At 70.7% G+C, this 98818-nt stretch carries 79 protein-coding genes and 1 pseudogene (1 of these 80 only partly in view); 49 read left to right on the top strand and 31 right to left on the bottom strand.

Annotated elements, in window-relative coordinates:
• Positions 1-1665 carry the 3' portion of an ABC transporter ATP-binding protein gene (locus ABH920_RS30410; protein ID WP_370352617.1) on the top strand. The gene continues 126 nt to the left of window position 1, outside the view, so only the last 1665 of its 1791 coding nucleotides appear in the window; its start codon lies beyond the left edge, outside the window; the stop codon is at positions 1663-1665.
• Entirely contained in the window at positions 1665-2903 is a 1239-nt protein-coding gene (locus ABH920_RS30415) for a nucleotidyltransferase family protein (protein ID WP_370352618.1), read from the top strand. Before ABH920_RS30410 ends, ABH920_RS30415 begins: the two co-directional genes overlap by 1 nt.
• A gap of 997 nt (positions 2904-3900) precedes the next feature.
• On the opposite strand, the gene ABH920_RS30420 is transcribed toward ABH920_RS30415, so the two are convergent.
• Together ABH920_RS30420 and ABH920_RS30425 are read right to left on the bottom strand one after the other, a co-directional pair.
• Positions 3901-5922: a putative Ig domain-containing protein gene (locus tag ABH920_RS30420; RefSeq protein WP_370352619.1), complete on the bottom strand. Its 2022-nt coding sequence runs from the start codon at positions 5920-5922 to the stop codon at positions 3901-3903.
• Between the two features lie 228 nt (positions 5923-6150).
• On the bottom strand, positions 6151-10113 hold the full coding sequence (locus ABH920_RS30425) for a kelch repeat-containing protein (RefSeq protein ID WP_370352620.1): 3963 nt from the start codon (positions 10111-10113) through the stop codon (positions 6151-6153).
• 287 nt (positions 10114-10400) lie between these two features.
• On the opposite strand from ABH920_RS30425, the gene ABH920_RS30430 reads away from it, so the two are divergent.
• Positions 10401-12182: a hypothetical protein gene (locus tag ABH920_RS30430; RefSeq protein ID WP_370352621.1), complete on the top strand. Its 1782-nt coding sequence runs from the start codon at positions 10401-10403 to the stop codon at positions 12180-12182.
• Here ABH920_RS30430 and ABH920_RS30435 read toward each other — a convergent pair.
• Positions 12115-14337 (bottom strand): hypothetical protein, encoded by a 2223-nt coding sequence (locus ABH920_RS30435; protein WP_370352622.1) that lies wholly within the window; start codon positions 14335-14337, stop codon positions 12115-12117. The genes ABH920_RS30430 and ABH920_RS30435 overlap by 68 nt on opposite strands.
• Positions 14338-14565: 228 nt before the next feature.
• Here ABH920_RS30435 and ABH920_RS30440 point away from each other — a divergent pair, with 228 nt between their 5' ends.
• Positions 14566-14922, top strand: a complete 357-nt coding sequence (locus ABH920_RS30440; protein ID WP_370352623.1) for a hypothetical protein — start codon at positions 14566-14568, stop codon at positions 14920-14922.
• 26 nt (positions 14923-14948) lie between these two features.
• On the opposite strand, the gene ABH920_RS30445 is transcribed toward ABH920_RS30440, so the two are convergent.
• A complete protein-coding gene (locus tag ABH920_RS30445) occupies positions 14949-15809 on the bottom strand; it encodes an aminotransferase class IV (RefSeq protein WP_370352624.1) in 861 nt (286 codons plus the stop codon).
• Positions 15810-15937: 128 nt separating this feature from the next.
• Here ABH920_RS30445 and ABH920_RS30450 point away from each other — a divergent pair, with 128 nt between their 5' ends.
• The 3 genes from ABH920_RS30450 (at position 15938) to ABH920_RS30460 (ending at position 18457) form a co-directional block, all read left to right on the top strand.
• Positions 15938-16453, top strand: coding sequence for a pyridoxamine 5'-phosphate oxidase family protein (locus ABH920_RS30450; RefSeq protein WP_370352625.1), 516 nt, complete (start codon positions 15938-15940; stop codon positions 16451-16453).
• A gap of 157 nt (positions 16454-16610) precedes the next feature.
• A complete protein-coding gene (locus ABH920_RS30455) occupies positions 16611-17561 on the top strand; it encodes an ABC transporter ATP-binding protein (RefSeq protein WP_370352626.1) in 951 nt (316 codons plus the stop codon).
• A gap of 2 nt (positions 17562-17563) precedes the next feature.
• Complete coding sequence (locus ABH920_RS30460) at positions 17564-18457, top strand: hypothetical protein (protein ID WP_370352627.1); 894 nt, start codon at positions 17564-17566, stop codon at positions 18455-18457.
• Here the strand turns inward: ABH920_RS30460 and ABH920_RS30465 are convergent.
• Positions 18417-19514 carry a bile acid:sodium symporter family protein gene (locus tag ABH920_RS30465; RefSeq protein ID WP_370352628.1) on the bottom strand — a complete coding sequence of 366 codons (1098 nt, stop codon included), beginning with the start codon at positions 19512-19514 and terminating at the stop codon, positions 18417-18419. The two genes, ABH920_RS30460 and ABH920_RS30465, sit on opposite strands and share 41 nt — an antisense overlap.
• Complete coding sequence (locus tag ABH920_RS30470; RefSeq protein WP_370352629.1) at positions 19511-21661, bottom strand: CoA transferase; 2151 nt, start codon at positions 21659-21661, stop codon at positions 19511-19513. The genes ABH920_RS30465 and ABH920_RS30470 overlap by 4 nt, the downstream gene beginning before the upstream one ends.
• A 148-nt stretch (positions 21662-21809) precedes the next feature.
• Here ABH920_RS30470 and ABH920_RS30475 point away from each other — a divergent pair, with 148 nt between their 5' ends.
• Positions 21810-22562 carry a response regulator transcription factor gene (locus ABH920_RS30475; protein WP_370352630.1) on the top strand — a complete coding sequence of 251 codons (753 nt, stop codon included), beginning with the start codon at positions 21810-21812 and terminating at the stop codon, positions 22560-22562.
• Here ABH920_RS30475 and ABH920_RS30480 read toward each other — a convergent pair.
• Positions 22487-23884 carry a sensor histidine kinase gene (locus tag ABH920_RS30480; RefSeq protein ID WP_370352631.1) on the bottom strand — a complete coding sequence of 466 codons (1398 nt, stop codon included), beginning with the start codon at positions 23882-23884 and terminating at the stop codon, positions 22487-22489. The two genes, ABH920_RS30475 and ABH920_RS30480, sit on opposite strands and share 76 nt — an antisense overlap.
• 177 nt (positions 23885-24061) lie before the next feature.
• On the opposite strand from ABH920_RS30480, the gene ABH920_RS30485 reads away from it, so the two are divergent.
• The 3 genes from ABH920_RS30485 (at position 24062) to ABH920_RS30495 (ending at position 27223) form a co-directional block, all read left to right on the top strand.
• The gene (locus tag ABH920_RS30485; protein WP_370352632.1) at positions 24062-25306 is read left to right on the top strand and encodes a serine hydrolase domain-containing protein; all 1245 of its coding nucleotides are present in this window, start codon (positions 24062-24064) and stop codon (positions 25304-25306) included.
• 99 nt (positions 25307-25405) lie between these two features.
• Positions 25406-25867 (top strand): SRPBCC family protein, encoded by a 462-nt coding sequence (locus ABH920_RS30490; protein ID WP_370352633.1) that lies wholly within the window; start codon positions 25406-25408, stop codon positions 25865-25867.
• 30 nt (positions 25868-25897) lie between these two features.
• A complete protein-coding gene (locus ABH920_RS30495; protein WP_370352634.1) occupies positions 25898-27223 on the top strand; it encodes an SIS domain-containing protein in 1326 nt (441 codons plus the stop codon).
• A 59-nt stretch (positions 27224-27282) separates the two neighbouring features.
• On the opposite strand, the gene hypF is transcribed toward ABH920_RS30495, so the two are convergent.
• Complete coding sequence (gene hypF / locus ABH920_RS30500) at positions 27283-29610, bottom strand: carbamoyltransferase HypF (protein ID WP_370352635.1); 2328 nt, start codon at positions 29608-29610, stop codon at positions 27283-27285.
• 99 nt (positions 29611-29709) lie between these two features.
• Here hypF and ABH920_RS30505 point away from each other — a divergent pair, with 99 nt between their 5' ends.
• From ABH920_RS30505 to hypE, 12 genes are all read left to right on the top strand, one after another.
• Positions 29710-30765 (top strand): hydrogenase expression protein HypE, encoded by a 1056-nt coding sequence (locus ABH920_RS30505; protein WP_370352636.1) that lies wholly within the window; start codon positions 29710-29712, stop codon positions 30763-30765.
• A gap of 96 nt (positions 30766-30861) precedes the next feature.
• Positions 30862-32646 (top strand): nickel-dependent hydrogenase large subunit, encoded by a 1785-nt coding sequence (locus ABH920_RS30510; protein WP_370352637.1) that lies wholly within the window; start codon positions 30862-30864, stop codon positions 32644-32646.
• Positions 32643-33233 carry a NifU family protein gene (locus ABH920_RS30515; RefSeq protein ID WP_370352638.1) on the top strand — a complete coding sequence of 197 codons (591 nt, stop codon included), beginning with the start codon at positions 32643-32645 and terminating at the stop codon, positions 33231-33233. The genes ABH920_RS30510 and ABH920_RS30515 overlap by 4 nt, the downstream gene beginning before the upstream one ends.
• On the top strand, positions 33230-33862 hold the full coding sequence (locus ABH920_RS30520; protein WP_370352639.1) for a DUF5947 family protein: 633 nt from the start codon (positions 33230-33232) through the stop codon (positions 33860-33862). The genes ABH920_RS30515 and ABH920_RS30520 overlap by 4 nt, the downstream gene beginning before the upstream one ends.
• A 2-nt stretch (positions 33863-33864) precedes the next feature.
• Entirely contained in the window at positions 33865-34509 is a 645-nt protein-coding gene (locus tag ABH920_RS30525; RefSeq protein WP_370352640.1) for a DUF6084 family protein, read from the top strand.
• Positions 34506-36107 (top strand): hypothetical protein, encoded by a 1602-nt coding sequence (locus ABH920_RS30530; RefSeq protein WP_370352641.1) that lies wholly within the window; start codon positions 34506-34508, stop codon positions 36105-36107. The genes ABH920_RS30525 and ABH920_RS30530 overlap by 4 nt, the downstream gene beginning before the upstream one ends.
• Complete coding sequence (locus ABH920_RS30535; protein WP_370352642.1) at positions 36104-36598, top strand: hydrogenase maturation protease; 495 nt, start codon at positions 36104-36106, stop codon at positions 36596-36598. Before ABH920_RS30530 ends, ABH920_RS30535 begins: the two co-directional genes overlap by 4 nt.
• A gap of 122 nt (positions 36599-36720) precedes the next feature.
• Positions 36721-37062: a hydrogenase maturation nickel metallochaperone HypA gene (locus ABH920_RS30540; protein WP_370352643.1), complete on the top strand. Its 342-nt coding sequence runs from the start codon at positions 36721-36723 to the stop codon at positions 37060-37062.
• Positions 37063-37065: 3 nt separating this feature from the next.
• Entirely contained in the window at positions 37066-37341 is a 276-nt protein-coding gene (locus ABH920_RS30545; RefSeq protein WP_370352644.1) for a HypC/HybG/HupF family hydrogenase formation chaperone, read from the top strand.
• Positions 37338-37619 carry a HypC/HybG/HupF family hydrogenase formation chaperone gene (locus tag ABH920_RS30550; protein ID WP_370352645.1) on the top strand — a complete coding sequence of 94 codons (282 nt, stop codon included), beginning with the start codon at positions 37338-37340 and terminating at the stop codon, positions 37617-37619. Before ABH920_RS30545 ends, ABH920_RS30550 begins: the two co-directional genes overlap by 4 nt.
• An 18-nt stretch (positions 37620-37637) precedes the next feature.
• Positions 37638-38762: a hydrogenase formation protein HypD gene (gene hypD, locus ABH920_RS30555; protein ID WP_370352646.1), complete on the top strand. Its 1125-nt coding sequence runs from the start codon at positions 37638-37640 to the stop codon at positions 38760-38762.
• Between the two features lie 61 nt (positions 38763-38823).
• A complete protein-coding gene (hypE, locus tag ABH920_RS30560; RefSeq protein ID WP_370352647.1) occupies positions 38824-39906 on the top strand; it encodes a hydrogenase expression/formation protein HypE in 1083 nt (360 codons plus the stop codon).
• 105 nt (positions 39907-40011) lie between these two features.
• Here hypE and ABH920_RS30565 read toward each other — a convergent pair whose 3' ends face one another.
• The 3 genes from ABH920_RS30565 to ABH920_RS30575 all read right to left on the bottom strand — a co-directional run bounded on the left by ABH920_RS30565 (position 40012) and on the right by ABH920_RS30575 (position 42025).
• The gene (locus tag ABH920_RS30565) at positions 40012-40308 is read right to left on the bottom strand and encodes a CsbD family protein (RefSeq protein ID WP_370352648.1); all 297 of its coding nucleotides are present in this window, start codon (positions 40306-40308) and stop codon (positions 40012-40014) included.
• A 93-nt stretch (positions 40309-40401) separates the two neighbouring features.
• A complete protein-coding gene (locus ABH920_RS30570; RefSeq protein ID WP_370352649.1) occupies positions 40402-40668 on the bottom strand; it encodes a hypothetical protein in 267 nt (88 codons plus the stop codon).
• A 13-nt stretch (positions 40669-40681) separates the two neighbouring features.
• Complete coding sequence (locus ABH920_RS30575; protein WP_370352650.1) at positions 40682-42025, bottom strand: protein kinase; 1344 nt, start codon at positions 42023-42025, stop codon at positions 40682-40684.
• Positions 42026-42173: 148 nt separating this feature from the next.
• On the opposite strand from ABH920_RS30575, the gene ABH920_RS30580 reads away from it, so the two are divergent.
• Positions 42174-44339 (top strand): FUSC family protein, encoded by a 2166-nt coding sequence (locus ABH920_RS30580; RefSeq protein WP_370352651.1) that lies wholly within the window; start codon positions 42174-42176, stop codon positions 44337-44339.
• A 23-nt stretch (positions 44340-44362) separates the two neighbouring features.
• Here ABH920_RS30580 and ABH920_RS30585 read toward each other — a convergent pair whose 3' ends face one another.
• Positions 44363-45073 (bottom strand): TetR family transcriptional regulator, encoded by a 711-nt coding sequence (locus ABH920_RS30585; protein WP_370352652.1) that lies wholly within the window; start codon positions 45071-45073, stop codon positions 44363-44365.
• Between the two features lie 107 nt (positions 45074-45180).
• On the opposite strand from ABH920_RS30585, the gene ABH920_RS30590 reads away from it, so the two are divergent.
• Complete coding sequence (locus ABH920_RS30590; RefSeq protein WP_370352653.1) at positions 45181-46053, top strand: SDR family NAD(P)-dependent oxidoreductase; 873 nt, start codon at positions 45181-45183, stop codon at positions 46051-46053.
• Positions 46054-46088: 35 nt separating this feature from the next.
• Positions 46089-46838 carry an SDR family NAD(P)-dependent oxidoreductase gene (locus ABH920_RS30595; protein WP_370352654.1) on the top strand — a complete coding sequence of 250 codons (750 nt, stop codon included), beginning with the start codon at positions 46089-46091 and terminating at the stop codon, positions 46836-46838.
• Between the two features lies 1 nt (position 46839).
• Here ABH920_RS30595 and ABH920_RS30600 read toward each other — a convergent pair whose 3' ends face one another.
• Entirely contained in the window at positions 46840-47574 is a 735-nt protein-coding gene (locus ABH920_RS30600) for a TetR/AcrR family transcriptional regulator (protein ID WP_370352655.1), read from the bottom strand.
• Positions 47575-47734: 160 nt separating this feature from the next.
• Here ABH920_RS30600 and ABH920_RS30605 point away from each other — a divergent pair, with 160 nt between their 5' ends.
• The gene (locus ABH920_RS30605; protein ID WP_370352701.1) at positions 47735-48727 is read left to right on the top strand and encodes an NAD(P)-dependent alcohol dehydrogenase; all 993 of its coding nucleotides are present in this window, start codon (positions 47735-47737) and stop codon (positions 48725-48727) included.
• A 70-nt stretch (positions 48728-48797) separates the two neighbouring features.
• Here the strand turns inward: ABH920_RS30605 and ABH920_RS30610 are convergent, their stop codons facing one another.
• The gene (locus ABH920_RS30610) at positions 48798-49298 is read right to left on the bottom strand and encodes a hypothetical protein (protein ID WP_370352656.1); all 501 of its coding nucleotides are present in this window, start codon (positions 49296-49298) and stop codon (positions 48798-48800) included.
• A 145-nt stretch (positions 49299-49443) separates the two neighbouring features.
• Here ABH920_RS30610 and ABH920_RS30615 point away from each other — a divergent pair, with 145 nt between their 5' ends.
• Entirely contained in the window at positions 49444-50232 is a 789-nt protein-coding gene (locus tag ABH920_RS30615; protein ID WP_370352657.1) for a sirohydrochlorin chelatase, read from the top strand.
• Between the two features lie 307 nt (positions 50233-50539).
• On the opposite strand, the gene ABH920_RS30620 is transcribed toward ABH920_RS30615, so the two are convergent.
• Complete coding sequence (locus tag ABH920_RS30620; RefSeq protein WP_370352702.1) at positions 50540-51787, bottom strand: aromatic acid exporter family protein; 1248 nt, start codon at positions 51785-51787, stop codon at positions 50540-50542.
• 174 nt (positions 51788-51961) lie between these two features.
• On the opposite strand from ABH920_RS30620, the gene ABH920_RS30625 reads away from it, so the two are divergent.
• The 4 genes and pseudogenes from ABH920_RS30625 to otsB all read left to right on the top strand — a co-directional run.
• Entirely contained in the window at positions 51962-52726 is a 765-nt protein-coding gene (locus ABH920_RS30625) for a beta-phosphoglucomutase family hydrolase (protein WP_370352658.1), read from the top strand.
• The gene (locus ABH920_RS30630; RefSeq protein WP_370352659.1) at positions 52723-55077 is read left to right on the top strand and encodes a glycoside hydrolase family 65 protein; all 2355 of its coding nucleotides are present in this window, start codon (positions 52723-52725) and stop codon (positions 55075-55077) included. The genes ABH920_RS30625 and ABH920_RS30630 overlap by 4 nt, the downstream gene beginning before the upstream one ends.
• A 98-nt stretch (positions 55078-55175) precedes the next feature.
• Positions 55176-56639, top strand: coding sequence for a trehalose-6-phosphate synthase (locus ABH920_RS30635; RefSeq protein ID WP_370352660.1), 1464 nt, complete (start codon positions 55176-55178; stop codon positions 56637-56639).
• Positions 56636-57400 (top strand): annotated as a pseudogene (otsB, locus tag ABH920_RS30640) (trehalose-phosphatase); the annotation flags it as partial. The gene ABH920_RS30635 and the pseudogene otsB, both read left to right, overlap by 4 nt.
• 12 nt (positions 57401-57412) lie before the next feature.
• On the opposite strand, the gene ABH920_RS30645 reads toward otsB, so the two are convergent.
• Positions 57413-58315: a UTP--glucose-1-phosphate uridylyltransferase gene (locus ABH920_RS30645; protein ID WP_370352661.1), complete on the bottom strand. Its 903-nt coding sequence runs from the start codon at positions 58313-58315 to the stop codon at positions 57413-57415.
• 396 nt (positions 58316-58711) lie between these two features.
• On the opposite strand from ABH920_RS30645, the gene ABH920_RS30650 reads away from it, so the two are divergent.
• From ABH920_RS30650 to ABH920_RS30685, 8 genes are all read left to right on the top strand, one after another.
• Complete coding sequence (locus tag ABH920_RS30650) at positions 58712-59473, top strand: polysaccharide deacetylase family protein (RefSeq protein WP_370352662.1); 762 nt, start codon at positions 58712-58714, stop codon at positions 59471-59473.
• 199 nt (positions 59474-59672) lie between these two features.
• Complete coding sequence (locus tag ABH920_RS30655) at positions 59673-60515, top strand: glycosyltransferase family 2 protein (RefSeq protein ID WP_370352663.1); 843 nt, start codon at positions 59673-59675, stop codon at positions 60513-60515.
• Positions 60482-61600: a hypothetical protein gene (locus tag ABH920_RS30660; protein ID WP_370352664.1), complete on the top strand. Its 1119-nt coding sequence runs from the start codon at positions 60482-60484 to the stop codon at positions 61598-61600. Before ABH920_RS30655 ends, ABH920_RS30660 begins: the two co-directional genes overlap by 34 nt.
• Entirely contained in the window at positions 61597-62775 is a 1179-nt protein-coding gene (locus ABH920_RS30665) for a glycosyltransferase family 4 protein (RefSeq protein WP_370352665.1), read from the top strand. The genes ABH920_RS30660 and ABH920_RS30665 overlap by 4 nt, the downstream gene beginning before the upstream one ends.
• 170 nt (positions 62776-62945) lie before the next feature.
• Positions 62946-65339 (top strand): hypothetical protein, encoded by a 2394-nt coding sequence (locus ABH920_RS30670; RefSeq protein WP_370352666.1) that lies wholly within the window; start codon positions 62946-62948, stop codon positions 65337-65339.
• Positions 65336-66508, top strand: a complete 1173-nt coding sequence (locus ABH920_RS30675; RefSeq protein ID WP_370352667.1) for a glycosyltransferase family 4 protein — start codon at positions 65336-65338, stop codon at positions 66506-66508. The genes ABH920_RS30670 and ABH920_RS30675 overlap by 4 nt, the downstream gene beginning before the upstream one ends.
• Positions 66509-66511: 3 nt before the next feature.
• Entirely contained in the window at positions 66512-66964 is a 453-nt protein-coding gene (locus tag ABH920_RS30680; RefSeq protein ID WP_370352668.1) for a hypothetical protein, read from the top strand.
• On the top strand, positions 66957-68834 hold the full coding sequence (locus ABH920_RS30685) for an oligosaccharide flippase family protein (protein WP_370352669.1): 1878 nt from the start codon (positions 66957-66959) through the stop codon (positions 68832-68834). The genes ABH920_RS30680 and ABH920_RS30685 overlap by 8 nt, the downstream gene beginning before the upstream one ends.
• Positions 68835-69042: 208 nt before the next feature.
• On the opposite strand, the gene ABH920_RS30690 is transcribed toward ABH920_RS30685, so the two are convergent.
• Positions 69043-69831, bottom strand: coding sequence for a glycosyltransferase family 2 protein (locus tag ABH920_RS30690; protein WP_370352670.1), 789 nt, complete (start codon positions 69829-69831; stop codon positions 69043-69045).
• Positions 69828-71072: a cellulase family glycosylhydrolase gene (locus ABH920_RS30695; RefSeq protein WP_370352671.1), complete on the bottom strand. Its 1245-nt coding sequence runs from the start codon at positions 71070-71072 to the stop codon at positions 69828-69830. Before ABH920_RS30695 ends, ABH920_RS30690 begins: the two co-directional genes overlap by 4 nt.
• Positions 71073-71314: 242 nt before the next feature.
• On the opposite strand from ABH920_RS30695, the gene ABH920_RS30700 reads away from it, so the two are divergent.
• Entirely contained in the window at positions 71315-72484 is a 1170-nt protein-coding gene (locus ABH920_RS30700) for a glycosyltransferase family 4 protein (protein ID WP_370352672.1), read from the top strand.
• Positions 72485-72542: 58 nt separating this feature from the next.
• On the opposite strand, the gene ABH920_RS30705 is transcribed toward ABH920_RS30700, so the two are convergent.
• From ABH920_RS30705 to ABH920_RS30725, 5 genes are all read right to left on the bottom strand, one after another.
• Positions 72543-73790, bottom strand: coding sequence for a carboxylate--amine ligase (locus ABH920_RS30705; RefSeq protein WP_370352673.1), 1248 nt, complete (start codon positions 73788-73790; stop codon positions 72543-72545).
• A 50-nt stretch (positions 73791-73840) separates the two neighbouring features.
• Complete coding sequence (locus ABH920_RS30710; RefSeq protein WP_370352674.1) at positions 73841-75040, bottom strand: NAD(P)-binding domain-containing protein; 1200 nt, start codon at positions 75038-75040, stop codon at positions 73841-73843.
• 508 nt (positions 75041-75548) lie between these two features.
• Positions 75549-76511 (bottom strand): acyl-CoA desaturase, encoded by a 963-nt coding sequence (locus tag ABH920_RS30715; protein WP_370352675.1) that lies wholly within the window; start codon positions 76509-76511, stop codon positions 75549-75551.
• Between the two features lie 179 nt (positions 76512-76690).
• On the bottom strand, positions 76691-78181 hold the full coding sequence (locus ABH920_RS30720) for an MFS transporter (RefSeq protein WP_370352676.1): 1491 nt from the start codon (positions 78179-78181) through the stop codon (positions 76691-76693).
• 215 nt (positions 78182-78396) lie between these two features.
• The gene (locus ABH920_RS30725) at positions 78397-78825 is read right to left on the bottom strand and encodes a hypothetical protein (RefSeq protein WP_370352677.1); all 429 of its coding nucleotides are present in this window, start codon (positions 78823-78825) and stop codon (positions 78397-78399) included.
• Between the two features lie 193 nt (positions 78826-79018).
• On the opposite strand from ABH920_RS30725, the gene ABH920_RS30730 reads away from it, so the two are divergent.
• The gene (locus tag ABH920_RS30730; RefSeq protein ID WP_370352678.1) at positions 79019-79729 is read left to right on the top strand and encodes a TetR/AcrR family transcriptional regulator; all 711 of its coding nucleotides are present in this window, start codon (positions 79019-79021) and stop codon (positions 79727-79729) included.
• Between the two features lie 27 nt (positions 79730-79756).
• On the opposite strand, the gene ABH920_RS30735 is transcribed toward ABH920_RS30730, so the two are convergent.
• Positions 79757-80722: a GlxA family transcriptional regulator gene (locus ABH920_RS30735; protein ID WP_370352679.1), complete on the bottom strand. Its 966-nt coding sequence runs from the start codon at positions 80720-80722 to the stop codon at positions 79757-79759.
• A 116-nt stretch (positions 80723-80838) separates the two neighbouring features.
• Between ABH920_RS30735 and ABH920_RS30740 the strand changes: the two genes are divergently transcribed.
• Positions 80839-81135 carry a putative quinol monooxygenase gene (locus ABH920_RS30740; protein WP_370352680.1) on the top strand — a complete coding sequence of 99 codons (297 nt, stop codon included), beginning with the start codon at positions 80839-80841 and terminating at the stop codon, positions 81133-81135.
• Between the two features lie 268 nt (positions 81136-81403).
• Here the strand turns inward: ABH920_RS30740 and ABH920_RS30745 are convergent, their stop codons facing one another.
• The 3 genes from ABH920_RS30745 to ABH920_RS30755 are packed head-to-tail and all read right to left on the bottom strand — an operon-like array spanning position 81404 to position 83856.
• Positions 81404-82321, bottom strand: a complete 918-nt coding sequence (locus ABH920_RS30745) for a LysR family transcriptional regulator (RefSeq protein WP_370352681.1) — start codon at positions 82319-82321, stop codon at positions 81404-81406.
• Positions 82322-82330: 9 nt separating this feature from the next.
• Positions 82331-83533: a YbfB/YjiJ family MFS transporter gene (locus ABH920_RS30750; protein WP_370352682.1), complete on the bottom strand. Its 1203-nt coding sequence runs from the start codon at positions 83531-83533 to the stop codon at positions 82331-82333.
• Between the two features lie 20 nt (positions 83534-83553).
• Complete coding sequence (locus ABH920_RS30755) at positions 83554-83856, bottom strand: muconolactone Delta-isomerase family protein (protein WP_370352683.1); 303 nt, start codon at positions 83854-83856, stop codon at positions 83554-83556.
• Positions 83857-84133: 277 nt separating this feature from the next.
• Between ABH920_RS30755 and ABH920_RS30760 the strand changes: the two genes are divergently transcribed.
• Positions 84134-84856, top strand: coding sequence for an SDR family NAD(P)-dependent oxidoreductase (locus ABH920_RS30760; protein ID WP_370352684.1), 723 nt, complete (start codon positions 84134-84136; stop codon positions 84854-84856).
• A gap of 44 nt (positions 84857-84900) precedes the next feature.
• Positions 84901-85740, top strand: a complete 840-nt coding sequence (locus tag ABH920_RS30765) for an oxidoreductase (protein ID WP_370352703.1) — start codon at positions 84901-84903, stop codon at positions 85738-85740.
• Here ABH920_RS30765 and ABH920_RS30770 read toward each other — a convergent pair.
• The 4 genes from ABH920_RS30770 to ABH920_RS30785 all read right to left on the bottom strand — a co-directional run bounded on the left by ABH920_RS30770 (position 85730) and on the right by ABH920_RS30785 (position 90051).
• Positions 85730-86437, bottom strand: a complete 708-nt coding sequence (locus ABH920_RS30770; protein WP_370352685.1) for a TetR/AcrR family transcriptional regulator — start codon at positions 86435-86437, stop codon at positions 85730-85732. The two genes, ABH920_RS30765 and ABH920_RS30770, sit on opposite strands and share 11 nt — an antisense overlap.
• 26 nt (positions 86438-86463) lie before the next feature.
• Entirely contained in the window at positions 86464-87534 is a 1071-nt protein-coding gene (locus ABH920_RS30775; protein ID WP_370352686.1) for a hypothetical protein, read from the bottom strand.
• 8 nt (positions 87535-87542) lie between these two features.
• Positions 87543-88043 carry a hypothetical protein gene (locus ABH920_RS30780; protein ID WP_370352687.1) on the bottom strand — a complete coding sequence of 167 codons (501 nt, stop codon included), beginning with the start codon at positions 88041-88043 and terminating at the stop codon, positions 87543-87545.
• A 298-nt stretch (positions 88044-88341) separates the two neighbouring features.
• On the bottom strand, positions 88342-90051 hold the full coding sequence (locus ABH920_RS30785; protein ID WP_370352688.1) for a glycosyl hydrolase family 28 protein: 1710 nt from the start codon (positions 90049-90051) through the stop codon (positions 88342-88344).
• 505 nt (positions 90052-90556) lie between these two features.
• Between ABH920_RS30785 and ABH920_RS30790 the strand changes: the two genes are divergently transcribed.
• The 4 genes from ABH920_RS30790 (at position 90557) to ABH920_RS30805 (ending at position 98150) form a co-directional block, all read left to right on the top strand.
• The gene (locus ABH920_RS30790; protein WP_370352689.1) at positions 90557-92188 is read left to right on the top strand and encodes a beta-1,3-glucanase family protein; all 1632 of its coding nucleotides are present in this window, start codon (positions 90557-90559) and stop codon (positions 92186-92188) included.
• An 86-nt stretch (positions 92189-92274) separates the two neighbouring features.
• On the top strand, positions 92275-94437 hold the full coding sequence (locus ABH920_RS30795) for an alpha-galactosidase (RefSeq protein ID WP_370352690.1): 2163 nt from the start codon (positions 92275-92277) through the stop codon (positions 94435-94437).
• Between the two features lie 114 nt (positions 94438-94551).
• A complete protein-coding gene (locus ABH920_RS30800) occupies positions 94552-96807 on the top strand; it encodes a hypothetical protein (protein WP_370352691.1) in 2256 nt (751 codons plus the stop codon).
• Positions 96808-96836: 29 nt separating this feature from the next.
• Positions 96837-98150: a peptidase S8 gene (locus ABH920_RS30805; RefSeq protein WP_370352692.1), complete on the top strand. Its 1314-nt coding sequence runs from the start codon at positions 96837-96839 to the stop codon at positions 98148-98150.
• Positions 98151-98818: the final 668 nt, after the last annotated feature.

The raw sequence follows: 98818 nt of genomic DNA on the forward strand, positions 1-98818 counted from the left end.
AACGTGAGCGGGCCCTGGCTGCTCGGGCACGCCACCGACCTGGTCTTCCACGGCAGGCACGGAAGCGACCTGGCCTGGACGCTGGTGGCGGCGGTGCTCGCGTACGCCGGGTCCGGCGCGTGCTGGATCCTGCAGGGCCGGCTCACCACGCGCGTCGTGCAGAAGGCGATGTTCTCGCTGCGCGCCGAGGTCGCCGACAAGCTCGCCCGGCTCCCGCTGTCCTACCTGGACGGCCGGACGCGCGGCGAGGTCCTGAGCCGGACCACGAACGACATCGACAACGTCGCGCAGGGCCTGCAGCAGACCCTGAGTCAGATCACGAACTCCTCGCTGCTGCTGGTCGGCGTGCTGGGCATGATGTTCTGGATCTCGCCGCTGCTGTCGGTGGTGGCGATCGTCGCGGTACCGCTGTCGATGTACCTGACCAAGGTGCTCGGCGCTCGCGCGCAGCGCCGGTTCGACGAGCAGTGGAAGATCACCGGGACGCTGAACGCGCGCGTGGAGGAGACGTACAGCGCGTACAGCCTGATCAAGCTGCTGGGCCGCAAGCAGGAGATCGTCGCGAGCTTCCGCGAGGAGAACGAGGCCCTGTATCAGGCCTCTGCGCGCGCGCAGTTCATGAGCGGGCTGATCGGTCCGGTCACCACGGTCATCGGCAACGCCAGCTACGTGGTCGTCGCGGTCGTCGGCGGGTTCCGGCTGGCCTCCGGCGCGCTGTCGGTCGGCGAGGTGCAGGCCTTCATCCAGTACTCGCGGCAGTTCACACAGCCGCTGATGGCGGTGGCGAGCCTGGCGAACCTGGTGCAGTCCGGAGTCGCCTCCAGCGACCGGGTCTTCGAGTTCCTGGCCGCGCCGGAGGAGGACCGCGACTCCTCGGCACAGCTGCACGAGCCGGTGCAGGGCCTGGTCAGCTTCGAGAATGTCTCCTTCCGCTACTCCCCCGACCGCCCGCTGATCGAGGACCTGAGCTTCACGGTCCGGCCCGGACGCTCGGTGGCGATCGTCGGACCCACCGGCGCGGGCAAGACCACTCTCGTCAACCTGCTGATGCGCTTCTACGACATCACCGCCGGCCGGATCACCGTCGACGGCACCGACATCCGGGACGTCGACCGCGACGCACTGCGCTCGCGCCTGGGCATGGTGCTACAGGACACCTGGCTGTTCCACGGCACCGTGGAGGAGAACATCGGCTACGGCCGCCCCGGCGCCACCGCCGACCAGATCCGCCAGGCGGCGCGCGACGCCCGGGTGGACCACCTCATCAGGACCCTGCCGAACGGCTACCAGACCGTCGTCGACGCCGAGGGCACCGGCCTGAGCGTCGGCGAACGCCAGCTGATCACCATCGCCCGCGCGGTCCTGGCCGATCCGGCGATCCTGCTACTGGACGAGGCCACGAGCTCCGTGGACACCCGGACCGAGCTGCTGATCCAGGAGGCACTGACGCGGCTGGCCGAGGGACGGACCAGCTTCGTCATCGCGCACCGGCTGTCGACGGTGCAGGACGCGGACGTGATCCTGGTGATGACCGACGGCGCGATCGTCGAGCAGGGCACGCACACCGAGCTGCTGGCCGCCGAGGGGGCGTACGCGCGCCTGCACGCGGCGCAGTTCGCGCACACGACGCCGACCGACCCGACTCCGCAGAGGATGGTTCCGTGATGACCGACATCGGCGAAGAGCGCTCGCTTAGCGACGGCGTGCTTGGCGACGGCCCGCTCGACGGCGGCTCGCTCGGCCCACTCGGCCCGTCCGCCTGGCCGCGTCCCGAACACCAGCTGATCGTCGCCCTGGCCCGCCCGGAGCTGACGCCGGCCGACCGCGCGACGATCCGCGCCTTCCTCACCGAGCACCGCGCGGACCTGGAGTGGGGCGAGTTCATCGACCAGGCGGCCCGGCACCAGGTACTGCCGATCGTGGCGCGTCAGCTGACCCGGCACCGGCTGACGCACAGCGAGGACGGCAAACCCCTGATTCCGTACCGCTGGATCTACTCCGACGTCTACGAAGGCAGCCGCCGCCGCAACGAGATGCTGGCCAAGGAGTACGCCCTGGTACTGCGAACGCTGAACGACTCAGGGCTGGAATACCTGATCCGCAAGGGCCCGGTCCTCGGCGAGCACGTCTACCACGACCCGGCGCTACGCCGCATCTCCAACCTGGACGTCTTCATGCGCCGCGACGACTACCCGACGTGGGAAAAACTGGCCGCAGGCCTCGGACTGCAGATGGGCGAACTGTCGGCGGACGGCTCATCGATCGTCCCCTTCGACCGCCGCACAGTCCTGTACTGGCGCATGAACCTGACGAACACCTCACTGCCCTACGCCCGCCTCGGCGACCGCGACGTGGTCGAGTCCTACCTGGTGTCGACGATGTTCAGCCTCTTCCAACCGATGCTGGGCATCAAGGACGACGCAGAGGACTTCCTCACCCGCAGCATCCCGACCACCCTGTACGGCGAGCCCTCGCGCATGCTCCACCCGTCGGACCAGATGCTGGACTCACTGATCCAGATCCACCTGCGCGCCACACTGTTCTACTACATCGAGAGCGGCAAGGACCTCCTCGTCCGCAACTTCCTGGACCTGGCACACCTGATCCGCCAAGCCCCACCGGACTACCTAGACGGACTGCGCGAACGCGTGGCGCAGTTCGGAGTGGAGCGCAGCGCCTTCTACTCGCTGCACCACACGCGACTGCTGTACCCGGAGGTGGTGTCGGCCGAGGCGGTGGAGGCTTTCCGCCCCGAGGACACCGGATATCTGGACGAGTACGGAGGCTTCGACGGGGGCCGGTTCGTATGGCAGCGATCGTTCGCGGAGCGGCTGTTCGACCGCCGCCGGATCGAGGAGGTGGCGGGACGCAGCCAGGTGCCGGGGCCTCGGTCGATGGTGTGAGGGGTGGCGGGACTGCGGCTGAGCGAGCTGAGCGGCGACGACGAGTGTGCTGCCGCGGCCCCGCGACTGATTCCGAGAAGAAGCAGTGCCGTAGCGGCTGCGGTTGGTGACGGTCGAGCGCGGCCGGTGGTGTGGTGAGGGGGTCCGAAGGACCATGTGGGGTGTTGGTTCTGGGTCCCTCGCCGCGTCGACGGGCGAAGCCAACCTGGCCGGGCCGGTGGTGTCAAGCCGGACGCGGCTGGACCCCAGCAGCAGGGGTGCGGCTTGATACCGCCGGACCGGGCTGGTTCCGTTTACGGCGACGACGCGGTGAGGGGCCCAGAACCTCGGCGACCACAAGCAGCACCGCTGGCAGGCAGCGCGGCGCAGGCAACAGCGTGATGGCAAGCCGAACAGTCGCGGGCCGCCGCCAAACAGCAGGTCGCGCGGGTCGCCCCCTCGCTGTAGAGCGCCCGCCGGAGGCCTCTGGCGCCCACCAAACGCGGCAGACGGCCGCCCACATGACGTGTGCGCAGTGACTCGGACCCACGCGTGCTCTTGCCCGCGAAAACCGCCAGCCGCCAGCGCATCGCAGCGCGAGTCGGACCCCGCGTGATCGTGTCCGCGAAAACCGCCGGTCGCCAGCGCAGCCCTGGTGTGCGGGTCGGCGTGACGGCATTTCGCTAGGGCATTATCGCCCCTTATACGTAGATATAGCACGCACCGCCGACACCGACACCGCCAGCCGCCAGCCGCCAGCCGCCAGCGCACCGCAGCGCGAGTCGGACCGCCGCGCGGTCGTGTTCACGACAACCGCCAGCCGCCAGCGCGAAATGAGTCGCTCAACCGAACTGCGTCCCCCCGCGAGGTCACCAAACCTTAGGCGAAGCCGTAAAAATAGCCTGTAAAACCACGGACAAACCGCATCCGGGAGCGCCGAAAGACCAGGCCGGAGATCATCCGGCCTGGCCCTCCTACCTGCCTACCTCACATCACCGAGACCGCACTCACCACGCCCTCAGCAAGCCCCGTTGTCCGCCCACACCGCCCAAGAAGCCGGCGCCCCCGGCGTAGCCCCGGTCGAGTACCACGTGGACGTGTACTTGTGCCCGCCGTACGACACCACGTTCCCCGGCACGTACGACGTCGTCGCGTTCCACGCCGTCAGGCCGGTGCAGCCGCCGGAGGTGCCGCTGACAGTCCAGCTGAAGCTCGTGGTCCCCTTCGCCGTGCCGGAGTTCGCGGTCACCGTGACCGTGGAGGTGCCGGCCGTGGTCGGGGTGCCGGAGATCAGGCCGCTGCTGGTGATCGACAGCCCCGCTGGCAGGCCCGTCGCCGTGTACGTCAGCGACTTGCCCGCCGAGTCGCTGCCGGAGATCTGCAGCGACGCCGCGGTCCCGACCGTCCCCGTCTGGCTTCCGGGGTTCGTCACCGACACCGTCTCGGTGCCCGATCCCGCGACCGTCCACGTGAACGCCGCCGAGCCCTTCGCCGTGCCGGAGTTCGCGACCACGGTCACCGAGTAGGTGCCCGCCGTCGTCGCGGTCCCGGAAATCAGGCCGCTGCTGCTGATCGACAGCCCCGTCGGCAGACCCGTCGCCGTGTACGTCAGCGACTTGCCCGCCGAGTCCGTAGCCGAGATCTGCAACGAAGCCGCCGCGCCAACCGACGTGCTCTGGCTCCCCGGGTTGGTCACCGAAACCGTCTCGGCGGTCGAGCCCGAGCTGAACCCGGAGGTCCCGTTCGGCGTGCCCCAACCAGTCGGCCCGTCGTACCCGACCTCCGCGGTGCAGAAGTACGCCGGCGAGCACGAGCCGTTGCTACCGCTCGTGACATCGTTGAAGCTGCCGGTGTGGTTGTACGGGTACTGCGCCGCCACATCGCCGGCGTTCGGCGCTCCGGCCAGGGCCCACACCGAGGCGATGATCGGGGAGGCCGCCGAGGTGCCGCCGTAGACCGACCATCCCGAGCCGCCGTAGGTCTGGTAGACCGCGACGCCCGTGGCCGGGTCGGCCACCGCGGAGACGTCAGCCTCCATACGCCGCGAGCACCCGCTGTCGTGCTGCCAGCTCGGCTTCGGGTCGTACGCAGAGCACCCTGAGCCGGTGCCCTCCGTAGCGCTGGTCTCCCAGACCGACTCGCTCCACCCACGGCTCCCGCCGCCCCGCGTCAGCGACGTCCCGCCAACCGCCGTCACATACTGCGACGTCGCCGGGTACTCCGCCCCATAGGCCGAGTCGCCGGTGCTGGCCGTGATCGCCACGCCCGGGTGGTAGAAGTAGCTCGAGTCCGAGGACGTGTCCGAGCTGTCCTCGGAACCGCCGTAGCTGTTGGACACGAACTTCGCACCCTGAGCCACGGCCTGGTTGACCGCGGTCCCCAGATCGCTCATGTTCGCCGAGTTCGCCTCGACCAGCACGATGTGGCACTGCGGACACACCGCCGAGACCATGTCCAGGTCCAGCGATATCTCCCCGGACCACCCGGTGTCGGCGGTCGGGTAGTTGCTCCCGCCGTTCTGGTCGACCTTCGAGAAGCAGCCGTTGGCAGTGGTGCACGCCGGCAGCCCGAAGTTGGACCGGTACGCCGCCAGGTCGCTCTCGGCGTTCGGGTCGTCCTGCGCGTCCACGATGCCGACGGTCTGCCCGGCCCCGCCGCTGGACGGCAGGTTGTAGGCGCTGGTCAGGTCGGACGGCCCGTAGCCGGACACCGCCGCGGGCGCGGCCGTGGCCCGGCGCGCCGGCACGTCGGTGCGCCGCAGCGCCAGACACGCCATCTGGCCCGGGTGCGTCGGGGCGGCGCAGGAGGCGACGTAGTCCTTCGCCTGCTGCGTGCCTGCGGAAGTAGTGGTGGCGGTGGCGGTGGCGCTGGTGGCGACGGTCGAACCGGTGCCGGCGCCGGCACCGGCACCGGCCGCGAAGGTGGCGGCAGCAACCGGCCCGCTCAACCCGCCCCAGACCAGCGCGGCCGCGGCACCCAGGGCCGCCAGCCGTGCGGTCCACCCGGACCGCACGTGTGACGCCGAGCGAATCTTGTCCACTCGGACTCCTTTCCATGGCAAGGGGACGACGGACTCGCGGCAAGCCACGAGCCTTCCGTCCTGGACAGGGAATCGGCGGCCGGCCGAGAGATGAGACCGGCCGCCCCGCTGTGCGGCAACGTAATCCCCGCCACAGGTCTAGACAACGTGCCCGAGCCCTGACTCAGTCCTTGACTTGACCTGGCTCAGACACGCCGTCGACGCTGTCGAACCCTTGCCCGGGCCCCCTTAACCCTTGTCCGCGACCGTCAAAGTGACCGCGACGGACGGGATGGCGTAAGGGGTACTGCTCCCGAAAACGAGCCCGGCCGTGTAAGTCCCGGACTCAGCGCTCTGCGACGCGCTCGCGTCCAAAATGACGGTGATCGTCCTCCGCTCGTGGGGTTGCAGGGTCAGGCGCGTGACGCTCTCGCTCAGCCAGGGGATGGTCGCGCTCGGGTCCACCGCGTACCCCGGCAGGTGTTCGACGTCCGTGGTCGGCGAGATGCCGGCGGAGGAGCCACCGAGCTTGTAGAAGCCCAGCGCGCCGGCGCCGCGGTAGGTGGCAGTGGTGGCGTTAGGCAGCGCGCGCCAGGTGTCGGCGAACGGGTCGAATGCCTCGCCCTGGTTGGTCAGGACACTGCCGGTGGTGACGCCGCTGGAGACGACCAGCATGCCGTCAGCTCCCGCATACGCCGCGCCCCACAGCGGGGTCGGCATGTCGGGCAGCGCCGACCAGGTGTCGGTAGCCGGGTCGTAGACGTAGGTGTGGGCGATGTTCGCGCCGCTGGCGTTGGTGCCGCCGGCGCAGTAGAGCCTGTCGCTGATGGCGGCGCAGGAAGTCCAGGCGATCGCTTCGGGGTAGGGAGCGGTGTGGCTCCACGTGTCGGTCGCCGGGTCGTAGGCGGAGACGTCAGTGGCTCCGCAGGTTGTGGCCCCGCATCCGCCGACAAGGTAAAGCTTGCCGTCGACGACGGCACTGCCGGCTCCGGCGTACGGCGTGGGCTCCGGCGCGCCGGTAGTCCAGGTGTTGCCGGCGATGTCGTAGACCTCCAGCTTCGTGTCGACGTCCCCCGCTGCGGTCCAGCCGCCGGAAACGTAGAGCTTGCCGCCGATGACGCCGTGCCCGGGCGCCTGACGGCCATCGGCGGCCGAGGCGAGCTGGGTCCAGGTGTTGGCCGTCGGGTTGAGGACGTAGAGATTGCCGCTGGTGTCGTCGCCGAAGGACAGTCCGGCGTCTCCGAATCCGGCGTAGAGCTGACCGTTGTAGGCATCTGCAACGTCGTCCATCACGACGCCGGGGAACGACTGCGCGTTCTGCCACGCGTCAGGCTGCGTCGGCGCCGCGCGGGTTGTGTCAGGAACCTGAACTCGCGGGGCTCCCGCAATGTGCCCCATTGGGTAACTACCCGGGATGCGCTGGAGTGGAGCACCCTGAGCTGCGTCGGGCTCGGTGTTGGGCACGGTGTTGGGCACGACAGCAGCAGCGGATGCGCTGTCGGCCTGCTGCCCGATCAACAAGGTCGCCGGCGCGCTCCCCGTGTTGGTGACAGTCAGTGTTCTGTGAGTGTGACCACCCGGCTCCACCGACGCCGAAATCGAGCCAGGACGGACCTGCAACTGCCCCGCCTTCAGCCAGTAGTTCGCCGTGACAGCACTGTTCGCGCGCACGTTCACCGTCTGCGGTGCGCTGACATAGTTGACCTTGGCAGCGGTCAGCACATGCTTTCCCAGCCCTGGGACGAACAACGAGTAGGACCCGGACGGCAGATAGGGGTCGTTCGGGTTGGCGACGGTCTGCGTCCGCACCGACGGATCGTTCTGGTCGGCAACGGCAGCGTCGACAGCGCCCTGTCCGGTGTTGGCGTCACGCGCCGTCCCGACGACCACGCCGCCGGCGATAGGCGTGAAGTCGCGCTGGCCGACGAAAACGTCGTCGACCCCCCAGTACTTGCCATAGCGCGTGGTGATGTACTGGAAGCGCAGCTGCACCGCCGACTTGCCGGCATAGGCGGTGAGCGGGACGTCGATGTGGGTGTTGGTGACGATGTACTCGCCGGCGTTGATCTCAGAGTCCGGAGTCCACACCGTGCTCCAGGTGGCACCGCCGTCGGCACTGGCCTGCACGTCGATCTGCTGGTAGTACGGGTTGTCCCACCACATGGTGTCGAAGGCGATCTCCGGGCGCGTATCGCCGCTGAAGTCGTACACCGGGGTGACCAGCGCCGTGTTGAAGCTGCTCAGGAAGTTCTGGTTGGTGTCGGCGACGGCGAATCCGCCGCTGCCGCCGGTCTGGTTGCCCTGCTGGCCGGGGTCGTCGAACTGCCAGCCGGTGGGGGTGCCGGGAGCGGTGGCCACGCTCCAGCCGGCGGGTGCCGCGGCGGTGGAGTCGAAGGTCTCGGTGGAGCCGGTCAAGGTGAGCTTGTAGCCGGGTGCGGTGGCCTGCCACGGGTCGGCAGTCGCCGCCACGTTGAGCGACTGCGGGGATCGGGCGACGTGCACGGTCTTGGTGACCGCGTCATAGCCGGGCGTCGCGGGTGCGAACGTAAGGGTGTAGTCGCTGTTCTGGGGCAGGGTCAGCGTGTAGCAACCGGTACGCGGATCCGTCCAGACGGGATCGGGGTCGCCGTCGACGCTGACCTCCGCGTACAGCGGCCAGCCCTGGCCGGAGCCGTCGGTGACGGTGCCCGAGACGGTCGCGCTGGGCACCTGGGTCAGGGCGATGTTCTTCGTGGCGGTGGTTCCCGCCTTGACGTTCACAGTCGTGGTGCCGGTCTTGTATCCATACGCGGTGACGGTGAGGTCGCGACGTCCGGCAGACAGAGCGAGCGAGTAACGGCCCTGAGAGTCGGTGTGCGTCACGTCGGTCCCGTCGCTCACCTCGGCGCCGACGATCGGTCGGTCTGCGCGACGGTCCTCGACGGTGCCGGTCAGCGTGCCGTGCGGGCCGGTGCGGAAGGCCTGGAGCCCATCAGGGGAGCCCAGGCCGGTCGGGCCGTCGTAGCCGGATGTGGCGTTGCACAGATAGGCGACCGTGCAGCCGCCGTTGGTGCCGTTGTCGACGTCGTTGAGGCCCGTGCCGGCGGCGTACGGATAGGAGTTGGGGCTGGTCCCAGCAGCCGGGGTGCCTGCGTCGGCGTAGACACCGGCGATGATCGGAGCGGCCACGCTGGTGCCGCCGAAGACGCTCCAGACGCCGCTCTGGTAGACGGCCACGCCGGTGCTCGGGTCAGCGACGGCGGAGACATCGGCGACCGCGCGCTGCGCGCAGCCGGCGTCGTGTTGGAAGGCGGGCTTGGGTTCGTAGAGCGAGCAGCCGGATCCGGCGCCGGACCAGGCCGACTCCTTCCAGCCGCGCGCGGTGCCGGGGGCGCGGGTCAGGTTCGTGCCGCCGACGGAGGTGACGTACGGCGAGGCCGCGGGGTACGCCACGCCGTAGCCGGAGTCGCCGGAGGAGGCGATGACGGCGACGCCGGGATGGTTGTAGTACGGGTCCAGTTGACTCGGGTCGGACGGGTCCTCGCCGGAGCCGGGGACGGAGGTGTAGTCCGAGCCGTAGGAGTTCGAGACGAACTTGGCGCCGAGGGCCACCGCCTCATCCACGGACACCCCGAGGTTGGTGCTGCTGGGGTCGGTGGCCTCCACGAGCAGGATGTGGGCGTTCGGCGCGATGGCCGAGACCATGTCGAGGTCCAGGGATATCTCGCCGGCCCAGCTGCCGTTCGGCGGCGGGTACTGGGTGCCGCCGGTCTGGTCGACCTTGCGGAAGCAGCCAGTGGCGCTGGTGCAGGCGGGCAGACCGAACTGCTGGCGGTAGGTGGCCAGGTCGGCCTCCGCGGTCGGGTCGTCGTAGGCGTCGACGATGGCTATGGTCTGGCCTGATCCGCCGTCGGACGGCAGGGAATACGCGCCTCGCAGATCGGCCGGGCCGTAGCCGGCCGGGGCGGCGACAGCGAGCGCCTGCGCGTGGGCGGGCTGCTTGACGTCGGTGCGGCGCAGCGCGAAGCAGGAGAACGTACCCGGCTTCGGGACGCCGCAGACGGACTGGTAGGTCGGAGTCCCGGTGGCGGAATCGGCGGCGGCAGTCGGTGCGGTCTGCGGTGCCGTTTTCGGTGCGGTCTTCAGCGCGGTCTGCGGTATCGCGGCGGTCGCGGCGGTCGCGTTCGCGGCCGTCGCCGACATCCCCGTCGCCAAGGCCGCGGCGGACAGCACCGCGACGAGACCACCTCGCCGTGGCGTGCGACGCCCTGATCGAACCATGCGGAACATGAATCTCCCTGCTGTTTCCTGGCCGGGTCGTCACCGAAGCGCCGATGATTCCGCGCGATCCACGGCTGCATGACTGTGCCCGCTTTGACAGGATCCTTACGGGCATACCGAAAACATGCATCCCAATACCCTGATGGCGCAAGATGTCCGCGCAACCGATGGCAGTGCGGCGACGGGCCCGGATGGGAGGGGGCCAGCGTCGAGCCCGCGGGGCGACTAGGGTAGAATGCATGATCTTTCGGACACCGGACACCGGACACCGGACACCGGACACCGGACACCGGACACCGGACACCGGACACCGGACACCGGACACCGGACACCGGACACCGGCATTTGAGGCCGTGCCGCGTCCGACCCTGACCGTGGACCGGCGAGTCCTGGCCGTCGCGCGCACCGTGCCGGCCACGCGCCGGGTCCTGGATCTGCTGGCGGTCCTCGACGGCGACCGCCGGGTCAGCGTGACGTTCGCCTACGACGCGGGCTCCGCCTTCGGCACCCAGGTGCCCGACCAGCTCGCCGCCGCCGGCGTGAACGCCGTCCCCTTCGACCGCGCCGCCGACGAGCCGTGGGACCTGGCCCTCGCCGCCAGCGCGAACGGTCCGCTGCACCGCCTGTCCGCCCCGGTCTTCGTGGTCCCGCACGGCGCCGGCCACAGCAGACGTCTGACACCCGGCGGCGCGGCACCGGTGCTGGGCATGGCGCCTGACCAGCTGATCCACGACGGCCGCGTCGTTCCCGCCGCGATCGGTCTGCCGCACCCGGACGACGCGCGCCGGCTGGCCGAGCAGTGTCCGCCGGCCCTGCCGCGCGCCGAGATCATCGGCGACCCGTGCTGGGACCGGCTTCTGGCCAGCCGGCACCGCCGCGCGCGGTACCGCGCCGCCTTCGGTCTGGGGCCTGAGCGCCTGGTGGTCGTGAGCTCGACCTGGGGCCCGGCGTCGTTGTTCGCGCGGCATCCCGACCTGGTCGAACGGCTCACCGCCGACCTGCCGTGGGACGACTACCGCGTGGCCCTGGTCCTGCATCCGGCGGTCCGGGCCTGGCATTCCGAACAGCAGGTCCGACGCTGGCTGCGGCCGGCCCTGGATCGCGGGCTGATGCTGCTGTCGCCGGACGACGAGTGGCGGGCGGCCGTCGTCGCCGCCGACGCGGTGATCGGCGACCACGGATCGGTGACGCTCTACGCGGCGGCGCTGGGCCGGCCGACGGCCTTGGCCTGCTTCAGCTGGGAGGAGATCGCCCCGGACACCCCGATGGCCGCGCTGACCGGGACGGCCGCCGGGTTCGCCGCCGAGAAGCCGGTCTGGCCGCAGGTGGAAGCGCTGATCGAGGCCGCGGGCCGGGTTCCGGGGCCGGTGGCCGAGCAGGCCGAGGCCTTGGCGGCGCGCTCGTTCGACTACCAGGGCCGGTCGCTGGATCGGATCACGACGGTCGCCTACCGCCTGATGGATCTGCCCGCGCCGAAGCGGAGCCGGCAGGCCGCGGCGGTGCCGCTACCGTCGCGTCCCGACTCGGCGCCGACGTCGTGGTACTTCCAGGCCGAGGTCGACGTGGACGAGGTGGCGATCCTCAGGTGGCCCGCGCCGTGGTCGCCGCCGGACGCCGGCTCGGGCAAGGCCCGGCTGCTGGCGGACGTCTTCGACCCGAACCCTCGGCTGGTCCGTGCGGCGACGGTGCTGATTCAGCATGCTGACACCGCGATCGGTAGCGAGGCCGGAGCCGCCGCCGAGGCGGAGATCGACCTGGCCGACTACCCCGCCGCCTACGTGCGAGCGGTCGTGCATCCGGGCCGCGTGGTCCTCACCTTGCGCGGCCAGGGGACGTTCGAAGCCGTCACCGACGGCCTGCCGCCCGGCTTCGACCCGCGCGTCATCGCCGCCGCGGCCCACGCGGTCGTGTTCCAGGCTCGCCAGCCGCTCGGGCCGGAGCTGCGGATCTCGGTCAGTCGCCGGACAGCGACAGTCCCCGTGCGTGCAGCATCTTCGCCGTCTCCATGTCCTGCGACATGAGCTGATCGCGAAGGTACGGCATGGCGTTCTTGGCGGCCTCCGCGGCGCCCGCGCCGTCGCCGACGTCGAGCTGTGCCTCGGCCAGGTCGAGCCAGAGCCGACCGTGCAGGCGGTCGTCCTTCGCCCCGACCCGCCGTAGCGCTTCCCGCAGGATCGGGACGGCCTGATCGGACTTGCCCGATCGGGTGAGCGCTCGGCCCATCAGCTGCGACATGAGCACGACGCCGCGGTCGTTGCCGATCTCTTCGTGACCGCGCCGGGCTTGCTCGAACAGGTCGTAGGCCGCCTCGGACTCGCCCTTGTCCAGCGCGACGAGTCCGACGAACTCCGTCACCGAGGCTTTCAGCTTCTTGTCAGTGGAGGTGTCGGCGGGGCTCTCGACGAGCGCGGCGGCGGCGTCGACCTGTTCCTGCGCTTCGTCGAGTCGGCCGGCTTCGCGGAGCGGACGCGAGAGCAGGCAGCGCATCCTGGCCTCGTACCGCTTGTCGCCGAGGCGCTGCGCAGCGGTGGCCGCGAGCCGGTACACGTCGAGGAACGACATCCCGGGGCGGCGGTTGACGAAGTAGGTCTGCATGGCCTCGGCCATCCGGACCACCAGGGCGTACTCCTCTTCGAGGAACGCCTCGTTCATGAGTCCGACCAGCCGGTCCTCGTGCTGCCCGACCCACGTCAGGGCCTGCGACGACGAGGCGAACGGATTCGCGGCGGCGTCCAGGGGCACTCGCGCCAGGCGAAGGGGATCGTTGCGGGAGGTGGCCGTGTCAGCGTACTGAGCCATGGCCGCGTACCAGTCACGGAGGGCTACGCGCGCCTCCTCGTGCCTGGCGGTCGAGTACTCCCCGGCCTGCTGGAGCAGTTCCCGCGCGTGCATCCGGATCACGTGGTTGGCCGACAGGTCCGGGCCGGTCAGAGCCACGTCGATCAGGTACCGCGTCTTGAGGCTCAGGAGGGCCCGCCGCGTCGCGGCTCCCAATCCGGAGACTTCCTCTAGCCAGGCGGCGCCGAACGCCGATCCCTGGTCCGGTAGCAGACCCAGCGTCCGGTAGGCCTGCTGGGCGTCCGGGGAGAGGCGCGCGTAGGACTCGTCGAACACCCGCATCGTGCCCGCGCCGACGGAGCGGAGCTCGTCCATCTCCGCGGCGCCGTCGGCCAGGCGGCGGGCCAGGCCGCTCATGGTGCTTCCGTCCTCGCTCACCAGGATCCCGGCGGCGATCCACAGCACGGCGGGGATGCCGGCGCAGGCCCGCACCACCTGTTGTAAGGCATCGTCGTCATCGAGCTGGCCGGGCGCCAGGACCTGCTCGAAGTACTCGGTCGCGGCTTCCGGGCCGAAGCCGCGCAGTTCGTGGTGCACGGTCCGGGCGCCGAGCAGCTCGGCGATCCTCTGGTCGGCGACCACGATCGCCATGCTGGTCGCCGAGGCCGGCAGCAGCGGCTCGACCTCGCCGGGCTGCGTGACGTGGTCGAACACCACGCACAGGCTCCGGCCGCGGGTGAGCCGCCGCCACCACTCGACGGCGCGGCCCGGCTCCAGCGGGATCAGCGAGGGCGCCAGACCGATCTGGAAGAGCAGCCGCGCGGCGACGGCGCCGGGATCCGCGGGGCCACCGGCTCTCAGGGCCTTGAGGTCCACGTAGTAGATGCCGTCGGCGAAGTGCTGCGTCTCCGGATGGTGCACCCAGTGCCGGACCAGCTCGGTCTTGCCGATGTTCGGCTGCCCGGCGAGGTAGAACAGCGTGGCGATGTCGCCGCCGGCGTGCGCGGCGTTGACGATCGCGGCCCGCTCGGCCTCCCGGTCGGCGAAGATCCGGGGCTCCGGCGGGTACTCGGGCTCGGCGCGCCGCAGCTGGAACTCCGGGCCGATGATCTCGGCGTCGATGAGGTTCGCCAGCCAGTCGCGCAGCAGACCGGCGAAGTCCGGCGCGGAGTCGACCTGGCGCAGCACCAGCAGCGCGAGGTCCCGGGCGTCGGCGTCGCTGAGCGCCTTCTTCCGCTTCAGCAGCTTGGCGGCCGTCGCGTTGTGCGCGCTGATCCAGTCGACCATCGCCTCCCCGGCGGGCTTGCCGACGCCCTCGCCGACCCGCTTGGCGACCGCGCCGCCCGCCGCGCTCAGCGCCTTGAATCCGGCGGCCACCAGAAACGTCGTCGGTTCCACCGCGGACCGCCTCTCCCCGTCGCCGAGCGCTGCGAGCGTCTGATCAGAGTTCTGATCCTAGTCGGCGCGCGCCGCCCGGCCGCAAGGCCGCGCCGGGGATGTCCGCCCGAACCGTCCGGTATAACCATCCACCAACGATCCACGACCGTACGGTGGACAGCAGCCCGCCGCTGTGCGAACGTCGAGTCGTCCTCGACACGCACGAGTGGAGCCGATGAGGGAGGCACCGTGTCCGTCGGGTGGGAATCGACGACGCTGTTGCGCGTGGCGGATCGGGCGCACGTCAGATCCGCACCGTCCGGCGACGGCCGGGAGATCCAGGGCCTGATCGAGTGCCCGCGCTGCCATCGGGTCACCGACTGGCTGATCGCCGCTACCGGGACGCACGTCGACGTGGCCTGCCGGTGCGGGAAACGGTGGCGGATCCAGGCGAGCCTGAAGCAGGTGGTCGGCCTGGCCGAGAGCCCCCCGATCGACCCGCGGTGGACCTGCCTGGACGATGCCCGGCGTGCGCTGGGGTTCGCCCGGCATGTCGGTGCGCCGCGGGTGCTGCGGCGGCGGGGGCATCGGGGACATCGGGAGTAGGCGGGGCCGAGCGAACTCCAGCGATGTCAGATGGCGTCCCAGGGCACTGATTCGTATACCTCGTAGAGGGTCGCCATGAGGTCGCCGTCGACAGCCAGCGGCGTCCCGTCGATGGCCGAGACCGGCGCCACACCCTGCGAGTTCGTGACGAACGCCGCGCGGTAGGTCGCGACGTCGTCGAGGGTCACCCGAGCCGCCTTCGACAGCAGTCCGGCACCCGAGCCGTGGCGTTGCAGGAGCTGCTTGGTGATGCCGTCGAGCGCCGGGGCGTCGGGCCAGGTGATCGCCGCACCGTCGAAGAACCCGATGTTGGCGATGGAGGTTTCGGAAACCGTGCCGTCATCGGCGGTCAGGAGCGCGTCGGCGTAGCCGTCGTCCTCGGCGGCACGGCCGTGGTAGATCTGGCCGAAGCTGCCGCCGACCTGCTTGATGTGGGCCAGCGGCCGCTGGTAGCGCACGCTGCGCAGGTTCCACGGGACGCGTGGCGGGTCGACCGGCGGTCGGGCGATGACCATGATCGTCGGGTCGGCGGGCGCCGTGCTTTCGGCAACTCCAGGTTCGGCAGCCCCAGGTTCGGCAGCCCCGGTTTCGGCAGCCCCGGCTCTGGTCCCTCCGGCGGGATTCAGCCGGAGGACCTGGATGCGCACGTCGCTGTCGGCGTACTCCTCGGTGAGCGCGTGCCGCACCCGGTGCCGGACGAGGTCGGTGTCCAGACCGACGCCGAAGAGCTCGGCGGTCGCCGCCGTCAGCCGGGCCAGGTGCAAGTCGAAGCCGCGGACCCGGTGGCCTCGGACCTGCATCGCGGTGAAGTGACCGTACTGGCTGAGCAGCGCGGCGGCCAGGTCGTCGGCGTCGGGCGTCCGGCCGTCGATCTCGATGCGGAGCACCCGCTCAGAGTAACCGCCGACGCCGGACGGCAGCGTCGGGGCGACGCCGTCGCAGGATTGCGGGAGGATTCCGACCGGGCACCTCTTCGACCACGAATTCGACCACGAACCCGCGCAGGAGGACACCGATGTCCCAGACCGAACCGACCGTGGAATTCAACGAGGACTTCAGCGAGCCCAAGGCCGGCGCCCGGCCCTGGGCCGAGGTCGCCGAGCTGCTGACGAGCTCGGAGATGTTCTGGTTGTCGACCGTGCGTGCGGACGGACGGCCGCACGTCGCGCCGCTGCCGACCGTCTGGCTGGACGGAGCGCTCCACTTCTGCACCGGGTCCCTGGAGCAGAAGGCCGTGAACCTGCGGTCCAACGCGCACTGCGTCCTGAGCACGGGCTCCAACCACTTCCGTGAGGGCCTGGACGTGGTGGTCGAGGGCAGCGCCGTCCGCGTGACCGACCGGGCCCGGCTCGAACGCCTCGCGGCGTTGTGGAAGTCGAAGCTCGACTGGGACTTCGACGTCGCCGACGGCGCGTTCCACGACCCGCAGAGCCCGAGCGGGGACGTGCTCGTCTTCGGCGTCGCGCCGGTGAAGGTCCTCGCGTTCGGCAAGAGCCCCTACAGCCAGACCCGGTACCGCTTCGGCGCATGAGCCGGCAGCGGTACATCGGAGGATGACGCCCCTCATCCTCGCGGTGTACGACCCTCTCCCCTCCCAGTCGGACGCTCGCCGCCGCCCGGCGGCACTACGGTCGGCCCCGGGCCCGGCGCGACGCCGTGGCCCGCCCGCCGAACGGGAGGCGACTGTCATGATCGAGGCTGCGGGCCTCACCAAGCGATACGGCGACAAACTCGCCGTCGACGATCTGTCCTTCAGCGTCCGGCCCGGTCAGGTGACCGGTTTCCTGGGGCCGAACGGGGCGGGGAAGTCAACCACGATGCGGATGATCCTGGGGCTGGACGCGCCGACGTCCGGCACGGTGACGGTGAACGGCAAGCCGTTCGTCGCCGTGGACCATCCGATGCGGGAGGTCGGGGCGCTGCTGGACGCCAAGGCCATCCACGGCGGCCGCTCGGCCTACAACCACCTGCTGTGCCTGGCCCAGACCAACGACCTGCCCGCCCGGCGGGTCGGGGAGGTGCTGGAGATGGTCGGCCTGGCGGAGGTGGCGCGCAAGCGGTCCAAGGGCTTCTCGCTGGGCATGGGGCAGCGCCTGGGCATCGCCGCGGCGCTGCTCGGCGACCCGCAGGTCCTGATGTTCGACGAGCCGGTCAACGGACTGGACCCGGAGGGCATCCTCTGGATCAGGAACCTGATGAAGGCGCTGGCCGCCGACGGACGGACCGTGTTCGTCTCCAGCCACCTGATGTCCGAGATGGAGCACACCGCCGACCACCTGCTGGTGATCGGACGCGGCCGGCTGATCGCCGACTGCACCGTCGCGGAGTTCATCGAGCGCAACTCCGAGCAGCAGGTCAAGGTGCGCAGCCCGCACGCCGAGAAGCTGGCCGAGCTGGTGTCCGCGGCCGGCGGCCGGGTCACCGCCGACGGCGGCACCCTGCACGTCGCGAACCTGCCGCTGGAGCGGGTCGGCGACCTGGCGTTCGACAACGGGATCCGGCTGCACGAGCTGACCTCGGTCCAGGCCTCCCTGGAGGAGGCGTTCATGGAACTCACCAAGGACAGCGTCGAATACCACGCCGCCATCCCCGCAGCCCAGCGTGCCGAATCCGGCGCCGGGCAGAAGGCCGAGGCCTGACGATGACCACATTGACCGCCGTCGGCCTGCCGCCCGCCAAGGGCCGCGCCGGCTTCTCCGGTGCGCTGCGCTCGGAGTGGACGAAGATCCGCTCGGTCCGCTCCACCACGTGGACCCTGCTGGCCACCGCCATCGTCACCATCGGCATCAGCACCCTGTTCGCCTGGGGCCAGTCCGGCCACCTCGGCCAGGGCGACCTGCCGACGTTCGATCCGGTGCGCAGCTCGATGTTCGGGATCGTGTTCGGGCAGCTGGTGATCGTCGTGATCGGAGCGATGACGCTGTCCGGGGAGTACACCACGGGCATGATCCGGACCTCGCTGTCGGCGATGCCGCGGCGCGGTGTGGTGTTCGGTGCCAAGCTGACTGTGTTCACGCTGGTGGCGCTGGTTACTGGGCTGTTCTGCAGCTTCACCTCCTTCTTTATCGGCCAGACGTTCTTCAATGACGTGACGCTTCAGGACTTCGGGCCGGTCAAGTCGGGGTCTCCGGACCTGCCGGTGCCGTCGGCTCCGGTTCACGTGCATCTGTCGACGACCCTCGGGGCGCCGCACGTGCTGCAGGCGGTGATCGGGGGCGGGCTCTACCTGGCGGTCAGCAGCCTGCTCGCGTTCGGGCTTGCCGCGCTGTTGCGGCACACTGCCGGGGCTATCACTGCGGCTATCGCGCTGCTGTTCGTGACGTTCATCATGACGCAGTTCCTGCCGCATGACTGGGCGGTGCACGTCGACAAGTGGATTCCGTTCCTGGCCGGGAGCCAGATCTGGGGTATTCACAAGCTCGGCGGGGATGCGGTGCCGATGTTGTCGGCGTGGGCTGGGTTCGGAGTGTTCACTGCTTACGCGGCGATCGCGATCATTGGTGGGGCGGTGCTGTTTCGGAAGCGCGACGCTTAGGGGTGGTCGGTCGCGCCGCTGCTGATAGCGCTGTTAGTGGCGCCGTTGGTCGCGGCGGTGATGGTGGCGGCGGCGCGTGCGACCAGTGTCTGGCGATGACGGAGCAGACGAGCAGCTGCGCCTGGTGGAAGATCATGATCGGGAGGACGACGGAGCCGGCGTCCGCTCCGAACAGCACCGCCGCCATCGGCATACCGTTGACGAGGCTCTTCTTCGAGCCCGCGAAGACCAGGGTGATCCGGTCCGCGGGCTCGAAGACGTGCAGCCGCCCGATCGTTGACGTGATGCCCAGGACCACGGCCAGCAGGCCGACGTCGACGGCCAGCAGGATGAGCAGGCGCGCGGGGCTGAGGCTGTTCCACAGCCCGTCGGCGGCACCCTGGCTGAACGCGGAGTAGACGACGAGCAGGATCGAGCCCCGGTCGATATAGCCGAGCAGGCGCCGTCGACTGACGAGGGCGGGCCCGATCCAGCGGCGAACGGCTTGCCCGGCGAGGAACGGCAGCAGGATGCTGCCAGCCAGGTCGCCCAGCCGCGCGGCGTCGAAGCGCACTGCGGTCCCGAGCAACCCGGCGGCGAGCAGCGGGGTGAGGACCATGCCCAGCAGGCTGGAGCAGGTGCCGGCGCACATGGCCGCGGGAACGTTGCCGCGTGCGACGGAGGTGAAGGCGATCGAGGACTGGATCGTCGACGGCAACAGGCACAGGAACAACACCCCGGTCGCCAGTCGCGCACCGACAACGCCGGTCAGCACCGGCGACAAGACCAGCCCGAGCACGGGGAACAGCACGAAGGTGCTGATGGCGATGGCGGTCTGCAGGCGCCAGTGGCGCAGCCCGGCGAGCGTCTCCTGAGCGGACAGGCGCGCGCCGTAGAGGAAGAACAGCAGGGCGACGGCGGCATCAGCGGCGTGGGTCGCGGCCTGGCGGGCCACTCCGGTGGCAGGGAAGCCAGCGGCGAGGGCGACGCAGGCTAGGAGCGCCAGGATGTAGGGGTCGACCGCCTTCGATGCGCGGCTCGGCGGAGCGCAGGGGGCGGATACGCGGTGGGCGGTCATGGGGCCGCACTCGCCGGGTGTGGGGTGGGCTGGGGCACGGCAACTGGCTGGTCAGCAACCTGGTGCGCGGCGGTGAGGTGTGCAGCGGCCGAGGGTGCGGCGACTTGGTGCGCAACGGCCAGCTGTTCGGTGCCCGAGTGCGCCGCGGCCGGGTGCGCGACGGCCGAGGGTGCGGCGGCTGGCCGGAGCGGTGCCTCGTAGGCCCGAGCGTGCACTGAGACACCGGCGCCAAGATGCGCGGCCGACGGTTCAGCGGGTGAGCACGCGGCGGCAAGGTGCGTGGCAGCCGAGGAGGTAGCAGCTGGCAAGTGCGGCGCGCCAGAGGCCCGAGCGTGCACTGCGATGTCGGCGCTCGGGCGCACAGCCGACAGGGACGCGGCGGCCAACTGTTCGTCGGGCTGGTTCGCGGTGGACGGGTGCTCGGCAGCCGAGGGTACGGCGGCTGGCAGGACCGGTGCCCCAGAGTCCCGAGCGTGCATTGCGACACCGGCGGCAAGGTGCGTGGCGGCCAACTGTTCGTCGGGCTGGTTCGCGGCGGCGAGGTACGCGGCAGCCGAGGAGGTAGCGGCTGGCAGGTGCGGCGTGCCAGGGGCCCGAGCGTGCACTGCGATGTCGGTGCTCGGGCGCACAGCCGACAGAGACGCGGCGGCCAAGTGTTCAGCAGGCAGGTGTGCGGCGGCGGCTGGCAGGAGCAGCGCGGCAGCGATCGGCGCGTGCACGGAGGCGTTGGCGCCAAGGTGAACAGCTGTCGGGGGCGCGGCAACCACCTGTTCGGGGGCCAGGCGTGTGGTGGCTGGCGGGAGCGGCGCGGCAGTCGAGTGCGCAGGGGTCAGATGGTCAGCAGCCAGGGGTGTGGCGGCTGGCGGGAGCCGCGCGGTGCGTGCCTGTGCGGCGCTGGTGTTGGAGGCTGCGGGTTCGTTCGCGGCTGGTTCGTCGAGGGTGTTGAGCCAGGTGCGGATGGCTTCGGTGTGTTGGCCGAGGGTTGGTGGGGGTGCGTGGTGGGTGGGGGGTTGGTCGTCGAGGCGCCAGGGTGGGCCCGGGAGGGTGATGGGGCCGAGGGTGGGGTGGGTGACGTTGATGGTGAGGTTTTGGTGGCGGGTTTGTTCGCAGGTGTAGACCTCGGGGAGGGTGCGGATGCGGCCGGCGGGGATGCCGGCTGCGGTGAGGTGGTGGAGCCAGTGGTCTGCTTTTTGGTGGGCCAGGTGGGTTTGGAGGTCGGCTTGGAGTTGGGGGCGGTTGCGGACTCGGTCGGCGTTGGTGGCGTAGTGGGGGTCGTCGGGGTTGATGCCGACGGTGGTTGCCAGGGCGCGCCAGAGGGGTTGGCTGCCGGCGGCGATTTGGATGTCGGCGTCGGCGCAGTGGAAGAGGCCGTAGGGGGCGATTGCGGGGTGTTGGTTGCCGGTTGGTTCGGGGGTTTGGCCGGCGATGGTCCAGTGGGTGCCTTGGAAGCTGTGGATGCCGATGATCGCGGACAGGAGGGAGGTGCGGACGGTGCGGCCGTGGCCTGTCTTCTGGCGCTCGATGAGGGCGGCCAGGGTGGCGCAGGTGCCGAAGATGCCGGCTAGCAGGTCGGCGATCGGGACGCCGGTCTTGGTCGGGGTGCCGGGTTCGCCGGTCAGGCTCATCAGGCCGGCCTCGCCTTGGGCGATCTGGTCGTAGCCGGGGCGGCCGGCTTGGGGGCCTTCGTGGCCGAAGCCGCTGATGGACAGCACGATCAGGGACGGGTTCAGCTCGCGGAGGCGCTCGGGGCCCAGGTTCAGGCGGTCCAGGACGCCGGGGCGGAAGTTCTCGACCAGTACGTCGGAGCGCTTGATCAGGCGCTCGACCAGGTGTCGGCCTTGGTCGGTCTTCAGGTCGGCGGTGATGGATTCCTTGTTGCGGTTGCAGGACAGGAAGTAGGTCGACTCCGGTGACGCCTCCGGGTCGGGCGGGCGGGCGAAGGGTGGGCCCCAGCCTCGGGTCTCGTCGCCGCCGGGTGGTTCGACCTTGATGACCCGGGCGCCCAGGTCGCCGAGCATCATCGCGGCGTGGGGGCCGGCCAGTGCGTGCGACAAGTCGAGGACCAGCAGGCCGTCGAGCGGGCCGAGTGTTCCGCGCGGGCCGAGTGTTCCGGGCGGGCCGGGCGGGGGCGGGGGCTTCGTGGTCATGGGGGCTCCTGGTGGTGTCAGGGGGATGGGGCTTTTCCTCCACCGTACGGAGGTTGTTGCGAGGGGATTCTCAGCGGAAGGTTAAAGATCGTTAACTCTCCGCCAGCGTGGTTTTGTGTCGCTTGGCGGTGTAATGGACGGTATGACAATGACGAGCGCTGATCTGCTGGTGGTCGAGGACGACGTGGACATCGCCCAGGAGCTCCGCCAAGCCCTCACCGGCCACGGCTACCACGCGGACCTGGTCACCAGCGGGGCCGGGGCGGTCGCGCACGTCCGCGACCGCCAGCCGGACCTGGTGCTGCTCGACCTGGGCCTGCCGGACATCGACGGCGTGGCGCTGTGCCGCCGGCTGCGCGCCACGCTGCCGGTGGAGAGCGTCATCGTCGTGCTGACCGCGCGCACCCAGGAGTTCGAGGTGGTCGTCGCCCTGGACGCCGGTGCCGACGACTACCTGACTAAACCGTTCCGCTTCACCGAGCTCCTGGCCCGGATCCGGGCGCACCTGCGGCGGCGCCAGGCGACCTCCGGGCTGCCGGTCATCCAGCTCGGCCGGGTCCGGATCGACACCCGCTCGCGGCGCGTCCACGTCGCAGACCACGAAGTGACGCTGCGCCCGAAGGAGTTCGACCTCTTGCTGATCCTCGCCGAGCAGGCCGGGGCCGTGGTGAGTCGGACCGAGCTGATGGCGCAGGTGTGGGACGAGCACTGGTTCGGGTCGACGAAGACCCTCGACGTGCATGTCTCGGCTCTGCGGCGGAAGCTGTCCGACGCCACGCCGGAGACCGACCAGATCATCACGACGGTGCGCGGGAGGGGCTACCGCTACGAGTTCCCGCCGATGGGGAGGACTGCGGACGTGGTCGCGCCGGCGATGTCGGGGACGGGGGTGGACCTCTGAAGCGGCAGCAGGAGGCTGAACACCGGTCGGGGGCCGGCGCGGCGCACGACCAGACGGCCGCCTTCGGCTTCGGCCAGTGAGCGGGCCAGTGGTAAGCCGATACCGTGCCGGGGGCCGGGAGAGTGATTGGTAAAGGCTGGAGCGTCGTCATCGTCGCCGCACAAACCCGGGCCGTCGTCTCCGACCTCCACCGCCACGCCGGTGCCGACGTCCACGACGCTGACCCGGATCTCGCCGCGGCCGTGAACGAGCGCGTTGTCCAGCAGTGCCCCCATGATCTGCGCGATCGCCGGCTCCGCGACCCGCACCGGCTCAAGTCCCCGCTCGCACCGCACCACCAGCGGCCGCCCGGCCTCCGCCGCCGCGACCCGGTAGCGCTCCGCCACCCGCTCGGCCACCTGGGCCGCGTCCACGGCGACGTCGCCGCCGTGCGTCTCCCGGGCCAGCCGCAGCAGCTCCTCCACCGTCTCGGCCAGGTGTTCGGCCCGCCGCAACGCCGTCGCGACCGCCTCGCGGCGAACGTCCTCCCCGACCGTCTGCGCCGCCTCCAAACCGAGCACCAGGGCCGTCAGCGGGGTCCGCAGCTGGTGAGACACCGCGGTCGTGAACCGCCGCTCGCGCTCCAGCACCTCGCCGAGCCTGCGCGCCGTCGCCGCGAGCGCCTGCCCGGCGACGTCGGCCTCGCGGATCCCGGTGCGGGGAGCCTGGATCGTGAAGTCGCCGTCTCCCAAGGCGCGGGCGACCGTGGTCAGGCGCTCCAACGGAATCGCCACCCGCCGCGCCAGGTGCCAGGCCAGCAGCGCCGACAACGTGACCACCACCGAACCGAGCCCGGCCAGCAGCAGGCAGGCACGCTGCCAGCGATCGTTCACGACGTTCCACGGCATCCACACCCGCACCGCCGCCTCGACCCGGCCGCCGCGCGTCACCGGCGCCGCGACCGCCAGATGACCGGCCTCAACACCCTGATGGAACCCGCCGCGGCGGACCATTGCGGCGACCAGCGAGGACGCAGGACCCTCCCCGGCGATCCGGTGGCCGTCCGGCGCGTAGAGGCCGACGTCGACATCGTGGGAGAGCTCGTCGAGACCCGCCAGGGCCCCGGTGCCCGAGGTCGGGCGCGCGCCGACCTCCGCGGCCACCCAGACGGCGTCGCGCTGAAGCATCACCACCGCGCCGCGCCGGTAGACCTCGGCCAGCGCCCAGGCCAGCGGGAGCGTGAACAGCAGAACGCCGCACACCGTCACCGCCACCATCGAGACCAGAACTCGGCTGCGCAGGCGGGTGCTCCCCCGCCGCAACCAGGTTCTCGCGTTCGACACCCTGCAATCCTGCCTTGGCAAACCACGTATATCGCAGAAGCCTTCGCGTGTCGGGCGGCGATGGCACCGGTACTTAGGTACACCCGCAGGAGGGGGTCTGGGCCCACTGTTTCGTGAGCCCCCGAACGACACGCTGGACCTGTCTGAGAACTCGTCTTCTCGAAGGGATCCGTCACCATGTCCGAGTACTTGCGGACCGCCAAAAGCCGTCGCCGAGCCGCCGCCTCCGTCCTCGTCCTGGCCGCCGCCGTGACCGCGGCTACCGCAACGACCGCGACGGCCGCAACCGCCGCCCCTGCAGCCGGCACGAAGCAGCTCGCGAAGCTCGCCGATCAGGTCGTGCACGACGGCGCGCCCGGCATCGTGGTCCGCCTCGGCGGCACCGGAACGCAGCCGATCGAGATCGCCCGCCAGGCACCCTTCACCCGCGCCGACGGCCGACTCGACGCCGACGACCGCGTCCGCATGGGCTCCAACACCAAGACCATGGTCGCGACTCTGGTCCTCCAGCAGGTCGCACAGCACCGGATCGCCCTGACCGACCCGGTCGAGAAATCACTGCCCGGCCAGATCCCGAACGGCTCGGCCATCACCGTCAGGATGCTGCTGAACCACACCAGCGGCCTGTACAACTACCTGGACGACCCCGCCGTCCTGGCCTCCTTCGTCGGCCAGAACCCGCACGACTGGACCCCGCAAGAACTGCTGGCCGCCGGCGTCGCGCACCCCGCACTGTTCGCACCAGGCGCGCAGTTCTCCTACAGCAACACCAACTACATAGCGCTCGGCCTGATCCTCCAAAAGGCCACCGGCCACAGCCTGGCCGACCTGCTCCAGAACGACATCGCGCGACCCCTGGGCCTGCACGACACCTACCTCGCCAGCGCACACCACACCGACCCCGACCTGGCCCACGGCTACGAGCCCGACGCCGCCGACCTGGCCCCGTACCTGCCGCCGGGCGTGCCGGCCGGCACCTCCTTCACCGGCCCGGCCCGAGGCGACTTCGTCAACGTCACCGCGATCAACCCCAGCAGCCTGTGGGCGGCGGGCGGCATCGTCTCCACCGCCGACGACTGGGCCCGCTTCGACAGCGCCCTGATGTCCGGCAAACTCCTCCCGAAGGCCGAGCTCCAGGAAATGCGCGCCACAATCCCCGAGGACCCGGCCAACCCCGGCGGCGACGGCTACGGCCTGGGCCTGCGCAAGGTCGTCTTCCCCTGCGGCACCGTCTGGGGCCACGACGGCCAGGCCCCCGGCTACTCCAGCCAGATGTACACCGACGCGACCGGCAGGCACACCGTCGCGATCATCACGACCACGATCTTCGGCGTCGCCGACCCGAAGACCGCCGCGGACTATCAGCAGCTCACGAACGCAGCGGTGTGCACCATGCTCGGCAAGCCGATACCCGCCGCCTGAGAAGGGGCTGTTTGACTCCCCGCAGGTCGGGCAGCCGGACGCTTCACCGTTCCGGCTGCGGCGCGCCAAGCACCGCCGCCGGTGGAGAGGAGCAGATCCATGAGCACCGTCGAAGCCACCGTCGAGGTCGACGTCCCGGTCAGCACCGCCTACAACCAGTGGACCCAGTTCGAGTCCTTCCCGCATTTCATGAGCGGGGTCGCAGCGGTCCGCCAGCTCGACGACCTGCACAACCACTGGACCATTGAGGTCGGGGGCGTCCGGCGGGAGTTCGAGACCGTGATCACCGAGCAGCTTCCCGACCAGCTGATCCGCTGGCAGACCGTCGGCGGCGACATCCAGCAGGCCGGCAACGTCAGCTTCGAGCGCCTGGACGACCGGCACACCCGGGTGACCGTCGAGCTCGCCTGGGAACCGCAGGGTCTGGCCGAGACCGTCGGCAGCGCCGTGGGCCTGGACACCATGCAGGTCAAGGTCGACGCCGCGCGGTTCAAGAGCTTCATCGAGGAGCGCAACACCGAGACCGGCGCCTGGCGCGGCGAAGTGGCTCCGGGCCGGTGAGGAGAATCCGGGCCGCTATGGTCGTTGACCATGGTGACCGATTCGCCGGATAAGTCAGATGAGTTCATCTCCGCAGCCTTCGCTCGCCGCGTCGAGCCGATCGCCGGGCTCTCCGGCTCGGCCGACGCCGTCGCCAAGGTGTGCCTGGCCATGGCGCGAGCCTTCCGGGGCGGCGGTCGGCTGTTGGTGTTCGGCACCGGAACGGCGGCCACCGACGCGCAGCACGTCTCGGTCGAGTTCGTGCACCCGGTGATCGTGGGCAAGCGCGCGCTGCCGGCGTTCTCGCTGGCCGCGGACTCGGCGACGGTCACCGGGCTGGCCGGCGCCGCAGGGCTCGAAGCGGTGTTCGCGCACCAGCTGCGGGTGCTCGGGCGGCCGGCTGACATCGCTTTGGGGATCTCAGGGGACGGCGAGTGCCCAGCGGTGGCCAACGCTCTGCTGGCAGCTCGCGAACTCGGGATGACCACGGTCGCCTTGGTCGGCAGCGGCAGCGGCACCGGCACCGGCACCGGCACCGGCACCGGCACCGGCACCGGCGGGAAGATCGTCAGAGACGCGCTCGCAGACCACTGCCTCACCGTGCAATCCGACGACCCCCGCATCGTCAAAGAAGGACACGTCACCTTCTACCACCTGCTGTGGGAGCTGACGCATGCCTTCCTGGAGCAGCCGCACGCCGCCGACCCCGCGCAAAGCGCCGAACCGGTCGGCGAGGGCATCACAGGCCTCTACCCCTTCCTCTACTCCGGCGAAGCGTCCGTCACCGAGCTGACCGCCGAGGTCGCCGCCTCGGCCCGAGCGAAGATCGCCGAGATCGTCGACCTCCGACGCGCCACCGGAGTCGCGGAGGCGCAGAACCTCGCGGCCTGCGCGCAAGCGTTGGCTCGCGGCTTCGCCGAAGGCGCCACGCTGCTGGCGTTCGGCAACGGCGGCAGCAGCTCCGACGCCCAGGACGTCGTCCACACCTTCCTCGATCCGGGCCCCGGCGCGACGGCCCGGCCCGCGCTGTGCCTGACGAACGACACCGCGGTCCTCACGGCCCTGTCCAACGACATCGGCTTCGACGTGGTCTTCGCCCGCCAGCTCCAGGCCGTCGGCCGCCCCGGCGACATCGCCGTCGCGGTCTCCACCAGCGGCGGCTCGGCCAACGTGCTGGCCGCGCTGGCCGCCGCGCGCAAGAGCGGGATGACGACCGTCGGCTTCGCCGGCTACGACGGCGGCCGGATGGCCGAGCCGGGCCTGGTCGACCACCTGTTCGCGGTCCCGTCCGCCTCGGTCCACCGGATCCAGGAGATCCAGACGACGCTGTACCACGTGCTGTGGGAGCTGGTGCAGGCCGAGCTCGCCCAAAACTGAGCCCACAACCCGGCCCACAACCTGGCCCACAACCCGAGCCCGCAACCGAGCCGGCGAGTTCATCCGCAGCTCAGCCGGTCCCGAGCCCCGCACACCGCGGCCTGACCGAGGCTGATCCCGCCGTCGTTCGGCGGAACCCGACGATGGGTCAGAACGCTGAACCCGGCCCTCTCCAGCCCCGCGACACACCGCTCGACCAGCAGCACGTTCTGGAACACGCCGCCCGACAGCGCGACCACGGCCAGCCCGGTGTCGCGCCGCAGCCGTTCGCAGACCTCGACGACCACCGCCGCCAGACCGTTGTGGAAACGCGCCGCGACGACCGGCACCGCGACCCCGGCGCCGAGGTCGGCCAGCGCGGCGGTGACCAGGTCCGCGCCGTGGACCAACAGCGCGATCGACGCCTCGATCCGCGCGCCGTAGCGACCGGTCTCGGAGCGATCGGCCAGCTGCTCGAACTCGATCGCCGCCTGGCCCTCGTACGAAACCGCGTCCCGCACCCCGGCCAGCGCCGCGACCGCGTCGAACAACCGCCCGGCACTCGAGGTCAGGGGCGAGTTCAAACCGGCGCGCGCCATGCTCCGCACCTGGTCGAGTCGGGTGTCGTGCCGGGCCCGGAAGGCTTTCAGGGTCGGCGTGTCGGGCCACTGCGATCCGAACACGGCGTCGAGATACGCGGCGGCCATCCGCCAGGGTTCGCGCACGGCGCGCGCCCCGCCGGGCATCGCCACCGGCGCCAGATGCGCGGCGCGCGTGAACCCGGTCAGGTCCGCGACCAGGAACTCACCGCCCCACAACGTGCCGTCCGTTCCCATGCCGAGCCCGTCGAAGGCGACCCCGATGACCGGGCCGGCGACCTCGTTGTCCGCCAGGCACGACGCGATGTGCGCGTGGTGGTGCTGGACGCCCAGCAGCTCGGCGTCGCATTCGAGCGCGTACTTGGTCGACAGGTACTCAGGGTGCAGATCATGGACCACGACTTCCGGCGCGACGGAGAACAGCCGCCGGAAGTGTTCGATCCCCTCGGTGAAGGACTGGAGCGTCTCGTGGTTCTCCAGGTCGCCGATGTGATGGGACACGAAGGCGTGCCGATCGCGGGCCAGGCAGAAGGTGTTCTTCAGCTCGGGACCGCAGGCCAGGACGTGGCGCGGGAACTCCCACGGCAACGTCAGCGGCGCCGGTGCGAACCCCCGGGAGCGCCTGATCGGTAGTGGTCCGCCCCGGCTGGCGCGTAGTACGGAGTCGTCGACGCGGGTGTGGATGGCGCGGTCGTGGATCAGGAACGCGTCCGCGATGCCCGCGAGGCGGTTCAGGGCGTCGTCGTCGCGGTAGGCGATGGGTTCGCTGGACACGTTGCCGCTGGTCATGACCAGCGGTTCGGGGTGGGCCGCAGCGAGCAGGTGGTGCAGCGGCGAGTAGGGCAGCAGCACGCCGAGACCGCGCTGGCCGGGCGCCACGGAGGCGGCGACGCGAGCGTCGGGACGGCGTTCCAGCAGCACGATCGGCCGCGCGATGTCGAGCAGCAGCGCCTCCTCGACGTCGTCGATCACGCACAGCCGCCGGGCGGCCTCGACGTCGGGCACCATCAGCGCCAACGGCCGTTCCTCGCGGTGTTTGCGGCTCCTCAGGGTACTGACGGCTTCCTCGTTCGACGCGGAGACGGCGAGGTGGTAGCCGCCCAGCCCTTTGATCGCGACGATCGCGCCGTCAGTGAGGAGGCCGGCAGCGCGCGCCACGGGGTCGCCGGGCAGTAGTGCGCTGTCGGCGGAGACCAGCCGCAACCGCGGCCCACAGTCGGGGCAGCAGACAGGTTGCGCGTGGAAACGCCGGTCCAGCGGGTCCCGGTACTCGCGCTCGCACGGCTCGCACAGCGCGAACGCCGCCATCGTCGTCCCCGGCCGGTCGTAAGGCAGCTCGCGGACAATGGTGTAGCGAGGCCCGCAGTTGGTGCAGTTCGTGAACGCGTAGCCGTGCCGCCGGTCGCCAGGGTCGGCGAGCTCCGTCAGGCAGTCGGCGCAGGTGGCGGTGTCCGGGGCCACCAGCACGGTCCGCGAACCGGACGGGTCGCTGGCCGAGATCGCGAAGCCGCCGTGGCCGGTGCCGGCGGCCGGGTCGATGTCGACACGCTCGACGATCACGCGCTCGACCCGAGCCAGCGGCGGCGCCTGCGAGGACAGCGCGTCCACCAAACAGTCCAGCGCCGCCGCCTCTCCCTCCGCCTCGATCAGCACGCCCCGGCCGTCGTTGCCGACGAACCCGGCCAGGCCCAGGCGGGACGCCATGCCGTACACGAACGGCCGGAACCCGACGCCCTGCACGACCCCTTCGACGCGGACGCGGATCCGCGTCATTTCCGGTTTTCCGAACCCGCCGGCGGTGATCCTCATGGTCTATCAATAGCGGGCGAACCACCCCGAACCTTCGTAGCTTGGACCTCGCGTCGGTCCGTGCCGGGCACGGACCGTCTTTGCGAACCGGAGGCGATCATGCCGACAGCCGAAGCAGTCCTCGCCGAGGACACCCTGGTCCACGTGCTCTGGATCAACGCCGGACTCAGCTGCGACGGGGACTCGGTCGCCCTGACGGCGGCCACCCAGCCGAGCATCGAGGAGATCGCGCTCGGGGCGCTTCCCGGGCTGCCGAAAGTGGCGGTGCACTGGCCGCTGATCGACTACGAGTGCGGCCCGACCGGCGGCGCGGACGACTTCCTGGAGTGGTTCTGGAAGGCCGACCGCGGCGAGTTGGAGCCGTTCGTGCTGGTGGTCGAGGGCTCGATCCCGAACGAGGCGATCAAGGACGAGGGCTACTGGGCCGCGTTCGGCACCGACCCGCGGACCGGTCAGCCGATCACCACCGCCGAATGGGTGACGCGGCTGGCCCCGAAGGCCACCGTGGTGCTGGCCGTCGGGACGTGCGCGACCTACGGCGGCATCCACGCGATGTCCGGCAACCCGACCGGGGCGATGGGCGTCCCGGACTTCCTGGGCTGGGACTGGAAGTCCAAGGCCGACATCCCGATCGTGTGCGTGCCGGGCTGCCCGATCCAGCCGGACAACCTGAGCGAGACCATCACCTACCTGCTGTACCAGGCCACCGGCCAGGCGCCGATGATCCCGCTGGACGACAAGCTGCGCCCGCAGTGGCTGTTCGGCGCGACCGTGCACGAGGGCTGCGACCGCGGCGGCTACTACGAGCAGGGCCAGTTCGCCAGCGAGTACGGCACCCCGACCTGCCTGGTGAAGCTGGGCTGCTGGGGGCCGGTCGTGCACTGCAACGTGCCCAAGCGCGGCTGGATCAACGGCGTCGGCGGCTGCCCGAACGTCGGCGGGATCTGCATCGGGTGCACGATGCCCGGCTTCCCGGACAAGTTCATGCCATTCATGGACGAGCCGCCCGGCGCGACCGTGTCGACCCTGGCCTCCGGCGCCTACGGGAAGGTGATCCGCAAGTTGCGCCACTTCACCGAGGACAGCGCCGACCACGAGCCGAAGTGGCGGCACACCGGCGAGAAGCTGACCACCGGCGCGAAGCGCACCTGGTAGGCGGCCGGAGTTCCACGACGACTCCATCCCGAAGATCCCGACTCCGATCCCGACTCCATCCCGAAAACCCGGACGACCCCCGAGGGGACGAACCACATGACCGCCACCACGAACAAGCGCGCCAAAGCCTCCGCCGACGGCCTCGTGGAAATGGCCTGGGACCCCATCACCCGGATCGTCGGGAGCCTGGGCATCTACACGAAGATCGACTTCAAGAACATGACGGTGCCGGAGTGCCACAGCACCTCGTCGATCTTCCGCGGCTACAGCCTGTTCATGAAGGGCAAGGACCCGCGCGACGCGCACTTCATCACCAGCCGCATCTGCGGCATCTGCGGCGACAACCACGCCACCTGCTCCTGCTACGCGCAGAACATGGCCTACGGCGTGAAGCCGCCGCACCTCGGCGAGTGGATCGTGAACCTCGGCGAGGCCGCGGAGTACATGTTCGACCACAACATCTTCCAGGAGAACCTGGTCGGCGTGGACTACTGCGAGCGGATGGTCAAGGAGACCAACCCCTCGGTGCTGGCCAAGGCGGAGAACACCCCGGCGCCGCACGCCGACGCGCACGGCTACAAGACGATCGCGGACATCATGCGCGCCCTGAACCCGTTCAGCGGCGAGTTCTACCGCGAGGCGCTGCAGGTCAGCCGGTCCACGCGGGAGATGTTCTGCCTGATGGAAGGCCGGCACGTCCACCCCTCGACGCTGTACGCCGGCGGCGTGGGCACGGTCGCGACCATCCAGCTGATGACGGACTACATGTCCCGCCTGATGCGCTACGTGGAGTTCATGAAGGCGGTCGTGCCGATGCACGACGACCTGTTCGACTTCTTCTACGAGGCGCTGCCCGGGTACGAGAACGTCGGGCTGCGCCGGACGTTGCTGGGCTGCTGGGGCTCGTTCCAGGACCCGGAGTACTGCAACTTCTCCTACGCGGACATGAGCGACTGGGGTCGCAAGATGTTCGTCACGCCGGGCGTCGTGGTCGACGGCAAGCTGGTCACCAACGACCTGGTGGACATCAACCTCGGCATCAGGATCCTGCTCGGCAGCTCGTACTACGAGGACTGGAAGGACCAGGAGGTCTTCGTCACGCACGACCCGCTGGGCAACCCGGTGGATCCGCGGCACCCGTGGAACCAGCACACGAACCCGCGGCCGGCCAAGCGGGACCTGGAGGACAAGTACAGCTGGGTGATGTCGCCGCGCTGGTACGACGGCAAGGACTACCTGGCGCTGGACACCGGCGGCGGGCCGATCGCGCGGCTGTGGTCGACGGCGCTGTCCGGACTCGTGGACATCGGATACGTCAAGGCCACCGGTCACAGTGTCGTGATCGAGCTGCCGAAGACCGCGCTGAAGCCGCCGGTCACGTTCGAGTGGAAGATCCCGAAGTGGAGCAACACCCTCGAACGGAACCGGGCGCGGACCTATTTCCAGGCCTACGCGGCCGCGTGCGCGCTGCACTTCGCCGAGAAGGCGCTGGAGGAGATCCGCGCCGGGCGCACCAAGACCTGGGAGAAGTTCGAGGTGCCGGACGAGGCGATCAGCTGCGGCTTCACCGAGGCGGTGCGCGGCGTGCTGTCGCACCACATGGTCATCCGGGACGGGAAGATCGCGAACTACCACCCGTACCCGCCGACGCCGTGGAACGCCAGCCCGCGCGACTCGTACGGGACGCCGGGGCCGTATGAGGACGCGGTGCAGGACCAGCCGTTGTTCGAGGAGAACAAGGGCGATGCGTTCAAGGGCATCGACATCATGCGCACCGTGCGGAGCTTCGACCCGTGTCTGCCGTGCGGGGTGCACATGTACCTCGGTGGTGGGAAGACGTTGCAGAAGCTGCACACGCCGACGATGGCGTCGCCGGAGTGACGGCGCGGGCGGAGGGCGCGGCGAGTGCGGCCGGTACGGCGGGTGCGGCGGGTGCCGCGCCGGACCGGCTGGTCGAGGTCGGCGAGCGGTTGGAGCGGGTGTTGGAAGGCGGGGCGCCGGAGAGTCCGGTGGCCCGGGAGGACGCGCGGGAACTGGTGCGTCTGCTCACGGACCTCTACGGCGAGGTGTTGGAGCGGGTGCTCAGCCTCGCCGATGACGCCGGGTCGCTGAGCGACGACCTGCTCGCGCGGCTCGCCGACGATCGGCTGGTCGGGAGTCTGCTGCTGGTGCACGGGCTGCATCCGTACAGCGTTCAGGAACGAGTGGAGCGCGCGCTCGCGGCGCTGCGTCTGGAACGGCACAGTGCTGAGGCTGTCGCGACGATGTCGGACGACGGGATGGTTCGGGTGAGCGTGGCCGCGTCGGGTTGTGGGTCGGGGGCGGTTGTCGACATGGTGCGCGCGGCTGTTGAGGAGGCGGCGCCGGATGCCGACGTCCACGTTGAAGCGGAAGCGGCGCAATCCGGGGCGCCGGCTTTCATCCCGTTGGAGACGCTGATGCCGAAGCGGGCGGCGGTGCGGACATGAGCCGCGCCACTGTCGAGCGGCGGGCCGATCCGCTGGGCGTGCTGCGGCGCGTCCGGGCAACCGGATCCGCACCGGAGCAGGCCAGCGATGTGGCGCCGACTGTCCTCGAACGCTGCGAGCTGTGCGCGACGCCGGTGCCGCCCGAGCACCGCCACGTCGTGAACCTGGACAGCCGCGCGCTGCTGTGCGCGTGCCGTCCGTGCTCGCTGCTGTTCGAGTATCCGGAAGCCGCGCTGGCCTACCGCACCGTGCCCGAGCGGTACGCCGCGCTTCCGGCGCTGTCGCGGACCGAGTGGGACAGCCTGGAGGTGCCGGTCGGCCTGGCGTTCGTCTTCCGCAACTCGCGGCAGGACCGCGCCGTCGTCTGCTATCCCGGGCCGGCCGGCGTCACCGAGGCGGACCTGTCGGTCGAGGTGTCCGAGGCGTTCGCCGGGGCCGCGCCTGATGTGGAGGCGGTGCTGATCCGGGCGCAGGACGGCGGCTTCGAGCGGTTCGTCGTCCCGATCGACGTGTGCTACGCGCTCGTGGGGCATCTGCGGACGCTGTGGCGCGGCTTCGACGGCGGTTCCGAGGCCCACGCGCGCGTCGCGGAGTTCTTCGCTGATGTCGAGCGCAAGGCGGTGCGATAGCAGTGTCCGAACTCGCTTTCACGGTCCTGGACGTCAAGCCCGAGCCGCACGCCGCCGCGCCGAATCTGACCGTGCGGCTGCGCATCACCGAGGCCGGCGGCGAGCGCATCCATGCGATCGCGCTCCGCTGCCAGGTACGTATCGAACCGCAGCGTCGCGCCTACGAGCCTGCGGAGAAGACCGATCTGGCCGACCTGTTCGGCGTCGCGTCCCGGTGGGGCGAGACTCTCAAGCCTCTGCTGTGGACGCAGACCTCTGTGATGGTGCCGGGGTTCACGGATGCGGTCGACGTCGATCTGCCGCTGCCGTGCACGTACGACTTCGAGGTGGCCGCGGCCAAGTATCTCCAGGCGCTCGGCGACGGCGAGGTGCCGCTGAGCTTCCAGTTCAGCGGCACGGTCTTCACGCGCGGCGAGTCCGGCTTCGGGGTGGAGCAGATCCCGTGGCATCTGGAGGCCGGATACCGCATGCCGATCCGCGTGTGGCGCGAGCTGATGGACGCCCACTTCCCGAACAGCGGCTGGATCCGGCTGGACCGCGACACGTTGCGACGACTCGGCACGTATCGGACCGAGCGTGGCCTGATCAGCTGGGACCGGGTGTTCGCCGAGCTGCTGCCGGCCGAGGAACTGGAGGGTTCGCGATGACCGGCCACACCCGCACCGCCGCACCAGACGCCGAGCCCCGGGACGAACCGCGCCTGGCCGACGCGCGCCGGGTGGCCGACGCCATCCTGTTCGAGGGCTACATCCTGTATCCGTATCGGTCGACGTCGGCGAAGAACCAGCTCCGCTGGCAGTTCGGGATGCTCGGGCCGGTCGGCGCGGTCGAGGCGGGGGTCGGGGAGGAGTGCGGCGCGCGGACCTCGCTGTTGGTCGCGCCGGAGGTGCGGCCCGGGGCGGAGTTCGGGATCGACCTGACACTGCGCTTCCTGCACCCGCAGTTCCGGGCCGTCGAGCGGGCGACCGGATCAGGGTTCGAGCCGGTCCACGCCCTGCACATCCACGACGCGCAGTGGGTGCCCTGGCACGAGGCGATCGTCCGCGAGGTGCCGATCGCCGGTATCACCGACGACGCGGTGTTCCCCATCGCGATCGCGGGCGGCGAGGAGACCGAGCTGCTGTACGACGCCGGCCGACTCGCCGGGCGTCTGGTGCGCACGCGCGAACCGCTGAGCGCGCAGGTGCGCGTCACGGTGCGGAGCATCGACGCGGAGCAGCCGCTCGTGGCGGTCGACATCGAGGTGGAGAACCTGGGGCGCTGGGACCCCGGCTCGGCCGCCGGGACAGGCCAAGCAAGCCCGGCAGGCCCGGCAGGCCCGGCAGGCCCGGCAAGCCAAGCAGGGCAAGCAAGGCAAGCAAGGCAAGCAGGTGAGGCAGGCCCGGCAGACCATGCAGGCCATGCAGGTCAAGCAGGTCAAGCAGGCGAGGCAGGCCCGGCAGGTCAGGCAGGTCAGGCGGGTCAGGCAGGGCAGGCAGGTCAGGCCCCCCGCACCGCCGCCCGGGACATCGCCGCGCGCGCCTCCTTCGCCGGAGCCCACCTCGTGGCGCGCGTCCGCGGCGGCCGCTTTCTGTCCCCGACCGATCCCCCGGCGTGGGCGGCCGGCGCCTCGGCGGCGTGTGAGCATCACCGCTGGTGGCCGGTGCTGCTCGGGGCCGAGGGCGGCCCGGACGACATGGCGCTCGTGTCGCCGATCATCCTGTCCGACCGGCCCGTCGTCGCACCGGAGAGCGCTGGGGATTTCTTCGATGCCACGGAGATCGACGAGATGCTGGCACTGCGCGTGCGGACCCTGACCGACGACGAGAAGGCCCAGGCGCGGGGCACCGATCCGCGCGCCGCCGAGATCATCGACCGTTGCGACACCATGACCGATGAGGCGCTCGCCGGGTTGCACGGGACGGTGCGCGACTCCGCCGACACCCCCGCCACCGTCATCACCACCGACACCCCCTGGTGGGACCCGGCCGCCGACGCGTCCGTCACGCCCGAACACGACGCCGTCCTCGTCGCCGGCGTCACCGTGCGCAAAGGCAGCAGCGTCCGCCTGCGCCCCCTGCGCCGCGCCGACGCCCAGGACATGTTCCTCGATGGCCAGAACGCCACCGTGACCGCCGTCCTGCACGACGTCGACGGGGGCACGCACGTCGCCGTCACCCTCGACGCCGACCCCGGCCACGACCTGCACGCCTGGTACGGCCGCTATCACTACTTCGCCCCCGACGAACTGGAGCCCCTGCGATGAGCCCGCGCGTCCTGGTGGCCGGGATCGGCAACGTCTTCCTCGGCGACGACGGCTTCGGTTCCGAGGCCGCCCGGCGGCTGGCCGCCGAGCCGCTGCCCGAGGGCGTGACCGTGGTCGACTACGGCATCCGCGGCATGCACCTGGCTTTCGACCTCCTCGACGGGTACGACGCCCTGGTGATCGTCGACGCCCTGCCGCACGGCGGCGCGCCGGGGGACGTCACCGTCCTGGAGGTCGGCGAGGCGGACCTCGGCGACGGCGAGTTCGACGCGCACGGCATGAACCCGGTCTCGGTCCTGGCCAGCCTCGGCACGCTCGGCGGCCGGCTGCCGCCGCGCACGCACGTGGTCGGCTGCGAACCGCGCGACGTCGACGAGGGCATCGGGCTGAGTCCGGAGGTCGCCACGGCGGTCGACACCGCGCTGTCTGCCATCCGGGTGCTTATCTCCGCCAAACCGGTACAACAGCCGAGCACCGCGAAAGGTGTCTGACATGAAGCTACTCGGTGTGCTGAGCGCGACGGCGCTGACCGCGATCGGGGTGGCCGCCTCGGTTCTGGCGGTGCGTTCGATCCCGGACGTCATGCGCTACCTGAAGATCAGGAGCATGTGACATGCACGAGATCGGTTACTGCACCGGCGTCCTGGAGGCCGTGGAGCGCCGTGCCGAGGGACGGCCGGTGGCCCGGATCGGCGTGCTGGTCGGGACCCTGCACCGGATCTCCCCGGCCGCGTTCGAGCAGTCCTTCCAGCTGGTCGCCGACGGCGGGATCGCGGCCGGCGCGCAGACCGAGGTGCAGATCTCGCCGGTGCGCGCCACCTGCGCGGCGTGCCCGGCCTCGTTCGAGGCCGCCGAGGCGACGCCGACCTGCCCGGACTGCCACAGCACGGACGTCGCCACCGAGGGCGGCGACGAGCTGGTGCTGCAGTGGGTCGAGTTCCGAAAGGACCGTTGAACCGTGTGCCTGGCCATCCCCGGGCAGGTCGCCGAGATCCTGCCGGACACCGATGAGCAGCTGGCCGTGATCGACGTGGTCGGCGTCAAGCGGAAGATCAACATCGGGCTGCTGGACCGCGGCACGCTGGCGCCGGGCGACTGGGTGCTGATCCACGTCGGGTTCGCCATGTCGAAGGTGGACGAGCGGGAGGCCGCCGAGGCACTGTCCGTACTGGAGATGATGGGCCAGGCCTTCGACGAGGAGTTGCAGGCCGTGGCGGAATCGGATCCGGTGTGAGCGCGCGGCGAGTCGACGACGGTACCGCCGACATCACGGCGTGCTCCGCCGACGGCGAGTGCATCACCTGCGGTGATGTCGCGGTGCCGCTGACCGTCGTCTCGGTCGCGGGGAGCGACGCGCGGTGCCGCGACGGAGACGGCCGCGAGGAGAGCGTCGCGTTGGAGTTCGTCGGCCGGGTCGGCGTCGGCGACCGCGTCTTGGTACACGCAGGCGTCGCCATCGAACTGCTGGCGACCGAGCCCGTCGAAACCGCAGAGCCCGTGTCCGAAGTCTGACAAGACAGGAGTGGCGCGATGCGCTTCGTCGACGAATACCGCGACCCCGATCTGGCCCGTGCGCTGTCCGCGCAGATCGCCGCCCTCACCGAGCCGGGACGGCACTACAAGTTCATGGAGGTCTGCGGCGGCCACACCCACGCCATCTACCGCTACGGCGTCCACGACCTGCTGCCGGAGAACATCGAGCTCGTGCACGGCCCCGGCTGCCCGGTCTGCGTGATCCCGATGGGCCGCGTGGACGACGGGATCGCGATCGCCGAGCAGCCCGGCGTGATCCTCACCTGCTTCGGCGACATGATGCGCGTGCCCGGCGGCCGCGGCTCGTTCCTGGAGGCCAACGCGCGCGGCACCGACATCCGCATGGTGTACTCGCCGCTGGACGCGCTGCGCATCGCGCGGGAGAACCCGGACCGGCAGGTCGTGTTCTACGCCATCGGCTTCGAGACCACGGCACCGTCGACCGCGCTGACCGTGCTGCGCGCGGAGCAGGAGGGCGTCGAGAACTTCTCGGTGATGTGCAGCCACGTCACGATCATCCCGGCGATCAAGGCCATCCTGGATTCGCCGGACCTGCGGCTGGACGCCTTCATCGGACCCGGACACGTCTCGACGGTCATCGGCTGCCGGCCGTACGAGTTCATCGCGCGCGAGCACGGCAAGCCGGTGGTGTGCGCGGGGTTCGAGCCGTTGGACGTGCTGCAGTCCGTGCACATGATCATGAAGCAGCTCGCCGAGGGCCGCAGCGAGGTCGAGAACCAGTACGGCCGCGTGGTCCGGTGGGACGGCAACGAGCTGGCGCTCCAGGCGCTGAGCCGGGTCTTCGAGCTGCGGCCGTTCTTCGAGTGGCGCGGGCTCGGCTCGATTCCCCAGTCGGCGCTGCGGTTCACCTCCGCGTACGCACGCTTCGACGCCGAGCAGCGGTACGCGCTGCCCGGGGTGCGCGTCGCGGACCCGAAGGCGTGCCAGTGCGGCGAGGTGCTCAAGGGGGTGCTCAAGCCGTGGGAGTGCAAGGTGTTCGGGACGGCGTGCACGCCGGAGACGCCGATCGGGACCTGCATGGTCTCCTCCGAAGGGGCCTGCGCGGCGTACTACAACTTCGGGCAGTACTCGCGCGAACGGCTCGATCTGCAAGTTCTCTGAGATACCCGAGTTCTTTGAGATACCCGCATACGTGGTTAATGGTTCTTCGACGGGAGTAGCGATGGCGAAGGTCCTCACCGAGGAGGAAGTCGGCGAGCGGATCGAGGCCATGCGGCGCCGGCCGCAGCGCTTCCGCGACGACCGGATCACCATGGCGCACGGCGCCGGCGGCAAAGCCAGCCGGGCGCTGATCGAGGGCCTGGTCGTGCCGCTGCTCGGGGCGAGCGCGCCGTCCTCGCTCAGCGACGCCGCACCGCTGGCGATCGACGGCGCGCGGCTGGCTTTCACCACGGACGCGTTCGTGGTCCGGCCGCTGAGCTTCCCCGGCGGCACCATCGGCGATCTGGCCGTCAACGGCACGGTCAACGACCTCGCGGTCAGCGGCGCGCGGCCGCTGGAACTGGCGCTGGCGATGATCCTCGAGGAGGGGCTGCCGGCCGAGGTGCTTCAGGAGCAGGTCGGCGCGATCGCCGCCGCGGCCGCGCAGGCCGGCGTCCGGGTGGCGACCGGCGACACCAAGGTGGTCGAGCGCGGCAAGTGCGACGGGATGTACCTCACGACGACCGGGATCGGCGTGCTGCACGAAGACGCGCGCCTGGACCCGGCGCGCGTGCGCCCCGGCGACAAGGTGCTGGTCTCCGGCACGATCGGCGACCACGGCGTGGCCATCATGCTCGCCCGCGGCAACCTGGACCTGGAGGCCGAGGTCCGCAGCGACACCCGCAGCCTGTGGCCGGTGGCGCGGGCGATGCTGGACGCCTGCGGCCCCGACATCCGCTGCCTGCGCGACGCCACGCGCGGCGGCGTGGCGACGGTCCTGAACGAGATCGCGGTGGCCGCCGAGGTCGGCGTGCTGATCGCGGAGGACCGCGTCCCGGTGCGCCCGGAGGTGACGGGGGCGTGCGAGATCCTGGGCATCGACCCGCTGTACGTCGCGAACGAGGGCAAGCTCGTGGCCTTCGTCGCCCCGGAGGCCGCGGACGCGGCGCTGGAGGCGATGCGCCGTACTGCGGGTGGGGCGGACGCGGCGCTGGTCGGCGAGGTGCGGGCCGAGCCGCCGGGGCGGGTGCTGGGGCGGACGGGGTTCGGGGGGCATCGGATCATTGATGTGCTGGTGGGGGATCCGTTGCCGCGGATTTGTTGAGGGGTGACGGTCGCGAGCGCGACACGTGGCGCTCAAAGATTCAGCAAACGCGAGCCGGCCGGCCCCAGGCGAACACCCGGAGCCGGCCCATCCAGCATCAAGCCACTACTTGTTGAGATGCTGCTTCGCCCGCGCGGTCAGCTGCTCGACCTTCCCCTTGGCCTCCATGCCGTCGTCGTCGGTGACGGCGCCGGCCACTTCCTTGGCCTTGCCCTTGACGCCCTGGCCGACGTTCTTCGCAGTGTCCTTCGCCTTGTCGGCGGCGTGCGCGGCGCGGGCCTCGTCCTGGTCGGCCTGGCCCTCGGCCTGCATGCGCTCGTTTCCGGCGGCCTTGCCGGCGGCTTCCTTGATCTTCCCCTTGGCGTCCTTGGCTGCGTGCTTGGCCTTGTCACCGACGCTCATGGCGGTTCCTCTCTGCGGATGTCTCGATCGTGTGAGGCGTCCTCGTAACCGTCACGCGCCGGATGAAACGGTCGACATGACATGAATCACCTGTCAACGGCTGCCCTGCACGTCGGCCGGTGGGAACTGCTCGAATTCCGCCAGTGTGCAGCGCAGCCGCAGGCCGTCCGGCGCCGCCGACGCCACCTCGAGCGTCGTCATCGGTATCAGGCGCGCGATCCCTCCCTCGTGCCGCGGCCGCAGGGCCACCTGCACGGCGAAGGTGCCCGAGGGGTCCAGGTCGATGCGCTCCACCTCGCCGATGAAGCCCTCGTCGCCCTTGACCGCCATGCCTAGGGTGATCTCGATGGCGTCTGCCATGTGATGGCCTCCTTTAGTGGTGGCATCCGTCCTTGTGGTGGCCCTTGCCGTTCTGGCCGTGGTCGCCCTGGTCGCCCTGGTCGGCCTGGCAGTTCTTCGATGCCGATGCCGACGACGACACCGACGCCGACGTGCGCGCCACGACAGCCGCCGTCGACGGCCGGGCAGAAACGCTGCCGGAAGGGACCGCGGCGGTGCCCGGAGACGATGTGGGGCCCGGCGACGAGCCGGCCGCTCCGGCACCGGGGGTCATCGGCGCCGGAATCTGCGTGTCGGCCGAGGCACCGGGGGTCAGCCAGTCGGCGCCCAGCCCGACGACGGCGACCGCAGCACACGCCGCCACGCCGATACCCGCCAGACGCCGCCGAGTCGACGCAGCTGCGACGACAGCGGCCAGCGGCCGCCGAGTCGATGCGGCCGAGCCGACGACAGGCTCCGAGGCAACGGGTTCCGAAACGACCGGCCCCGGCCCCGAGGCAACGGGCCCGGGATCGCCGGAACCAACGCCCGAACCCCAAGCATCGACCACCGGAAGCTCCATCGTGTGGTCGCCGGCCCTCACCGCCGGCAGCTCGTCCTCAGCCACCGCCAACAGCCCACCGACCTCCCCGGCCGCCGGCCGAACCGCCGGGTCCCTCGCCGTCAGCGTCCGCAGCACCCGCATCCACCCCGGCCCGAGCCGCGCCGGTATCCGCGGCGGCCGCAGCGCGTTGGCCGTCGCACGCTCCATCGGCGTCCCCTGATACGCACGCTCGCCGCTCAGCGCCTCCAACAGCACCAGCCCCAGCGCGTAGACGTCCGTCGCGGACGTCACCGACAGCCCCTGCGCCTGCTCCGGCGCGAGGTAGCCGGCGGTGCCGACGACGCAGTCGGTGCTGGTGAGCGCCGGGCTGTCGGCGGCGTGCGCGTAGCCGAAGTCCGCGAGGTACGCCGTCCCGTCGTCGGCGAGCAGCACGTTGCCGGGCTTGACGTCGCGGTGCACGATACCGCCGGCGTGGATGTGCGACAGGGCGTCGGCCAGGGCCGCCCCGATCCGTTTCACCTCCCGCGGCTCGACCGGGCCCCGGGCCGCGAGCCGGGCCAGCGTCGTGCCGCGAACGAGCGGCATCACGATGAAGCGATGGCGGTCGGCGCCCAGGCCCGAGTCGTAGACCGGCAGCAGATGCGGATGGGCCAGGGACGCCAGGATCCTGGTTTCCTCGTCGACCCGCTCCGAGCGGGTGTCGCCGATGTCCGTGTAGCGGAAGACCTTCACGGCCACCTCGCGCCGCAGCACGGTGTCCTCGGCCTCATAAACGCACGCCGTCGCCCCCTCTCCGATGAGGGGACCCAGAACGTAACGCCGCCCCACGTCCATCGCCTGCTCCTCTCTGCTCCGCCGCGCGCCATCGCGCATCGCGCATCGCGCTCCGTAGCCCAGATACCGCGCTGTACCCAAAGCGCCGGACACCAATCACGCCACCCCCTTGATGCGCGTCCCAGCGCGCCCCGGGACACTGGTGGGTGTGGCACGGTCGACGCAGGCGGTTTCCGGAACCGGGAGTGTGAGCGGCCTCGGCGCGGCCTGGTACCGCTCGATCAAGACCGCCTCCCGCTCCGGCATGCGCGTCGAGCGGGCGTTCAACGACCCCTGGGCCGCGCTGCGCTCCGGGCTCGGCGTGGCGATCGCCGTCTTCGGCGCGCTGGCCTGGCTCGGGCCGGCGCACGCCGTGCTCCCCGCGCTCGGCGCGCAGCTGACCGGGATGACCAGCGTGCTGCCCGGCTACCGGCGCGGGCCGGGGCTGACCGCCTCGACCGCGCTCGGCCTGTTCGCCAGCGCGTTCGTGGGCAACGCGGTGGCGCCCTGGCCCGCGCTGTTCGTGCTCGTGCTCGCGCTGTGGGCGTTCGGGGCGGCGATGTTCTGGGCGCTGGGCGCCGCGCCCGGGATCGCCGCGTCGATGACCGTGCCGGTCATGCTGACGATCGTGCGCCCGCCCCGCGACTTCGGCGACGCCGTCCAGTTCGCGCTGCTCATCGGCGCCGGCGGGGCGGTGCAGGTGGTCCTGGCGCTGGCCTGGCCCGACCGCTTGTGGAGCGCGCAGCGCGGCGCGCTGGCCGACGCCTGCGCCTCGGTGGCCGACTACGCGCGCCGCCTGAGCCGGGACCAGGACGCGGTCTTCGACCCCAACGCGCTGGCCCAGGCCCGGGCCGCCGCCACGCTCACCCCGCGCCAGGCGCGTCGCCGGCCGTCCGAGCTCTCGGGTATCCGCGTGCTGATGGACGAGGTCCGCGCCGTGCTGGCCGTGCTCGCCAAACCGCCCGGCCGGATGCCCGACCTAGAACGTACGCAGGTCCGCGATCTGCTGCTGGCCGCGGCCAACGTGCTCGACACCGCCGCCGGCTCGATCCGCACCGGATCGGTCGTGCCGCCTTCGACCGCGCTGCTCACGGCGATGGAGAAGGCGGCGCGGGACAGCATCGCGGGAGAGGCCGCGCAGAACGCGGCGGAGAAGCTGATCGACCTGCTCGCCCAGGTCGACGCGGTGCTGCGGCAGACCGACGAAGGCGAGAGCGGCGAAAGCGGCGGCCCCGGACGCCGCGGCTTCCTCCGTCGGCCGGGCACCCGCCAGCGCCTGGACCAGGCGTGGCGCACCGTACGCCGGGAACTGCGCCGCGACTCCCCGATCCTGCGGCACGCCCTGCGCGTGGCCGTGGTGGTGGCGGTGACCGACGGGATCTGCAAGCTGTTCAACGTGCAGCACGGCTACTGGGCCGCGCTGACCGTCGTGATGGTGATGCGCCCGGACTTCTCCCAGACCTTCGGCCGCGGCGTCGCACGCTTCGCCGGCACGCTGGTCGGCGTCGCCATCGCCTCGACCGTCGTGCTGCTCTTCCACCCCGACCCCTGGGTGGCCGCGGTGCTGGCGGTGGCCTGCACCGGCGCGCTGTACCTGGTGATGCAGTCCGGCTACCTGGTCGCCAGCACCCTGATCACCGCCTACATCGTCTTCCTGCTGTCCATGGACGGGCTCGCGCTGGCCAGCACCGTGCGCGAGCGCGTCGCACTGACGCTGCTCGGCGGGCTGATCATCTTCACCTCGTACGCGCTGTGGCCGTCCTGGCAGACCGTGACGCTCGCCGGCCGCCTGGCCGACCTGATCGAGACCACCGGGACGTACGCCGCGTCGGCGATCGAGGCGGTCGCCGAACCGGGGCCGGGCAGCCGCAGACGCGCCCGCGAAGCCCTGCTCGACTCGCGCGACGCCTACCTCGCGCTGGAGTCGGCCGCGCTGGCCGCCGCGCAGGAACCGGTGCGCGACCGGGGACCCAGCCGCGAAGGACTGACCCGCGCACACCACGCCCTGGCCCGGTTGTTCGAGGCGGCGGTCGTCCTGCAGACGCACCTGCCTTCCGACGACGAACCGGCGCGAGCGCGACCTGCCGCCTCGGCGTTCGCGCGCACCGTGCGCGCCGCGCTGCTCGTCACCGCCGATCAGGTCCGCGACGGAGAGACGGTCACCTCGACGGACTTGGACGGCGCTCTGACGACATGGCGCGCGGCGCAGGACGGGATACCGGCGACGATCCTGCTGGACGCCGCCCGCCTCGCCGCCGAGGCCAACCGGCTCCAGGGTCTGCTGACCACGCTCGACACCGCTCCCCCGGCAGGTCCGGTCGCCGCGACCGGCTGAGTCCGGTTCGGCGCCGGTCGGGTCTAGCGTGCGGCGTAGCCGGTGATCAGGGCGCTGATGATGTCGGTGAGGGATGGTTCGACGTCGACGACGGCGTGGGCGAGTTCGGGTTCGGATTCGTAGAAGGCCCGCAGATTCGTGCCCGGCGCGGCCATCTGCCACATCGCTCCGGCCAGGGAGGTGGTGCTGGCGACGACGCTGCGGGCCTGGTCCAGGCGCAGCGGGGTGGCGGTGCAGAGGGCAGCGGCGATCTCGGCGACGGCGGCGATGGCTCGGGTTTTGAAGGCTTTGACCTTCTCGAATGAGACGTTGCGTTCCAGGTTCAGCGGGGTGTGTGCGAGCAGGTCGCAGAACAGGGGCCGGGACACCAGGGAGTGTGCGAGGACCGCGGCGGCGTCGTGCGCGGCCTGGTCCTGGTCATGGCGTCCGGTGGCGGCAGCGGCAGCGGTCGCAGCGGCGGCGGGTCGGGTGGCGAGGGCTTCGAGTTCGGCGCGGACCGCCGTCGACCACTCGCTCCACGCGTCGGCGGCGAGCTGCAGAAAGATGTCCTCGCGGGTCTCGAAGTAGCGCAGCATCGCCGACTTGTGCATGCCGACCTCGTCGGCGACAGCGCTGGCCGTCACCGCGCGCACGCCGTCGGCCGTGGCGAGCCGGGCAGCCGCCGCCAGGATGGCCTGCTGCCGGGCGTGCTTGGCCTCGGGGGTTCGGGCACGTTCGAAGTCAACTCCGGTCATCCGTCCAGGCTACCACCATATCGAAACTACGTTGCAGTAGAGATGATCCAGTATGGATCTACCACAACCGGGTTGCAGTACTAGCGAAACCGTGTTGCACTAGAACCATGAGTACACAGCCTGAAACCTGGTTCATCACCGGCTCCTCCCGCGGCTTCGGCCGCTCCCTGGCCGTCGCCGCCCTACGGGCCGGCGACCACGTCGTGGCCACCGCCCGCCGTCCCGAACAGCTCGCCGACCTGGCCGCCGAGTACGGCGACCGGGTGCTCCCGGTGGCGCTGGACGTGACCGACGCCGCCGCGGCCGAGGCCGCGCTGGCCGCCGGGGCCGCGAAGTACGGCCGGATCGACGTCGTGGTCAACAACGCCGGCTACGCCAACCTCTCCCCCGTCGAGACCACCGACGAGGCCGACTTCCGGCGGCAGTTCGACACCAACTTCTGGGGCGTCTACAACGTCTCGCGCGCCGCGCTGCCGCTGCTGAAGAAGCAGGGGGCGGGCGTCGTGATCCAGTTCTCCTCGGTCGGCGGCCGCGTCGGCCACACCCCCGGACTCGGCTCCTACCAGGCGGCGAAGTTCGCCGTCGACGGGTTCACCCGGGTCCTGGCAGCCGAGACCGCGCCGTTCGGCATCCGGTACGTGGTGGTCGAGCCGGGCGGGTTCGCGACCGACTGGGCCGGGTCGTCGATGCGGATCGAGGACATCCCCGAGGACTACCGGCAGACCGTCGGAGCCATGGGCGAGCGGCTGCGGGCCGGCGGCGCCGCCGTGCAGGGCGACCCCGACCGGGCCGCGGAGATCCTGGTGCGGGTCGTGCACGCCGACAACCTGCCGAGCCACCTTCTGCTCGGTGCCGGAGCGGTGGGGATGGCGCTGGACTACTCCCGCGGCCAGATCGCCGAGGCGGGCGCCTGGCAGGCTGTCTCCGCTTCCGCCGACACCGGTGCCGACTACCCGGTCGAGCTGCCGACCGCCCGCTAGATCCGCCGCTGATAACTGGTATGAGGGAGCAGGTCATGCAAGAGAACGAATTCGCCGGCCGGGTCGCGCTGGTCACCGGCGCCGGGTCCGGCATGGGACGCGCGACCGCGGTCCTGCTCGCCCAGCGCGGCGCGGCGGTCACCGTCGTCGGGCGGCGCGAGAACAAGCTCGCCGAGGCCGTGGCCGAGATAGCCGCCGCGGGCGGGAAGGCGCTGGCCGTGCCCGGGGACGTCAGCCGGCCGGAGGATGTCGAGCGTGCGGTCGCTCGCACCGTCGAGCAGTTCGGTGCGCTGCACTACGCGGTGAACAACGCCGGGGTCTCCGGCACCTTCGTCCCACTGCCCGAGATGACCCCCGAGCAGTGGCGGCGCACCATCGACATCGATCTCAGCAGCCTGTTCTACGGGCTCAAGTACGAGATCCCGGCGATCCTGGAGGCCGGCGGCGGCGCGATCGTCAACGTCTCCAGCGTGTTCGCCGACCGCGGCGGCCCGACGCCGGAGTACTCCAGCGCCAAGCACGGGATCCGCGGCCTCACGCGCAGCGCCGCGATCGAGTTCGGCGGCCGGGGCGTGCGCGTCAACGAGCTCCAGCCCGGCGTCATCGACACCGAGATGACGCAGGGCAACGCCGAGGGGACGCGAGAAGTCGTCGAGCACGGCATCCCGATGCGGCGGGTGGGGACCGGCGAGGAGATCGCCACCGCGGTGTCGTTCCTGCTCTCCGGCGACGCTTCGTACATCAACGGCGCGCACCTGGCCGTGGACGGCGGGTTCCTCGCCTGAGTCAGCCGCGCTGGAGCATCCGCTCCAGGCCGTCCAGGAGGAAGTCGAGCGCGAACGTGAACTCGACGTCGTCGTCGCAGGGCCCGAGGACGCCGGAGTGAGCGACGGCGAGCGCCATCTCGGCGACGAAGGGGAAAGCGGGGCGGAGCTGGTCGGCAATGGCGGCGGCGGTCTCGGGGTCGCCGTCTCCGGAGTCGTCGAAGAGCATCTGGGTGAAGCCGAGCAGGCGGCTGCCGAGGATGTGCAGGGCGTGATGCGCCTGGGCGACGGTGAAGCCGCCTTCGCGCAGGACGCCGAGGACGGCGTCGATGTACCGGATCGTGGCGGGTCCCGGTGCGGTTCGCGTCTCGATCGGCTGTGGGGCCCAGGGGTGGGCCAGGACGACGGCGCGGGCGGCGAGTGACATCCGGCGTAGCGAGGACTTCCAGTCGACGCGGTCGGCGCGGTCGGCGTCCTCGGTGCGGTCAGCGTCCTCGGGGCCGCCGGCGACATCGACGGTGCCCGTCGGGATCTCGCCGATCACCGCGTCGACCATGCCGTCGAGCAGGTCGTCCTTGGTGCGGACGTGGGTGTAGAGGGACATCGCTTCGACGCCCAGCTCCTGCGCGACCCTGCGCATGCTGATCGACTCGATGCCCTCCCGGTCCGCCAGCCCGATCCCGGCCGCCACCACCCGATCCCTGGTCAGCGGAGTGCGGCGTGCGGCGCCTGTCTTGCCCGGTCCGGCGATCTTCATGGGTCCATCCTCCCGAAGGCGGCTCCTGTCGTTCAAGGAGACCTTCGAGGAGACCTCCCTTGACGTCCTTACGCCGTAAGGCTTAACCTTACAGCGTAAGAGACATCCTTACACCGTAAGGCCGAGGAGGGGCAGGGCCATGACGACCGATTCACCCACGATGAAGGCGATCATCCAGCGCGGCTACGGAGCACCCGAGCGCGTTCTCCAGCTCGATGACACGCCCAGACCGTCGCCCGGCGACGGCGACGTCCTCATCCGCGTCCGAGCCACGAGCGTCAACACCCCGGACTCGGCCACCGTCGCGGGGGTGCCGTACGTCCTTCGCGCGCAGGCCGGGCTGCGGCGGCCGAAGCAGGCGGTCCGGGGCAGCGACGTCGCCGGCACCGTGGAGGCGGTGGGCCGGGACGTCACCGATCTCCGGCCCGGCGACGAGGTGTTCGGGTCGCTGTGGGGCAGCGCGAACAGCTCGAAGACCGGGACGTTCGCGGAGTTCACCGTCGTGCCGGCATCCCAGCTCGTGAAGAAGCCGGCCGGGCTCAGCTTCGAGGAGGCCGCGGCGTCGGTCATGACCGGGCTGACCTCGCTGCTCGCGATGCGCGACGCGGGCCGGGTGCGCCCCGGCACGCGCGTGCTCGTCAACGGGGCCTCCGGCGGCGTCGGGACGATGGCGGTCCAGATCGCCAAGTCGCTCGGGGCCGAGGTGACGGGAGTGTGCAGCGCCCGCAACGCCGAGCTGGTCCGGTCGCTCGGTGCGGACCACGTCATCGACTACGCGGAGCAGGACTTCACCAAGGGCGAGGCCCGGTACGACGTCATCCTGGACAACGTGCTGAACCACCCGCCGAAGGCCGTCGCACGGCTGCTGACGCCGCAGGGGGTGTTCATCCCGAACAGCCTCGGGATCAGCGGAGGGCTGCTGGCCGGCCTGCCGCGGATGGCGCGGGCGGCGTTGATGGGCAAGGGCTCCACCGACGTCAAGTTCATCACGCTCGCCGTGGACCACGAGAACCTGAACGAGCTTGTCCGTCTCCTGGAGACCGGGGAGGTCAAGGCCGTCATCGAGCAGACCTATCCGCTCGACGACACCGCCGGGGCCATCACCCGCGTGTTGGGGCACCACGCGCGCGGCAAGATCGCCATCACTGTCTAGGCGAGGCGGCGGCGGACACAGAGCTCTGTGACACTCCTCGCGCGGCCGGGAGCACTTGCGGTCATTCCTGTCACCGAGGAGTACGTTCCCTGAGTTTCTCTATCGCCGCCGCGAACTCCGATTCGAACATGACCGGCCCGATTTTCTCGCGCATCATGGAGCTCCGGCGGCCCACCCGGCAGTGGACTTGGGTCTCGATCCGCTTGCCGTGCTTGGTGACGATCCAAATGGCCTTCATATGCGCGCTGTTCCGTGCGCTTCCCCGAATACGGCCCTCCTCGATGCTGCGAATCTCATCCCAACGGAGAATGTATGTGCGAACCGAGTTGCGAACCTTGAGTCCTCGGTCGCCGACGTAGATTCCGATCGTCAGAACTCTGACTACGAAGCCCGGAATCAGGACCCACGCATTGGCGAAGAGGCCGATCCAGAACACGACCCCGACTCCGGCGGAATGCACGCCCGCGCCGACGATCAGCAGGCAGACCAGCGCCAGCCAGCTCAGATCGACGACGGCCAGGCGCTTGGCCAGGACGCCCCGGTCGTATTCGAGCCGCTTCCACTCCCACAACGTTCGCCCTCTCCCCGCGATCGACCTCACCCGTTCGTGTCGCCGGCCGGGTGCGGCGGCCGGACGTGCGCTAGAAATGATCTGTGGCAACTCAGCGCGACGACAACGGTGACGCTACTGCCCGCGCGGATTCCGGGGCGCGGCGGTGACCGTCCCGGAGCCGGACGCGGCGCGGGCGGCCGTGGTCGTCGTCGGCGGCCACGAGGGCGGCGCCGAGGTGGCGGTGGAGCCGTTGATCGAGCAGGGTCCGCTGCTGCGGGCCTCGTCGGCGGGCGAGCTGCTGGAGAGCGCGGTACGGCAGGCTCTTGACGGTACTGATCTGCCAGTGTGCGTCGTGCCGATGACGTTGGGGCGCGATCCGCAGCTGGTCGCCGATACCGCCCGGACCCTGACGTGGCTGACGCGCGGCGCGGCGGCGGGGCGGGTGCTGCTGGCCGAGCCGTTCGGCAACGCGACGCTGCTGACCGGCTGGCTGCGGGTCGCGGTGGCGCGGGTCGTCGACCCGGCCGAGGCGCCGGATCTGGCGGTGCTGCTGACCGCCAAGGCCGCCAATCCGTTCGACGACGCCGAGTTGTTCCGGATCGCACACCTGGTCAAGACGCGCGATGACCTGCCGTGGGTGGAGGTGGCGTTCCGCGGCGGCGAGCCCGACGTCGCCGAGGGCGTCGAGCGTTGCCGCCGACTCGGGGCACGCCAGGTCGTGGTGGTCCCTGCGGACTTCGGCCCCGCCACGGACGCTCCGATCGCCGAGGTCGTCGACGGCGGGCCCCTTCTGATGCCCTCGGAGGTCTCCGGGATGCTGGCCACGCGGATCGCCGCCGCGCTGCTCAAGCTGAGCCGGGGAGACGACGGGATCGCCGCCGGGCTGGATGCCGACCACCAGCATGGACATGGTGGGACCGCTTGGCACGAGTCGGACTACGACGAAGACTGATCGAGGGTCGCGCAGCAGCCAGCACGGTGCGGACGAGTACACCTGGGCCCGGCAGAACGAACCGGTCGGGAGCATCCGCCGCATCGGCCGGTTCGACCCTCGCACCGAGCCGGCCGCCCGAACCGCGTGATCCGCCCGCCCGAGCAAGCCGCCCGAGCGCGAGTCAGCCCTACCGCCGAGCCGACCGCCCGAACCGGCCAATCCGGCCAATCCGGCCCACTCGCGCAAGCCGCTTGAGCCTGGGTCAGCCCTCGCACCGAGTCGGCCGCCCGACCCGACCCGCGCGCACCAGCCGCCCGAGCGCGAGTCAGCCCTCCCGCCGAGCCGACCGCGCACTCTGCCCGAACCGCCCCCGCCCCACCCGAGCCAGCCGCCGGAGCCCGGCCAGCCGGGCCGACCGCTCGTGGCGGGCCGCCGCGGCGCGGTCCAGTTCCTGCAGCAGCCGTTGTGTGCGGTGCTCCAGGTCCATCTCGTCGAGGATGCGGTCGATCTCGGCGAGCAGCGAGCCGTGGAGCTGCCAGGCGTAAGGGTGCTGCTGGACGCCGTGCAGCAGCATGTCGGCGACCGTCTCGCGGTGGTCCCAGGCCGCCGACAGTTCGGCGGCCAGGCGGTTCTCCGCCTGCTCGGCGTTGTCGCTGACCGGTGTGGTCACCAGTACCGCGTAGCTGACCATGGCCGCGCCGACGTCGGCCAGCAGTTCCTGGAGGGCCTGCGCGGTGTCGGCGGGGAACAGGGGTTCGTCCTCCTTGCGACGTTTGGCCAGGTCGGTCATCGAGCGGGCCAGGACCCGGACCACGACCACGCAGATCTCCAGGGTGTCGAGTCCGGTGCGGAGTACCAGGCGGGCGAGCAGGCCTTCGCTGATCCTCGGGTTGAGGCGCAGGCTGTCCTCGGCCTGGCGGAGGGCGGCGTCGACGTCGGCGACGGCCTGGTCGAGGCGGCGCGCCTCGTACAGGCGGCCCGCCGCGCGCTCCACGGGGACCGGGCCGTCCAGTTCCTCCCCGAGGCCCAGGAGCAGGTTGCGGGTGCGGCGGGCCAGTCCGACGATCGACTCGGCGGCCGGGTCCACCCAGACCGGCGGGGCCAGCACGACGTTGAACAGCAGCCCGACGCCGGCCCCGATCAGCGTCTCCAGGACCCGGTCCCACGCCTGGGAGGCCAGCTGGGTCACGCCCAGGACCAGCATGGCGCTGATCGCGACCTCGTTGACGAACTCGCCGACCCGGATGAACTGCCCGACCGTGAGCGCGGCCAGGATGATCAGGCCCAGGCTCCACCACGACAGGCCGACGACGGCGCTGAACCCGACCGCGATCAGCACCCCGGCGACCACCGAGATCACCCGCCGGACACCGGTGGTGAGCGTGGCGTACAGCGTCACCTGCACGACGAGCAGCGCGGTCAGCGGAGCCGTCAGCGGAGCGGGCTCGGAGCTGAGACGCACCGCGACGGCGTACGACAGCACCGCGGCGGCGGTCGCGCGGATCGTCCACATCACGACCGGGTCTTTGCGGTACTGCAGCAGCGACGCCGCCCGGGCCGGGAACCGCGGCATCTGCTCGAACCCTCCCCTGGCGGCGACGACGATGAACGGAAGATGCCCGCCGGGCGGGATCCGAACCGGGACGATCACCGAATCGCCCCGCGGACCCCGTCCACGTCCCGCTCATGGAGCAGGCGCGGCGGCCTCGCCGAGTCAAGACGTCCCGGTTGTGGGCGAATAGATCACATGGACGATGGCGCTGCATCCCCGACGACCGGTCTGCCGGAGCGGATCCGGGCGTGCCTGTTCGATCTGGACGGTGTGCTCACCGAGACGGCGACGGTGCACGCCGCAGCGTGGAAGGAGATGTTCGACGCCTTCCTGCGTTCGCGTCCTGGGCCTTTCGTGCCGTTCGATCCGGTGGCGGACTACGACGCGTATGTCGATGGCAAGACTCGGGCCGATGGGACCAGGTCGTTTCTAGCGTCCCGGCACATCGAGCTGCCGGATGGCTCCCCCGACGACCCGCCGAGTGCCGAGACGGTCAACGGCTTGGGCAACGCCAAGAACGAGATCGTCCTGCGGCTGCTGGACTCCGACGGCGTGCACGTCTACGCCGGTTCGGTGCGGTATCTGAAGGCTGTTCAGGCGGCGGGGCTGCATCGGGCGGTGGTGTCCTCCAGCGCCAACTGCGAAAGCGTGCTCAAGGCCGCGGGGATCGCCGACCTGTTCGAAATTCGTGTCGATGGAGTCACCATCGAAAAGGAGCACCTGCCGGGCAAGCCTGCTCCGGATACCTATCTCGCCGCAGCGCGGGAGTTGGGCGTGGACCCGGATCAGGCGGCGGTGTTCGAGGACGCCATCGCCGGCGTGCAGGCCGGGCGGGCCGGCACGTTCGGATTCGTGGTCGGCGTCGACCGGGTCGGACAGGCCGACGCCCTGCGCGCAGCCGGTGCCGACACGGTCGTGACCGACCTGGCCGACCTGCTGGGCAAGGCGGATCAGTCGTGATTCAGCATCCGTCGTATGCGGTGGAGCCGTGGAGTCTGCGGGAGACGGAGCTGGGCCTGGATGTGCTGGGTCAGAGCGAGTCGGTGTTCGCTTTGGGTAACGGCCACATCGGGTGGCGGGGCAATCTCGATGAGGGTGAGCCGCACGGCCTGCCCGGGTCGTATCTGAACGGTGTGTACGAGTCCCGTCCGCTGCCCTATGCCGAAGCCGGATACGGCGACCCTGAAGCGGGTCAGACGGTCATCAACGTGACCAACGGCAAGGTGATCCGGCTGATGGTCGACGATTCGCCGTTCGACCTGCGCTATGGAAGATGTCTCGGCCATGAGCGGGTTCTGGACTTCCGTACCGGCCTGCTGGAGCGGGAGGTGGAGTGGGAGTCGCCGGCCGGTAAGCAGGTGAAGGTCCGCTCGACCAGGTTGGTATCGCTGGTACAGCGCTCGGTAGCGGCGATCGCCTACGAGGTGGAAGCCGTCGATTCCGAGCTGTGGGTGGTGATCCAGTCCGAGCTGGTCGCCAACGAGGAGCTTCCGCGGGCCGAAGACGATCCGCGTGTGGCGGCCGTCTTGGAGGCGCCGTTACGACCCGAGGAGCACAGCAGCCGCCCGGCCGGGGCCGTGTTGGTGCACCGCACCGCTGTCAGCGGACTGCGGGTCGCCGCTGCCATGGATCACGAGGTGCAGGCGCCGCCGTCACTCAACGAGACCGTGGAGTGCTTCGAAGACCTGGCCCGCTACACCATCACCGCCACGCTGAAGCCCGGCGAGCGGCTACGGCTGATCAAATACGTCACCTACGGCTGGTCCCAGCAGCGCTCCGAGCCTGCGGTCCGCGCCCAAGTGGAGGCCGCGCTGGCGGCCGCGACCCGCACCGGCTGGGACGGCCTGGCCGCCGAGCAACGGACCTTCCTGGATGATTTCTGGGCCCGCGCCGACGTCGAGGTCGAAGGCGACGCCGAGATCCAGCAGGCAGTGCGGTTCGGGCTGTTCCACGTGTTGCAGGCCGGTGTCAGAGCCGAGGGCCGGGCCATCCCGGCGAAGGGGCTGACCGGCACCGGATACGACGGCCATGCCTTCTGGGACACCGAGAGTTTCGTTCTCCCAGTCCTGACATACACCGTCCCGCACGCCGCCGCCGATGCCCTGCGCTGGCGCTGCGACACCCTGCCGCAGGCGTTGGACCGCGCCGGCCAGCTGGGATTGAAAGGTGCTGCGTTTCCCTGGCGCACCATCACCGGGGCCGAATGCTCCGGCTACTGGCCGGCCGGCACCGCCGCCTTCCACGTCGGCGCCGACATCGCCGATGCGGTGATCCGCTACATCGCCGCCACCGGCGATGTCGAGTTCGAGAAGACCACCGGCCTGGAGCTGCTGGTCCAAACGGCCCGGCTGTGGCGGTCGCTCGGCCATCACGACCCGCAGGGCCGGTTCCGCATCGACGGCGTCACCGGACCCGATGAGTATTCCGCGATCGCCGACAACAACGTCTACACAAACCTGATGGCGCAACACAATCTGTCCTGCGCCGCCATGGTCGCCGAACGCTACCCGGACAAGGCCCTGGAACACGGCGTCAACGCTGAGGAAGCGGCCTCCTGGCGGGACGCGGCCGCAGCCATGTACGTGCCCTACGACGACGTACTCGGCGTCCATCCCCAGGCCGACGGCTTCACCACCCACGAATACTGGGACTTCGCCGGCACCACCCCGGAGCAGTATCCGCTGCTGCTGCACTTCCCCTACTTCGACCTGTACCGCAAACAAGTCGTCAAACAGGCCGACCTAGTTCTGGCTATGCATCGACGCCCGGCGGCCTTCACCGACGAGCAGAAAGCCCGCAACTTCGACTACTACGAAGCCCTCACTGTGCGGGACTCCTCACTGTCGGCCTGCACTCAGGCGGTGTTGGCCGCCGAGGTCGGGCACCTCCAGCTGGCCGCCGACTACCTGGCCGAAGCCGCCCTGATGGACCTGGACGACCTGGAGCACAACACCCGCGACGGACTGCACGTCGCCTCCCTGGCCGGAACCTGGATCGCGCTGGTCGCCGGACTCGCCGGGATGCGCGAACACCAAGACACCCTCTGCTTCAAACCACGACTCCCCGCAGGCATCACCCGACTCGCCGTCAACCTGTGCGTGCGTGAGAGCAGGCTCCGCATCGAAGTCACCGCCAAGACCATCACGTACCGACTCCTCGACGGCCCCACCCTGCACCTGCTGCACCACGACCAACCCATCGACGTCGCCGCCGACGCCCCGGTCACCCGGCAGATCACCCGGATACCGCCCACCACCCCGCCGCACCAACCCCCCGGCCGCGAACCGCTCCGCAGGGAGCCGCCGACATGACCGGAGCGGCCACCGAACGGCCGAATCCGCACCAGCCGCAGGCCGCGAACCCGGATGCTGCGGATGCGCGCCGCACGGCGGTTGCAGAGAATCGCCCTGTGGGAGCCACGACGGGGCGCGACGCGGATTTCCTGGTGGTCGCCAACCGGCTGCCGGTGGATCTGGAGCAGCTGGAGGACGGGACCGAGCGGTGGCGTCCGAGCCCCGGCGGTCTGGTCAGCGCGTTGGAGCCGTTTCTGCGCCGCCGTAACGGCGCCTGGATCGGCTGGTCCGGACGGGCCGATCTGGACGTGGCCTCGTTCGACGACGACGGCCTGCTGATGCACCCGGTGCGGCTGTCCTCCGACGAGGTCCGGGACTACTACGAAGGCTTCTCCAACGCCACGCTGTGGCCGCTGTACCACGACGTCATCGTCCCGCCGGTGTTCGAGCGGTCCTGGTGGGACAGCTACGTCACGGTCAACCAGCGCTTCGCCGACGCCGCCGCGGCAGCGGCGGCTAAGGGCGCGACCGTGTGGGTGCAGGACTACCAGCTCCAGCTCGTCCCGGCGATGCTGCGCGAAAAACGCCCCGACCTGAGCATCGGTTTCTTCCTGCACATCCCGTTTCCCCCGGTCGAGCTGTTCAGGCAGCTCCCGTGGCGGACCGAGATCGTGCGCGGCCTGTTGGGAGCCGACGTCGTCGGGTTCCAGATGCCCGGAGGCGCCCAGAACTTCCTGTGGCTGACGCGCCAACTGCTCGGTCTGGAACCGACGAGAGCGGCCGTCCGGGTCCGCAGTCGCCCCGGGTCGGTGCCGTTCGACGGCCGGCAGGTGCGCGTCGGCGCGTTCCCCATCTCCATCGACGCCGCAGGCTTCAACAAGCTGTCACGAAAGGCCCAGACCGCCGAACGCGCCCGGAGACTGCGCTCGGACATGGGGGATCCCCGCCGCCTACTGCTGGGAGTGGACCGGCTGGACTACACCAAGGGCATCGACATACGAGTGCGAGCCCTGCGCGAACTGCTCGTCTCCGGACGCGTGGACCCGGAGTCCGTGGCCATGATCCAGGTCGCCACGCCGAGCCGTGAGCGCGTCGGGCAATACAAGGCGATGCGGCGCAGCATCGAGGAACAGGTCGGGCGACTCAACGGCGAGTTCGGGCGGGTCGGACGGCCCATCGTGCACTACCTGCACCAGCCGATGGACCGGGACGAGCTCGTCGCGCTCTACTGCGCAGCCGACATCATGGTGGTCACGCCGCTCCGCGACGGGATGAACCTGGTCTGCAAGGAGTACGTCGCCAGCCGCCACGACCTCGACGGAGTGCTGGTGCTCTCCGAGTTCGCCGGCGCGGCGGCCGAACTGACCGAGGCCTTGCTGGTCAACCCGCACGACCTCGACGGCGTCGCGCATGCGCTGGAACGAGCGGTGACCATGGACCCGTTAGAGGAACGGACGAGGATGCGGACCCTGCACCGGCAGGTGATGACCCACGACGTGGGCCGGTGGGCACGGTCCTTCCTCGACTTCCTGGACCCCGACGCGGCCACGACCGCCGGTGGGGAAGCAGGGCCCCAGTGACCGCCGCCGAGTCGCTGCCGCCGGAGCTGCGGCAGGCCATCGCCGGCCTCGCCCGCACACCCCGGCTGCTCGTGGTCTGCGACTACGACGGAACGCTCTCGCCGATCGTCGCCGATCCGGCGAAGGCAGTGCCGCGTCCGGAGTCGGTGCGGGCCCTGCGAGCGCTGGCCGACCTGGCCGACACCACCGCAGGCGTCATCTCCGGCCGAGCGCTGCGTGACCTGGCGGCGTTGTCTGGACTACCGGCCGAGGTACACCTGATCGGCAGCCACGGCGCGGAGTTCGACGCGGGATTCGCCCACGCGCTGGACGACGAGACGCAGGCGCTGCGACAGCGACTGCAAGCCGAGCTGGAACGCCTCGTCGGCCGGAGCCCCGGTGTGCTGTTGGAGCTGAAGCCGGCCAGCATCGCCGTACACGTACGCCGGGCCGAGCCGACGATCGGCGCCTCCGTCCTGGAAGCAGTCCGCACCGGCCCGGCACAGTGGGACGGCGTGCAGGTGACCGAGGGCAAAGCCGTGATCGAGCTGGCCGTCGTCGAGACCGACAAAGGCGAAGCCCTGGACATGCTGCGCCGCCAGGCCGACGCCACCGCCGCACTGTTCGTCGGCGACGACGTCACCGACGAAAAAGCCTTCGCGCGCCTCACCGGACCGGACGTCGGCGTGAAGGTCGGCCACGGCGAAACCCTGGCCGAATACTCCATACCGGACACCGAAGACGTCGCGGTGATGCTGGACTACCTCCTGGCAGAACGACGCGCGAGCCGCTTGTCAGGCTGACGGATCCTCGCCGGCGGCCAGCGACCGTAGGATCGGCCCGTACTTCGGATCGGCCAGCGCGTGCGCGAACTGCGCCACCAGATAGTCCGCCGGATTCCCGGTGTCGTACCAGCGCCCTGCGATGACCTGCCCGTACACGGCGCGGGTCGCGGCGTAGGCGTTGATCGCGTCGGTGAGGTACACCTCGCCGGTGCGCCGCTTCTCCCACTGCGCGGTGGCCTCGTACAGCTCCTCCACGATCCCGGGGGTGACGACATAGCCGCCGATCGCGGCGAAGTCGCTTGGCGCGTCCGCCGGCTTGGGCTTCTCCAGCAGGCCCGAGATCCGCAGCAAGCCGTTGCCCAGGTCCTCGTGGACGATCGGGACGCCGTAGCGCTCGGACTGCGACCGGTCCATCGGCATCAGCGCCAGCATCGGGCAGCCGGTCGCCTCGTAGGCGGCGATGAGCTGCTGCGCACGCGGGACCTCGGCCACGAACACGTCGTCGGGCCACAGCACGAGCATCGGCTCGTCGTCGCCCAGACCGCGCGCGGCGTTCAGCACCGGGGTGCCGTTGCCGTAGGGGCCGTGCTGGTCCTGATAGGTGATGTGGCCCTCGCGGGCCAGCTCGGCGACGTCCTCGACGGCCTGGGCGTAGGCGTCCTTGCCCGCGGCCTGGAGCTGTTCGACCAGCGCCGGGTTCGGGCGGAAATGGTCCTGGATCAGCGATTTGCCGCCGGAGACCACGATGGTGATGTCGGTGATCCCGGACGCCACCAGCTCGCGCACCGTGTGCTCAATCACCGGCCGGTCGCCGACCGGCAGCATCTCCTTCGGGATCGCCTTGGTCAACGGCAGCATCCGGGAACCGATCCCGGCCGCCGGGATCACCGCCCTGCGGATCGTCACAGCCACGCCGAGGTCCTTCGGATCGGGTCGGAGCCCGCCGGTGGCCCGGCAGGACACATCGGACGCTACCAACGCCCCGCCCGGCAGCCGGGAGCGACACGCGTGGGAGCCAATTCCTTGGGAACACCGGAACTTCGCAGTGTCGGCATCTCCCTGTCAATTGTCATTCAAGACCCTGACAATTGTCAGGACCGCCTTCCGTCATTCCGCGCCCCGGCCGACCTCGGCGGTCGGCGTGGCCGGCATGACAACGGAATGATTCCGTGCGAAACACCCAGGTCGGGACGGTCCGGGCCGAGGTTGCAGCAAGACTGTGACCCTTCGCGCCGAGAGGTGCCCCGCCGGGGCATATGCTGCACTGGTCGCCCGGCCGTCTCGACTTGCATTGGTGTCGGATCCTCAATGACCGCAGCGCTCTCCCACGACCCGGTGGCGGCAGGTCGGCGCATGCCGCACCTGCCGTTGATCATGATGTACCACTCGGTGGGCGTCCGCCCGCACGACCCGAACAACCTGGCCGTGACGCCGGAGCGGTTCGAGGAGCAGATGGCGGCGCTGAAGCACCGCGGGCTGCGCGGCGTGTCCGTCGCCGAACTGCAGGCCGCCCGGGCGGCCGGGTCGGCGCGCGGCCTGATCGGCCTCACCTTCGACGACGGCTACACCGACGTCGTGGAGAACGCGCTGCCCATCCTGCAGCGCTTCGGCTTCTCCGGGACGTTCTACGTCCTGGCCGGCCGGATCGGCGGGGCGAACGAGTGGGACGAGGGCACCCCGTGGCCGCTGGTCGACGAGACGGGGATCCGGCGTTGGGCTGACGCCGGGTTCGAAGTCGGGTCGCACGGCTCGATGCACGTGGCGCTGGCCGACGCGGGTCCGGACGTGCTGCGCACGGAGGTCGCGGAGAGCCGCGAGAAGCTGTCCGCCATCGTCGGGAAGCCGGTCGGCGGCTACTGCTACGCCTACGGCTCGATGGACGCCGCGGCCCGCTCGGCGGTCGCCGCGGCGGGGTACGAGCACGCGACCGCCGTGATCTCCAGGGAGTCGCTGGGACCGCTCGCGCTGCCCCGGATCTGGATCGGCCAAGTGCACACGTCCAAACATATTCTTAAAATGCTCTACACCTACCGCCTTCATCGCCGTATTTCCGGGCGGCATGCCCTATGATTTCGAGGCCGCACGCCACCGACGGCACGGCGCCCCGGACAAGTTCGACTGACCGTGATCCGGCTCGAAGCTCTTGTCATCCGGTGCCCCCTGAGTACTCGCACCACGCGTAGCCCGCTGTATACCTTCCGCCACAAGCCGATTTCGGCTACAGAGGTCGAAGGCACCGCCGTCAGACCTTTCCCTTGGGGGGACACGAATGCGATCGCTGTCGGTTGTGATACCGGCTTACAACGAAGCCGAGAACATCGAAGATGTAATAGCTTCGATACCGGTTTCGCAGTTGGCTGACCTCGGCTGGTCCACGGAGATCGTAGTGGTCGACAACAACTGCAGCGACGGGACCGGGGACCTGGCGCGGGCCTGCGGCGCCGAGGTCGTGTTCCAGCCGGAGAAGGGCTACGGCAACGCCTACAAGGCCGGCTTCGCCGCCGCCAGGGGCGAGGTGATCGCCTCCGGCGACGCCGACCGGACCTACCCGTTCGACCACCTGCCGGAGCTGCTCGCCGAACTGGAGAGCTCCGGCGCGGACTTCCTGACCACCGACCGCCTGCACTCGGCCAACCGGGGTGCCATGAAGCACTCCCACTTCTGGGCCAACCACGTCCTGAGCTTCGTCTCCCGGCTCATCTTCCGGCACGGCATCCGCGACTCGCAGTCCGGCATGTGGATCTTCCACCGGCACGTCTGGGCCGGCGTCGACGTCCGCTCCCCGGGCATGGCCTTCTCCCAGGAGATCAAGAACGCGGCGGTCCTCGCGGGCTATAAGGTGACCGAAACGCACATCGAGTACCGGGTCCGCGGCGGCGACGTGAAGCTCAACTCGGTCCGCGACGGCCTGCGCAACCTGGTCCACCTGATCGGCCACCGGATCCGCCACGACGGCCCGGCCTCCGATGGGTCCTACCAGGACCAGGACGTCCCCGCCCGAGCCCGGGCCAAGAGCGCCGTCCGGCTCCCGGCGATGCGTTCGGCGACCGTGTCAGATGGAGAAGGGGCAACACCGGGATGCCAGACGACGGGCAGCGGCACAGCCGCCTGAGCGAGGTGTTCGCCCGGCTGTTCCCGGCCCGGTCCTCGGAGACCACGGCGGGCGCCGCCGGGCGTGGTTCCGGTGCGGGTGCGGGTGCGGGTGCACGGCAGCAGAACGTCGCCGGGTCCCGGGGGGTGGGAGCCGGGCATCGAATAACCGCGACTCTCCATGAGCCGGCCGCCTTCGCGGACCCGATGGCCGACACGACGCTGCTGGGGCGGATCACCCTGCCGGAGCCGACCGCCGAGCCGACCGCCGAGCCGACCGCCGAGTCGACCGCCGCGTCGACCGCCGCGTCGACCGCCGAGCCGATGGCCGACACGACGTTGCTGGGCCGGATCACGCTGCCGGAGCCGACCGCCGAGTCGATGGCCGAGCCGACCGCCGCGTCGACCGCCGAGTCGATGGCCGACACGACGTTGCTGGGCCGGATCACGCTGCCGCCGCCGACCGGAGAGCCGATCGCTGAGCCGTTCGCGGCGCCGATCCGCCCGAGCTCCGGTCCTGATTCCGGCCTGAACGCCGATGACGCCGCGCCCCCCAACGCCGCCGACCGCATCGACATCGCCGAGGCCTACGCCGACATCGCGGATATAGCGGACATCGCAGACCTCGACGCCGAGGACGCGGGCACCGTCACCGCCGGCACCAGCGGGCCGACACCGCCCTGGTCCGTCCGGTCGTTCGTCGATCGGCACCGCCGACGGCTCACGATCCTCGCGGCGGGCATCGCAGCCGTCGGCATCCTGCTCGCCCTGCCGCCGGTCCGCACCCAGCTGCGGGACTCGTTCACCAAGCTGCCACAGCCCTACACGGCGCTGTACTTCACCTCGCCGCCACAGGTCGACGGCGCCGTTCTGACCGTGCCGGTGAGCGTGCACGCCGTCGACACCGGCGCGAAGACCTTCAGCGTCCGCGTGTGGACCGTCGACTCCAAGGGCGCGGTCGACGGCAGCAAGACCATCGGCCTCACGTGGGACGGCCAGGCGCTGAGCGCCGTCGTCACCATGCCCGTCAGCCCCCAGTCCGCCTATGTCTGGGTCTCGCTCGACGACAGCGACCAGTCCCTCCACTACAAGATCGCGACGGCATGACCGAGCAGAGCTCCCCCGAGCAGACAGCCCCCGCCCGCTCCACGCCGGGCAGGCGCCGACGCGTCGTTCAGGTCACCCCGAACTACCCGCCGCTGCTCGGCGGGGTGGAGCGGGTGGTGCAGATCCTGGCCACGCGACTCGCGGACCGGAACGACGTCAGCGTGGTCACCACCGACCACCAGGCGGGCGGCGTGCCGCGGCGCACGGTCGAGAAGGGTGGCGTCAGGGTCCGGCGGCACCGGTCGCTGACCGTCGCGCACACTTCGCTGGCCCCCGGCATGTTCGGCTCGCTCCTGCGCGTCCCGCGCGGCACGGTGATCCATCTGCACTGCTCGACCGCGGTCGTGCCCGAGCAGGTCTGGCTCAGCGCCCGAATACGGGGCCAGAAGTACCTCCTGCACTTCCACATGGAGGTCGACGCCTCCGGACCGCTGGGCCGGCTGCTGCCGTTCTACAAGACGCACCTTTTCGGGCGGGTCGTCCGGGGCGCGGCCGGCGTCATCGTGCTCACCGAATCACAGCGCGACTTCCTGGCCGAGCGCTACGGCGCGGATCCGGCGAAGGTCCACGTGGTCCCCAACGGTGTCGCCGAGGAGTTCTTCCTCCCGCCCCGCGCTGCCGCCACGGAGCCGATGACCGGCTCTGAACCCGACCCGCTGCGTCTGCTGTTCGTCGGCCGCCTGGACGTCCAGAAGAACGTCGCCCGGCTGCTCGACGCGATGGCGCAGGTCGGCGAACCCGTGCGGCTGCGCCTCGTCGGCGACGGCGACCTGCGTCAGGACCTGCTGGCGCAGACGGCTCGGCTCGGCTTGGCGGACCGGGTGGAGTTCGTCGGCCGCAAGCACGGCGAGGACCTGATCAAGGAGTACGCCGACGCCGACCTGTTCGTCCTCCCGTCGGACCGGGAGGGCATGGCGCTGGTGGTGCTGGAGGCGATGGCCGCCGGGCTGCCGGTGCTGGCCACCGCGGTGCCCGGCAACGTGGAGACGGTCGAGGGCGCGGGCATCCTGGCCGAACCGACCCCGCGGGCGCTGGCCGCCGCGATCGACGCGCTCGCCCGGGACCGCTCGGCGCTGGCCGCCCCGGCGGCGGCGGGCGCGGCACGTGTCGCCGACCGGCACTGGGACCAGGTCGTGGCAGCGGTCGAGGACGTCTACGAGCAGGTGGGATTCTGAACACCGAGACTTCGAACGGCAGGACGGCGCTGCTGGCGAGCGTCGTCCTGGCCGGCGCGACCGCCTCGTTCGGCGCCTTCTACCTCCCCGGCCCGCTGGCCACCCTGGCCGGGCTGTGGCTGATCCTCGGCGCGCCGACCGCGCTGTGGCTGGGCCTGGCGCAGCGGGTGGTGTCCCGGCTCGACTCCGCGCTGCTGGTCGCCTTCGGCTTCGCCCTGGTCACCGACTTCGCGGTGCTGCTGCTGGTGAACTTCGGGGCACCGCTGGTCGGCTACTACCGGCCGCTCGCGACGGTGCCGCTGGCGGCCGGGTTCGCGCTGGTCAACCTGCTGATCGGCGCCTTGTCCCCGCAGTGCGCGGTGGACTGGCACCGGATCCGGCGCCTGCGCCCGGAGGGCCTGCGGGTCATCGGCGGCTACGGCGTGCTGTGCGTGGTGCTGGCCGTCGCGGGCGCCACCCGGCTGAACAACGGGCTCGGCCCGCAGGTCAGCATGCTGGCGTACACGGCGATCGCCGGGCTGCTGGCCCTGATGCTGATCCGGCACAACCGGTACGCCGTCGAGGTCCTGGAACTCGGGGTCTTCCTCGGCGCGGCCGCCCTGCTGCTGCTGACGTCGCTGCGCGGCTGGCTGATCACCGGCCACGACATCCAGGTGGAGTACGAGGTCTACCGGCTCAACCTCGGCGGCGGACACTGGGTGATCTCGCAGTACGCGACGGCCTACAACGCCTGCCTGAGCATCACCCTGCTGCCGGTCGCGCTGACCAAACTCACCGCGTTCTCCGCGGCCGGGGTCTGGAAGATCGTCTTCCCGCTGATGTTCGCCGTGGCCCCGGTGGCGCTGTTCCGGTCGGTCAACAACCTGGCGTCACGCCAGGTGGCTCTGCTGTCCTCGGCGCTGTTCCTGACGTTCCCGACGTTCTTCACCGACATGGCGTACATGGCGCGCCAGGAGATCGCGTTCGTCATCCTCGGCGCGGCGGTCGTGGTGATGACCGACCAGGTCGCGGAGGCCCGGCTGCGGCGCTACGCGCTGGTCCCCTTGCTGACCGGGATCGTGCTCGCGCACTACTCGACGGCGTATGTGCTGGTGATGGTCCTGGGATCCGGCGTGGTGGTCACGACGGCCTGGCGGCTGCTGGACCGGATCGGCGAGCGGCGGCGCGGTCGCGGCGTCTCCGGGACCGCCGCCGCGAGCCAGGCCGCTGACACCTGGGACTACGGCGACTGGGACTACGGCGACAGTCTGGACAAAACCGACGGAGTCGGTGAAACCAGCGGAGTCGGCGCGGCTGGCGGGGTCGGCACGGTCGGCACCCTCGCCGCAGAAAGGCAAGGCAGCGCAGGCGGCACCGGCGGCAAGGGCTGGCTCAGCCGGTTCTCCAAGGCCGTCCGCAACCCGGACGGCCCGCCGCCGAAGCCCGCGGCCCCGGCGTTCCTCACCGTCTGGCTGGTGGCCCTCACCGCCGTCCTGGCGGTCGGCTGGGCCGGCCCCGTGACCCACACCAGCGGCCAGCTGACCAGCACCCTGATCGCCTCATGGAAGGAGGTCATCGGCCAGACCTCGGACGTCGGCTCCGCCGACACCTCCCAGAGCCTGGTCGGCGGCTCCACGGTCACCGACGCCCAGCGCATGGCCGCCTATCTGGCCGAGACCCGCGCCTCGACCACCCAGGACCGCGACGAGGGCCTGCTGTACCCGCAGTCGGTGATCGACAAGTACCCGACCCCGATCACCTCCATCCCCGACCTGCCGCTGACCTCGGTCGGCACCGGACTGCAGAGCCTCGGGCTGCCGGTGGCGAGCCTGAACGGCCTGGTCCGCTTCGGCATCGCGGCCGGCATCCAGCTCCTGCTGCTGCTCGGCACCGCCGTGGCCCTGCTGGGCCTGCGCTACCGGCGGGTCCGGGCCGAGCTGACCCCGACCCGGGACCAGGCCGCGCTGGCCGTGGCCTCGATCGCGGTCCTGGTGCTGCTGACGCTGGTACCGCAGCTCACGGTCGACTACAGCGTCCTGCGCGCACTCCAGCAGGGCATCTTCTTCTTCGGCCCGTTCATGGCCGCCGGCCTGCTCTGGGCCCTGCGTTGGTGCGGCCGGTACCGGACTCCCGTGGTCGCGGCGGTGATCGCCGTGATGGCGATCGACATCACCGGCGTGGTGCCCCGCATCACCGGTGGCTACCAACCGCAGCTCGCACTGTCCAACTCGGGCAACTACTACGACGCGTACTACCCGACCGACGCGGAGATGGACGCGGCCGCGTGGCTGCAGAGCGTGTACGACCGCAGCTCCCCCGACGTGCAGCAGGGCATGCTTCTCCAGACCAGCCAGGACGTCTACGAACGGATCCAGACGGTCTATCTCGGCCCGGTCGACGGCACGGTCGATCCACTCATGCTGCAACCGGGGAGCTACGTCATGCTCGGGCACGCCGAGGTGGACCAGGATCGGGCGTCCGTCGACTACCGGGGGACCGCGGTGAACTACACGTACCCGACGAAGCTGCTCGAAGACCTGCTGGACAAGATTTATGTCGGTCCCGGAGTGGAGATCTACCGATGAGTGACGACGTCGCCGGACCGCTCAAGGTCCTCCTCGTCTGCCACTACTACCCGCCGCACCTGGGTGGCATAGAGAACGTGGCGCACTCCCAGGCCCGGCACCTGACCGCCGCCGGAGTGCAGGTGACGGTGCTGACCAGCGGGGACCGCAGCGGCGTCACGGACGAGGACGGGGTCCGCGTGGTGCGGGTCCGGGCCTGGAACGGACTGGAGCGCAAGGCCGACGTGCCGTTCCCGGTGCTGGGACCGCAGCTGCTGCGCCGGGCCGTGCGCTGGGCCCGGTGGGCCGACGTCGTGCACATCCACGACGCCTTCTATATGACGTCGTGGGCCGCTCTCCTCGCGGCGAAGGCGACCCGCACTCCTGTGGTCGCCACGCAGCATGTGACGCTGGTGCACCACAAGTCCGCCGCCGTGAGCCTGGTGCAGAAAGCCGTCTACGCGACGGCCGGAAAGCTGCTCGTGCGGAACGCACGCTCGGTCTTCACCCTGAACTCCGACGTCGCGGCGTTCGTCCGCGACCTCGGCGCACCGGCGGAGCGGGTACGGCATCTGCCGAACGGCGTGGACACCGCGCTGTTCCGTCCGGTCCGCGACGACGCCGAGCAGGCCGCCGAGCGGGAGCGGCTGGGTCTGCCGCGCGAAGGCGTGCTGGTGCTGTTCGCCGGGCGGTTCATGCCCAACAAGGGTTTCGACACGCTGCTCGCGGCCGCCGATCCGGCCTATCAGCTGGTGTTCGCGGGCGGGCCGGCCGAAGCCCTGGCGGGGACCGGGGATTCGGCGATCTACGTGGGCTCCCTGTCCTCCTCGGACATGGCCGCGGCCTACCGGGCCTGCGACGTCTTCGCGCTTCCGTCGATGGCCGAGGGGTTCCCGCTCACCGTCCAGGAGGCGATGAGTTCCGGCATCGCCGTCGTGACCACCGACCTCAGCGGGTACGCGGCCTACGGCCTGGATCGTGATCGCGTATCGTTGGTGGACCGGGACACGGAAACGCTCCGCGTCCGGCTGCGGGAGATCGCCGCGGACTCGGAGCTGCGCGGGCAGATGGGCAAGTACGCCCGGGAGTACGCGGTCGAGCACTTCGCATGGCCGGACCACGCTCGCATGCTGATCGAGGCCTACCGTTCGGCGATCCACCCGGGGACGAGTACTGCCGACCGGGGATGACGTATGAGGACGATGTACCGGCCCGCGGCCGAGACGCTGATGGTCGCCGGGCTGCTGGGCTGGGCCTACGTGGCGCTGGTCGCGGTGCTGCGGCCCGGCGCGCTCAGCATGCACATCGCCACCGTGCTGCCGATGCGGCGCGACACGTTCGGGGCGGTGAGCCTGGTGCTGTCGTTCGCCTGCGCGTACGCGCTGCGTGCCCGGACCGGCACGTTCTGGGCCCGGCGCGCCGGCCGGCCCGACCCGGCCGAGGCCGGGCTGGCCGCGGTCGGCGGGTACGCGTTCCTGGTGTGGGTCTACCTGTGCCTCAACAATCTGTCCCACCCTCGGACCACCGGGTACCGGTTGACCCACTTCTGGGAGCACCCGTCGGAGGGCACGACGGCCGTGCTGTGCTTCCTGCTGCTGACCGCCTGCCTGTTCGGCCTCCGGGTCCGGAAGGGGCGGCATGGCTAAGGGCCGCCGCCGACGGGGGACCGCCGAACCGGGCAGCGGTGCCGAGGAGCCCGGTGGCGACGCGAGCGGCGGCATAGCCGACGCAAGCGATACACACGGTGATAAGAACGGCGAAGGCGACGCGAACAGCGTCGCGGGCGCGAAGATGCTCCGGAACTCGCTGTTCCTCATGGCCTCCGCCGGCCTCACCGCCGGCATCGGCTTCGTGTTCTGGGCCCTCGTCGCCCACCTCTACACCTCGACCGAGATCGGCGTGGCCACCACGCTGCTGTCGGCGATCTCGCTCATCTCGTTCCTGAGCACGCTCGGGTTCGGGCAGACGATGATCCGGTTCCAGGCGGCCGGCGCGGCACGACACCGGCAGGTGTCGGTGATGCTGGCGATGGTGGCGGGCACCAGCTTCGTCCTCGGCACGGGCTACGTGCTGGCCCTGAAGACGATCTCGCCGGACCTCGCCTTCGTCCGCGACAAACCCGGCTACGCGCTGGTCCTGATCGTCATCTGCGTCTTCGCCACGGTCAACCTGCTGACCGACGCGGTCTTCATGGCCGCGCGCCGGGCCGAGTACAACACGCTGGTCGACGGCTTCATCCAGAGCCTGTCCAAGCTCGCCATCCCGATGTTCGTGGTCGCCTTGGGCGCCATGGGCATCGTCGCCGCCTCCGGGATCGGGTACGTCGTGGCCACGCTGGCCTCGCTGTACCTGATGAACCGCAAGCTGGGCTTCCGGTTCTCCTTCCGGCTCGGCGGCACCCGGATCCGCGAGACCGCGAGCTACTCGGCGACCACGCAGTTCTCCTCGCTGCTGAACCTGATACCGCAGCTGGCACTGCCGGTCATCACGCTTCGCGCGCTGGGCCCGGACAACGTCACCTACTACTACCTGGGATCCCAGATCGCGGCGCTGTTGTCGACCGGCTCCTACGCGATCGGCAACGCGCTGTTCTCCGAGGGCGCGCACGATCCCGCGCAGCTTCGCAGCCTGATGATGCGGTCCGCGAAGATCATGACCGCGGTGATGGTCCCGGGCGTCGCGGCCGTGATCCTGGTCCGCGAGCCGCTGCTGGGCCTGTTCGGCGGCAAGTATCCGGGGCACGCGCAGGGGCTGCTGACGATCCTCGCGCTCGGCGCGCTCGCCGTCGCGTTCCACACCTGGGCCAGCAGCGCGCTGCGGATCACCGGGCGGATGAAGCCGCTGCTCGGCAGCAACATGGTGTACCTGGTCGCGACGCTGGCGCTGGCGCTCGGCTTCGCGCACCGGGGCCTTAACTGGATCGGCTGGTCCTGGGCGCTGGGGAACCTGGCCTCGGGGCTGTTCGCGGTGGCGTTCGTGCCGGGCGCGAAGAAGCTGGCGGCGATGGCCGCGGACGCCGAGGAGTACGACTACGACGAGCTGGAGCCCGAGGACCTCGCACTCGCCGGCGTCGGTGCCGGGGCCGGGGCGCCGCCGAGCCAGGTGCGGGAACGCCCGCGGCCCCGGCAGAGCCCGTGGCTCGGCGTCGGGGACTCGACGGCGATCACCGAACCGATGTTCTTCCCGTGGAACCGCCCCGAGGCACGGGGGCGCGGCGACCGGTTCGAGAGCTACGAACGCCAGAGCTCGCGCCTGAAGCCAGCCGGCGACCTGCGCGTGCGGCCCCGGTCAATGCCCCGCAAGGCCGGACCGGTGGTGGTGCCGCCGCCGTCGCCGGAGGAGGAGACGCAGATCCTGCGGCCCATCGTCGTGCCCGACTCGTTCTTCCGGCCGGAGCCGGGGGAACGCGACCGGCTGCCGAAGCCGGGCCCGCACGGTGCCGTGCCGGAGCCGCGGGGAGACGCCCGCCCCGAGGCGAGCGAGCCGAGCGATCCCCGGCTGCCGCCCGAGCGGTGAGGGGGCGGGGTCGGCGGGCGTCGTGGCCAGGCGCAGTGGTCGGGCGCGGTCGCCGGACGTACGTATCGCGCGCGATGGTCAGGCGCGGTCGCTGGGTGCAGTCAGCGGGCGCCGTAGTCGGACCTGGTCGCCGGGCAATAGTTGTCGTGTCGGGCGTGGTTGTCGGGCGCGGTCGCCGAACCCTGCGATCCGCCCCACCACCGCCGCCCTAGAACCGCCGGTTCGCCACCTGCACCCCGACCCACGCCAGATGCTTGACCCGCACCACCGGCAGGCTCCACCCCAGCCGGCGGGCCGCCGCCAGCTTCTCGCGCCGCAGCAGGCCGGAGCGCGGCAGGATCTTCGCCCGATGGCTGTGCTGCCCCTCGTGCACCCGGTAGCGCACCAGTTCCTCGGGCAGCGCGGCGACTTCGGCGCGGCCGAGGATGCGGAGCCAGAGGTCGTAGTCCTCGCAGTGGAGGGCGGCCTCGCGGAAGCCTCCCGCCTCGCGCACCACCTCCGCACGCGCCGTCACCGTGGACATCGTCACCGCGTTGAACAGCATCAGGCGGCGGCCCAGCGCTTCGGACCCGGTGGGGCAGTGGAACGGGGCCAGGTCCGCGCCGGTGGCGCTGTCGAAGGTGCGGGCCCAGGTGGCGAGCATGCCCAGGGCCGGGCGGCGGTCGAACTCGGCGACCTGGCGGGCCAGCCGTTCGGGGTCGCACAGGTCGTCCGAGTCGCAGAACGCGACCAGGTCGCCGCGGCACTCCGGGAGGCCGGCGTTGCGGGCCGCCGCGGGGCCGGAGCGGGGGCGCGCGGTGACGATGATCCGGATCTGGTCGGCCGGAAGGACGGCGGCCGTGCGCCGGTTCTCCTCGCAGTCGCCGTCCAGGACCAGGACCACCTCCCAGTCCTGGAAGGTCTGCTTCTGGATGGCGAGCAGCGTCTCCTCGAGATAGCGCTGGCGCGGGGCGCACGGGATGAGCACAGAGACCCGCGGCGCCTTGCCCGCGTTCATCGTCCCTTCTTCGCGTTGGCGATGATCTGCTGCAGCGCGTCGAACGAGGGCCGGTAGGTCCCGTCGCCCCGCCGCAGGCCGAAGACCAGGTGGTCCGGCGGCGAGTCCTGGTAGGAGAACCAGAAGAACGACGCCACGTTCGGGTACGAGGCCAACGCGTCGACCTCCTTCTTCGCCGTCTCCACCTGCTGCGCCTCCTGCGGCTTGACCTGGCTCGCCGGACCCCAGATCAGGGCCGGGATGTTCGCCCCGGTCTCGGTGATCCAGATCGGCATGTTCGGCGACCCGGCCTGGGCCAGCGCCGCGACGATGCTCGTCGGCGACTGGCTGATGGCCTGGAACGTCTTGCTGTTCGCCGGGTCGCCGTCCGGGTAGGGGTGGTACCCGATCCCGTCGACCGCCTTCAGGCCGCCGTCCTTGGCCACCGCGGTGATGAAGTCGTACGGGGAGATGAACGGCGCGCCGGGGCTCGGGTGGTCCGCCGCGAGGCCGCCCATCAGGATGAACGCGTGCGGGTCCGCGGCGCGGATCGCCGCGGAGACCGGCAGCAGGAGCTTGGTGTAGTCCGCCGGGTCCGGGGTCGGGGCCCAGGCCGTGATGTTGGGCTCGTTCCACACTTCCCAGTGGTGGACGCCGCGCGCCGAGTAGCGCGCGACCGCCTGCTTCACGAACTTCGCGAACGTCGCGTTGTCGGCCGGCGGGCACGCGGAGGTGTCCTTGCAGGCGTCCCGGCGGGCCCACGGCGGCGGGAAGTCGATGGTGGCCAACACCTTCAGGCCGTGCGCGTTCGCCCCGGCGACGACGTTGTCGAACTTGGTGAAGTCCGGCGCGTAGTTGGAGAAGGACTGGTAGTCCTCCCAGCCGAAGTCGACGCGGATGTAGTCCATCCCGAGCCGCTTGGCGTCGTCGAGCGCGGTCTTGAGCTGGTCCGGCGTGTCGTACGCGAGCGTGTCGCTGTAGTCCAGGCCCCACTTCATGTCGGCCAGCTGCGCGGTGTTGACCGGGCTGGTGGCCAGTCCGGTCCCGGAGGTGGCACCGGGGGAAGAACTCGGGCTGCCGGCCGGGGACGAGGTCGTGCCGGACGTCTTCGCGGCGGTCGAGGTCCCCGCCGGCGCGTGGCCGAACGCCGAGGGCTGGCCGGGATCGCCGCCGGAGACGGCGGTCGCGATGCCGGCGGCGATGACGACCGCGGCCGCGGCGGCCCCCACGATCGTCCAGTGCCGTCGCTTGCTGTTCGCCATTATGATTTCGGGGCCGGTGACCGGCTGCCCTTCGCTCCCCTCGACCGGACTTCGTCGCTTGGCGGATCCGGTCGGTGACCGGGAGCGGCCGGGCGGCCGCCGCCGTCGCCGGGCGCCCCTGGCAGGGACGCCCGCCTGCGAGCGTTCATAGTGCCATGGTTCGGCCGTCTCGGTGTGCGGGCGCCGATTCTCGAACCCGGGCGGCTCGCATCCCATGTCGTTTCGAGGATTGCGCGGCGCCGGTGAGAATTCTGCACATCGTGAACCTGGGCTTCGAGGCCGGGGGCGCGGAGAAGTTCGTCCGCATGCTCCGGGACGGCCAGCGCGACCGCGGCCACCAGGTCCGGGTGGTGGCCCTGGAAGCCCCGTCCGGCGACCGGGCCGTGTTCGCCGACGACCTGCTCCCGCCGGTGGCCGGCGGCCCGGTCGGCAAGCTCGCCGGGTTCGTCTGGCATCGCCGGGCCCACCGCGGGCTGCGGCAGATCATGCGGGAGTTCCAGCCGGACTGTGTCCATCTGCACACCGTCGGCGGGTTCAGCCCGGCCGTGTTCCCGGCCACCCGCGGCGCCGTACGCATCCTCACCCTGCACGGCCCCGAGGACTGGACCCGGAAACTGTTGCGCTGGCAGGTGGCCGACAACGCCGGCCGGATCTCGCCCCGCGCCCTGCCCCGGTACCTGCATCTGCGGTTCCTGATGCGGCCGGCCTACCGGCTCCTCGGGCTGCGCCGGATCGACGGCTTCGCGGCCCCGAGCCGGTTCGTCGCCGACCTGCTCCGGGCCGACGCCGGCGCCGTGCCGATCCGGGTGATCCCGCACGCCGTGGACCGGGTCTTCGCCCCCGCCCCGGTCTCGGAGGTCTGGCAGGCGGCCTACGTGGGCCGGCTCAGCCCCCTGAAGGGCGCGGACGTCCTGCTGGCGGCGTTCGGCATCCTGGCCCGGACGCAGCCGAAGGCGCGGCTCGTCGTGGTCGGCGACGGCCCGGAGCGCGCCCGGCTGGAGGCGGAGGCCGCCGGCCTGGTGGCGGCTGGCACGGTCGAGTTCCGGGGCTGGCTGAGCCCGCCGGAGGTCGCCGAGTGCCTGCGCGGCTCGGCGTTGCTCGCCGTCCCGTCCACCACTCCGGAGATCTTCGGGCTGACCGCGCTGGAGGCGCTGGGGTTGGGCCGGCCGCTGGTGGCCAGCCGGATCGGGGCGTTGCCGGAACTGGTCGGTCCGGACAACGGCGTACTCGTCGCCCCCGGCGACCCGGCCGCGCTGGCCGAGGCGCTGGCGGAGCTGGTCGGTGACGCGGAGCGGCTGGCGCGGCTCGGCGAGGGATCGGCACGGCGCGCCGAGGCGTTCGGCCTGGAGCGTTGTCTGGACGCCTACGAATCCTGGTACCAGGAGGCTGTCGCGGCCCGCGCTCGTCCGTAGGCCGTAGTCGGTTCAGCCGGTTCAGCCGGTTCAGCCGGTTCGGGCCAGGGATCCCGCGCTATCGGCGCAGACGGTGTTCGGCCGCCTGCCACAGCGTCCGGGCACCGGCCAGGACGAACGGGACGGGGTCGTCGCAGGCGAACCACGCGGCCTCGTCTGCGGAGCGTGCAGAGGACAGCCACGAGCGCAGGGAGAGGCTTCCCTCCCGGCGATAGGCGAGGGCCGCTATCGGGTCGTAGTTCTCGACGAGCAGGGCCCGGCCGGGCACCGCCGCCCCGGCGGGCACGGCGCGGCCGGTGAGGTCCAGGTGCATCGCGCGGACGACGTCGATGCCGGCCGAGTCCTGGAACAGCCGGAACTGGGCGCCGAGCCGGGGGTTGAGGTCCAGGAGCCGGTAGCTGCCGTCCCGCGCGTCCCAGCGGTAGTCGAGGTCGACCGGGCCCTGGTAGCCCAGCCCCGAGAGCAGGGCTGTCGCCTCCGCGCGCAGCCGCTCGTTCGACACCCAGCGGCCGTAGCTGGTCAGCCCCGCGTGCGCCGGGAAGGAGCGCTCCTTGATACCGGTGTGGCCGAACAGGCAGCGCGAGGCCGCGTCGAAGTAGCCGTGGAAGAACCAGTCCTGCGGCGGGCCGGTCGGCACGGGCGCGAGGTATTCCTGGAGCAGCAGGCCGGTGTCCGGGCCGTCGCCGGTCGCCCGCCGGGCCCGCTCGACCACCGCGAGCATCTCCTCCCGGCTGCGGACGACGGTCGTGCTCTGCAATCCCGCCGACCGGTCCGCGGTCCAGGGCAGGTTCACCTTGGCCACGACGGGATATCCGCACGCGTCCGCGAAGGCCAGGGCCTCGGCGGCGTCCGCCGGGACGGTCGTCGCCGGATGCGGCACCCCGGCGACGCGGCAGATCTCGGCGAGCGTCGCCTTCCCGGCCGCCCGGCGCGGCAGGTCGGCCGGGGGCGCGGGGAACAGGTACCGGGACCGCAGCTTGTCACCGTGCTCGGCCAGCAGGATCGCGCCCGCGTCGTCGGTGGTGACCAGGACGGCCGGGCCGGGCAGCCGGTCGGCGAGCCGGTCCAGGAGCTCGACGACGTCGTCGGGATGGGCCCGGTCCGGCATCGGCGACACCGTCCGGCGGGCGTACCGCGACGCCCCGGCCGGCGCGAACCGGTCCTCGCGCATGGCGTGGACCCGGATCCCCAGCCGCCCGAGGCTCCGGATCACGCCGAGCCCGCCGTGGTGGAAGACATTCCGGTCGAGCTTCAAAAGCACGGCGCCGGTCGCGGTATCCGCATCAACCGACGCTTTCAGTGACATGGCAACCATCTTAGATTCAAGGTCAAGGCAGCCCTCGTCCTGTGGTGAGGTCAGCGCGGCAGTCTGGGTGCGACGGTGCGGGCCGCGAACTCCGACCCGAACACGAAGCGCATGGACGGCCCGAAGGTCGCCGCCGAAGCCAGGCCCACGACGAACAGCCCGGGCACCGAGGAGTTGAAGCCCGCGCCGAGGACCGGCGGGCCGTCGGAGCCGCGCATGCCGCGAACCTGGCCGCGCAGCTCCTCGCCGAGCATCGTCAGCTTCCGGACGTCCACATCGAACCCGGTCGCCGCGATCACGTGATCGGTGCCGAGCTCACGGCCGTCGGACAGCTCCAGGACGAGCCCGCCGGCCTCGGGCCGGGCCGCCGTGATCCGGGTGCCGGTGCGGACGTGCTCGACGTCGAAGGACTTCTCGAAGCGGTCGCGGATCCACCACGAGCCTTCCGGGCCGAGCGTCTTGCGCACGACCTCCATGCGGTAGCCGCCGGGCATCCGCCGGAAGAGCTTGGGCAGGCTGCCCAGCACCTTGTTGTAGTAGCCGGGGCCGAGGCCGTTCTCCGGGCGCCGGATGCGCTCCCACAACGTCACGGGCAGGTCGCCGGGCAGGCTGTTCCACTCCAGCGCACCGGTCCGCGCCACCAGCGTCACATCGGCGCCCGCGTCGTCCAGCAGCACCGCGATCTCGATCGCCGCCTGCCCGGCGCCGACCACAGTGACCCGCTTGCCCGCGAACCCGGACAGGTCGTTCACCGCGCTGCTGTGCAGCACCTGCGGCCCCTGCATCCCGACGAGCGCCTCTGGGAACCGTGGAAACGGCAGGAAGCCGGTGGCGAGCACCACGGAGCGGGCCCGCACCGAGGAGCCGTCGGCCAGCGCCAGCGCGAACACCGAGCCCTCCCGGTCGACCCGCAGCACGTCGGTCTCGTGCAGGTCCGGCGCGGTCTGCTGCCGGAACCAGCGGCCGTAGTCGACGAAGGTCTCGATGGGCGTCGGCACGCCGTGCGCGTACGGCAGCCCTTCAAGCTCGCAGTACGCCTTCAGCGTGTACTGGTCGCGGGGATCCGACAGGTGCGAGGCCCACGGCTCGGACTTGAGCTTCATGCCCAGCGGCATGTGCTCGGCCCAGGCGCGCATCGGCGTACCGAACACCCGGGTGCGGGTGCCCCGCGCCTTGGCATGCGCCGCCACCGAGAGACCGTAGGGCCCGGCACCCACCACGGCGGTGTCGAGGACCTCTGTACCTGTCATCACTTCTCCTTGTTCGGACCCCGCGCGCCCTGTCCCCAGGCCTCGCGAACGCCTTCTCCCATGGACCCGGGCATGCCGACGGCCCAAGGACCGTTCCCGCTCGAATTCGGTGCCGGCGTTCCGCCTCGAGACCCCCTCGACCAGCGCGAGCCGCCCCGCCGACCGGGCACTCCGGCCGGAGTCGGTGGTCGACCCGACCGGAGAGCCCCGGTCAATGCGGGGCGACATCGCGGTGTTCTGGAGATGAAGATACAGGCCAGCGCGCTGAGTCAGTGCGGCAGCACATCGTAGCGGCGCCGGAGGTAGTGCTGAAGTAAAACGGCAGGAGGGCAGGGTGCGCAAGGGCGGGGCGGGGTTGCGGGGCGTTCGCGGCGAAGGATCGGCGCGGCAGCCTTGGGCGAAGCCGTAAGAATCGCCTGTAAACACACAAACAAACCGAACCCGGCACGGCGCACCGAGCAATTGCGGACGCGCGCAAACGCCCGCACTACGCCCGCGCTACCCAGCCTCACCCAGCCTGAAGCCGGTGCTCAGCCAGCCGCTGAGGATCGGGCCAGTGCACGTTCGTGGCCCAACCGAGCCGCTCGAAAACCCGAATCACCCCGGCGGACAAGTCGATCTGGCCGCGATCCACACCATGCCGCGCGCAGGACGGGTCGCTGTGATGCGTGTTGTGCCAGCTCTCCCCCATCGACAGCAGCGCCAGCGGCCACAGGTTCGTCGCCCGGTCGTGCTTGCGGGTCGCGAACGGCCGCGCCCCGAGCAGGTGACACAGAGAATTGACACTCCACGTCACGTGCTGGAGCAGGAACACCCGGGCCAGCCCGGCCCATATCAGGGCCGTGACGCCCGCCGTCCAGGCGAAGTCGCCGATCATCCAGCCGGCCAGCGCGGGCAGCACGAGAGAGGCCACGCACAGCACCGGGAACAGCCCCGAGACACGCCGCATAGCCGGTTCGGCCACCAGATCCGGGGCGAAGTGGTCGACGTCGGTCGGGTCGTCGCCGAACAGCCAGCCGAAGTGCGCGTGGACGAGACCGTGCAACTGGCCGACCGGCCCCGTGCCGTACCGGTACGGCGAATGCGGGTCGCCGGGCCGGTCGGTGAACGCGTGATGCCGCCGGTGCGTCGCGACCCAGCTGATGGCCGAGCCCTGGAAGCTCATCGACCCGGCGACCGCGAGTCCGGTCCGCAAGGCCGGCGCGGCGGTGAAGCTCCGGTGAGTCAGCAGTCTGTGAAAGCCGACGGTGACGCCGAACCCGGTCAGGAAGTAGAAGAAGCCAGCCAGCAGCAGGTCGGCCACACCGACCCCCCGCCCCCACAACAACCACACCGCGGCGACCAGCCCGGCCAACGGCGCGACGACGAGCAGGGCCGTCACGGCCACCTGGATCCGGCGCTGAAGGGGTGTCGTGGCGGTCGATGGGCGGCCGGGAAACGGCTCGACGCCGTCATAGGGAATCGCAGCCAAGGCGATACACCTCACAAGCGAATGCAGCGAGGCGGGTCACGGGACCGGCGTGAGGTCTAGACCTGATCGGAAACTCGGTCGGCTGCGATGATTTGGGTCCTTCCCCGACAGTCTACGCCTGGTAAGAACCCCTGGCGGGATTCCCGCCAGGGGTTCTTACCATGAATTTTCAGGGACTATCAGTTCACTGAAACCGTCCCGGCCTCCTGCGCCGCCTCGGCGGCCAGCGCGGCCTGCGCGGCCTCCCGGCTGCGGCGCCGGCCCGGGATCACGACGAGTGCCAGGAGCAGCGCCGCGACCCCGAAGTACGCGGTGGCCACGAATCCGGCCTTGAACCCGGCCGTCATCGCGGCCTGCTGCGACGCGCCGACGGAGTGCGAGACGATCACGGTGGTGACGGTCGCGATGCCGAAGCTGCCGCCGATCTGGAACGCGGCGGCGTTGAAGCCCGAGGCCAGGCCGGCGTCGCGGCGCGCGATCCCGGACAGCGCCGCCGCCGAGCAGGCGGTCGTACCCAGGCCCAGGCCGGTGCCGAAGATGGCGAGCCCGGCGAAGATGCTCCCGTACGAGCCGCCGTTCTGCACCGCGTGGACGAGCAGCAGGCTGCCGCCGACGAGCAGCACCGAGCACAGCGCGACCACCCGCCGGGAGCCGAACCGGCCGATCAGCCGCTGCCCGGCGAACGCGCTGACCAGGGCCATCGCCGGCAGCGGCGAGCCCTTCACGCCGTACTGCAGCGTGGTGTAGCCGAGCCCGCCCTGCGCGTACTCCGCGGCGCACAGCGACAGGCCGAACACCCCCATGCCCATCGCGACCGTGGCCAGGTTCCCGCCGACGAGCGAGCCGGAGCGCAGGATCCGCACCGGCACCAGCGGGCTCTCCACCCGGCTCTCGATGAGCACGAACAGCACGAGCAGCGCGACGGCCCCGCCGAACATCCCCAGCGTCTTGGACCCGGTCCAGCCGTTGTCCGGGGCCTTGGTGACCGCGTAGACGACCAGCAGCAGGGCCGCCGTGCTGGTCAGGGCGCCGGCCACGTCGTAGCGCCGGCCCACCGACAGGTCCCGGCTCTCGGTCAGCAGCATCGGCCCGACCACCAGCATCGCGGCCGCGACCGGCACGTTCATCAGGAAGATCCACCGCCAGCCGAAGTGCGAGACCAACTCGCCGCCGATGATCAGCGCGGCCGTCGCCCCGAGCCCGGCGATCCCCTGCCACGCGGCGAGCGCCTTGTTCCGGCCCCGGCCCTCGGGGAACGTCGTGGTGAGGATGGACAGCGCGGTCGGCGCCATCATCGCGGTGGCCACGCCGTGCAGCGCGCGTGCGGTGATCAGCACGTCGCCGTTCGAGGCGAAGCCGGACACCAGCGACACGACCAGGAACAGCGCCGTGCCGATCAGGAACAGCCGCCGCCGGCCGAGCAGGTCCGCGGCCCGGCCGCCGAGCAGCAGCAGACCGCCGAAGGTGATCAGGTTGGCGCTGATCACCCACTGCGCGGCGCTCTGGGTCATCTTGAGCGACCGGGCGATCGTCGGCGCGGCCAGGATCACGGCCTGGGAGTCCAGGATCACCATGAAGTTGGCCGCGCACAGCAGGATGAGCGCCGTCCAGGCGCGGGGATCCAGACGCGTCCCACCCCGGGACCCGCCTGTGGTCTGATCGACGTTCACGGTGCCGTCTCCTTCGGATCGACGTGACAGACCCCGATCACGCCGGTGGCCGGGGGTACAGGTTCATCGTTGGGTCCGGCCGCCGGACGGGCTTCGCTGAGATTGCGGGCACTGAGCAACGGATCGTGTGGCGTCGGCGGAGACGGCGTGCGGGTCGGCCGCGCACTGTGCGCGGCCGACCGGGCTTTCCGGGCTTCGGGGCTTCGGGGGCCTGTTCAGCCGGCGTCGACGGCCTGCCGAACGCCGGCGCCCTGGACGGAGCGCTCGTTCTTCCACCCCAGCCAGCCCCGGCAGAGGATCCACGCCGGCACCATGAGGATGACCAGGTAGAGGTCGACGGTCGAGTCCCGGGGCGCTTCGGCGGCGTGGATGTTCAGGTAGCCGATGATCGTGATGGTGACCTTCTGGATCAGCACGATCTCCCACATCCCCGGGGTGCTGCGGGGCCGGAGAGCGAGCAGCGCGAAGATCGCTGCGAAGACCAGGTAGGCGAGGGTGCGCCACCACTGCATGAAGAAGGTGTCCAGGCCGGCCGCCGAGGCCAGGCGGATGCCGTCGACGAACGCGCCGAGCGTGGACAGGGACAGGACGGCGAAGAGGATGCGGCCGACGAGGTCACGGCGGGAGGCGATGGGGGTGATCATGGCGGGCTCCTGATGGGTGCGGCGGGGATGTGGTGGTGATGCCAGGGCGGTGCAGTGCGGCTGACGTGCCGGTTTCCGCTGTTGCGAGAACGCTGTTCTCGATATGGACTACCGTACTCACGCCGCTTCCGATCCGTCAAGAACACTGTTCTCGATTCCGTCTACTGTTCTCGGACATGGCATACTCGGCCCCATGGGTGCCCCTGGAACCGCGCGTGCCCGAGCCCGCGCCGCGCTGACGTCCGAGATCCTCGAAGTGGCCCGCCGCCAGCTCGCGACGGTCGGCGCCGACCAGCTGTCGCTGCGGGCCGTGGCCCGGGAGCTGGAGATGGTGCCCTCAGGGCTCTACCGGTACTACGCGAGCCGCGACGACCTGCTGACGGCCCTGATCATCGAGGCCTACAACGCGGTCGGCGACCAGGCCGAACGCGCGCTCTCGGCGATCCCCGAGGCCGACCACCGCGGCCGGTGGCGCGCCGTCTGCACGTCGGTGCGGGAATGGGCCGTGGCGCATCCGCAGGAGTTCGCGCTGATCTACGGCTCTCCGGTACCCGGGTATCGCGCGCCCGCCGACACCGTCGCGCCGTCCGGCCGTGTCTACACGCTGCTGCTGGGCATCGTCGGCGACAGCGCCCGCGCCGGGCGGCTGACAAAGCCAGCTCGTGAGCCGTCGATGCCGCCGACCCTGGTCGAGGACGCTGTGGCGTTGATGGCCACCTTGGGCGCGTCCGACCTCGCGCCCGCCGACCTGCTGCGCGCCATCACGGCCTGGACGCAGGTGCTGGGCGCGATCAGTCAAGAACTCTTCGGCCACCTCGACGTCGCGTTCCGCAACAACGGGGAGTACTTCGAGCACGCCGTTGACCTCATGGCCGATGTCGTCGGGCTGGCATCACCGAGCTGACCGAAGCTGACGCGCTCAGTGCCCTGACTACGAGTGCTGCACCGTCCGCAGCGAGACGGTGGACTTGCCGGTCCGCTCACGCAGCAGCACGCGCAAGGTGTTGGCCTGCTCGTAGCCGACCTTGCGGCTGATCACCTCCATCGACAGGTCCGTGGTGCGGAGCAGGTGGGTGGCCCGCTCGACCCGCAGGTCCTGGACGAACTTGATCGGTGAGGTTCCCACCGCGCGCAGGACGGCCCGCTGGAGCGTCCGCTCGCTGACGCCGAGGTGCCGGGCCGCCACCGGGATGCTGATCGGCTCGGCGATGTGGTCGCGGATCCAGCGTTCGAACCCCGCGACCAGGGGGTCGCTCTGGGCGAGCGCGCTGGGGACGATGTACGGGGCCTGCGACGGCCGCTCGTCGACGACGAGGTAGCGCGTGACGAGGTCGGCCACGGCCGGGCTGGTACCGCGGACGATCGCCAGCGCCATGTCCAGGTGGCCGAACGCGGCGCCGGCGGTGGTGACGCCGCCGTCGCGGACGACCATCGCCCCCTGGTCGAGGTGGACCCGGGGGTAGCGGGCACGGAAGGACGGCGTGAGCCACCAGGTGGTGGTCGCGCGCAGGCCGTCCAGGACGCCCGCCTCGGCCAGCAGGAAGGTTCCGGCACACGCCGTGGCGACGGCCGCGCCGCGGGCGCGCGTTTCGAAGACCAGCTCGCGTTCGGACTTCGTGGCCTCGCCGCTGACCAGCTCGATGAGGACGTCGGGGTCGCGCTGGTTGATGGCCGGCACGATCAGGAGATCGGCGTTCTCGGCCAACGCAGGGGGCTGGCATTCGATGACGTGGCCGGCCGCGGTCCGCACCTGCTCGTGGAAGCCGACGGTCGTGACGTGCCAGCGCGGGGCCTGGCTCAGCTGCCCGGCCATCGCGTTGGCGGTGTCCAGGACGTCCAGGACCGACGCCAGGCCGGAGTCGAAGGCGCCCTCGCAGACCAGAACCGCAATGTCCATGTCGGAAATCCTATCGGCGATGTCGTTTCCGCCACTGATGGCGAACTGTGTCGGCGACTTACGGTCGTGGTGCGGCCCGGAGAACCGGACCGAACCGGATGGACGAGGGGAACACCATGAAGATCGGTCTGCTGGTCCGCATCGAGGCCAAGCCCGAGTTCGCGGACCAGGTGGAGAGCGCGCTGCGCGGCGCGCGCCAGCTCGCCGACGAGGAGCAGGCGACGGTGGCGTGGTTCGCCTTCCGCCAGTCGCCCACCGTCTTCGGCGTCTTCGACACCTTCGACGACGAGGACGGCCGCAAGGCGCACCTGGCAGGGCGGATCGCCGCCGCGCTCGGGGAGATGGCGCAGACGATGCTCGCCACCGCTCCGACGATCGCGGAGGTCGACCTGCTCGCGGTCAAGGTGCCCTGAGCCCCGGCAGGTACCGCGGGTACCGGCGGGCGGCAGCGAGCGCCGACGGGCACCGGGAAGGCTCGTCGTGTGAAGCAGCCCGGCGCCGCTGCCCTTGCCGGTACCGCTGCCGGTACCGCAGCCGGCGCCGCAGCCGGCGCCGCAGCCGGTACCGCTGCCCTTGCCGGTACCGCTACCGGTGCCGCTGCCCTTGCCGGTACCGCAGCCGGCGCCGCCGCGCGCCGGGAGGTGTCATCGCACCCGCCGCCGGCCGCACTCGCCGCGCCGGTCACGGCAGTCGGTAGGGGTCGTCGGCGGGCAGCCAGGCGTCCGGCGCGCGAAGCGCCTGATCGTCCACGCCGTCGGCGAGTGCTTCGACGGCGGCGAGGACCGAGGCGCGCTGGTCGTCGCGGCGCCAGACCAGTGACCAGGTCCAGTAGATCCTGGGCTCGACGACCTCGCGGCGGGTCAGGTCCGGGGCCGGCGGCGCGGTCTGGCCCTTCGGAGAGTTGAGCACCGGCCGGCGGATGCGGCGTACGTGGTCGAAGAAGGCACTGCCGGTGATGCCGCCGTTGGCGATGCGGACCGGCTTCGCGCCGGTGGCCCGGCACAGTTCGCGGGCGAAGATGTTCCACGACGCCCAGGACGTCTCGTCCCGGTCCAGCAGCACGCAGGTGTCGGCAGCCGCGATCGGGGTGTCGTCCTCCCCCACGGCGACGGCGTACAGCCGGTCCATGCCGAGCAGCCGGGCGTTCAGGCCGCGGCGCTCCAGGTCTTCGCGCTGGATCCAGCACACCGCCAGGTCCAGGCTGTGGTCGGCGACCCGGGCCGCCTGCGCGTGGGAGGGCGCGACCCAGGCGTCGACATGCACGCGCGCGACCGCCGACAGCCGCCGTTCGAGGTCCGGCGGCAGCCAGTTGACGTAGCCGAGCCGCACCGGAGCGGCCCGGGACAGCTGCGCCGCCGTCCGGTGCAGCTCCTCGGCGCCCTCCACGACCTGCTTGGCCTGCGCCAGCAGCGCCGCGCCGACCGGCGTCAGCTTGACCGAGCGCCGGTCGCGGTCGAACAGCCGCACCCCCAGGTCGCGTTCCAGGGCCTTGATCTGCTGCGAGAGCGAGGGGCCGGCGATCCGCAGGCTCTCGGCGGCGCTGCGGAAGTTGAGCTCCTCGGCCACGGCCAGGAAGTACCGGAGCTGACGCAATTCCACACCCCGATCCTAGGTCCGACCGGCGGCGACGCGGTCACGCGACAGGCCGGCCCACACCGGCGCGGCGACGACGGCCGCGGCCAGAACCACCAGAGCCGCCCACAGCAACGCCTGCCGATAGCCGTGGTGCAGCGCCGGCGTGACCGCCAGCGGCCCGAGGATCTGCCCCACCGAATACCCGGTCGTCAGCAACGCCGCCGAGCGCGCGGAGCCGAGCTGGTTCCCGATCCCGAGTGCGAGTTGGCTGATCGCGACGAACGTCGCGCCGAACAGCACGGCCGAGATCAGCGCGGGCACCACACCGGGCACAACGGCGGGCAGCATGATGCCAAGGCTCTGCAGAAGCAGTGCGCCCGCCAGGAGGCTCGGGGTACTGAAACGGCGGCCCAACACGGCCCACCACGCCGCCGACGGCACCGCCGCCACACCGACGAGCACCCAGGCGCCGGTACCCACCCAACCCGGCGAGGACTGGCTGATGGCGGCGACCAGGAAGGTGCCGGCGATGATGTAGCCCAGACCGTCGAGGCTGTAGCTGACCAGCAACGCGCTTTGGAGGCGCCGGTGCTGTGAGGCACGTTCGGGTTCTTCGGGGACCCGGGCCCGCTGACCCGGAGCCCGGCCCGGCGCGAGTTCCCACGCGACCGCACTGAGGACGAGCACCAAAACCGCCGCAGCCCACCACGCGGTACGCCAGTCACCCACACCGCGCACCACCAGCACCGCCGCGCCCGACAACGCGATCCCGGCGCCGACGCCGCCGAAACCCCAACCGGCCAGCGAAGCGCGATGCCCGTGCAGCCCGTGCAACCCGTTCAGCAGCGCGTGCACCGCGATCACGAACACGACCGCGCTCGTCGCCCCGGCCGCGAGCCGCAGGGTCCACCACCAGGCCACTGATTCGCCGGCGGGCATCAGCGCCAGCGAGGCGACCAAAGCAAGCAACGACCAGCGCAGCGCCGCACGCGATCGCGCCACCGCCGGTACAGCGGTACACAGCAGCGCCCCGGCGAGATACCCGGCGTAGTTCGCCGTGGCCAGACCCGCTCCCGCCGACGTGCCGAGCCCGGCCTGAGCGTGCATCAGCGGCAGAATCGGCGTGTAGACGAAGCGCCCTACGCCGACCGCGGCAGCCAGCGCCGCCGCGGCACGCAAGGTGTGCCACAGCGATGTGTCCGGCGCTGCGTCGACGCCGCCGACCGGCGCCTTCAAGGTGGCGGCTTCCCGGAGTATCAGGACGCACCATCCTGCGTGCCCGGGTCGTTCGGGTGCGAGACCAGCGGCGTCACCACCACCGACATCCACGGCCGCAGCGGCAACGTCCCGAGCACCTTCTCCTGCAACTCCTGCTCGTCCCCGGCGCGCCAGACGCCGATGCTGCGCAGCTCCCCCTCCGGACGCCACAACCGGAACAAGTGCCCGGATCCGGCCAGCTCCGCGGCTCGCACAGCCTCGGCGGACCGGCGCCGATCGACCTCCGCCGGATCGGTGCCCTCGGGGATCGCGGTCGTGATCTCGACCAAGAACTCTCTCATCGCCCGGCTCCTTCGCCACGACGCCACCCGGCGGGCGTCCGTGCGGCCAGATTCCGCCCGGAATCCGGCCGGTCGCCACGACCGGTTTCCAACCTCGTGTGAGGTACAGGCTCCCACCGCAGGTCAGAGTATGCGGTCTCGCGACAACCAGAGAGCCGCCGCAGTGGCTTTTAGTTGACCGGTCGTCTAGTTTTGCTGACGAGGGCAGGCGGTCTGCCGCCCGTGACAGTCATCCGAACAGCCATCTGACACCGTCATCTGATCAAGGAGATGGACCATGAGCATCGACACGGACGGCCGCAAGGTCGCGGTCATCACCGGCGCCTCGCAGGGCATCGGCGCCGGACTCGTCGAGGGCTACCGCAAGCACGGCTACGCCGTCGTGGCCACCTCGCGCGGCATCGAGCCGTCGCAGGACCCGGACGTGCTGACGGTACGCGGCGACATCGCCGACCCCGCCACCGCCGAGCGGGTCCTCGCCGCCGCCGTCGAGCGGTTCGGGCGGGTCGACACGCTGGTGAACAACGCCGGGGTGTTCGTGGCGAAGCCGTTCACCGACTTCACGCTCGCCGACTACGAGCTCACGACCGGCGTGAACCTCGGCGGCTTCTTCCGCATCACGCAGCTGGCCGTCGAGCGGATGCTGGCCCAGGGCGGCGGCGGCCACGTCGTGCAGATCACCACCAGCCTGGTCGACCACGCCGACTCGGCGGTCACCTCGGTACTGGCCTCGCTGACCAAGGGCGGACTGCAGTCGGCGACCAAGGCGCTGGCCATCGAGTACGCCGGCCGCGGCATCCGCAGCAACGCCGTCGCGCTGGGCATCGTCAACACCCCGATGCACCCGGCCGAGTATCACCCGACCCTCGCCGCGATGCACCCGCTCGGGCGGATGGGCGAGGTCTCCGATGTGGTCGAGGCGGTGCTGTACCTGGAGCGCTCGCCGTTCGTCACCGGCGACGTGCTGCACGTCGACGGCGGACAGAGCGCAGGACGCTGACAACCGGTCCCAGGCGGAGGTTCACCATGCGCGACATGAGCGACATGAGCAAGACTTTCCTGATCACCGGGGTCTCCAGCGGTCTGGGGCGGGCCTTCGCGGTCGCCGCCCTCCAGGCCGGGCACCGGGTGGTCGGCACCGTGCGCGACCCGGGTCAGATCCCTGCTTTCGAAGCACTCTCCCCCGGCCGCGCCACCGGCATGGAGCTGGACGTCACCGACGACGAGCGCGTCCTGGCGGCCGTGCGGACCGTCGAGGACCGGACCGGTCCGATCGACGTGCTGATCAGCAACGCCGGCTACGGGGTCGAGGGCACCGTCGAGGAGTCCTCGATGGCCGACCTGCGCCGCCAGTTCGACGTCAACGTCTACGGCACCGTGGCCGTGGTGAAGGCGGTACTGCCGTTCATGCGCCGCCGGCGCAGCGGCCACATCTTCACCATCTCGTCCATGGCCGGACGCACCGCACTGCCCGGCGTGGCGTTCTACGGCGCGAGCAAGTTCGCCGTCGAGGGCTTCTCCGGCTCGCTGGCGCAGGAGGTCGCAGGCTTCGGCATCCGCGTCACCTGCCTGGCGCTCGGCGGATTCCGCACCGACTGGGCCGGGCGGTCGATGACCCGGGTCCCGCGCACCATCGCCGACTACGACGCCGTCTTCGACCCGATCCGCGCGGCCCGCCAGGCCAAGGACGGCAACCAGATCGGCGATCCGGCGCTGGCCGCGGCGGCCGTGCTGAAGCTCGTCGACGGCGACGACGCCCCGGTCCGCCTGGTCCTGGGCAGCGATGCCCGGCAGCTGGTCGAGCAAGGGCTGAAGCAGGCCGGCGACGAGCTCGACGCGTGGGCGGACCTGACGAGATCGACCGACGCCCCGCTCAGAGACTGACGTCGGCACCGCGACGAGCGCGGGTCGCATCGGCTTTCGGGCCGGTGCGATCCGCGCTCAGACGTTTGACCGCGTCGGACGACTTGGAGCGCGCACCGAGCAGCGCCAGGCAGTTCGCCCACAGAGTGTCCAGATGCTGCGTGTCGTTGTAGAGCTTGGCGAACAGGACCTGGCCCTCCAACTGCGCGACCACCGACCGCGCCGCCTCGCGCGCGTCGGCCACACTCGCCTCACCGCGTTCCCGGGCCTCCGCGACGACCTTCTCCACCATCTCCACCTGCACCTCGAAGATCTCCTGGAGGCGCCGGCGTATCGGCTCGGTCTGATTGCTCAGCTCCAGGGTGAGGTTCCCGAACATACAGCCGGACACCGTCCCGCAGCTCCGCTGTCCCGCACGCAGCCCGGCCTCGGTCTCCACAAACAGCTGCCGCAGGCGATCCAGCGGAGCCGGGGTCAGCGCGGGGGCCGCGTCGCCGCCGAGCACGCGTTCCCAGTCCGCACGCTGAAGGCGCCAGTGCTCGTCGAGAACGGCGAGCGCCAGCGCCTCCTTGGATGCGAAGAAGTAGTAGAAGCTGCCCTTGGGCACGTCCGCGGCCTTGCAGATCTCCGCGACACCCAGCGCCGAGTACCCGTTCAGCTCGATCAGGGTCTGCGCGGCGTTGAGGATCTTCTCTTTGGCATCGCTGGTCCTACCCACATGACCAGTTTACGACCGGTCGTCTATCAGCTCCCCGGCGGCGGCGAGACATACGGGAAGTGGTCGAGCAGCGGCCCCGCCTCGAGCCCGGACGAGAAGTCCTGGTTCACCACCATCTTGATGATGTTCGACGCGATGTCCTCGGCCACGCCCTTGCCGTTCTTCGTGCCGTGCCACCGGTTCCAGCAGGCGAACGTCCCCGGCACGAAGGTGATGACGTTCGGGAGCAGCGCGTCCGCCGCCCACGCGCCGTAGGCCCGCGCGGTCGGGAAGGCGTGCGGGCCCTTGTCATACGTGTCGCCGGCTTCGACGACCGCTGCGATGTTGTCGCGCACCTGGCCCCAGATCCCGGAGGCAGGATCGGTCGCGGGGTTGTCCGGTCGGCCCAGTAGGTCGATCGCCGGAACGGTGGAGTTGTAGTCCTTGACCTGGGCCGAGCCGCTGGCGAAGTCGAAGAACGTGGTCATGTTGGGTGCCGCGGCGCGCTGGAGCTGAACCCACGTGTCGTGCCCCTGGTCGAAGTACGCGGTCGTGGCCCAGAAGTTCAGCGGGCCCAGACCCGTGACCTCGACCGGCACTTCGAGGACGAACGAGCGCACGCTGGTGTTCGCGAAGTCGTCGTGGGCCGGCCGCAGCGCGTCGAAGTCGGGGAAGGTGCCGGCGGCCAGGGCCTTGGTCGTGGCGACCGGGAAGGGGATGAAGTTGTGGAACGGGTCGCGGCGCTGCCCGGCGAAGAGCTTGATGCCGTGGTGGCACTCCACGACCTCCCCGACCGGGCAGTCCGGCGGCGTGATGATCCGGCCGGTAGCGGTGCGGTCGGTGGCGGCGGCACCGGTGAGCTGCTCGACCCGGACGTGCTGCGTGCCGTCGGATCCGATCGGGAACGTGGCGCGCCAGGTGATGTCCTCGACGAGGTCGCCGTCGGTGTCGACCTTGAGCTCGTACATCGCCGCGGGGTTCCAGGGCGCGCCGTGGAGCGGCGAGGTGTTCACGCCGAAGACCGTGCGCGGGCCGAGCAGGCCCGCCGCGCCCGCGAAGCAGAACGCGTCGGTGATGTCCTCGGTCTCGTCCTGGGGGTAGTCGAAGTGGTGCGACATCGCTGCTCCTAGCGGGTGTACGGATTGCGGGAGAACGGCTGCAACGCGAGCGTGTAGAACCGGTCGCGGTAGGGGGCCTCGTCGGTGCCGCCGAACTCGGCGTACATCCACAGCACCGGCAGTTTGCGGGCGTCCCATGCGACGTGGTCGGCACGGCCGTCGGCGTGCAGGACGTCGTACCAGCCGTGCGTGAAGCCGGACAGCACGGCGACCCGGCCGGCCGCACCCCGGCCGGGGATGACGGAGGCGTCGACCGTCGTGCCGTCGGCCGCGATGACGTGCGGCCATGTGGAATCGGTGCTCGCAAGGTGCGGACGCCGGTAGTGGTCCAGCACCGGCACGGCCCTGACACCCTCGGGCAGCACCAGACGGGTTCCGGGCGCGAGCAGCGGGGCGTGGTAGCGCCGCTCCCTGCCGGAAACCAGGCCATCGGTGGCGGCGGGACCGGCGGCAGGGCCGATGGCAGGATCGATGGCGGGATCGATGGCGGGATCGGCAGCGGCGGTCAAGCCGCCACCCGGCCCCGCCGAAACGGCGGCCTCAGCGGAGCCGCCCTTCCCGACGCCGTACACGACGGGAAGGGCGGCGATCCCACCGAGAACGCCTCTCCGGCCGATCAGTCCGGCGCCTTTCGCGCGCACCGGCTGCGGGCGTTCTCGGGGGTCTTTCGCGTGGGGGGAAATCAGCGACATGGGCCAAATCTAAGATCCGTCCCGCGTTCGCATCAGCGGCAAATGCGACATCTTCGATGGGCATTCCGACTCGGCGCGGGTGCCGGATCGGCGGTGCCCGCGGGCTGGACCCCCCTCACGCCGTAATGGTCACCGAATTGGCGTTCGACACGTTGGTGATGTGCGCGGCAGCCAGCGTCGTGGCCGGGCTGGAGCTGCCGGACGGGACGATGTTCTGCAGCGTCACGTTGCTGATGGTGCCGCCGGGCAGGCCGGTGATGCGGCTGGCGGTCTTGTCGGCCGCGCGCAGCTTCACGTTGGTGACGTTCACGTTCTGCGTGGGGCCGACGCCCGAGGACTCCGTCATGAAGGCGAGCCAGCACTGGTTGCCGGCGTTGTTGAAGTCCAGGCGCTCGACGTCGATGTCGCTGAAGGTGATGCCGCTGGCCGACACGGTCCCGTACTTGTGGTCGATGCCGACGGCGACCGCCGCGTCGTAGACGACGACCTGCTCGAAGGTGATGTTGGACTGCGGCTGGTCGACGCCCTGGCCGACCTTCACCGCGTAGCAGTACGTCCAGCACACCAGGTCGGTGAAGGTCACGCTGTCGAGCGGCTGCGGCTGGCCCGGCACCAGGCTCGTGATGTCGGTGTCCGAGGCCCAGGTCTTGGTGCTGAAGTTGTCGTCGAGGCCGATCCCGATCGCGTGCGTGACGCTGACGCCGCTGGACTCGTTCACGTCGACGCCGTCGTTCTCGCCCATGTCGAACCGGTTGAAGAGCTTGATGTTGGTGAACGTCACGTTCGAGGACCGGACCGGGATGACGCTCCAGCTGCTGGACTCCCGGAACGTGACGCCGTCGCAGGAGAAGCCGTCCACCCACACCGGCGCGAGCAGGTTCACCCCGAGGTTGCTGGGGCCCAACGACGCCATCCCGTTTCCGTCGATGATGCCGCGGCCGTAGAGGCTGATGTTGGAGGAGTAGAAGTCGGTGCTCACCAGCCAGGTCAGGTCCCGGTTCTGCGAGCTCTTGTGCCCGTTCACGGTGTAGTAGGCGGCGTCGCCGGTGTACCGCAGCACCGCACCGGGTTCCAGGTACAGCGCCGTGTTGCTCAGCAGCACCACGTTGCCGACGTTGTAGACGCCTTGCGGCACGTAGACAGTGCCCTGACCCCCGGTGCCGGAGCCCCAGGACGAGGCGTCGGCGATGGCGCTGCTGAACGCCTGCGTCGAGTAGCCGCCGGTCCCGGGCTGCGCGTTGTACGGCGAGGCCGTGACGTTGAAGATCCCGTCGCCGCCGCTCGGCGGCTGGTTCGTCTCCTGCGGGTCGAAGGCCAGGACCAGCTGGGGCCGGCCGTCCACCTTGACGATGTAGTAGCCGTCGCCGGGGAGGGTGAAGTTCAGGGTGGAGCCGCTCACGCTCGCGGAGATGCCGAGCTTCTGGGGGCTGATGCTCCACGACCCGATGTTCGTGTTGTTGATCTTCGTGACGGCGACCTGCGCGCTGCCCGGGCCCATCGCCAGCTGCGCGATGTCGTAGCCGGTAAACTTCTGGACCGGGACCGGGGTGCCGTTGACGGTGATCCGGTAGTCGGTGGACGCGGGGTAGATCGACGGCACCGGATACACCTGCAGGGCGGCTGCGGCCAGGGGCACGGCAGCACCCTGCGGCAAGGCGCTGTCGCGGGGCGCGGCGTTCGCGGCCGTCGACGAGCCCGGACCGAAGCCGTACAACACACCGCCGGCACCGATCACTCCGGCGGCACCCAGGAAGGCGCGCCGGCTCACGTCGGGCTTGGGGGATTCAGCACGCGGTTCTGGACGCGGCTCTTTGCGCGGTTCCATGTGGGATTCCAATCCTTCGGGCAACTCCTGGCCACGCCGCTCCCACGAGGACTCACTGTGACGAGCAGCGAAGTCCGTGTCAAGACCTGCTGAACACGGATCAACGCGAGGGCAAAGGAATCAAACAGAGATCACCAGTGATCGAACACATCCGACCACCGAGTCTGCATCCCGATGAACTGCCCTGATGCCGTTTTCGTGTTGCGCCGGTGTGTCCGGCCACTGTGAAACGAGCACCCGCCGGTGTTTTCCTGACCACTGGATCAGTAATCAACCAACGGCTGACCGCTGCTTACCTGCGCACAGACCCCTTGACAGACCCACTGGTCTAGTCCAGCTTGATGAACTACGCCGCATTCGACGACCCGCCGGCCCACACCGCTCCCACCGCGGCGGACCCGCCCCACCTGCTCGGCAATCGCACAAGAAGCCACAGCGCCGATCCCGCGCGCCGACGGCACTCGGACCACACGCCGACCACCCCCACGTGAGGAGCACTGGATCCATGATCTCCCGAAGAAACCTGTTCGCAGCCGCTGCCGCCACAGCCGTGCTGCCCTCGGTCGCCGGCCTCGCCGCGCGCGCCTCGGCGGCCACCGCCAGCACGCTGAACATCGACCTGCAGAACAACACGGGCTCCAACACGGTCTACGCCTACGTCACGGGCCTGGCGATCGACAACGGCAACGCCTGGTTCCTCCTGCAGTCCGACGGCCGGACCCCTTACTACCCGCCGTCCCCGTCCCAGACCCTGACCCCCCTCGGGGCGAACTGCGCCATCCCGCTCGGTGCCAGCGGCTCGACCACCCGGATCACCATCCCGCACCTGGCCGGCGGCCGCATCTGGTTCTCCATCGACAATCCCCTGACGTTCCTGGTGAACCCCGGCCCGGCGCTGGTGTTCCCGTCGGTGAGCAATCCGACCGACCCCAACATCAACCTGATGTGGGACTTCTGCGAGTTCACCTTCAACAGCACGAACCTGTGGGCGAACATCAGCATGGTCGACTTCGTGGCCATCCCGATCGGGCTGACGTCCACCGGCGCGGCCGGCACGCAGACCGCCCCGGGCCTGCCGGCCGGCGCGCTGGACACCGTCTGCAGCGCGCTGCAGTCCCAGAGCGCGGCCGACGGCCAGGGCTGGGACCAGCTCATCGTCACCTCGGGCGGGGCGAACCTGCGGGCGCTGAGCCCCAACAACGGGATCGCGCAGAACTCCTCGCTGTTCGCCGGCTACTTCGACGGGTACCTGGACCAGGTCTGGTCGAAGTACAGCTCCGAGACGCTGTCCATCGACACCCAGGCGCAGTGGGGCACCGTGACCGGAAACGTATCCGGCGGCGTCCTGAACTTCCCCGGCGTCGGCTCGTTCGGCCGGCCCTCCAGCGCCGACATCTTCAGCTGCAACTCAGGGCCCTTCAACACCAGCGGCGTCGAGATGGGCGCGCTGACCGCGCGGATCAGCGCCGCGATCAACCGCACCACACTGCTGATCGACTCCGACCAGCCGGCCGGGGAGAACCCCGCGAACTACTACCAGTACCCGCAGACCAACCACTACGCCCGGATCGTCCACGCCACCAGCGTCGACGGCCGCGGCTACGCCTTCCCGTACGACGACGTGGCGCCGACCGGCGGCGTGGACCAGTCCGGCGCGGTCGTCGACCAGAACCCCACCCTGCTGACCGTGACGCTCAGCCCGGTGCACGGCGGCGGAGGCGGCGGCGGCGGCAACCCGGTCATCCAGGTGCAGGCCGAGAACGGGACGCTGCACGGCCTGGGCACCGAAGCGATCTACCCGGGCTACACCGGCAGCGGATACGTCGCGGGCTGGAACCACGACGGCCAGTGGGTCGACCTCCACCCGAACGTCACCCAGGCGGGCCCGTACACCCTCACCCTGCGCTACTCCGCCGCGGCCGGCAACGCCTCGCGGTACATCTACGTGAACGGCTCGGGAGTCGTCAACAACCTGACCCTGCCCGGCACCGGTTCCTGGTCCTCGTGGAACACGGTGACCGTCCCCAACGTCGCCCTGAACGCCGGGTCGAACACGATCTCCGTGATCTACAACAGCTCGCTCGGCAGCTCGAACTACCTCAACCTCGACGAGATCACGGTCCAGTACGCCGGCTGAACATCGATCCCCATCCACCCTCGGGAGCCCCAGTGAGAACATCCTCGCCCGCACAACCCCACCGACTCCGTTTCTTAGCCGCGTTCGTGGCTCTGGCCCTGGCGTTCTTCGTCGTGGACGGCCGCCAGACCCGGGCGCACGCGCAGGCCAACGGAGCCGCGACCACCCCGCTGATGGGCTGGAGCAGCTGGTCGTTCCTGCGCAACCACCCCACCGAGGCCGCCATGAAGGCGCAGGCGCTGGCGATGTCGACCAGCGGCCTGGTCGACGCCGGGTACCAGTACGTCAACCTGGACGACTTCTACTACCTCGACCCGCAGACCACCGTGGACGCCTACGGACGCTGGGTCGTCGACGGCAGCAAGTTCCCGGACGGGATGGCGAATCTGGGTTCGTACATCCACTCGCTCGGGGAGAAGTTCGGGATGTACCTGACGCCGGGCATACCGGTGGCCGCGTACAACCAGAACACGCCGATCGCCGGGACGTCGTTCCACGCGCGGGACATCGTCTCCAACACCAGTAGCTACGAGACGAACTACAACTTCGGCAGTGGTCGGATGTACTACATCGACTACGGCAAGAACCCGGCGGCTGCGCAGGCGTTCTTGAACTCCTGGGCCGACCAGCTCGCGGGTTACGGCATCGACTATCTGAAGATCGACGGTGTCAGCCCGAATGACGGGGACTCGCAGGGCGTCGCCGACGTCCAGCACTGGTCGACCGCGCTCAATCAGACCGGTCGGACCATCCACCTGGAGCTGTCCAACAAGCTCACGATCGCGGACGCCGCGTCCTGGCAGCAGTACTCGAACGGCTGGCGCATCGAGGACGACGTCGAGTGCTACTGCGGCGCCAACGGTTCGCCCTATCCGCTGACCGACTGGAACAACGTGGCCCTCCGCTTTTCCGACGTCGTGCCGTGGATCGGCGTCGGCGGGACCGGTGGGTGGAACGATCTGGACTCGATCGAGGTCGGGAACGGGTCGAACGACGGTCTGACCCTTGATGAGCGCAAGACGCAGCTGACGTTGTGGGCGATCGAGAACTCGAACCTGACGCTGGGTGTGGACCTGACCAACCTGGATTCCACCGACGTCGGTCTGCTGACCAACAGCGAAGTGCTCGCGGTCGACCAGGCCGGGCATCCGGCGCGGGCTGTTGATCGCACGACGCAGCAGCAGGCCTGGTACGCGGCCAACGGCGACGGCAGCTACACGGTCGCGCTGTTCAACCTGGCTGGCTCGACCGCCACCGCGTCCGTGAACTGGAAGGACATCGGGTTCACCGGCTCCGCGGCCACGGTGCACGATGACTGGTCGCACTCCGACCTCGGCAGCTTCGCCACCGGGTACAGCGTTTCGTTGCCGGCTCATGGCGCGACGCTGCTGAAGGTGGTGCCGACCGGGTCGGTCGGCTACACGGCGATGTCGTACAACATCGTCAACGCCAACAGCGGTCTGAACCTGGCGACGTCGGGTTCGTCGATCGTGCAGCAGAGTGCTGACAACGCGCTGGACCAGGAATGGCAACTGGTGCCGGTCGGCGACGGCAGCTACAAGGTCCTCAACCGCACCAGCCAGCAGCAGCTCGCTGTTCCTTCTGACAGTCAGGGCTCGCAGCTGGTCCAGGCCGGCGACGACAACGCCACCGACACGCAATGGCGCTTCGTGCCGACCGGCAGCGGCTCCTACACGCTGAGCTCCCCCTCCGACGGCCTGCTCGCCGACGTCTCCGGCGGCTCGAAGAGCTCCGGCGCGCCGGTGATCCAGTGGCCCGCCAACGGCGGCACCAACCAGAAGTGGACCCTGGTCCCGGTACCGGACCCGAACGTCGCCTACCGCGTCGAGAACCTGGCGACCGGCGGCCGGCTCGACGTGGACAACGACTCCACCGCCGACGGCGCGCACCTGCTTCAGTACTCCGACAACGGCCAGGCCGACCAGAAGTGGACGTTCGTGCGGCAGAGCAGCGGCGCGTACACGATCGTCAACGCCAACAGCGGCAAGCTGGTCAACATCCCCGGACCGACCACCACCGCCGGCACCCAGCTCATCCAGTTCAGCGACGACGGCGGCAGCAACGGCCGCTGGACGCTGGTGGACGACGGCCCAGGCGCCATCGGGCTGAAGAGCGTGTACGACGGCCAGATGATCGACCTCACCAACAGCAGCACCGCGCCCGGCGCCGCCGTGATCCAGTTCCCCGCCGACGGCGGCGTCAACCAGGAGTGGTCGCTCGCGCCCTGAGCCGACCACCCAGCGGGGCGGCGGGTCGCAGCACCCTGCGGACGCCGCCCCGCTGTCGCGCCACCCGCATGTCGCGAATGCGATCCGACGTATCTCTCATCCGGAGAATCAGTCATGGGAAGCAAAGGCCACCCTTTCCTCGTCCCCACTGCTGCCTTCGCCTCGTTGGTCCTGGGTTTGCTGTCCGGCGCCGCGCCGGCCTCGGCCGCCTGGGGATCGGCGACTGGCGCGCCGACTACAGCGCCGAACACGGCGGTCACCGCGTCGCCGATCTCCCCGACGACCGCCCGGGCCGTCACTTTGATCACCGGAGACCGCGTCTCCCTCACCACCTCAGGCGGCCGAACCTCCGCTCAGCTGACTTCCGCCGCCGGTACGGGTCCGGCTGAGACGTATACGGCGCGGGGCGGCGACGAATACGTCGTCCCGGCGGTCGCGAAGCCGTACCTGGGCCGCCAGCTCGACCCCGCGCTGTTCGACATCTCCGCGCTGCTGCGTGACAACCTCGCCGGCGGCGCGCACATACCCGTCGCGGTGACGTACACCGCCGGCACCACGCCGAGCGCCCTGCCCGGCGTCACGCTGACCTCGGTCGGCGGCCAGTCGGCGAGCGGCTATGTGACCGCGGCCTCGACGGCGGAGTTCACCGCCGGTCTGCGCGCTGCGATCGGCGCGGACGTCAGAGCCGGACGACCGGTCGGCAGCGGCGCTCTGTTCGGCGGCGTCAGCGGCGTCAGCCTGGCCGCCGGCGCCGCGACCGGTCCGATCACGCCGCACTACGTGATGCATGAGGTGCAGATCGCCCTGACCGACACCGCGGGCAATCCGCTGACGGACCAGGACGTGCACTTCGAAGACCTCGACAACCTGCTGGCCGGGTACGCCGACGTCCCGATCGACGACGGCGTCGGGAAGGTCACCCTTCCCGCCGGCCACTATCTGGCGACGTCGCAGATCTTCGACTTCGACAGCGCCGGGGACGAGACGGCCATCCACTGGATCGACGAACTGGTCACCGTGCCCTCGGCCGGGACGGCGACCACCAGCGTCGCGCTCAGCGAGACGGCTGCCTCGTCGCTGATCACGGTGAGCACGCCGCGTCCGTCGACCCAGCAGGCCCTGTCCGTCTCGAACTACTACATCGACACCGCCGGGCTCGTCGCGAGCACCAGCATCATCGGCATCAGCGACACGCCCGTCTACGTCAACCCGATGGCGACGCCGGCGGTCGGCTCGGTGCGGTATCAGATCGAGTGGAGCGGGATCGGTCCGACGACCGGTTCGGCCTACCGCTATGACGTCGCGTTCGGCTCCGGCTATGTGCCCGCCGACGAGTCGTACGTCGTGCAGCCCCGGCAACTGGCGAAGGTGACCCAGACCTTCTATGCGGACCCGGCCGGCGGAACGGACGGCAGGTTCTTCAACGCCGCGTACGACGCAGCGACGAGCGCCTTGCAAGCCGCCGGAGGGCTGGTGGTCAGCGCGGGCGTCGTGCAGGCGATGCCGAGCACGGTGACCGAGTACCTCGGAACCGCCGACTCCGGCGAGTGGGACCAGTCGGTCGTGACGCCGGACCAGACACAGTTCTTCGCCGACAACCGCACCTTCACCGCCGGCCGGACCGCCGCGATCGAGTGGGCGCACGGGCCGCTCGGGTCGACGATGGGGCAGCACACCGGCGTGCAGCGGTGCTACGCGTGCACGGCCGGTGCCGCGTTGACGATGGCCTTCTATCCGGTCGGCGACAGCGAGCCCGACCACAGCGGACTGCCCGGAGGCGGAAACGACGCCTTCGCCTTCTACCAGAACGGCACACTCGTCTACAGCGGAAGCGCGCCGGGCGTCGAACTGGACGGCATCGCCACCGCACCGGCCACGTATCGCGCCGTCGACACGAGCGACTTGAGCGATGTGCCCGGCATGAGTCAGTCCACGAATGTGGTCACCGATCTGACAGTGGGCTCGGCGACCAGCGTCCCGCTGCCCGGCGAGGACACCTGCTACGGCCAGTCCGTCGCCACGCCGTGCCTGCTGCTGCCGGCGCTGACGCTCAACTATCAGCTTGAAACCGACCGCTCCAATACGAGTGCCGATTCCCTCCAGGTGCTGGAGCTGGGGGTGGGCCACGTCGCCTTCGACTGCGCCGGATCCCACGCCGCGATCACCTCCGCCACGGTCACGGTGTCCTTCGACGGCGGCAAGAGCTGGGAGCCGACCTCGTCGGCGGGGTCGGACGGCCACTACATCGTGGCCTGGGACAACCCCGCCTCGGCCAAGGGCGCTGACCCCGAGCTCAGGGTCAGCGCCACCGACGCCATCGGCGGCAGCATCACCCAGACCATCGCCAACGCCTACACCGTCGCCAAGTGAGAGGGCTGATCGTGAAGGGGAACTTTCGGATGCGCACGGGGCTGGTCGGGCTCGTGGCGGCGGTCGCGGTCGCTGTCACGGCGACCGTCACCACTGCGGCCGCGAGCACGGGCACGGGCACGGGCACGAGCACGAGCACGAGCACGAGCACAGGCGGCGTCGCGGCGGCGGTGCTGGACGGCACCTCGGTGGGGCCCGCCGCCCACGGGCCCGTGACGAACGTGCGCGCCGCCTGTCCCGTGACCACGCAGGTGCGCTGCTTCGCCGAGATGCGCACGGACGTGCACGGCGGCTTCGGGGTGCGCGGTGCGGCTGCTGCCCACGCTCACACGAAGGCGGCCGCGGCCCTGCCTGACGGCCTCAGCCCGGCCACGCTCCACTCTGCCTACCGCCTGCCGACCGACGGCGGCCGGGGGCAGACCGTCGCGGTGGTCGACGCCGGCGACGACGCGACGGCCGAGGCCGATCTGGCCGTGTACCGGAGCACCTACGGCCTGCCGGCCTGCACGACAGCGAACGGCTGCTTCACGAAGGTCAACCAGTCGGGCAACGCGAGCCCGCTCCCGCCGGAGCAGGGCTGGGGCGTGGAGATCTCGCTCGACCTCGACATGGTCTCGGCGGCCTGCCCCGACTGCCGCATCCTGCTGGTCGAGGCAAGCGACACGGAGTTCGCCTCGTTCGCGACGGCGGAGAACACCGCCGCGCGGCTGGGCGCCACCGAGATCTCGAACAGCTACGGCGGCACTGAACAGGAGGCGATGGATCCGTACATCTCGGCTTACAGCCATGCCGGCGTCGCGATCGTGGCGTCTTCGGGTGACGAGGGATTCGGCATCCCGAACTTCCCCGCGGTCTTTCCCAGCGTTATCGCGGTCGGAGGTACCTCGTTGTCGCCTTCCACCGGCAGCCGTGGCTGGACTGAGAGTGCGTGGAACAGCGACGGTGGCGCCGGCGGCAGCGGATGCTCGGCGTACATCGCGAAGCCGGCCTGGCAGACGGACCCCAACTGCCCCGGGCGTACCGTCGCCGACGTCTCGGCTGACGCCGATCCGAACACCGGTCCGGCGGTCTACGACGCCCACGACGGCGACGGGTGGATCGTGGTCGGTGGCACGAGCGCGTCCTCGCCGTTCATCGCGGGCGTGATCGCCCTGGCGGGCAATCCGTCCGAGTTGGCGAACGCGTCGTATGTCTACGCGCACAGCGCCGGGCTGAACGACGTGGTCGGCGGCAACAACGACTTCGCCGGAGGCGACTGCGGCGGCGATTACCTGTGCAATGCCGTGCCGGGGTATGACGCACCCTCCGGGCTCGGTACGCCTGACGGGGTCGGCGCTTTTTAGGCCGACGCTGTTTGGGTGGGCACAGCGGCGGAGCCCTGGAGGGGTGGTTGTTGCTCCGGGGCTCTGTTGAATTGGGGGGCGAGCGGTTGTCGGGGTGCGGTGTCGGGGTGCGGTGCGCTGTGCAGGTGCGGTTGGGCTGTGGTTTTACAGGCGATTTTGACGGCTTCGCCTAAGGTTTGGTGACCTCGCGGGGGGACGCAGTTCGGTTGTGCGGGGCGGGGTTGCGCTGGCGGCCGCCGGTTTTCATGAGCACGACCGCGCACCGGTTCAGGTCTGTGCGGCGGTGCGTTGGCGGCTGGCGGTTTTCGCGGACACGACCACGCGGCGGTTGGGGCCGGTGGATGGTGTGTTAGCGACTGGCGGTTTTCATGGACACGACCGCGCAGCGGTTCAGGTCTCTGCGGCGGCGCGTTGGCGAGCAGCGGTTTTCGCGGGCACGACCACGCGGCAGTTGGGGCCGGTGGATGGTGCATTGGCGGCTGGCGGCTTTCGCGGGCACGACCACGCGTAAGTCCGAGTCACTGCGCATGCGTTTAGTCTGGCGGCCGTCTGCCGCGTTTGGTGGGCGCCTCAAGGGGCGGATTTCAGTGGTCGTTGCAACGGCGGCTACTGATTCGTGTTCAGGAGTTTAGCGAGGCGTTCGGCGGGGGTGTCCCAGCCGAGGGTTT

This window comes from Catenulispora sp. EB89 (genome assembly GCF_041261445.1).
Taxonomy (GTDB): Bacteria; Actinomycetota; Actinomycetes; order Streptomycetales; family Catenulisporaceae; genus Catenulispora.

Excerpts from the sequence above, each read along its gene's own strand:
- ABH920_RS30485 (WP_370352632.1), top strand. The coding sequence starts at position 24,062 with ATGTCCGAGTACTTGCGGACCGCCAAAAGCCGTCGCCGAGCCGCCGCC.
- ABH920_RS30695 (WP_370352671.1), bottom strand. The coding sequence starts at position 71,072 with ATGGCGAACAGCAAGCGACGGCACTGGACGATCGTGGGGGCCGCCGCG.
- ABH920_RS30460 (WP_370352627.1), top strand. The coding sequence starts at position 17,564 with ATGACCACATTGACCGCCGTCGGCCTGCCGCCCGCCAAGGGCCGCGCC.
- ABH920_RS30665 (WP_370352665.1), top strand. The coding sequence starts at position 61,597 with ATGACCGAGCAGAGCTCCCCCGAGCAGACAGCCCCCGCCCGCTCCACG.
- ABH920_RS30455 (WP_370352626.1), top strand. The coding sequence starts at position 16,611 with ATGATCGAGGCTGCGGGCCTCACCAAGCGATACGGCGACAAACTCGCC.
- ABH920_RS30530 (WP_370352641.1), top strand. The coding sequence starts at position 34,506 with ATGACCGGCCACACCCGCACCGCCGCACCAGACGCCGAGCCCCGGGAC.
- ABH920_RS30620 (WP_370352702.1), bottom strand. The coding sequence starts at position 51,787 with ATGCCGCGGTTCCCGGCCCGGGCGGCGTCGCTGCTGCAGTACCGCAAA.
- hypF (WP_370352635.1), bottom strand. The coding sequence starts at position 29,610 with ATGAGGATCACCGCCGGCGGGTTCGGAAAACCGGAAATGACGCGGATC.
- ABH920_RS30690 (WP_370352670.1), bottom strand. The coding sequence starts at position 69,831 with ATGAACGCGGGCAAGGCGCCGCGGGTCTCTGTGCTCATCCCGTGCGCC.
- ABH920_RS30680 (WP_370352668.1), top strand. The coding sequence starts at position 66,512 with ATGAGGACGATGTACCGGCCCGCGGCCGAGACGCTGATGGTCGCCGGG.
- ABH920_RS30490 (WP_370352633.1), top strand. The coding sequence starts at position 25,406 with ATGAGCACCGTCGAAGCCACCGTCGAGGTCGACGTCCCGGTCAGCACC.
- ABH920_RS30625 (WP_370352658.1), top strand. The coding sequence starts at position 51,962 with ATGGACGATGGCGCTGCATCCCCGACGACCGGTCTGCCGGAGCGGATC.
- ABH920_RS30475 (WP_370352630.1), top strand. The coding sequence starts at position 21,810 with ATGACGAGCGCTGATCTGCTGGTGGTCGAGGACGACGTGGACATCGCC.
- ABH920_RS30575 (WP_370352650.1), bottom strand. The coding sequence starts at position 42,025 with ATGGACGTGGGGCGGCGTTACGTTCTGGGTCCCCTCATCGGAGAGGGG.
- ABH920_RS30595 (WP_370352654.1), top strand. The coding sequence starts at position 46,089 with ATGCAAGAGAACGAATTCGCCGGCCGGGTCGCGCTGGTCACCGGCGCC.
- ABH920_RS30705 (WP_370352673.1), bottom strand. The coding sequence starts at position 73,790 with ATGTCACTGAAAGCGTCGGTTGATGCGGATACCGCGACCGGCGCCGTG.
- ABH920_RS30565 (WP_370352648.1), bottom strand. The coding sequence starts at position 40,308 with ATGAGCGTCGGTGACAAGGCCAAGCACGCAGCCAAGGACGCCAAGGGG.
- hypD (WP_370352646.1), top strand. The coding sequence starts at position 37,638 with ATGCGCTTCGTCGACGAATACCGCGACCCCGATCTGGCCCGTGCGCTG.
- hypE (WP_370352647.1), top strand. The coding sequence starts at position 38,824 with ATGGCGAAGGTCCTCACCGAGGAGGAAGTCGGCGAGCGGATCGAGGCC.
- ABH920_RS30790 (WP_370352689.1), top strand. The coding sequence starts at position 90,557 with ATGATCTCCCGAAGAAACCTGTTCGCAGCCGCTGCCGCCACAGCCGTG.
- ABH920_RS30675 (WP_370352667.1), top strand. The coding sequence starts at position 65,336 with ATGAGTGACGACGTCGCCGGACCGCTCAAGGTCCTCCTCGTCTGCCAC.
- ABH920_RS30590 (WP_370352653.1), top strand. The coding sequence starts at position 45,181 with ATGAGTACACAGCCTGAAACCTGGTTCATCACCGGCTCCTCCCGCGGC.
- ABH920_RS30655 (WP_370352663.1), top strand. The coding sequence starts at position 59,673 with ATGCGATCGCTGTCGGTTGTGATACCGGCTTACAACGAAGCCGAGAAC.
- ABH920_RS30785 (WP_370352688.1), bottom strand. The coding sequence starts at position 90,051 with ATGGAACCGCGCAAAGAGCCGCGTCCAGAACCGCGTGCTGAATCCCCC.
- ABH920_RS30570 (WP_370352649.1), bottom strand. The coding sequence starts at position 40,668 with ATGGCAGACGCCATCGAGATCACCCTAGGCATGGCGGTCAAGGGCGAC.
- ABH920_RS30470 (WP_370352629.1), bottom strand. The coding sequence starts at position 21,661 with ATGACCACGAAGCCCCCGCCCCCGCCCGGCCCGCCCGGAACACTCGGC.
- ABH920_RS30540 (WP_370352643.1), top strand. The coding sequence starts at position 36,721 with ATGCACGAGATCGGTTACTGCACCGGCGTCCTGGAGGCCGTGGAGCGC.
- ABH920_RS30450 (WP_370352625.1), top strand. The coding sequence starts at position 15,938 with ATGTCCCAGACCGAACCGACCGTGGAATTCAACGAGGACTTCAGCGAG.
- ABH920_RS30600 (WP_370352655.1), bottom strand. The coding sequence starts at position 47,574 with ATGAAGATCGCCGGACCGGGCAAGACAGGCGCCGCACGCCGCACTCCG.
- ABH920_RS30685 (WP_370352669.1), top strand. The coding sequence starts at position 66,957 with ATGGCTAAGGGCCGCCGCCGACGGGGGACCGCCGAACCGGGCAGCGGT.
- ABH920_RS30520 (WP_370352639.1), top strand. The coding sequence starts at position 33,230 with ATGAGCCGCGCCACTGTCGAGCGGCGGGCCGATCCGCTGGGCGTGCTG.
- ABH920_RS30710 (WP_370352674.1), bottom strand. The coding sequence starts at position 75,040 with ATGACAGGTACAGAGGTCCTCGACACCGCCGTGGTGGGTGCCGGGCCC.
- ABH920_RS30765 (WP_370352703.1), top strand. The coding sequence starts at position 84,901 with ATGAGCAAGACTTTCCTGATCACCGGGGTCTCCAGCGGTCTGGGGCGG.
- ABH920_RS30730 (WP_370352678.1), top strand. The coding sequence starts at position 79,019 with ATGGGTGCCCCTGGAACCGCGCGTGCCCGAGCCCGCGCCGCGCTGACG.
- ABH920_RS30510 (WP_370352637.1), top strand. The coding sequence starts at position 30,862 with ATGACCGCCACCACGAACAAGCGCGCCAAAGCCTCCGCCGACGGCCTC.
- ABH920_RS30660 (WP_370352664.1), top strand. The coding sequence starts at position 60,482 with ATGCCAGACGACGGGCAGCGGCACAGCCGCCTGAGCGAGGTGTTCGCC.
- ABH920_RS30430 (WP_370352621.1), top strand. The coding sequence starts at position 10,401 with ATGATCTTTCGGACACCGGACACCGGACACCGGACACCGGACACCGGA.
- ABH920_RS30535 (WP_370352642.1), top strand. The coding sequence starts at position 36,104 with ATGAGCCCGCGCGTCCTGGTGGCCGGGATCGGCAACGTCTTCCTCGGC.
- ABH920_RS30505 (WP_370352636.1), top strand. The coding sequence starts at position 29,710 with ATGCCGACAGCCGAAGCAGTCCTCGCCGAGGACACCCTGGTCCACGTG.
- ABH920_RS30650 (WP_370352662.1), top strand. The coding sequence starts at position 58,712 with ATGACCGCAGCGCTCTCCCACGACCCGGTGGCGGCAGGTCGGCGCATG.
- ABH920_RS30735 (WP_370352679.1), bottom strand. The coding sequence starts at position 80,722 with ATGGACATTGCGGTTCTGGTCTGCGAGGGCGCCTTCGACTCCGGCCTG.
- ABH920_RS30605 (WP_370352701.1), top strand. The coding sequence starts at position 47,735 with ATGAAGGCGATCATCCAGCGCGGCTACGGAGCACCCGAGCGCGTTCTC.
- ABH920_RS30775 (WP_370352686.1), bottom strand. The coding sequence starts at position 87,534 with ATGTCGCACCACTTCGACTACCCCCAGGACGAGACCGAGGACATCACC.
- ABH920_RS30805 (WP_370352692.1), top strand. The coding sequence starts at position 96,837 with ATGCGCACGGGGCTGGTCGGGCTCGTGGCGGCGGTCGCGGTCGCTGTC.
- ABH920_RS30725 (WP_370352677.1), bottom strand. The coding sequence starts at position 78,825 with ATGATCACCCCCATCGCCTCCCGCCGTGACCTCGTCGGCCGCATCCTC.
- ABH920_RS30415 (WP_370352618.1), top strand. The coding sequence starts at position 1,665 with ATGACCGACATCGGCGAAGAGCGCTCGCTTAGCGACGGCGTGCTTGGC.
- ABH920_RS30755 (WP_370352683.1), bottom strand. The coding sequence starts at position 83,856 with ATGAGAGAGTTCTTGGTCGAGATCACGACCGCGATCCCCGAGGGCACC.
- ABH920_RS30465 (WP_370352628.1), bottom strand. The coding sequence starts at position 19,514 with ATGACCGCCCACCGCGTATCCGCCCCCTGCGCTCCGCCGAGCCGCGCA.
- ABH920_RS30760 (WP_370352684.1), top strand. The coding sequence starts at position 84,134 with ATGAGCATCGACACGGACGGCCGCAAGGTCGCGGTCATCACCGGCGCC.
- ABH920_RS30740 (WP_370352680.1), top strand. The coding sequence starts at position 80,839 with ATGAAGATCGGTCTGCTGGTCCGCATCGAGGCCAAGCCCGAGTTCGCG.
- ABH920_RS30585 (WP_370352652.1), bottom strand. The coding sequence starts at position 45,073 with ATGACCGGAGTTGACTTCGAACGTGCCCGAACCCCCGAGGCCAAGCAC.
- ABH920_RS30495 (WP_370352634.1), top strand. The coding sequence starts at position 25,898 with ATGGTGACCGATTCGCCGGATAAGTCAGATGAGTTCATCTCCGCAGCC.
- ABH920_RS30800 (WP_370352691.1), top strand. The coding sequence starts at position 94,552 with ATGGGAAGCAAAGGCCACCCTTTCCTCGTCCCCACTGCTGCCTTCGCC.